Origin of the sequence: Paractinoplanes maris, from assembly GCF_023544465.1 — a bacterium.
Lineage (GTDB): Bacteria > Actinomycetota > Actinomycetes > Mycobacteriales > Micromonosporaceae > Actinoplanes > Actinoplanes maris.
Window position 1 is genome coordinate 397310 of the sequence record NZ_JALPVL010000008.1, and the last position, 113351, is coordinate 510660.

The following is a 113351-nucleotide window of genomic DNA, read 5'->3' on the forward strand; positions in this document are numbered from 1 at the left end:
AGGCTATCTTCATTGTTTCCGGCGGACAATTACAGATACATGCCGGTGCTGGGCTCGCTCTTGGGTACGGTCACCGGGACATTGCCGGTCTTGAGCGCATATAGTTCGGCCAGCGTCGCTCCCGCCGCGCCGACGCCCGTGGACCGGCCCAGCCAGGCGACCGCCTCGGCGTACGGGAGACGCCCGACCTCGATGCTGGCCAGGCACCGGCCAGGCCGCACGACCGCCGGGTGCAGCGACGCCAGGTCCTCGTTCGTCGTGATCGCGATCAGCGCGTTGCGGCCCTGGCCGAGCAGGCCGTCGGTCAGGTTGAGCAGCCGGGACAGCGCCTGACCGGCACTCGCCTTGGCCTCGCCGCTGATCAGCTCGTCACAGTCCTCGAGCATCAGCAGGCGCCAGCGCGGCTCGTCCTCGTCGTCGCTGCCCAGCGCCACACTCATCAGGTAGGCCGGGTCGTTGAACAGCCGCTCCGGGTCGAGCACGCAGTCGACCTGGCACCAGGAGCGCCACTGCTGGGCCAGCGCCCGCAGCGCGGTGGTCTTGCCGGTGCCGGGCTCGCCGTGCAGGAGCAGGAGGCGGCCGCTGATCGTCTCGCTGGTCAGCGCCATCAGGCGTTCGAGCGTGGCCGCGACCGAGCTGCTGTAGTTGGCCCGGATCGACCCCCACTGCGCGGCGTCGATCTCGCGGGCCGCCCGGCGCGGGCCGTGCTGGCCGAAGTGCCAGAACCCGATGGGCACGTTGTCCGGGGTCGGCTGCGGTTCCTCGACGGCGTTCTCGGTGGCCGCCTCGAGGACCGACTCGGCCAGCTCGGCGCTGATCGCGGTGACGGTGACCCGGGCGCGGCGGCTCTGCTTCCAGCGGGTGACGTGCAGGGTCCAGCCGTCACCGACGGCGAGCCGGCCCTGACCGTCCTCGTCGACGGCGTCGCGCACGAGGCGGGCGCCGTCGGTGGTCAGCGGGGCGTCGGAGCGCACGTTCTCGAGATACTTGCTGCGGCCGTACGGCTCGCGTCCGGTCACGAAGGCGTCGAGCGCGAGCAGATCCACCACGTCGACCAGGCGATCGCCGTCGTCCACCGCGCCGGACAGCGGCAGGGCAGCGGGCAGCGGCGCGGCGGCCGTCGCGTCACCGTGCCGGCTGCCGAGTCGCTCGACGGACTGGTGGGGAGTGCGCATACCAACGATGATCGTCCGTCGATGCCCGGATAGCACCCTGTTTTCCCGGACGGGCGCTTCGCACCACCCGCCGCGCGCTCGCGTCCGGCGGCTCGCTCAGCGGCGCGGACGTCCCCGCCGGAACGCTAAGGTAAGGCGAACCTAAGGCTGGAAGGTGGGCATGACTCGGTTGTCCGGGACGGACCTCACGCTGGCGTACGACCAGCGGGTCGTCGCCACCGCACTCGACGTGACGATTCCCGACGGGTCGTTCACGGTCATCGTCGGGCCGAACGCGTGCGGCAAGTCCACACTGCTGCGAGCACTGGCCAACCTGCTGACGCCCCGACAGGGTTCCGTCGTGCTGGACGGCCGGACGATCAGCTCGTACCGGTCGAAGGAGGTCGCCCGGCGCATGGGTCTGCTCGCCCAGAGCGCGGTCGCACCCGACGGCATCACAGTCGGCGACCTGGTCGCGCGTGGCCGTTACCCGCACCAGAAACTGCTGCGGCAGTGGTCGGCCGAGGACGAGGAGCAGGTCGAGGCGGCGATGGCCGCGACCGGGGTGTCGTCGCTGGCCGGGCGGCCGGTCGACGAGCTCTCCGGCGGTCAGCGGCAGCGTGCCTGGATGGCCATGGTGCTGGCCCAGCAGACCGGCATCCTGCTGCTCGACGAGCCGACGACCTACCTCGACATCGCCTATCAGATCGAGCTCCTGGACCTGTGCGCCGACCTCAACGACCAGGGCCGGACGCTGGTGGCGGTGCTGCACGACCTGAACCACGCGGCGCGCTACGCGACCCATCTGATCGCCATGAAGGCGGGCACGATCGTGGCCCAGGGTGTGCCGTCCGAGGTGATCACCGAGGAGCTGGTCGAGGACGTCTACGGCCTCAAATGCCAGGTGATCGACGATCCTCAGACAGGCACACCCCTGGTCGTGCCGGGTGCCCGTTCGCTGCGGTCGGCCTTTACTCCGGCCGGCGGCTGAGGACGAAGACCGGGATGAGGCGGTCGGTCTTCTTCTGATACTGGGCGTAGTTGGGGAACGCCGCCACCGCGCGCTCCCACCAGACGGCGCGCTCGTCGCCCGAGACCTCGCGGGCCTCGTAGTCATGCTCCTCGGTCCCGTCCCGCAGCTCGACGTGCGGGTCCTTGCGCACGTTGTAGACCCACACCGGGTTCTTGGGGGCGCCGCCGAGGGAACCGACCACGGCGTACTCGCCGTCGTGCTCGACCCGCATGAGCGGCGTCTTGCGGATCTTCCCGCTCTTGGCGCCGACGGAGGTCAGCAGCACCACGGGATAGCCCTGCAGGTCGTTGCCCTCCTTGCCGTCGGTGCCCTCGATCTTCTCGGCCTGCTTGCGCGCCCAGTCGGACGTGCTCGGCGCGTACTCACCGGTCAATGGCATGGCGTAACCGTAGGCCCTTCCTCGATGTCCAACACGCTGTTCCGCGCACGCCCACCACTTCCCCGCACGCCGCCACTTTCACCGCACGGCGACCACTTTCATGACCACTCTCACCGCGCGCCCGCCACCTTTACCGCGCGCCCGCCACCTTTACCGCGCGCCCGCCACCTTTACCGCGCGCCCGCCACCTTTACCGCGCGCCCGCCACCCTTTACCGCACGCCCGCCACGGCGGCGTCGGTGCCGCCTCGCCACAGGACGCCGGCCTCGGCGAAGCCGGCGACCCGCAGCGCGTCGACGTGCCACAGCGCCGGCGGAGTCCACTCGTGGCTGTGCCGGGTCCTGGGGTAGATCCGCTCGCGTTCGACCGCCCGGGGCGCGAGGAACTCGTCGGCCGCCGCTCGCTCCCACCACACGCTCCACGCCGTCGCGCCGCCCGCGGCGTAGCGAGCCTCCCGCTCGGCGCGGGCGTGCTGATCGAGCCGCTCGGACAGCGTGGGCAGCGACTCCTCCGGCATGTGGTCGGCGTTCACAAAGATGCCGCCGGGGCGGAGGACCTCGCGGATCTCGGCGTAGAGCGTCGCCACCCGCTCGGCCGGCAGCCAGTGCAGGGCCGTCGCGGTCAGCACCGCGTCGAAGTCCTCCTCGGGCAGTTTCGCCCGCCAGCCCGCGTCGCCCAGGTCGGCGTCGACCACCTGGCCGCGGTCGCGCAGCGAGGCCGCCGCGATCGCCATGAGCACCGGGTCCTGGTCGAGCACGGTGACCTGGGCCCGCGGGAAGCGCGCCAGCGTCCGCAGCGAGATCGTGCCCGTGCCGCCGGCCAGGTCGAGCACGCGCGGCGCGACCCCGTCGGTGGTCGCGGCGACCGCCGACAGCATCGCGGCGAACCGCTCCTCGCGGTCGGGCAGGAACGCCTCCTGCTGACGGTCCCAGCTCTCCTGCCAGATCTGCGGGTTGCTCAGGTAAGCACTCATGCCGCTCACGCTAGTTACCTCGTCTGCTGCTCACAACCGTCTGCTCTGTGCCTCGTTCTGGTGGGCGGCGACAAATGCCTGTAGATCGCGGCGCTCGATCGCGGCCGCCATCAGGTCGGGGAACGCGTCCGGCGTACACGCGAAAGCCGGCACCCCCAACGCGGCCAGCGCCGCGGCGTTGTCGTGGTCGTAGGCCGGCGCGCCCTCGTCGGAAAGCGCCAGCAGCACCACCACCTGCACGCCGGCCGCAGTCATCTCGGCCACCCGGCGCAGCATCGGCTCGCGGATACCGCCCTCGTAGAGGTCGCTGATCAGCACGAAAATGCTGTCCCGGGGCCGGCTGATCAACTGCTGGCTATACGCGATGGCGCGGTTGATGTCGGTGCCGCCACCCAGTTGCGTGCCGAACAGCACGTCCACCGGGTCGTCGAGCTGCTCGGTCAGGTCGACCACCGCGGTGTCGAAGACGACCAGCGACGTCCGCAGCGACTTCATCGACGCCAGCACGGCCGCGAACACCCCGGAGAACACCACCGAGGCGGCCATCGACCCGGACTGGTCCACGCACAGCACGACATCGCGCTGCACGGCGGTCGTGCGGCGGCCGTACCCGATCAACCGCTCGGGGATCACCGTGCGCTGCTCGGGCTGGTAGTGCTTGAGGTTGGCCCGGATCGTGCGATCCCAGTCGATGTCGGCGTGCCGCGGGCGATGGATGCGCGCCGCGCGGTTGAGCGCCCCGGTCACCGCGGCCCGGGTCTTCTGCTCGATCCGTTTCTCGAGCTGCTCGACAACCGTGCGCACGACCTGACGGGCCGCGTCCTTGGTCTTCTCGGGCATCACACGGTTGAGGGAGAGCAACGTGCCGACCAGGTGTACGTCGGGCTCGACCGCGCTCAGCATCTCGGGTTCGAGCAGCAGCCGGGTCAGGTCCAGCCGTTCGATCGCATCCTGCTGCATGACCTGCACGACCGTGCTGGGGAAGTACTCGCGGATGTCGCCGAGCCAGCGCGCCACCTTCGGTGCCGAGCCGCCCAGCCCGGCTGAGCGCCGGTTGCTCCGCTCGTCACCGCCCTCGCCGCCACCGTCGTAGAGCGCGGCCAGCGCCGAATCCATCGCGCCGTCCCGGCCCTCGGCCCGGCCCAGCGACTCGTCGGCCGGGCCGCCGAGCACCATCCGCCAGCGCCGCCGCCGCTCCCGCGTCGTCTCGTCGGTCGTCTCGTCACTCATCAGGCCTCCACCTGGCGTCCCAGCAGGGCGCTGAGGGTGGGCAGGACCAGATCGGCCCGCCCCGGGTCGAAGCCGAGGCCGCCGGCCGCCGCCTCGCCGCCGCCCGCGCGGGGCCCGGCCAGCCGCTCACCGATCGCCCGCCGTTCACCGGCCTCGAACGCCCCGAAAGTGCGGCGCAGCAACGGCAGCACGTCGTCGAAAGCGCCGGCCGGGATGTCGGCGAGCCAGTCGTCGAGCAGCCCCAGCAGTGCGTCGTCGTGCACCAGCAGCAGACCGCCGCCGGAGAGGAAACCCTCGACCCAGGCCGCCGCGTGCGCCGGCGGAGTGCCGACGGTCAACGGGAGACGCAGCCGGCGGCGCACCTCGGCGCCGTCGAGACGGCCCGCGTCGAGCAGGAGCCGGGTCAGCCGGCCGGCGAGCAGGCCGTGCAGATCGGCCCGGCCGGCCAGCGAGGCCAGCGTGGACAACCACCGCTCGCGCAGATCGGCGTCGTCGAGCAGGCCGACCGCACTGTGCACGCCGTCGAGGCGGTCGCGCAGCACCTTGGCCGCCTCGTCCGAGAGTGAGCCGACAGCCGACGGCAGCCCGGCGCAGACCCGGATCAGCAGACTCGCGGTCACCGCCGCCAGACCGGCCACATCGGTCCGGCGGACATCGCCGTATCGCAGGGTGCGGGCCAGCGCGGGGATCGCCGCCATCAGGTGGTTCACATCGGCGTCGAGTGCGGCCCGCGCGTCCAGAGAGGCCAGGACCTGGGGGTACGCCTCGGACAGGTCGGCCAGCAGGCACGTCTCGACCAGTGCGGTGACGTCGGCCAGTGTCTCGGCCCGGTCGGCGGCGCGGACCACCTTGGCGGTGGCGGCGGAGGCCACCGTCGTGCCGTACATGCTGCCCTCGACGAGGCGAATGGCGAACTCGGGCTGCCACCGCAACCGCCACTCCTCCCGGAAGGTGCCGGTGCTCCGCCGGGTCGTCTCGGGCTCACCCCACGGCACGCCGATCGTGCGCAGCCTGTGCAGCAGCCGGCTGCGGCGCAGGTCGGTCTCCTTGCGCAGGTCGAGGTCGAGGGCGCGCTCCAAGGCCTCCGACTTGAGCCGGGCGGTGCGCTGCTGAGCCGCGAGGTCCTTGGCCAGCGGCACAGCCGGCATGTCGTCGGGCACCCCACCGAGACGCTCACCGACGACGAGCTTGCGGGTGATCAGCTCGACCCGCAGTGGCTCGCCGTCACACATGACCGACTCGGCGGCCTCGGTGACCTCGGCCAGCCCGGCCAGGGGGCGGCCGCGCAGGGTGGCCAATGCCTCGGCCAGCCGGGTGGCCTCGATGACGTGGGCCGAGGAGGTGGGCACGCCCTCGGCGCGCAGCACGCCGGCCGCGTCGACCAGCCAGCGCGGCACCACCTCGTCGGCCGAGGTGAACAAGTGGTGATACCACCCCGGGGAGCTGACGCCGGCGCCGTAACCCGACCAGGACGCCAGCCGGCCGTAGGTCCACGGCACCCAGGTGAAGTCGACCTTGGCTTTCTTGCGCCCCTTGAGCAGCGCGGTGTCGTCCTTGACGGCGACCTTGCGGGTGAGCGCGGGCACGTGCCAGGCCCCGCAGACGACGGCGATGTCCTCGTACGTCTTGCGCACCTCCCGCAGCACGCCACGCATGTAGGCCTCGCGCACCAGGTCGTCCGGATCCTCGGGCGACTCGTCGCGGATCGCCGTCATCGCCTCGGCGATCGCCTCGAACGCCGGCATGCCCCGATGCTCGACGACGTCCTCCCACCACCGCTCGGGGTCGTCGTATCCGGCGGCGGCCGCCAGCTCACCGATCGGATCAACCGGCCGCCGGGGTGCCGCACCGCCTTCCGTGGTCTGATCCGGCTCGGCCGGCGTCGTCCCACTCGGCTCGCTGTCGTCCGGGCCCGGCCCGTTTCGATCGGTCTGCGGCCCGTCATTACCGGCCGGTGGCTCGGCCGCCGGCCCGGCTCCTGGCTCACCCGGCCCGGCTCCTGGCTCACCCGGCCCGGCTCCCGGCTCACCGGGCCCGGCTGCGGGGTCGCGCGGCACGTCCGGCCCGGCTGCGGGGTCGCGCGGCACGTCCGGCCCGGCTCCGGACTGGTCCGGCTTGATTCCGGCCGCGTCCGGCTCGTCGGCGGGGACAGTAGCTGGTGATGGTGCCGCGGGTGGCCGGGCTTCGCCGGTCAGGCGGTAGGCGAAGGGCAGGTCGAAGAAACGGACCGGCACGTTGCGCTCGACCGCCCAGCGAATCGCCTGCCACTCCGGGGAAAAGACCGCGAACGGCCAGAACGCGGCCCGCCGAGGGTCGTCGGACGCGTAACCCAGCAGGGCCACCGGCGGCTCCAGGCCGGAGTCGGCCACCCAGCGCACCAGCGCGTCGGCCTCGGGTGGCCCCTCGACCAGCAGCACATCGGGCGGCTGCCGTTCGAGCTCCTGCACCACAGCCCGCGCCGAGCCCGGACCGTGGTGACGGATGCCGTAGAGCCGCTCAGGCATCGCGGGCGGCCCGGTAGAAATCGCGCCAGTCGGGGCGCTCCCGCACGACGGTCTCCAGGTATTCGCGCCAGACGACGCCGTCGGAGACCGGGTCCTTGACGACCGCGCCCACGATGCCGGCGGCCACGTCGGCCGGGTGCAGCCGGCCATCGCCGAAATGGGCCGCCAGCGCCATGCCGTTGGTGATCACCGAGATCGCCTCGGCCGCGGAGAGGGTGCCGGTGGGAGATTTCAGCTTGGTGCGGCCGTCCTCGGTCAGGCCGCCGCGCAGCTCGCGGAAGATCGTCACGACTCGGCGGATCTCGTCGAGCGCGGCCGGCACCTCGGGCAGGTCGAGCGAACGACCGAGCTGGGCGACCCGGCGCGCGACGATCTCGACCTCGTCGTCGGCCGAGGCCGGCACCGGCAGCACCACCGTGTTGAACCGCCGGCGCAACGCGCTGGACAGCTCGTTGACCCCGCGGTCACGGTCGTTGGCGGTGGCGATCAGGTTGAAGCCGCGCTGCGCCTGCACCTCGGTGTTGAGCTCGGACACGGGCAGCGTCTTCTCGGAGAGGATGGTGATCAGCGCGTCCTGCACGTCGGACGGCACGCGGGTCAGCTCCTCGAGGCGCGCGATCGTGCCGGTCTGCATCGCCCGCATGATCGGGCTGGGCACCATCGCGGCCTCCGTCGGGCCCTCGGCGATCAGGCGGGCATAGTTCCACCCATAGCGGATCGCCTCCTCCGCGGTGCCGGCGGTGCCCTGCACGAGCAGGGTCGAATCGCCCGAGACGGCGGCCGCCAGATGCTCGGAGACCCAGGTCTTGGCCGTGCCGGGGACGCCGAGCAGGAGCAGGGCGCGGTCGGTCACGAGGGTGGAGACCGCGACCTCCATGAGGCGGCGCGGTCCGACGTATTTCGGAGTGATCTTGGCGCCGTCACCGAGCAGATAGGTCACCACGGCCTGCGGGGAGAGACGCCAGCCGGGCGGCCGGGGCCGGTCGTCGGTCGAGGCGAGCAGGGCCAGCTCGTCGGCATACTGATCCTCGGCGTGCGGGCGCAGTGCGGTCACGTGAAACTCCTTGGTCTTTGCCAGGGCCGAAGGCTATCGCCTGCCCCTGACAAAAATCGGCTGTCGTCGTCCGGTGTGGATGAAGCGGGTCAGGCGGCTGCGAGCTCGTCGAACATCTCTTGGCGGAAGGTCAGGGTGCGGGCCAGATCGGCGACCGGTCGGACCCGGGACGGATCGGCCGGTTCCTGGTCGAGCTGCCCGGCCAGGCGCCCGACGAGGTCGGCATAGCCCGGCGGCATGGACAGCCCAGCCGCCCGGCACAGCTCACCCAGCTGCCAGCTGTGCCGATCGGTGCGGGCGCGGTGGGCGATCGTCTCGAGCACCGCGACGGATAGCTCCTCGGGCCAATGACCGGGATGAAGGGAGAGCAACCGGGTCGCGAGCCCGTCGTCGCGGCGCAACGCGTCGGCCGCGAGCCGGCCGAGCTCGTCGGGCGGCAGGACGAGATGCAGATCCCACCGTACGGACTCACGCAGCGCGCCGGAGGCGTCGCGCAGCAACGCGGAAGCCCAGACCGCGTCCTCCTGCACGACCGCGGCCTTGGCCCAGCCGTGCAGCAGAGGTGTCTCCCAGTCGTTGCCACGGGCCAGCCGCACCATCGTCGCCGGATCGGACCAGGTGTCGAGCGGAGCGCCGGCGACGATCTCCTCGAGCAGCCAGGCGCTCACCCCGATGCCACGCGCGGGCGTCGAGGCCACGCCGTCGCGGCGCAGCGAGGCGTCGAGCTCCTCGGGCGGTGTGACGGTGAGGCGGTCGGCCCCCAGCAGCCGGCGCTCGCGGCGCACGAGGGCGAGAGCCCGCTCCGCCATCCGGCCGCGCAGCTGCGAGCCGGGCAGCCGTCGCAGCAGGTCGAGCGCGGCCTCGCGGACCTCCTTGCGACGGTCGTCGAGGGCCCGCTCGAGGAACGGGTCGTCGGCCTCGGAGAGACCGGTGGCCAGCGCACCCAGGAAGCGGGCGCGGTCGTCGGAGGACTCCTGGGCCCAGGTGCTCTCGAGCAGCTCGCGGGCCCGGGCCGGGTCGCTCGCCCGCAACTCGGTCAGGTGACCGAGTCGTTCGCCGGCGCTGCCGGTGTGCCAATCGGGCAGCACCACGGCCACCGGCGTCTCGTCGTGCAGCCAGCGCCAATCGGCGCGCCGGCCGGCCAGCCAGGCGCCGCGGCGACCGGCGACCAGGGCCAGTGCGGGCCGGACGATCGAGTTGCGCCGGCCGGCCTCGAGCAGCGCCGGCAGCGCGCCCGGTGGAACGTGGCCGCCCCGCTCGGCCGCGGCGGCGAGCCACTGGGCCAGCAGCTCCTGGGCGAGCTGAGCGCCGCCGGGGACGCTCGCGGCGAGGATGCGCTGGAGGCGGACCCCGGCCGCGGCGGGCAACGGCGCGTCGGTCTCGTCGGGTGCGGCCGGCACGGGCTCGTGACCGTCACCCGGCAACACGCCGGCCCGCCGGCGGGCGAGCGCCACGGCGGCCGCGTCGAGCAGCGAGGCGTCGGCCGTCCAGGGCCGCCGGTTGGTCCCGACCAGGGCCGCCGCCAGTAACTCGGGTGGCAGCTCGGGGTGGCGCGGGGCGCCGGGATCGGGCACCGGGGGAGCAGCCGCGATGAACTGACCCTCGACCCACGCGGCGAGCGGCCGCAAGCCGGTGGGTGACCACTCCGCCGCCACGGTCGCCGGGCGGCCCCCGGCCGAGGCGAGCAGCCACCAGGGCTCGCGGTGACCGGGTGCGAGCGGGAGGCCGGCACCGGTCTGGTCGACCAGCCAGCCGTCGTCGGCCGGGACGACCCCGGCAAGCAGAACGGGAGCGTCGTAACGCCACGGCTCGGCCGCGACGGTGGAGCTGTAGCCGGCGAGCGCCTCGGCGAGCGGGGCCGCACCGTCGGGCTCACCGAACGGCTCGGCGGCACTGACCCGCTCAGCCACCAGCGCCCGCAGCGGGGCCGAGCCGGGATAGAAGGTGAGCTCACCCCGGAACTCCGTGCCCGGCACCAGGTCGGAGACCAGGGGCTGGCCGGGCGCCGCGAACGCGAGCACCAGAGCGAACCGGCCCTGCGCCGAGCCTCGTAGCCACGTGCGCCGGGTGGTGAGCGCACCGTCGTCGACCTCGACCTGACCGAGCACCTGCCACCGGTCGGCGACGCGAGGGCCGGCCAGCACCTCGTCGGTGGCGACCGGGAAGCCGATGCGCCTGCGCACGGTGGCGGCCAGCTCGGACGGCAGGTCGGCGAGGTGCTCGTAGCCCGACACGAGCAAGCGCAGCAGGGCCAGCTCGCCGAGCAGCCGGTCGGCCCAGTGCGGCCCGATGCCGGCGATCGACCCGAGCCGCCGCACGGCGTTGGCCGCGGTGGGTGCCTGCGCGTCGACCAGGCGGGCGGCCATCGCCTCGAACGGCTGGTGACCGGCGCGCTGGGCCCCGGCCAGGCCCTGCCGGATCTGGTCGTCGAGCCAGCGTCGCAGCTCGGCCATGCCGCCGGCGACGCGCTCGGCGCGTTGCTCGACCCGCTTGGCCGCGGCGGCGGGATCGGGGGCCGAGGCGGCGGACCGGGGTTTGGCCGCGGCCCGGGCAGCGCGGGCTGCCTGCCACTCCTGGGCGAACGCGGCGGGCGGGGCCTCCGACACATCGGACTCGGCCCAGAGCAGCAGGAGGCCGAGCGCGTGCTTGCAGGGAATCTTGCGGCTCGGGCACGAGCACTTGAACGCGGGACCGGCGAGATCGACGCAGACCTGATAATTGCGGGTCTGCCCCCACACGATGTCGTCGAGGCGCCCGGTGACCGACCACGCGGACCGGGCGGACAGGCCTCGGGCGGCCTTCACCGACGGGGCATCGGGGGCGAGTGTCTCGACCTCAGCGGCCGGCCATCGTTCTGCGGTCACGGGAGAAACCCTAGGCCGCGGGTACGACAATTTGGCGGCCGCTGCTCACGCGCCGGGAAGCCGGTGAAATGATCGGAAGCCAGCTCAGCGAGGGGGAACGATGAAGGTCGTGGTCTTCGGGGCGACCGGCATGGTCGGCCAGGGCGCGCTGCGCGAGAGCCTGGTCGCGCCGGACGTCGAGCAGGTGCTGGCCGTGGTCCGCACGCCGACCGGCGTCACGCATCCCCGCCTGCGCGAGGTGAAGCTCGACGATTTCGCCGATCTGACACCGATCAAGGAGGAGCTGCGCGGCTTCGACGCGTGCTTCTACTGCCTGGGCGTTTCGTCGGTCGGTCTGGACGAGGCCGCCTACACCAGGATCTCCTACGACTACCCGATGGCTGCCGCGCGCACGTTTGCCGAGCTCAACCCCCAGACCACCTTCGTGTACGTCTCGGGGGCCGGCACCAACGCGAGGGGCAGGCAGATGTGGGCCCGGGTCAAGGGCCGGGCCGAGCGCGACATCATCGACCTGCTGCCCAACGGGTACGCCTTTCGCCCCGGCTTCATCCAGCCGACCCGTGGCATACGGTCGAAGACCGGCTGGTACAACACGATCTATACCGTCCTGAATCCGGTCGTCCCCCTGCTCCAGCGCGTCGCCCCGAAATACCTCACGACCACCGACCGGGTCGGTCAGGCCATGTTGCGAGCGGCCCGCGTCGGTTTCCCCGACCACATCGTCGAGAACGCCGACCTGCGCTGACCGGCCACGCCGCTGCGGCCTGACGTGGGGCGCGGGCCGGTCTGGCCCCAGATGACCGCGGCGAAGGCCAGCACCATGCCCGCCAGCTGCAGCGGTGTCAGACTCTGACCCAGAGCGGCCCAGCCGACCGCCGTGGCCACGACCGGGGAGAGCAGACCGAGCAGCGCCACCCGGGCCGCGGGCAGGCGCTCGAGACCCCAGAACCACAACGAATAGGCCAGCGCTGTGCCGATCAGCGCGAGATAGGCATAGCCGGCCAGATTGGCCGCCGACAGCCGGGGCGGCAGACCCTCGAAGCCGAGCGTCACCGGTGCCAGCAGCAGGCCACCCGCGGTGAGCTGCCAGCCGGTGGAGGTCAGCAGAGGGACATCGGGCCGGCCCCACCGCTTGGTGAGCACGAGCCCGAACGCCATCGACGCGGTGCCGGCCAGACCGGCGAGGATTCCCAACGCGTCGAGGCGGGCGGTGGCGGTCAGCACGGCCAGAGCAACACCGCCCGCGCCCACCACGGCGGCCACGACAGTGCGAAGTGCCACCCGCTCGGTGAGCAGCAGAACGGTCAGGCCGGCGACGATCAACGGCTGGGCCGCGCCGAGCACCGCGGCCATGCCGCCGGGCAAACGATAGGCCGTGACGAAGAGCAGGGCGAAGAACAGCCCGATGTTGAGCGTGCCCAGCACGGCGGAACGCCACCACCAGACGCCGCGCGGCAACCGCCGGGTCAGCACCAGGAGCAACAGACCCGCGGGCAGGGCGCGCAGGGTGCCGGCCAGCAGCGGGCGATCGGGTGGGAGGAACTCGGTGGTGACCGCATAGGTCGTGCCCCAGACAGCGGGCGTGAGGGCGGTGAGGAGAAGGACCGGCTTCATGGCAACTCCCTCGATGAAAAGTATCTCGACATCAAGATAAAATCGCGATAGCCTCTTGCTGTCAAGAAGCTCGACATCGAGACAATCGTTGAGAAGAATCGAGAGGTGGCACGAGATGAGGCATCTGACGGACGCGCTGAGCCGAGCGTCAACCCGGCCGACAGGGTCGATCGCATCGTCGAGCAATGGGCGCGGGAGCGGCCCGACCTCGAGACCACCGCTATGGCGGTGTTCGGCCGGATCTTCCGGCTCGCTCGCCTGGCCGGCGAGCGCATGGAGCAGGCCTACGCGCCGTTCGGGATAGGGCGGCCGGAGTTCGACGTGCTCGCCACGCTGCGGCGGTCCGGGGAGCCCTATCAGCTGTCCGCGGGCGAGCTGGCGGCCTCGATGATGCTGAGCACGGGCGGCACCACGGCCCGGCTCGACCGGCTCGAAAAGGCGGACCTGATCCAGCGCCTGCCCTCACCGACCGACCGGCGCGGTGTCCTGGTTCGTCTCACGCCGCAGGGCTTCGACGTCATCGACCAGGCGGTCGGGGCCGGCCTCGCCGTGCAGCAGCGGATGCTCGGCCACCTGCCCGAGGAGGCCCAGCACCGGCTGAACGACCTGCTGCGTGAGGTGTTCGCTGGTGCCGGGGGCGACGCCGATGTGCGCTGGCTGGGTCCGGATCTGCCCGTCCGAGTCGAATGGGAGGGACACGCGTCCGACACGACCAAGAGGCGTCCCCGCCGGGCCGGCGGCAAATAGGCCGGGCGGCGGCCGGCGGTCAGCCTTCGGCGCCGTGGCCGGGTGGGACGCGTTCGGTGGGCCTCACCGGGGGTGGCGGTGTGCCGTCGCCGAAGGGGCGCCCGCCGAGCTTTTCGCGGTCGTGCGGGGTCAGCCAGCCGCTCAGGTCGGGGCCTTTGGGCACGATGCCGGTGGGATTGATGTCTTTGTGGACGATGTAGTAGTGCTTCTTGATGTCGACGAAGTCGGTGGTGTCGCCGAAGCCGGGGGTCTGGAAGAGGTCCCGGGCGTAGGCCCACAGCACCGGCATCTCGGTCAGCTTGCTGCGGTTGCACTTGAAGTGACCGTGATAGGCCGCGTCGAAGCGGGCCAGCGTCGTGAACAGGCGCACGTCGGCCTCGGTGATCGTGTCGCCGACCAGGTAGCGCTGACCGGACAGCAGCTCCGAGAGCTTGTCGAGCTGGGCGAAGAGCCGGTCGTAGGCCTTCTCGTAGGCTTCCTGGGTGCCCGCGAAGCCCGCGCGGTAGACGCCGTTGTTGACCTCGGTGAAGACCGACCTATTGATCTTGTCGATCTGGTCGCGCAGTTCTTCCGGGTAAAGCTTCGGTGCGCCCTCGCGGTGGTAGCGCGTCCACTCCAGCGACAGATCGATGGTGATCTGCGCGAAGTCGTTCGTGACGACCTGCCCGGTGGGCACGTCGACGATCGCGGGCACGGTGATGCCCTTGTCGTAGTCCGGGAACCGCTTGAAGTAGGCCTCCTGGAGCCGTTCGATCCCGAGCACCGGGTCGCGGCCGTCCGGGTCGAGGTCGAAAGTCCAGCTGCGTTCGTCGTGCGTCGGGCCGGCGATGCCCATCGAGAGCACGTCCTCGAGGCCGAGCAGGCGCCGGACGATGATGGCGCGGTTCGCCCACGGACAGGCCCGGGCCACCACCAACCGGTATCGGCCGGGTTCGACCGGATACCCGTCCCGGCCGTCCTCGGTGATCCGGGTCGCGATGTACCGCTGGTCCCGGGTGAATTCGCCTTGCGGGTTCACGTACGCCATGTCTCCATCCTGCGACGTCGGTGGCGCCCGCGCCCACCGAAGCCCGATGGCCGCCGGACTCGGGCGCTGACAGCCGTCACATCTGACACAGTGGCCTGATGGCCGCCAAGATCCGGAGCTACCTCGTTCAGTGGACGGTGTTCGTTCCGATCATCGCCCTCGTCGCCCTGGCTCTCACGTGGAGCCGTCACCTGTCGATGCCGGTCGTGGTGGTGGCCGCCTGCCTGCTCGGCGGGGCTGTCCTGGCCGCCGTCCACCACGCTGAGGTCGTCGCGCACCGGGTCGGGGAGCCGTTCGGCTCGCTCGTCCTGGCCGTCGCGGTCACCATCATCGAGGTCGCCCTGATCGTCACGTTGATGATCAGCGGCGGGGAGAAGACCCAGGCCCTGGCCCGCGACACGGTCTTCGCGGCCGTGATGATCACCTGTAACGGGCTCCTCGGCATCTCGCTGCTGGTCGGTTCGCTGCGCCGGCACGTGTCGGTCTTCAACGCCGAGGGCACCGGCGGCGCCTTCGCCACGGTGGCGACCCTGGCCACGCTCAGCCTCGTGCTGCCCAGCTTCACGACGAGCCGTCCCGGCCCGCAGTTCTCGCCCGCCCAGCTCGCCTTCGCTGCCGTCGCTTCGCTCAGCCTCTACGCCCTCTTCGTCACGGTGCAGACCCGCCGGCACCGCGACTACTTCCTGCCGATCACGACGAGCGGAAAGGTCATCACGACCGAGGAGCACCTCGACCCGCCGAGCGGCCGTCTCGCGCTGGCCAGCCTCGGTGTCCTGATGGCCGCCCTGATCGCGGTGGTCGGCCTGGCCAAGGGAGTCTCGCCGTCGATCGAGTCGGGCGTCGAGTCGATCGGCCTGCCGCAGGCGGTCGTCGGCGTGGTGATCGCGCTGCTGGTGCTGCTGCCGGAGACGATCGCGGCGGTCCGTGCGGCTGCCCGCGACCGCGTGCAGACCAGTCTCAACCTGGCGGTCGGCTCGGCGATGGCCAGCATCGGCCTGACCATCCCGGCGATCGCCATCGCGATGATCTGGCTGGACGGCCCGCTGCTGCTCGGCCTCGGCGGCACCCAGATGGTGCTGCTGGCCCTGACCGTCGTGGTCGGCACCCTCACCATCGTCCCCGGCCGCGCCAACGTCCTCCAGGGCGGCGTCCATCTCGCCCTGCTGGCCGCGTTCCTCTTCCTCGCCGCCAGCCCCTGATCGCCTTCGGTCGCTGACCGGCGTCCGGTGCCGGTCGGCACCGAAGCCCGGGGGTCCGGGGCCGTCCACTTCCGCGAAGTGCTGACCCTGGTCAGGGACGGTGGCGACCCGAAGCCGGCACGCCTTGAAGGTCGACGTGGCGGCGCCGGCCGCCAAGCTTGGCCGCGTCTTCATCTTCCCGGTGGACCACGTCGTCAACGAACGTCATGGCTTGCGTTCGGTCGACCGGGCCGGGGAACTCGGGCAGCGCAGCCGGTTCGTGGAGGATGGGCAGCGCTGCCGGATCATGAGGCCGGGGGCGGGGCGGTGCCCCGCCCGGTCAGGCTGAGTCGCGCTCGACCAGCGCCGGCTCGTAGATCACGGAGGACACTCGCATGGCCGGCTCCTCGATGCGGGCCAGCAGCAGGCGGGCGGCCTCGGCCGCCATGTCCTCGAGTGGGTGGCGGATCGTGGTCAGCGCGGGCGACGCGGCGACCGCGGCGCTGCTGTCGTCGAAGCCCACGACGGCCACGTCCTGGGGAACGCGACGGCCCGCCTCGCGCAGGGCGGACAGCGCGCCCAGCGCCATCAGGTCGTTGGCCGCGAACACCCCGTCCAGCCCCGGATGGCCGGCCAGCAGCGTCCGCATGGCCGCCTCGCCGCTGTCGCGGGTGAAGTTGCCCGTCTCGATCGGCACCCAGCCGTGCCCGCGCCGGGCCAGCGCGCGCCGGAAACCCGCGATGCGGTCGCTGCTCGCGGGCACGTCGGCCGGACCCGAGATCATCGCCAGCCGCTGAGCGCCCCGGCTCAGCAGCCGCTCGGCGGCCAGTGCGGCGCCGGTGTCATTGGCCAGGTCGACGTAGTCGATCGGCACCGGCTCGGCGGGCCGCCCGATCAGCACCGCCGGGACGCCGCCCTCGGTGAGCATGCGGGGCAGCGGGTCGACGGCGGGCAGGGACAGCACGATCGCGCCGTCGGCCTGACCGTTGCGCAGGTCGCCGACGAGCCGCTTGCGCCCGTCGTCGGTGCCGACGATCTGCAGGGCCAGCTGGACGCCCTGCGCGCGCAGCACGCTCATCAGCCCGCCCACGACCCGGCCGAAGTAGGGGTCGGCGAAGAACCGGCTCATGAACGGGTCGTCGTCGTGCGACTCGGAGTCGGAGACGACCAGCGCCACGGTGCCCGTGCGGCGGGTGACCAGGGAGCGGGCCAGCCGGTTGGGCACATATCCGGTGCGGCCGACGGCGTCCCAGACCACCTCGTGCAGCTGCGGGTCGACGTTGCGGATGCCGTTGATCACCCGGGAGACGGTGGCTCGGGACACCCCGGCGATGCGGGCGACGTCCTCGAGGGTCGGGAGCCGCTCAGTTCGCATAGACGCCTTTATAGCACAAGGGGAGAGCGCTCTCCGGCACGCGCCGATCCAGGTTCCGGAACCAGGGGAAACGCGCGGAGGTATTGACGGGCTTGACATCTCGGCGGAACACTCGGAAAGCGCTCTCCAACCCCGAAGGAGACTTCGTGAATCCCCTCAGACCCAGGCGCCTGCTCACCCTCGGCGCGGTCGCGGCCCTCACCGCGACCGCCGTCCTCACCGGTGTCAACGCGGCGCAGGCCGCCGACACCCTGCTCTCGCAAGGCCGTCCCGTCCTGGCCTCGTCGACCGAGAACGGCGGCGCCCCGGCCGCCGCGGCCGTCGACGGCAACACCACCACCCGGTGGGGCAGCGCGTGGAGCGACCCGCAGTGGCTGCGCGTCGACCTCGGCGGCACCGCCACCATCGGCCAGGTCAAGTTGACCTGGGAGGCCGCGTACGCCAAGGCCTTCCAGATCCAGACCTCGCCCGACGGCACCACCTGGTCGACCGTCTACAGCACGACCACGGCCGGCGGCGGCTCGCAGACCCTGTCGGTCACCGGCTCCGGTCGCTACGTGCGGATGTACGGAACGCAGCGGGCCACCGGCTACGGCTACTCGCTGTACGAGTTCCAGGTGTACGGAACGCTGACCTCCCCGCCACCGACCACCGGCCCCGGTTACGTGCCGGCCAACCCCACGGTGACGGGGGTCGTGCCGTCGACCGCGGTGCCGCCGGACACCAACCCGCCGACGACCCACCACGAGTTCCAGATGAACTGCTCGGTGAGCCGGAGCAACCTCAACGACGACCCGATCGTCTTCCCCGGCCTGCCCGGCGCGTCGCACTCGCACACCTTCATGGGCAACACCACCACGAACGCGGGCACGACGCTGAACAGCCTGAAGGCCGGTGGCACCTCGTGCATCACGCCCGGTGACAAGACCGGTTACTGGATGCCGACGCTGCTCAACGGCGACACCGCCGTGCAGCCCGTCGGCCGGCAGACCATCTACTACAAGTCGGGCGTCATCGACTACCGCAGTGTGCGCCCGTTCCCCGAGGGCCTGCGCTACGTGGTCGGCAGCCCGACCTCCACGATCGACGACTTCCGCAACCACCCGGGCGCGGTCGAGGGCTTCGAGTGCGGCGATCTGTCGTTCAACTGGGACATCCCGGCCAACTGCGCGCCCGGGAGTCAGCTCAACGTCCGCTTCCAGGCCCCGAGCTGCTGGAACGGCCTGCACCTGGACGTGCCCGACCACAAGAGCCACATGGCGTACCCGGTGCTGGGGGTCTGCCCGGCATCGCACCCGGTGGCCGTCCCGATGATCGAGTTCAAGATGGCCTGGCCGGTGAGCGGCACCATGGCCAACGTCCGCTTCTCCAGCGGCCGCGGCTTCTCGTTCCACTATGACGTCTTCAACGCCTTCGACGGGCCCACGCTCGCCGCGCTGACCCGCCACTGCATCAACGGCGGTCTCCAGTGCGACCCGCGGGGCTTCGACCTCTACAAGCCCGACCGGGGCGCTGCTCTGAACGCGAACTACGAGTTGCCGTAACCGGCGACTGAACGAACGGGTGCCGTCCGCCGGGCGGCGCCCGTTTCGCTTTTACGGCTCGGTGCTCGGCATTGTGGACAGAGCCCCTTGGCGGGTGCGCAGAATCTGCAATGCCAAATCGCGGGTCTGCGGCTCGATCCCGGATTTGTCCTCACTGCGGGCCAGATCCTGACTTTGTTGCAGATGCGCCTTGATGAGCTTGGTCGCCGTTTCGTCGAAGGCCGGGCCGGCCAGCGAGGTGGCCTCGGTCACCTGCTCGGGCGTGACCATGCCGGGCATCGGCATGCCCTCGTGCGGGTTCTCGTCGGGCAGGCCGGCGCGGGCGTGCAGCTGGCGCAGAATGCTCAGCTCGGCGTCGGTGAAGGCCTTGACCTGCGTGGTCATGGCCAGCGTGGCGGGCGTCCGGGTGCGTTTCGGTACGAGCTCGAGCAGCGGCAGGAGTTGCTCGTCCATCGCGATGTTGATCTCGATCCAGGCCAGGTCGGTGCCGCCGAACCCGGCTGCCGCGCCCGCCCCGGCCGGAGCCCCGGCGGACGGCGTGGTGGCCGCGGGTGCCCCCGTGGTCGTGCACCCCGCCAGACCGAGCACACCGACGAGCAACAGGCGGGGAATGGCTTTCACATCCGCGATTCTGTCCGTGCGGCGCCGCTGGTGTCAATGAGTCGATATTGATGGATGTTTCTGTTATTCGGGTCGCTGTTCCGCGTCGCCGAGGGACAGAATTCAGGCGTTCTCCCACAGCCCGATCAGGTTGCCCTCGGTGTCGTGGAAGTAGGCGCTGAAGCCCATCGTGCCGACCGGGGAACGGCCGATCGCGACCTTGCCACCGAGTTTCTCGATCTTGGCTAAGGCGTCGTCGATGCTCTCGACGCCCACGGTCACCACCGGCGCGGTGATGGGACCCTGGCGGGCCAGCATGCCGCCGTTGATGCCGGGCTCGGCCGGACGGCCCTGCTCGTCCGTCGGCGTGGTCGTGACCATCGTGTATTGATAGCCGGGCATGGAGTTGAGCTGCCAGCCGAAGGCCTCGGCATAGAACCGCGTGGCGCGCTCGCCGTCGTCGAACGGCACCTCGAAGTGGATCACCTTGTCCATCTCGCCGCCTCCTTTCCCCAGACCCTAGAGCTGCGGCCCCGGGCCGGAGAAGGGCCGGAAGTAGGGGGTCACCACAAAGAAGGGCGCCGCGACCGAGGCCGCGACGCCCTTCGGGTCGAGTTCAGCGGCGATAGACGCCGAACTCCCAGAGCGAATACCCGTACGAGGTGGCGCGGGCGACCCCGTTCACCCGGACATACCGCCCGGTGCCGGAGACGCTCAGCTCGTCGAAGCCGCCGTCCCCACTGCTCGTCGTGTAGACGTTCGTCCAGCTGGAGCCGTCGTTCGACGTCTGGATCCGGTAGCCGGTGGCGTGCGCCGCCTCCCAGGCCAGCCGCACGTGGTTGAACGACTGGACCGAGCCCAGGTCGACCTGGAGCCACGCCGTGCCGGCCCACTCGCTGGCCCACCGGGTGCCGTAGTCACCGTCGGTCGCGTACGAGGGCAGTTGCGGCCCGTTCGTGCCGGTCGGCTGATAGGTGGAGGCCGTCGTCGTTCTGCCCCGCGACAGGTTGGTGCCGGTCTCCGGCGGAGCCACCACGCGGATGGACTTCTGCTCTATCCCGACGTTGCCCTGGCCGTCGAAGGCGTACACGTAGACCTTCCACACCCCGAGGCGTTCCGGGGCCTTGGCCGTGAACGTGCCGTTGCCGTTGTCGGTGAAGGTCACGTTGGTCAGCCCGGTGCCACCGCCCGCGTGCTTGTCGGAGTACATGAGGTTGTAGCGGATGAGGTCACCCTGCGGGTCCGAGGCGGTGACCCCGACGGTCAAGGAACCCCCCGCGGGTACGGCGTTCTGGTTGGCCACGGTCATGCCGGTGATCTCCGGCGGCGTGTTGGCCGGCGTCCGGCCGGTCCAGGCCCGGCTCAGCGAGTAGTAGCCGTGCCGCCGCCACCCACCGGTGAAGGTGTTGAGCCAGATCCCGCCGAAGTCGTTCTCCAGCCCGTAGTGGAACTCGGTCGCGCCCAGCGCCACGGTCGGATGCGCGTTGATCGCGGCCCAACTGCTCGCGTACTGATCCCGCTTCTGCAGGTCGGTGGGCTCGGTCGGCACCCCGTTGACGTCGTTGGGCACCTCCCACTCGCCGGCCGGCCCGGCCTCGGTGATGACATACGGCTTCGAGTAACCGCCGGCCACCCAGTCCGGATAGATGTTGGCGATCGCGCCGTACGAGTTGACCGCGAGCAGGTCGAGCGCCGGGGCGTACTGCTTGTAGTAGGGCCAGGCCCCGGTGTACGCGTCGGTCGAGGTGACCGGGTGGTTGGGGTCGGCCGCGTGGATGGCCACCGCCACCTCGTTCACAAACTTCGCGTAGCCGATGCGCCGCGCCTCGACCTCGGCCGCCGACAGGCCGTGGTCCTGCATCGTGAGGATGACCTCGTTGCCGACGTCCCACATCAACACGCCGGGGCTGTTCTTCAAGGTGTTGACCCGCGCCACGATCCCGGCCTTGACCGAGTTCTTGTACGCCGTGTCGTTGACGTAGTCGGCGCCCTGATTGAGCCAGTGCCCGACGATCACCTTGAGGCCCTGCCGGGCGGCCCGGTCGAGCAGCGTGGGCGTGTTGGCGTCGTCCACCCCCCACGTACGGATCGTGTTGGCGCCCATGTTCCGCAAGTCCCGCATGTAGCCGTCGGCGGCGGCCTGCGGAGGACCGTACGTGAGGCCTTTGACCTGATAGGGCGAGCCGTCGACCTGCAGCTGCCAGTTGCCCTGACTGCCGGTGACCCGGACGACGGTGGGCGCGGTGGGAGCGGGCGGGTCGGTCATCGCCGCGGGTACCGTGCCGGTCGCCGTACGGGAAACGCTGACCGAGTCGACGCTGAGCACGCCGCCCGAGGTCGTGTCGGGGGTCGGCGTGGTCCGCCCGGCCAGCGCGTTGGGCAGCGACCCGCCGATGGCCAGGTCGAGGCGCAGGAAGAAGCCGTGGTGCACGGCCGCGTTCCAGGCCGCGACACCGACCTGCGACTCCCGGACGATCCAGGTCTGCCGGCCGTCGAGGTAGAAGCGGATCTCCTCGTCGGTCCTGGTCCGGTCGATGATCTGGGTGTACTCGTGGTAACCGGTCTGACAGCCGGTGCAGGTGGCGAAGCCGGACGAGCGGCCGTTGTACTCGGCGCACACGCCGTCGGGGGCGGTGCCGCAGTGCAGGGTCTGGGCGAGCTGGCTGCGGCCGTTGACGTTCGTCATGATGTCGGTCTCGCCGACGCCCGGCCAGTTCGTGTAGTTGCCGCGATAGGCCGCTCCGGTGGCCCGGAAGCCCGGCCAGTAACCGAGCGCGTTGGCGACGTCCGGCTGCTTGAGCACGGCGGTGAACTTGGTCTGCTGCCCGGCCGGCGGCTCGAAGTCGGTGCGCTGAGTCTCCAGGCGGCCCGACGTCCAGGCGCCGGCGCCGTCCTTGATGGCCTTGATCGAGAGTTTGCCGGTGCCGTCGAGCGAGACGTTGGCGGTGCTGTTGCTGGCCGTCTCGACCTCGCCGGTGCCCCAGTTGGCGGCGCCGCCGGGGTAGCTCGTGCCAGTGCGCAGAAGCCAGTTGGCCGACGACGGCGACGTGCCGGCCGCGCCGTCGAATGTGTCCTGCCAGACCGTGGTGAAGGTGCCGGGCGGCTGGGTGGTCGGCACTGGGTCAGTTGGTGTGGTGCCGCCGATCGTGCCGTAGACCTTGAACTCCCACAGCGAGTAGCCGTATCCGCCGTTACGGGCGGTGCCGTAGAGCCGGACGTAGCGGCCACTGCCGGTGACGGTCAGCGTCTCGGTGCCGCCGGTGCCGTTCGCCTTGGTGGCGATCGTGGTCCAGGTGGCGCCGTCGGGTGAGGTCTGGATCTGGTACGCCGTGCCGTAGGCGGCCTCCCACTGCAGGGCCACCGAGGTGACGGTCGCGGTGGCGCCGAGGTCGACCCGCAGCCACTGGGGATCGGAGAACTGGCTCGACCAGCGGGTGCCCGCGTTGCCGTCGGTCGCGTTGGCGGCGACGGTGTCAGCGGTCTCGCTCGACGAGGCGGTGGTCGGTCTGCCCTGCGAGAGCAGGGTGTCGGCGGCGTAGGCGCCGTGCGGCGCGGCCAGGGTCAGATACGCGGCGGCGAGGCCGAGCACGAGGGGGATGACGAGGCGCCGCCAGACGTGGGGCGGGGATTGAGCCGGGTTCACGGGGACTCCTGGGGATGTCGGGACGCTGGGGAAAGCGCTCTCCATGAATGGCCGAAGTGTTACGCCGGGCTTTCACGCGTGTCAATAGGCGACGATGAGTCTCGCCCTTATGTACGGGACAAAGGGTGGCATTCTTGGCAGTCGGTCGCCTTACCGGGAGATGATGGGAGAGCGGTTTCCCATCGGGGGCGAGCGCCGAGTTATCCACAGGATGGCCGAGGCTGCTTGCGGCCGGCGGCGGCGCCGGAGATGCTCGGCCGGCAACGAGACGCCACTTCGCGATCACCCCACCACAGCCCTTGGGTGGGCGGGGGAGGCGGAGGCTCACCAGCACTGCGACGATCTTGGTGGAGAACGGGGCGGCGAATTTCGGCGGGCGATGTCGAGAACGGCGGGGCGGCTCCGACCACACCGCGAAAGCGACGAACGAACGCGACAGTGATCAACGAGAAGGAGCTACCCGATGAAGTACATCGTGATGATGTTCGGTGACGGCGGCGAGATGGCGGCCACGGCCGACCCGGCCTGGGTGCGCGACATGATGACGTTCATGGGCGACTTCAACGCCGAGCTGGCCAAGACCGGCGAACTGGTCGAGGCGCACGGGCTGGCGTTCCCGTCCACCGCCAAAACGATCAGCTATGAGGACGGGCAGGTCGCGGTCACCGACGGGCCCTATGCGGAGACCAAGGAGTCGCTGGCCGGCTTCTGGATCCTCGACGTGCCGGGCGAGCAGCGGGCGATCGAGCTGGCCGGCCGGGTGGCGTTCTGGTCACGCAAGGTCGAGCTGCGCGAGGTCCCCGACGGCCCGCCCGACCACGAGGACGCCTGAGTACACCGCGCCCGCAGCAGTGGCCGAGCCTTGGGCGGAAGCCGGGTGGCCGTAGAAGGTGGGACGGCGGCACGAGCTACATCGGCCGCAAGAGGTTGGGCACTGGCAAGAGCCTGACGCCCGCAAAGGCTGGTCGACAGCACGCGAGCTGCACCGGCCGCAGGAGGCTGGGCAGTAGCAAGAGCTTGACGGCCCGCAAACACTGGTTGGGCGGCAGGAGCTGGATGGCCGCAACGGCTGGGCGTTGGCGGTAGGAGCGGGCGGCAGCAGAGGCTGGGCGTTGGCGGTAGGAGCGGGCGGCAGCAGAGGCTGGGTGTCGGGGGAGGGGTGCGGCGGATGAGTGAGCCTCGGGTGCTGGACGGGCTGTTGCGGGAGCTTGCGCCGCAGGTGCTGGGGGCGCTGGTCCGGCGTTACGGGCAGTTCGACGCGGCCGAGGACGCCGTTCAGGAGGCGCTTTTGGCCGCCACCGTGCAGTGGCCGCACGAGGGCACGCCCGCCACCCCGCGGTCGTGGCTCATCTCGGTGGCCACGCGGCGGCTGGTGGACGAGTTCCGGAGCGACAGCGCGCGCCGGCGCCGGGAAGCCGCCGAGGCGCTGGCCGATGCCGGCGGCGACGCTGCCGACCGGGACGACACGCTGGCCCTGCTTTTCCTCTGCGCCCACCCGTCGCTTTCGCCGCCCTCGCAGCTCGCCCTCACCCTGCGCGCGGTCGGCGGCCTCACCACGGCCGAGATCGCGGCGGCGTTCCTGGTGCCCGAGCCGACCATGGCTCAACGGATCAGCCGGGCCAAGCAGGCGATCCGCCGGAGTGGGCAGGATTTCCCGCCACCGGCCCCGGGCGCCGAGCGGGCCGAGCGCCTGAGGGTCGTACGGCAGGTCCTGTATCTGATTTTCAACGAGGGTTACACGGCCACTGGGGGTCCGGAGCTGCAGCGGGCCGAGTTGACCGGCGAGGCGATCCGGCTCGCGCGGCTGCTCCGTGATCTGGTGCCGGGCGACCACGAGACGGCTGGGCTGCTCGCCTTGATGCTGCTCACCGACGCCCGGCGGGCGGCTCGCACGACGGCCGCGGGTGAGCTGGTGCCGCTCGACCGGCAGGACCGTTCGCTGTGGAGCAAGGAGCGGATCACCGAGGGGGTCGCGCTGGTGTCGTCGACGCTGGGGCGCGGGCCGATCGGGCCCTATCAGGTGCAGGCCGCGATCGCCGCGCTGCACGACGAGGCCGCTTCGGACGCCGAAACCGACTGGGCGCAGATCCTCGCGCTCTACGAGGTGCTCGAGACGATCTCGCCCGGTCCGGTGGTGACGCTGAACCGGGCCGTCGCGGTCGCCCGCACCCGGGGGCCGCTGGCCGCCCTGGCGGTGCTGGGTGACCTGGCCGGCGACGAGCGGATGGCGGGTCATCACCGGCTGGCCGCCGTCCGCGCTCACTTGCTGGAGCAGGCCGGTTTCGCCGAGCAGGCGCGGGAGGCCTATCTGGCCGCGGCCAAGCTGACCACCAGCGGCCCCGAGCAGCGCTATCTGATCGCCCGGGCCGGCCACGAGCTACTGCAGGAACGCCCCGAGGGGTGAGAGCAGCAGCTTGTTGAGGCCGGCAGCGGTCTTGTCGAGGCCCGCGCGCTCGCGGTCGGTCGCCGACATGTCGTGGCGGATGCCCCAGAGCTTCTGGGCGTTGCGCCAGGCCACGTTGCGGGTGTATTCGACGGCTTCGCCCTGCCACCAGTCGTCCAGGCAGCCGTTCATGGTGTCGATCAGCAGCTGCCATTTCTCGAGATAACCCCGCCGCAATCCGGGGATGGCGGTCGCGAAGATGTCGTTGATCTCGAGGTAGTCGTGGTGCTGGTCGCTGTCGTCGATCGGGTCGCTGCCCAGGTGGTCGAACGTCGTCACCAGCGCGAACGGCAGATCGAAGTTGATGTGCGCGTTGACCCCGGCGCAGGCCGACGGCAGCGGCCGGCAGTCCGGCCCGGGGATCCGCTGGAACAGGCACGCCCACACCTCGGGGCAGCGCGGGCTCGTGCCGGCGCCGGCCCACCCGCGCAACGCGTCGAAGTATCGCGCGGCGAACTCCACGTCGAGACGCGACAGGAACGCCGGGTCCTTGAACTTGCCGGCGTACAACCTCTCGAGCACACCTTCGGTGATCGTCAGGTAGAGCTTGTTGAAGTCGCACAGCGGGTTCTCGACCAGCAGCGGCGGCACGTGACCCAGGATCGCCTGCAGCTCCTTGAGCTGCTCGACCACGGCGGGGACGTCGTCGGGGTGGCCTTGCAGGAGATCGGTCATCTCCCGTTGCACAGGTCCCCAGACCGACTGGTTCATCGGTTTTCCCTCCACGAACATCGGCGGAGGGCCCCCAGCACCGCCCGGCGGCGGTGGCCGCCGGGCGGTGCTCCCCCGTGACCACAGACTTCCAAAGCCGACGTATGCGGGGGATCGGTAGATCTACGTATTACCGGTGCGCGATCGCCCGGGAAGATAACGGAATGGTCACGCCGCGGTGAGGAACACCCGGCTGGCCTGCACCCGGGTGCGGACCTGGAGCTTGTCGAAGATGTGCCCGACGTGGACGCCGACCGTGCGCTCGCTGATGAACAGGCGCTCGCCGATCTCGCGGTTGGTCAGGCCCTCGGCCAGCGCGGCCAGCACCTCGCGCTCGCGCTGGGTGAGCAGGCTCAGCTCGTCGGTGTCCTGCGGCTGGGGGAACGGCACTGTCGCGACGTCGTCGGCCAGCGCCACCTTGTAGCGCTGGGCCACCGAGACGATCTCGGCCGCGAACGGCCGCGCCCCCATCGCGATCGCCGTGGCGTACGCCTCGCGCAGCGCCCCGATCGCCACGGCTTTCCGTGACCGGCGCTGCAGGGCGGCCTCGGCCTGCCGCAGACGCGAATACGCCGCCGGGTACGGCTGCCGCCGGGTGTCCCAGGTGGTGGCGGCCTTGGCCCACGGCGCCGGATCCTGCCGGCCCTCGACGCGGCTCAGCTCGGCCGCGCACAGGTCGGCATAGCCGTCGATCACCGCGCGCACCGGCACCGCGGCGTTGCCCACACCGGCCACCATCCGCTCGACCGCGACCTTGAGCCGGCGCAGCGCCCCCGGGTCGACCGGCTGCCCGGCCGCGTGGGCCTCGGCTTCGGCGCGCAGCCCGTGCCAGGCCAGGACGCCGATCAGCACCAGGTCGTCGGAGCGCGTCTCGGTCAGCCCGCGCTGCACCGACGCCCGCGCCGTCGCGTGCTCGCCCTGCCACATGGCCAGCCCGGCGCGCAGCGTGAGCATCGGCAGCACGTGCCGCGCCCCGCCCCCGGCCAGCAGTGTGGCCACCGCGTCGAGGTCGCGGTGGGCCGCCTCGACATCGCCGAAGCCGACCCACAGCTGACACCGCGAGAGCAGCAGCTCGACCGCGTCGGCGCCGGACGGCCGGTGGCGCATCGCGGTCTCGAGCACCGCGTCGGCCTCCGACCACTGCCCGACCCGGAACAACCCCTTGGCCGCGACGGCCAGCAGCCGTGTCTGATAGGTGCGCCCGGCCCCGAGCGAGGCCAGCCGGTCGGCGCCGCGGCGGGCGACCAGCACACCCTCCTCGATGTTGTTGAGCGGGCCGGTCAGCAGCTCGGCCAGGTGCAGATAGGCCACGCCCAGCTCGTCGGGGTGCCCGCTGCGCTCGGCGATGTCGACGGCGTTGCGGATGACGGCGAGCCCGGCGTCCGGGTCCTCGCGGAACGCCGCGCTGAAGCCGAGCGCGGCACTGGCTCGTACGAGATCGGCCGTCGATCCGTTGACCTCGGCCATCTCGAGCGCGTCGACCGCCCGGGCGTTCGCGTCGGCGTAACGGCCGAGGTGGAGCAGCAGCTCGGCCAGGTAGGCCGCGGCCGAGGCGCGCTGGCGCGGGGAGCAGTCGGGCGCCTCGAGAGCGCGCTCGTACTCCGCCTCGGCGGTGGCCGTGCGGCCGGCCGCGGCCAGGTAGCGCGCGCGGCGCAGATGCAGGTCGCACTGGCTGGGCGCGTCGGGCCGGTGGGACAAATCCTCGAGGCGGGACAACGCGCGCAGGTGCTCGCCGCACTGGTGGGCCGACTCGGCCGCGTGGGCCAGCAGCTCGGTGCGCTCGGGGGCGCCGTCGGCGGTCAGCTCCAGCGCGGACGACCAGTGGCGATGCGCCTCGGTGAAGCCGTAGAGCTCCTCGGCCGACCGGGCCGCGGCGACCACCGACGGCAGCGCGCGGCTCGGCTCGCCCGCTTTCTGCCAGTGGTGCGCCAGGCGGGCGTGGTCGGGGGTGGCGCCCGGCTCCTCCAGCGCCTCGGCGAAGCGGCGGTGCAGTGCCGTGGCTTCAGCCGGCAGCACCTCGCCGGCCAGGATCTCGGCCACCAGGCGGTGACGCAGGCGGTAGCCGTCGCCGGCGCTGGCCACGAACCGGTGCGCGACCGCGGCCCGGACCGCCTCGATCAGCTCGGCCTCGGACAGTGGCACGACCCGGGCCAGCACGTCGTGGGCGACCGGCTCGACCCCGGCCGCGATCGCGTGCACCACCGCGTGGGCGGGCGGAGGCAGCTCGGCCAGGCGGGACAGGAAGATCTCGCGCAGGGTGTCGGACAGCTCGGCCCGGCCGTCGCGCAGGTCACGGGCCAGTTCCTCGGCCACGAACGGGTTGCCGCCGCTGCGCTTGTGCACCCGGTCGGCGTCCTCGGGCTCGACCCGGCCGTTGGTGATCGCGGTGACCAGCTCGACCGTCTGGTCGCGGTCGAGCGGGGCCAGGTCGACAACGCGGACGGAACGGAGACGGCGCAGCTCGGCGAGCACCTTGCGCAGCGGGTGGGCGCCCTGCAGTGCCTCGGCCCGCACCGCGGCCAGCACGGCGATCTCGACGCCGCCCAGCCCGGCCAGCAGATAGAGCAGCAGCTGACGGGTGCTGCGGTCGGCCCACTGCAGATCGTCGAGGACCAGCAGCAGGCGACGGTCACCGGCCACCGCGCGCAGATCCTGCGAGACGCGGTCGAGCAGGGCGCCGGCGTCACCGGCCGGCCGGACATTGTGGTCGAACTGCCGCAGGGCCTGCAGAACCGGGTGCAGGGGAGAGGCGTCGCCGATGTCCAGGCAGGTGCCGGACAGCACGGCGAAACCCGCGTCGCGCATCGCCCCGGCGGTCTCGCGCAGCAGACGGCTCTTGCCGACTCCGCTCTCCCCGGTGACGAACACCGCGGAGGTGCCTCCGGGCCCCGCGTTGCGCAGGTCGGACTGGACTTGGCTCAACGTGTCGGCTCGTCCGACAAGCGGCCCGTCCTCCTCCTCGCTGGCCATGGTGGTCACCCTAGTGCCCATCGACCCGGCCCGTTGTCGGCGGTTCGGTCTGATCTGGGTCACATGACTGACCGGTATCAGCGCGCACCTCGGCGCAGTCCTTAGAGAGACGCGTAGTGCTGCGCTGTCGGAGATACGTCGTTCTGCTGATCCGCTTCTCGACAGCGGCTGGCACCGTTCTCCCGGGGCACAGCAGGAAACTGGGGGAGCGTGAAGACATGACCGCAATCGCTATGGCGGAGCAGGAGCGGCGTCAGACCGTCACCGTCCTGTTCATCGACATCGTGGGCTTCACGTCCCTGGTCGACGATCTGGACTGCGCGGTCGTCCGCGCCCTGCAGCGGGACTACTTCGGCATCGTGTCCGACGTGGTCCGCGCGGGTGGCGGAGTGGTGGAGAAATACGTCGGGGACGCGGTGATGGCGGTGTTCGGCACCGGCACCGGCGGCTTCGGCGCGGAGGCGGCCGCTTCGGCGGTCAAGGTGGGCCTGTCGGTTCAGGAGGCGTTGAGGGGGCAGCTCCTGGCCGGCAGGTTCGCCGTCCGCACCCGGGTGGGTCTGGCCACCGGCGACGTGATCGTCGACGTGGCGGCGGCCCGCGACTTCGGGCAGGCGATGATCAGCGGCAGCGTGGTCAACACGGCGGCGCGCCTGCAGGCGTACGCCCCGCACGACACCGTGGTCGTCTGTGCCGAGACCCAGGCGGTCACCGACCGCCTGATCGCCTATCAAGAGCTTCCCCCCGTACGGGTGTCGGGCAAGCCGCGGCCGCTCGACCTCTGGCGCGCGCTGGCCCCGCAGGGAGCCCGGGCGGCCACCCGTCACCTGTGGGCGGTGCCGGCGGCCGCTTAGACGGGTGTTGTAGCTCACCAACCGTATCTTTTGTCCGAATTATCGGTTCACAGGTGGCCGCTCCCGGCTCGGTTGACCAGAAGTGTCGGAGGGTCCCGGTAGGCTCGCCGCGACTTGACCACCACCTGGGCCGATCGGGAGTGCCACCTCGTGACCGCGGAGATCCTGTACGGGGCTGATGACCTCACGCACCTGGAGGGGCTGGACGCCGTCCGGAAACGCCCGGGCATGTATATCGGCTCGACCGACAGCCGGGGCGTCAACCACCTCGCCAACGAGATCATCGACAACGCCACCGACGAGGGCGTGGGCGGCCACGCCGCCAAGGTCGCGGTGATCCTGCACGCCGACGGTTCGCTGCAGGTCGACGACGACGGCCGCGGCATCCCGACCGCCGTCAACACCAAGTCCGGGCTCAACGGTGTCGAGCTCGTGCTCACCCGGCTGCACGCCGGCGGCAAGTTCGGCGGCTCGGGCTACAAGACCTCCGGCGGTCTGCACGGCGTCGGCGCCTCCGCGGTCAACGCGCTGTCCACGCGCTTCGACATCACCGTCAAGCGCGACGGCAAGGTTCACGAGATGTCGTTCCAGCGCGGCGTCCCGGGCTCGTTCGACGGTCCCGGCCCGCAGGCCCGTTTTCATCCCGAGTCGGGCCTGCGCGTCGTCCGCAAGATGAAACGCGGCGAGCCCACCGGCACGTCCATCCGCTATTGGTATGACGCCCGCTACTTCGAGACCGGTGCCCGGCTCGACGTCGACGCGGTGCGGGCCAAGCTGCGCAACACGGCTTTCCTCGTCCCCGGCGTGATGTATACGTTGCGCGACGAGACCGCCGAGGAGACGACGAACGAGACCTTCCACTTCCCGCACGGTCTCACCGACATGGTCGAGTTCCTCACCCACGCCGGTGACAAGCCGGTCTCGGGCATCCTGCTGGTCGACGGCGAGGGCACCTACAAGGAGAACGCGGCCGACGCCAACGGCGTGATGCAGTCCAACGTCGAGCGCCGGGCCGAGGTCGAGATCGCCTTCCGCTGGGGCACGGGTTACGAGCGCACCATCGAGTGCTTCACCAACACGATCCGCAACACTCACGGCGGCACCCACCGCAAGGGCTTCGAGCGCGCCCTGGTCCGCGCACTCACCGACGCCATCCGCAACACGCGCGGCCTGCTCAAGCCCAAGGAGGACCCGCCCGTCCTGGACGACCTGCTCGAGGGCCTGACCGCGGTCATCCACGTGCGGGTCCCCGAGCCGCAGTTCACCTCGCAGACCAAGGACGAGCTGTCCACCGCCGGCATCACCCGGGTGCTCCAGGGCCTGGTCGAGGCGCACATCAAAGAGTGGATCGACGGCCGCAAGACCAAGGCCGAGGCCCGCACGGTCCTGCAAAAGGTGGTCGACGCCGCCCGCGTCCGGCTCACCCAGAAACAGCAGAAGGACGCCGCCCGCCGCAAGACCGCGCTCGAGGGCGCCTCGATGCCGCCCAAGCTGGTCGACTGCCGGGCCACCGGCATCGCCCGCTCCGAGCTCTACATCGTCGAGGGTGACAGCGCGCTCGGCACCGCCCGGATGGCCCGCAGTTCGGAATACCAGGCCCTGCTGCCCATCCGCGGCAAGATCCTGAACGTGCAGAAGGCGTCGCTGCAGCAGGTGCTCGACAACGCCGAGTGCTCGGCCATCGTGCAGGTGCTGGGGGCCGGCTCGGGCCGCACGTTCGAGCTGAGCGCCATGCGCTACGGCCGCGTCATGATCATGGCGGACGCCGACGTCGACGGCTCGCACATCCGCACGCTGCTGATCACCCTGTTCGCGAAATACATGCGCCCGGTGATCGAGCAGGGCCGGCTGTTCGCCGCGATGCCCCCGCTGCACAAGGTGGTCACCAAGGGCCGCAACTCGCAGACCATCTTCACCTACACCCAGCAGGAGATGGACACGACCGTCAGCCGCATCGAGCGCGGCGGCGGCGCGGTCAACAAGCCGGTCAGCCGGTTCAAGGGCCTGGGCGAGATGGACGCCGACGAGCTGTGGGACACCACGATGAACCCGGCCACCCGCACCGTCCGGCGGATCACGCTGGACGACGCCGAGCGCGCCGAGGCCACCCTCGAGCTGCTGATGGGCGAGCGGGTCGAACCGCGTAAGAACTGGCTGATCGAGGCGGCGGGCCGCATCGACCAAGAGACGATCGACGCCTGAGAGGCCGTAAGCAGAGATGGCACGTCGCAAGAACACCGACAATCGCGTCGACCTGTCCGCTTTCGACCAGGCCGGCGCGCGCGTCATCGACAACCCGCTGACCACCGAGGTCGAGGACTCCTACCTGGAGTACGCGTATTCGGTCATCCACTCGCGGGCCCTGCCCGACGCCCGGGACGGCCTCAAGCCCGTCCACCGCCGCATCCTGTGGTCGATGTCCGAGCAGGGCCACCGCCCCGACCGCGCCTACGTCAAGTCGGCCCGCGTCGTCGGCGACGTGATGGGTAAATATCACCCGCACGGCGATGTCGCCATCTACGACGCGATGGTGCGCCTGGCCCAGGACTTCTCGCTCAACGCGCCGCTCATCGACGGGCACGGCAACTTCGGATCCCCGGACGACGGACCGGCCGCCTCCCGATACACCGAGGCCCGCATGTCGCGCGAGGCGATGTTGCTGGTCGGCGAGCTGGGCGAGGGCACGGTCGACTTCAAGCCGACCTACGACGGCTCCGACCTCGAACCCAAGGTGCTGCCCGCCGCCTTCCCCAATCTGCTGGTCAACGGCACGTCGGGCATCGCGGTGGGCATGGCGACGAACATGATCCCGCACAACCTGGGTGAGGTGGTGGCGGCCGCCCGGCATCTGATCACCGACCCCGAGGCCGATCTCGACGCGCTCATGCGGTTCGTGCCCGGGCCCGACCTGCCCACCGGTGGTCAGCTGCTCGGGCTGGACGAGGTGCGGCGGGCGTACGAGACGGGCCGGGGCGTCGTGCGCATGCGGGCGCGGGCCCAGACCGGTCCGCTCGAGGGCGGGCGCGGGCGCCAGGCCATCACCGTCACCGAGCTTCCGTACGGAGTGGGCACCGAAAAGATCATCGAGGCGATCACCGACGAGGTGAAGGGCAAGCTGATCGTGTCGGGGCCCAAGCGGGGCCAGCGCCAGGCGGCCCGCCTGCAGGGCATCGCCGACGTCAAGGACCTCACCGACCGCGAGCACGGCACCCGGCTGGTCATCGAGTGCAAGGTCGGCGTCAACCCGCAGGCCCTGCTGGCCGACCTCTACCGCCTGACCCCGCTCGAGTCGTCGTTCGGCATCAACAACCTGGTGCTGGTCGACGGTCAGCCCCGCACGCTCGGGCTCAAGGCGCTGCTCGAGGTCTTCGTGCAGCACCGCTACGACGTGGTCACCCGGCGCACCGAGTTCCGCCGGACCAAGCGCCAGGACCGGCTGCACCTGGTCGACGGCCTGCTCATCGCGCTGATCGACATCGACCGGGTGGTCGCGATCATCCGGGGCAGCGACGACGCGGCCTCGGCCAAGGCGTCCCTGATGAGTGAGTTCAGCCTGTCCGACATCCAGGCCACCTACATCCTGGACACCCCGCTGCGGCGGCTCACCCGCTTCGACCGCATCGAGCTCGAGACCGAGCAGGAGCGCCTGCGCGGCGAGATCGCCGAGCTGTCGCGCATCCTCGACAACTCCGACGTGCTCAAGCAGGTCGTGTCGGACGAGCTGGCCGAGGTGGTCAGCGAGTTCGGGGCGCCCCGGCGCACGACGCTGATCGACGGTGACCTCAAGGAGGTGCTCGCCGCGTCCGCGCCCGCCGGGCCGCTCGAGGTGGCCGACGACCCGTGCCAGGTGATCCTGTCGGCCACCGGGCTGATCGCCCGCACGGCGGCCGAGAGCGAGGAGGCCACCGAGGCCCGGCGTCGTTCGGGGCGGGTCAAGCACGATGCCGTCCGCGCGGTGGTGCACTCGACCGCGCGGGGCCGCATCCTGCTGGTCACCAACCGGGGCCGGGCGTTCAAGACCGACGTGCTCCCGCTGCCGGTGCTGCCCGAGCAGTCGGGCACCGTGTCGATCCGGGGCGGCATGTCGGCGTCCGAGCTGATCCCGCTGGAGAAGGGCGAGAAGGTCGTCGGCCTGGCCCCCCTCACCGCGGGCGACTCGCCGGGCATGGCGCTGGGCACCCGCCAGGGTGTGGTCAAGGTGTGCGCCCCCGAGTGGCCGGTGCGCTCCGACGAGTTCGAAGTGATCACGCTGAAGGAGGGCGACGAGGTGCTGCAGGCCTCGTGGCTGACCGACGGCTCCGAGGCGCTGGTGTTCGTCACGTCGGACGCGGCGCTGTTGCGCTTCCCGGCCAAAAATGTGCGGCCGCAGGGTCTCAAGGGCGGCGGCATGGCCGGGGTCAACGTCGCGGCCGGCGCCGAGGTTGTCTCGTTCAACGCGGTGGCCACGGCCGACCACGACCACGGTGAGCCGATGGTTGTGACGTCGACCGGCACCCAGGTCAAGGTGAGCCCGTTCTCCTCCTACCCGGCCAAGGGCCGGGCCACCGGCGGCGTACGGGTCCAGCGGTTCCTCAAGGGCGAGACGCGGCTGACGGTGGCCTGGGTCGGCCCGCGCCCGGTCGGTTCGAGCGCGACGGGCGACCCGATCGACCTGCCCGGTCCGGACGCCCGTCGCGACGGCTCGGGCGAGGCTGTGCTCATGGGCCCGCAGATCATCGGCCACCTGATCGAACGCGGCTGAGCACGAAAAGCCGTCAGGATTCGACTCTCGGCCCGGCACTCGACGTGTCCGGGCCGAGGTCGAGCAGGCGGACGACCCGCAGCGCGCCGTCGACGACCTGGTCGGCCAGCTCGGGGGAGACCCAGGCGTCCCGCGCCTCGACCGTGTAGAGCTCGTCGCCGCGTACGGTCCAGGTCGGGATGTCGCCGGCCAGGTAGGCCTCGAGCAACGCCGGCTGTTCCAGGCGGGGTGAGTCACCGACCGGCTCGAAGGCGTGGTGCAGCGCCATCGGCGGTTCTGGCTGGGGCAGGCGAACCACGACCAGCGCCCCCGAGCCTTTCGGCTGCAGGATCATCCCGTCGAAGGCGTCGCCTCTCCACCGCACCTCGGCGAAAGTCACCAGCAACCCGCCGGTCTCGCGCTGCCAGGCCCGCCGGACCTTGACCGTGCCGCGCGGCTGCCCCGGCCAGGGCCACGCCCGGCCGTCCGGATCGATCGGGGTCCACTCGCGGTGGGCGGCCCACCGGCGCAGGTGCCGGCGGTACCTCAGCCGGGCGAGCAGATATCCGCCGCCCGCCACGGCCACCAGGCCGACCGCGGCGTAGGCGCTGGACCAGTCGTCGCGCCGGGTGAGGGCCTTGACCAGGAGCAGGCTCAGATAGATCAGCGCGAACCACAGCACCCACCAGCGCCGGCGCATCGTCATCCGGCGGCCGCCAGGGGGCGGTCGGGGCCGACGTCGAGCAGCCGGACGACGAGCAGGGCCCGTCGCACCGCCCGGTAGACCTCGCCGGGCTCGAAGGCGCTCTGCCGGGGCTCGACGGTGAACAACACGGTGTCGCGCACCGTGAACGGCGGGATCTCCATGATGCGAAATGCGTCACGCAGTGCGGCGTGCTCGAGCCGGGGCGAGTCACCGATGAACGAGTACGGCAACCGGGTCGCCATCGGCGGCTGGGTCTGTGGCAGTCCGACCACCACGAAGGTGCCCCGGTTGTCCCGGTCGACGACCGCCCCGGCGAAGGCCCCGCCCCACCATCGGATCTCGCCGAAGGTCACCGCCAGCCCCTCGATGTCGCCGCTCCAGGCCTGGGTGACCCGGCTGCCCCCCTGCAGGTGCAGGTTCTCCCACGGCCACTCGTGCGCCTTCGGGTCGACCGGCGAGCAGCCCATCGCGGTGGCCCAGCGGGACATCGCGCGCAGCGACAGCCCGCTGAAGACCGAGTACGCGCAGAACGCGACGAACATCAGGCCCAGCGCGATCAGGCACGGCGACCTGGTCAGGAAGAGCAGCGCCGCGGCGAGGGCGGACCAGCCCGCGTGCAGCCAGCACTTCAATTCGACGCGCATCGACGTCAGGGTAAGCCGCGATCGCCGGCGATCGAAAGGTCGCCGGCCCCCCGAAGATCGCCGGCCTCAGGAAGGCAGCCGGCGCCGCCCGGCGAAGCCCAGATCGGGCCGGTGATACCAGCCCAGCTCGGCCTCGCCCTCGAGCCAGCAGAGGTCGACGTCGACCCCGTCGAGCTCGCCCGGGAAGTCGATCAGCAGCGGCGCCAGGCTCTTGAGCACGGCCCCGGTCTGCTGCACCTCGGTCATCAGGTCGTCGAGGCGGGCGGTCGTCGCCTTCCACTCCGGCAACCCGCCCAGCGGTGTCGGCGGCCCACCGGTCACCCCGATCACCGCGCCGAGCTCGGCCGCGTCCGCGCGCAGAGCCACGATCTCTTCCAGTACGGGCCGCAACCGCTTCAGTTCGTCCCGCGCCTCACCCAGCGTGAACAACCCCATGCCACTGAGAGTGCCAGCTCCGCCCGGCTACGCCAAGGTCATCCCGGCTGAGAACCGGCAACGATGGGCGCGGCGCCCGCGACGAGGGACCATGGTTTCGTGGACTTACAGGTGGTGGAGCAGGTGGCCGAGCTCGGTGCGTGGATGGCCGAGGGCGGCGTGGTGGTGCTGAGCGGTGCGGGGCTCTCCACCGATTCCGGCATCCCGGACTATCGCGGCCCGTCCGGGTCGGCCCGTCGCAGCACTCCGATGACCTACCAGGCCTTCACCCGTGACCCGATCGCCCGCCGCCGCTACTGGGCGCGGTCGCATCTCGGCTGGCGCACGATCGGCGAGGCCTCGCCCAACGACGGTCACCGCGCGGTCGCCGCCCTGCAGCGCTGCGGCGCGGTCGGCGGCATCATCACGCAGAACGTCGACGGGCTGCACCAGGCGGCCGGGGCCGGCGACGTCGTCGAGCTGCACGGCAACCTGGCCCGCATCATCTGCCTGGAGTGCGGCGAGCTGACCGCCCGCGAGCTTCTGGCCACCCGCCTCGACGAGGCCAACCCGGGGTTCGACGCGGCCGCGGTCGCCATCAACGCCGACGGTGACGCCGAGCTCGACGACACCGATCTCGACCAGTTCACCGTGGTCGACTGCCTGAGCTGTGGCGGCCTGCTGAAGCCGGATGTCGTCTACTTCGGCGAGACGGTGCCCCCGGAGCGGGTGTCGCGCAGCTTCGCGCTCGTCGGCACCGCCCGTACGCTGCTGGTTCTCGGCTCCTCCCTGACGGTGATGTCGGGCCGCCGCTTCGTGTTGCGCGCGGTCAAGGACGGCATCCGGGTCGCCATCGTCAACCGCGGGGTCACTCGCGGCGAGCCGTACGCGGGGCTGCACATCGATGCCCCATTGGGCATTGTTCTGCCGCACCTGGCCGCCGAGTTGTCCGCACCGGTCCACATTTGACCGGCGCGAAACCGGGCCTGTGCCCCCGTGTTATCGCACTGAAACTTAAATAATTCAGGGGTCCCGTTGACGTGACCGGCCTCACTGGCGTTAACTGCCGAAACCGCTTCCGAAACCGGTTCCGAAATCCGGCCGCAATGAAGTGGTGACACGTCAGGAGGACCAGTGCCAATCACCATCGCCGATGTGGCGGCCCGGGCGAAGGTCAGCAAGACGACCGTGTCCCGGGTGCTCAACGGCAAGGGTGAGCTGGACGAGTCGACGGCCGCGCGGGTCCGCGCGGTGATCGACGAGCTGGGTTACGTGCCGAGCTCCCGGGCCGTCGGGCTGGCCCGCGGGCGCACCCGGGTGGTCGGCATGCTGGTCCCCTCGCTCACCTGGCCGTGGATCGGCGAGGTGATCCAGGGGGCGGTCGACGTGCTCGAGACCGAGCGCTACGGCCTGCTGCTGTTCACCTGCAACCGGGGTGAGGAGTCGATGCGCCAGTTCGGTGCGCAGGTGTCGGCCAAGTCGTTCGACGGCCTGCTGGTCATCGAACCCGAGGGCACTCTCGACTACATCGCCACGCTGCACCGCCGGGGCCTGCCGGTGGTGCTCATCGACGACCGTGATCAGACCTCCGGTGAGATCCCGAGCGTCGGCACCACCAACCACGACGGCGCCGGATCGGCCGCCCGGCACCTGCTCGAGATCGGGCGCACCCGGCCGCTGGTGATCTCCGGACCCGAGCGGTTCGGCTGCACCCAGCAGCGCCACGCCGGCTTCGCCTCGGTGTTCGCCGGTGCGGGCCACCCGATCGACGCCGACCGGCAGTTCCTGGGCGACTTCACCTTCGCCCTGGGCGCGGACGCGGTGCACTCCGCGATCAAGGCCGGTGTGGAGTTCGACTCCGTGTTCGCCCACAACGACCTCGCCGCCATCGGTGCGATGCAGGCGTTGCTCGACACCGGCCGCCGCGTCCCGCAGGACGTGGCTGTGGTCGGCTTCGATGACATACCGACCGCGGCGCACACCCAGCCGCCGCTGACGACCGTGCACCAACCGTTGCGCGAGATGGGTGAGGCGGCGGCTCGTACGCTGCTCGCCCACTTCGAGGGCACACCCCTGCCCAACCGCCCCACCGTCATCCCCACCACCTTCACCACCCGCCCCTCCACTGTGGCTTAACCACGAAAGCAGACCCGGGGCCGGCCCGCGATCAGGGCCGGTGCCGCGATGGCGCACGCCCTTACACCTCTCATTGAAACCCAGCACATCCGAGGAGATTTTCGCGATGCAGAGAAGGAAACTGTTCGCGGTCGCCGTGGCGAGCGTGCTCGCCACGGGCGGTCTGGCCGCGTGCGGCGACTCGCCCAACGCCGACAATGCCAACAACGCGAACAAGTCGTCGGTCGACTTCCTCAAGATCGGCATGCCGAACGGGACGCAGACCGAGAACCACAACCCCTTCGCCGGCACCTCCTCGGCGAACGCGCTGGGTTACAAGTGGATGATCTACGAGCCGCTGACCCAGTGGAACCCGGTCCGCCCGGCCGAGCCGGCCGTGCCGTGGCTGGCCAGCGGCGTCAAGTGGGCCGACGACTACAAGTCGGCCGAGGTCACCGTTCGTGACAACGCCACCTGGTCGGACGGTCAGAAGCTGACCGCCGAGGATGTGGCGTACACGTTCGGCCTGCTCAAGGGCAACGAGGCGCTCAACCAGAACGCCATCCCGTTCGACCAGATCACGGTGGCCGGCAACGTCGTCAAGGTGACGTTCAAGACGCCGCAGTTCGTCAACCAGAACAAGATCATGGCGAGCACCCCGATCGTGCCCAAGCACGTCTGGGAGAAGATCGCCGACCCGGCGACCGACGTCAACAAGAACCCGATCGGCTCGGGCCCCTACACCCTGAAGTCCTTCACCCAGGCCGGCGTCACGCTGTCCGTGCGGCCCGAGGGCTACTGGGGCACGGTTCCTCAGGTCAAGGAACTGCGGTACGTCTCCTACGCCGACAACAACGCCCAGGGCACCGCGCTGGCCAACGGCGACTCGGAGTGGTCGTTCGTCTTCCTGCCGAACCCCAAGGCGACGTTCATCGACAAGGACCCGGAGCACCACAAGGTCTGGGCGCCCGGCGTGCTCGGCATCCACGGCCTCTACATCAACACCACGGTCAAGCCGTTCGACGACGTGAAGCTGCGCCAGGCCATGAACATGGTCATCAACCGCGCGGACATCTTCACCCAGGCCGAGGCCTCGTACTTCCACCCGGAGATCAAGAGTGTGACCGGCCTGCCGCCGGGCGCCGGTGACGCGTTCATCGCTCCGGAGTACAAGGGCAAGGAGTTCTCGAACGACGTCGCGGGGGCCAAGGCCCTGCTGCAGAGCGCCGGTTACAAGCTGAACGGCAAGGTGCTCAGCGACCCGTCCGGCAAGCCGGTCAAGATCAAGCTCAGCGACCCGGCGCCGTGGTCGGACTACCAGACCTCGCTCGAGATCATCAAGAGCAACTTCGCCGAGATCGGCATCGCCGCGACCGTCGAGAAGCCCAACCAGGACGTCTGGGACAAGAACGTGCAGACGGGTGCCTTCGAGGCCTCGATGCGCTGGACGAACGGTGGCGCCACGCCGTACGACATCTACCAGACCGTCATGGACGGTGACCTGATCAAGCCGATCGGCACCGCCGCTCAGCAGGGCAACTTCGGCCGCTTCAAGAGCACCGAGGCGACCGCCGCGCTGACCGCCTACAAGAACGCCACCAGCGACGAGGCCCGCACCACGGCGATGAACCAGATCCAGAAGGTCTTCGTCGAGCAGGCCCCGATGTTCCCGGTGGGTGCCGACAACGTCGGTGCTGCCTACAGCGACAAGAACTGGACCGGATGGCCGACGGACGCGGACCCGTACTCGGGTGCGCAGCCGACCCAGCCGTACGTGTCGCTGCTCATCGGCAAGCTCAAGCCCGCCAACTCCTGATCGTGGTCGCCGCTCCCGCCCGTGCCGCCGGGCGGGAGCGGCACCCGCAGGTCCACCCCCCACTGAAGGAACCGGCATGACCACCCAGGACGCGAAGGCGCCGGCCGGCGAGGTGGTGCTTGAGGCGATCGGCCTGACCAAGCACTTCCCCGTACGCCGGGGACTGCGCCAGCTGTTCTCCCAGGAACGCACGGCGGTGCACGCCGTCGACGACGTGCAACTCACCCTGCGCCGCGGCCAAGTGGTCGCGCTGGTCGGCGAGTCCGGCTCGGGCAAGAGCACGGTGGCCCGCGTGCTCGCCCAGCTCTATCCGCGGACCGGTGGCGACATCCAGCTGCACGGCCGGTCGACGAAGGTCAAGGGCGGAAGCGCGTTCCGGGCCTACGCGGCCCGGGTCCAGATGATCTTTCAGGACCCGTTCGCGTCGCTGAACCCGGTGCACACCATCCGGTATCACCTGACCCGGTCGCTGAAGATCCACGGCAACGCCGGGAAGACCGACGACGACCTCGAGACCGCGCTGCGCGACCTGCTCACCCGGGTCAGCCTGACGCCGCCCGAGCGCTACCTCGACAAGTTCCCGCACGAGCTCTCCGGCGGCCAGCGCCAGCGGGTCGCGATCGCCCGCGCGCTCGGCGCCGACCCGGAGGCGCTGCTGGCCGACGAGCCGGTGTCCATGTTGGACGTGTCGATCCGGCTCGGCGTGCTGAATCTGCTGCGCGACCTCAAGGAGCGCCTCAACCTGGCGATCCTCTACATCACCCACGACATCGCGTCGGCCCGGTACTTCGCCGACGAGACGCTGGTGATGTACGCCGGCCGGATGGTCGAGGGCGGCGACAGCGAGACTGTCACCCAGACTCCGGCCCACCCGTACACCCGGCTGCTGATCGACTCCGCGCCGGACCCGGACCGGCTGGCCGGTGAGGTCAACCCACTGGACGAGGACCGGGGCAACGGCGAGCCGCCGAGCCTGATCCGCCCGCCGTCCGGCTGCCGGTTCCATCCGCGCTGCCCGATGGCGATGAAACGGTGCATCACCGATCTGCCGATCCGGCTCGAGATCGGTGACCGGCCCGGGCACTGGGCTGCCTGCTGGCTTTACGACGAGGCGACGGTCGCGGCCGCGACGCCCGGAGAGGCGGCGGCGAAGTGAAGTACTTCCTCCAGCGCATCGCGTTCTACCTGTTCACCGCGTGGGCCGCGATCACCCTGAACTTCTTCATCCCGCGGCTGGTGCCCGGTGACCCGGTGCAGTCGCTGATCGCCAAGTTCCGCGGCCAGCTCAGCACCGAGGCGATCAACTCGCTCTACGTCCTGTTCGGTCTCGACGACGACAAGGGCCTGTGGACGCAGTACATCGACTACTGGAAGCAGTTGTTCCACGGCGACCTGGGCCTGTCCTTCACGTTCTTCCCGTCGCCGGTCTCCCAGATCATCGGGGACGCGCTGCCGTGGACGGTCATGCTGGTCGGCATCACCACGGTGATCAGCTTCATCCTCGGCACCAGCCTGGGTGTGCTGGCCGGCTGGCGGCGCGGCTCGTGGACCGACGGCCTGCTGCCGGTCACCACGTTCTTCTCGTCGGTGCCGTACTTCTGGCTCGGCATCATCGCGATCTACCTGCTGACCGGCCCGGACAGCTTCTTCCCGTCGTCCGGCGGCTTCGACTCGGCGCTGGTGCCGGCCTTCGACCAGTACTTCATCCCCAGCGCCGTGCAGCACAGCCTGCTGCCCGCGCTGACCATCCTGATCTCCTCGGTCAGCGGCTGGATCCTCAGCATGCGCAACATGATGGTCACCGTCGCGTCCGAGGACTACATCACCGTCGCGCACGCCAAGGGCCTCTCCGAGCGGCGGGTCGCGGTGAGCTACGCCGCCCGCAACGCGTTGCTGCCCAACATCTCCGGCTTCGCGTTGTCGCTCGGTTTCATCGTCGGCGGCACGCTGCTGGTCGAGATCGTCTTCTCGTACCCCGGCCTCGGGTTCATCCTGCTGCAGGCGCTGGGGGCCAAGGACTACCCGCTGATGCAGGGCATCTTCCTGGTCATCACGATCTCGGTGCTGGTCGCCAACCTGCTGGCCGACCTGGCCTATCTGCTCCTCGACCCGCGCACCCGCAAGGAGGGCTGAGCGATGACGATTCCGACCTCGAGCACCGCCCAGGTCATACCCGGCCAGGGGGCGATGGCCCAGCCCGAGAGCGCCAAGCCGGGCAAGGCCAAGCGGCACCGGTTCCTCTTCCTGCGCAACATCAAGGCGGCCACCGGCCTGGTCATCCTCTTTCTCTATCTGCTGTTCGCGGTCATCGGGCCCTGGATCACCCCGTACGACCCGGACGCGCGCAGCAACGACCTGCTGCAGCCGCCGTCGGCCGACCACTGGTTCGGCACCACCCACCTCGGCCAGGACGTCTTCAGCCAGGTGCTCGACGGCACCCGCCCGGTTGTGTTCGTCGGCTTCCTGGCCGGCACCATCGCGACCGTGTTGTCGGTGATCATCGGCATCACCGCCGGATACCTCGGCGGCAAGGCCGACGACACCCTGTCGGCCCTGTCCAACGTGTTCCTGGTGATCCCGGCCGTCCCCCTGATGATCATCATCACCTCGATCCTGGACAACGCCAGCAACCTGCTGATCGCGCTGATCATCGGCTTGACGTCGTGGTCGTGGAACGCCCGGGTGCTGCGGGCGCAGACCCTTTCGCTGCGCCGGCGCGACTACATCGAGGCGTCCCGGGCCACCGGCGAGAAGACCTGGCGGATCGTCGGCTTCGAGTTGCTGCCCAACCTGACCGCGGTGATCGCCTCCGGGTTCATCGGCACGGTCATCTTCGCGGTGCTCTCGCTGATCACCCTGGCCTTCATCGGCATCGTCTCGGCGGCCGGCTGGAACTGGGGCACGATCCTGTTCTGGGCGCAGGGCCAGCAGGCGCTCGCCCAGGGCGCGTGGTGGTGGTTCGTGCCGGCCGGTCTGGCCATCGCGTTCCTCGGCACCGCCCTCTCGCTGATCAACTTCGCCATCGACGAGTTCGTCAGCCCCCGCCTGCGCAGCGCCGGCAAGACCAAGCTCAAGACCGCCTCCGGCGGGACCGTACGGATGCGGATCGGCTTCACCCCGGTGCTGTCGAACTCGGCCGCGCCGCACACCCACGCCCGGGCGATCCCGATCAACACCGACGGCGCGACGCCGGTGGCTCGAGAGGTGGCGAAATGACCATGGAACCGGTCCTCGAGATCCGTAATCTCAACGTCGAGTACGGCCTGGGTGACAAGGCCGTGCGGGCCGTCCGCGACGTCAACCTGACCCTGCACCGCGGCGAGGTCCTGGGCCTGGCCGGCGAGAGCGGCTCGGGCAAGTCGACCCTGGCCTACGGGCTGACCCGGCTGCTCGCGCCGCCCGGTGTGATCACCGGCGGCGAGGTCATCTATCACCCCGAGAAGAGCGACCCGTACGACGTGCTCGGTCTCTCGGACAAGGCGTTGCGCGCGTTCCGCTGGGCCGAGACGGCGATCGTGTTCCAGGGCGCGATGAACTCGCTCAACCCGGTGCACAAGATCTCGACCCAGCTGACCGACGTGCTCAAGGCCCACGAGCCCAAGATGAGCGACCACACCCGCAACGCCCGGGCCCGCGAGATGCTCAAGCTCGTCGGCATCTCGCCCGACCGGATGGACGCCTATCCGCACCAGCTCTCCGGTGGCATGCGGCAGCGCGTCATGATCGGCATGGCGCTGATCCTGCAGCCGCAGGTGGTCATCATGGACGAGCCGACCACCGCCCTCGACGTGGTCATGCAGCGGCAGATCCTGGGCCAGCTGATCGAGCTGCGCGAGCGGCTCGGCTTCTCGGTCATCTTCATCACGCACGACCTGTCGCTGCTGGTCGAGTTCTCCAACCGGATCGCGATCATGTATGGCGGCCGGATCGTCGAGGAGGCGCCGGCCGCGACGATCTATCGGGACGCTCTCCACCCGTACTCGAAGGGGCTTCTCAGCTCTTTCCCCGCCCTGCGGGGGCCCCGCCGGGAGCTGGCCGGCATCCCCGGGTCACCGCCCGACCTGGCCGGCATGCCCAGCGGTTGCTCGTTCCACCCCCGGTGCCCGCGGGCGTTCGAGCCGTGCTCCCAGCACATCCCGGTGCTCGGCCGTCCCGACGCCCAGAACGGAGCCGCACGTTCCGTCGCGTGCTGGCTGCATCCCACGGAGCAACCCGTCGGATGACAACGGGGGCCGGTCCGCCGACGCGGACCGGCCCTCAACTTCTTATACATCCCCACTGGAGTGCCATGAATCCCACCACCACCTCCGTCCCGCTCGCCACCGGACTGCCCGCGCAGTTCCTGTGGGGGGTCGCGACGGCGTCGTACCAGATCGAGGGCGCCGCCGCCGAGGACGGCCGCACGCCGTCGATCTGGGACACCTTCTCCCGGGTCCCCGGTGCCGTGGCCGGCGCCGACAACGGCGACGTGGCGTGCGACCACTACCACCGGATGCCGCAGGACGTCGCGCTGATGAAGAGCCTCGGCGTGGACAGCTACCGGTTCTCGGTGGCCTGGCCCCGGATCCAGCCCGGCGGCCGGGGCCCGGTCAACCCGGCCGGTCTCGGCTTCTACGAGCGCCTCGTGGACGAGCTGCTCGAGAACGGCATCGCGCCCTGGGTGACGCTCTATCACTGGGACCTGCCGCAGGAGCTCGAGGACGCGGGCGGCTGGCCCCACCGCGACACGGCCTACCGGTTCGCCGACTACGCGATGCTGGTCTTCGACAAGCTGCAGGACCGGGTCGACACGTTCACCACACTGAACGAGCCGTGGTGCTCGGCCTGGCTCGGTTACCACGTCGGCGTGCACGCGCCCGGCCGCAAGGACTTCGACGCCTCGCTGGCCGCCACCCACCACCTGCTGCTCGGCCACGGCCTGGCCGTCCAGCGGATGCGCGCCGCCGAGACCCGGCCCCACAACTACGGCATCACGCTGAACATGGGCACGGCCGACCCGCACGCTGACACCGAGGCCGACCGGGATGCCGCCCGCCGCGCCGACGGCATGGGCCTCCGGCTCTACCTGGACCCGCTGCGCAAGGGCTCCTACCCGGCCGACGTGGTCGAGGACCTGGCCGCCCGCGGCTCGGCGATGCCCGTCCAGGACGGCGACCTCGAGATCATCTCGACCCCGTTCGACACCCTCGGCGTGAACTTCTACTTCGGACAGGACTTCGCCGGCACCGACGAGGACGGCCGCACCGAGGACGCGAACGGCGAGCCGGTGGTCCGGTCCGTGCTGCCCGACACCGCCCGTACGGCGATGGGCTGGCCGATCACCCCGGAGCGCTTCACCCAGCTGCTGGTGCGCCTGCACCGGGACTACCCCGGCCTGCCCATGGTGATCACCGAGAACGGTGCCGCCTTCGACGATCAGGCCGACGAGTCGGGCTACGTGGCCGACGACGACCGCACGGAATACCTGGCGTCGCACATCGCCGCGGTCGCCGCCGCCCGCGAGCAGGGGGCCGACGTGCGCGGCTACTTCGCCTGGTCGCTGCTCGACAACTTCGAGTGGGCCGAGGGCTACGCCAAACGGTTCGGCATCGTGCACGTCGACTACGAGACCCAGCAGCGCACTCCCAAGCGGAGCGCCCTCTGGTTCCGCGACTCGATCGCCTCGCTGCGCGGCTGAAGCGTTGCGTCAGCGCCGGGCCCGGTCTCCCGGCCGGCGCTGACGCGGCGTGAAGGTCAGGACCGGCTCGACCGGCTCGGCCAGACCACCCTCGGCCAGCAACTGCGCGATCGGCAGGGTGGCCGCGCCCATCGCCACCGCGTCGACGCCGAGCTCGCAGACGGTGATCGTCGTCTGCGCGTACGGCCGGCGCAGCGCGTGCCGGGCCGCGGCGGCCCGGATCTCGTCGAGGAATCGCGCGCCGAACACCGACCCGGTGGTGCCGCCGAGCACTATCCGCTCCGGGCTGAACAGGTTGATCAGATCGGCCAGCCCCGCGCCCAGATAGCCGGCCGTCCGCTCGAAGACCTCGGCCGCCCCGGCCGGCAGCTCGGCCTCGCTCAGCACCCGGGGCAGAAGCTCTTTCCCGTACGGCACACCGAGTGCCGCCGCCAGCCGCCGCCCGATGCGGTCGGCCCCGATGTAGGCCTCCAGGCAACCCCGCGCCCCGCACCGGCACTCGTCGCCGTCGTAGATCAGCGTGGTGTGTCCCCACTCGCCGGCGTTGCTGTTCGCCCCGCGGTAGTAGCTGCGCCCGTCCATCACGACGGCCGCGCCCACCCCGAGACCGATCAGCACGACCACCGCGTGCCGGGCCCCGCGCCCCGCGCCGAACCACATCTCGGCCTGGCCGTGCGTCTTGGCCCCGTTCTCCACAAAGATCGGCACCTCGGTGCCGGCCCGCAGCATGTCGCCCAGCGCCACCGCGTCCCAGCCGGTCGACTGCGAGTCGACCACCCCGTCCTGCCCGACCACGCCGGGCACACCGACCCCGAAGCCGAGCACGTCGGCCGGCGCCACCCCGGCCTCGTCAAGCACTGTGCGCAGGCCGCTCAGCAGCCGGCCGGCGACCTGCTCGGGACCGTCGTCGTGGTCCAGGGTCACCGCGGCCAGCCGCGACATCTCCAGGTCGTAGAGCTCGACCAGCACCCGGGTCTCACCCACGTCGGCGCCGACCACGTAGCGGTAGCCCGGCCGCACCCGCAGCAGCACCCGCGGGCGGCCGCCGTCCGACCCGACCAGGCCGGCCTCCTCGACCAGCCCCTCCTCGATCATCTCGCCGATCAGGTTGCTCACACTGGCCTGGCTCAGCGCGGTGCTCGCGGCCAGCTGCTGCCGGCTCTGCAACCCGCCGTGGAACAGGTCGGTGAGCAGGCTGGACCGGTTCGCCCGGCGCACATCACGCACCGTCGTACGCCTGGTCTCCAAGCCCGCACCCCCGCCGTCAGCCCCGCTCCGAACTGCCATCCAACCCCAGCCGGGCGAAAAAACGTAAGCCGGAAAGATCCGCGGCGTCATATCGTGCCCGGATGACCGACTACCGTGACGTGAACCGTGCAGCCTGGGACGACCGCGCGGCGGCACACGCGGCCTCGCCCGACTACAAATTCCAGCGCTTCACCGACCCCGATCATCTGAGCCCGGTGGTCCGGTTCGACCAGCCGCTGCTCGGTGACATCTCCGGCCTGCGCGGTGTGCACCTGCAGTGCCACATCGGCACCGACACGGTGTCGCTGGCCCGCCTCGGCGCCACGATGACCGGGCTCGACTTCTCCCCGAAATCGCTCGACGAGGCCCGCCGCCTGGCCGAGCTGGCCGGCCAGGACGTGCGCTTCGTGCAGTCCGATGTCTACGACGCGGTGAGCGCCGTGGGTGACGGCTACGACGTGGTCTACACCGGTATCGGGGCCCTGTGCTGGCTACCCGACATCCGGCGCTGGGCACGGACCGTGGCGGCGTTGCTGCGGCCGGGTGGGCGGCTGTTCATCCGCGAGGGACACCCGGTGCTGTGGGCGCTGGACTACGACCGCACCGACGGTCTGCTGGTGCTCCAGGAGCCCTATTTCGAGACCGAGAAGCCGCAGATCTACGAGGATGAGGGCAGTTACGCCACCACCGACGTCGCCTTCACCCACAACACGACCCACGAGTGGAACCACGGCCTGGGCGAGATCGTGACCGCGGTGCTGGAGGCCGGGATGACGCTCACCGGTCTGGTCGAGCACACCACTGTGCCGTGGGAGGCACTGCGGGGCGGGCAGATGACCGAGGTGCAGGAGAACGAGTGGCAGCTCGCCGACCGGCCGGTGCGGCTCCCGCACACCTATACGTTGCAGGCGGCGAAGCCGTCCTAGGACCACCGGCCCGGCATCCCGTTTAGAGCTTGAACGGTTCGGGGTATCGGTGGGCATCCCCACGGCATAGGAGACCCCCAATGCGCGCAGGTTCTATCGGCGGGCTGCTTTTGATCATTTGGCTCGTGCTGGGCGGCGTGGCCGCCTACGAACGAGGTTATTTCTCCGACACCAGTGACACCAGTTGTGCCGAGTTCGGCACGATCGCCGTCACGACGATCGCCGGCCCGCTCAACTGGGCGGGCGTCAACCCCAAGATCACGTGCGACCTGGACGTTCCGCCACCCAGTAAGTAGCTTGCGACGAGCGCCGCCGGCCCACCCCGGCGGCGCTCACTCGTCCGAGGGATTCGTCACGAAATTGCCGTAACTCGGATGAGCCCTGCGCGTTTCGGGCCGAAACGGTAAGTTGGTGGGTGTGACGGCCGTGGCGCGTGTGCTTCCCCGAGACTGGGATGGGCACCGCTTGCTGCGCTTTCTCACCGGGCTGGCCATGCTCGCCCTGGCCTTCGCCGCCCAGTGGGCGCCCGGTCAGCTCGCGACCGCGGTTCCCGCGCCGCCCGCTGCCGTCGCCGAGGTGCAGGCAGTCCCCGAGGTGCAGACCCCCGGGCCGGTCGAGACCGCCGTGCGGGCCGCGGTTCCGCTGAGCACGCCGATCGCGCCCCTCCCGATGGCCCCGTTGCTCGTGGGCGCCGCAGTTGTTGTTCTCGCCGGCGTCTCGTTGCGCTCCCACGCCGTCCGCGGCCCGCCCCTCAGCTGACCGCCAAGCCCAGCATCGGCGGGGCCGACCCCGCCCGCGGCCGTCCGGCCGCTCTCGCCAAGCGTCGTCATCGGGTAGACCGTGTCCGCATGTGAGGTTGCCATGGAATCCGCCGTGCAAAGCTTCTTCGTCTCCCTGCCGCAGGCCGCCGCGTTGTGGCTTCTCCTCCTGCTCGCCATCGCCGTGGCCGCCACCGTGGCCGCCATCCCCACCCGGGCGCCGGCCCCGCCGCTGACCGGCCCGCAGGCCGACGCGCTGCGCTTCGCCGGCGAGGTCGCCGTCGCAGCCGAGCGGGCCGCCGCCACCGCCGCCCGCCGCCGCGCCGAGTGGGCCACCGCCCAGGACCGGGTGGACGCCGCCTGGCTGGCCTTCGACGACGCCGACCGGCTGGCCCGCGAGGGTGTCCGGGCCGCCGCGTACCCGTTGATGAGCCGCCGCCGCAAGCCCGGCGACAACGTCGATCGGCAGCGCTACCTGCACCACGCGGCCACCGCCGCCTGCCGCCGGCGCGAGATCTCGATCGCCCAGCTCAACGACGTGCTCGCCCATCGGGGCTGGAACCCGCGCCTGCACCCGGTGGTGCAGGAGGGGCATCTGCGCGCCGCCGTCCGGGCCCACCGCCTGTCGCAGTACGAGGACGCCCAGAAGCAGGAGCAGGCCGCCTGGCATGAATCCGAGCTGGCCGCCGACGCACTGCGCAGCCTGCGGGCCGAGGCGGCCGCGGCACTCGTGCGGGCCGGTGTCGCCGGGCGGCTCGTCGCCGACGACCAGTGGTTCGCCGATCAGTGGACCACCACCGAGATTCCGGCCATGGCCAAAGCCGTCGCCTGACCGTCGCCTGTGGAGGGCGGACCGTTCACCCGCGCCTGCCAGGTTGTCCGGGTACCGTAACCGGGCAGGAGACCGCCGAGACCAGGGGAGCAGGGGACCAGAGCGTGTCATCAACTCCGGCGAGCGGCCAGCCGCCCGCGATGCGGATGCACCGGGCGGCACGGGTGGAGGACGCCTTCCACGAGATCATCGAGCGCCGGCTGCGCAACCGGGGCTGGCGGCCGGTGATCACGGCGTATACCGGCTACGGCGCGCCCGGCTGGGCCCGGGTGATGGCCCGGGTGGTGCTCACCCGAGGCACCCCCACCAGTAAGAGGCTGGAAAAACTGCGCGGCTGGCGCAGCTTCACCAACTCACCGGTCAACAACGCCGTGGTGAAGATCCAGATCGGTGACAGCATCACCGAGACCCGCACCGACCGCAGCGGTTATGTGGACACCCGGGTCAAGGGTGACCTCGAGCCCGGCTGGGGCAGCGTGCGGCTGTTCACCGAGGGGGCGGCCCCGGCCGAGGCCCCGATCCGGGTGGTCGACCCCGAGTGCCGCTTCGGCCTGGTCTCCGACATCGACGACACGGTCATGGTCACCGCCCTGCCCCGCCCGCTGCTCGCGGCGTGGAACACGTTCGTGCTCGACGAGCACGCGCGCATGGCGGTGCCCGGCATGGCGGTGCTCTACGAGCGGCTGATCACGGCGAACGCCGGGGCGCCGGTCTTCTATCTGTCGACCGGCGCGTGGAATGTGGCTCCCACGCTGACCCGCTTCCTGTCCCGCCACCTCTATCCGGCGGGCCCGCTGCTGCTCACCGACTGGGGTCCCACCCCCGACCGCTGGTTCCGCAGCGGTCAGGAGCACAAGCGCAACACGTTGCAGCGGCTCTCCCGGGAGTTCCCGCACATCCGCTGGCTGTTGATCGGCGACGACGGGCAGCACGACCAGGAGATCTACTCCGAGTTCGCGCACGCCCACCCCGACAACGTGGCCGCGGTGGCGATCCGCCAGCTCTCGCCCACCCAGTCGGTGCTGGCCGGTGCGATCCCCGGCCCGTCCGGCGACCCCGAGGCGGTCGGCTCCGGCGGCAAGACCTGGTTCTCCGCGCCGGACGGGGCGGGGCTGTGGTCGCTACTCCGCGATACTGATGTCGTCTGACTCCTCGGCCGCCTCGGCGACCCGCTGGTGCAGCCGATCACGGATCTCGTCCGGGGTGTATTGCCGGCGCTTGCGCTCGGCTCGTGCCACGACGGCTCCGGTCGCCGCGACGCCCGCCAACCCGGCCAATCCCACTACTTTCCACCAACGCATCACTTGAGGATAGACACGTGGACGCCGCCTTAAGCCTCGATGAGGCTCTCGACCTGACCCGGACCGGTGACATCTGGATCTTCCGGGGGCGCACCGGTGCCGACCGGGCCATCCAGACCCTCACCAACAGCCCGGTCAACCACGTCGGCATGTCGATCGTGGTCGAGGACATGCCGCCGCTCATGTGGCATGCCGAGCTCGGCCGGTCGCTGCCCGACCTGTGGTCCGGCACGTTCCAGCGCGGCGTCCAGCTGCACGACCTGCGCGACGCGGTGACGATCTGGGCCCGCCGCTACGGGCAGCGCGGCTGGCTGCGTCAGCTGGAGCCCGGCGTCGACATGGCGATGGAGGACCTGGCCCTCAAGACGGTGGCCCGGCTCGACGGCACGCCGTTCCCGTCATCCGCGCAGCTCGCTTGGCGGTGGGTGCGCGGCCGGGTGCCGCAGGTCCGCCCGCGCTGGCGCGCCCGCGGCGGTCGCCCGGTCACCGACGCCGCCCTGGAGACGGCCTACTGCGCCGAGGTCGTCGCGGTGACCTACGAGGACATGGGTCTGCTGCCGCGCGGACGCCAGCCCAACTGGTATGACCCGGGCCGCTTCTGGAGCGGCGACGACCTCGAGCTGTGCGACGGTTTCACCCTCTCCGACGAGATCGAGGTGGACGTACCCGACGCATAGGGCCACCTTGTCGGTATGGGAGTGCGCTTGGTGGGCCGGGTGGCCGAGGTGGTCGCCCTCGATCGGCTGCGTGCCTCGGCCGAGCAGGGCCGGGGCGGGGTGGCGCTGCTGGTCGGCGAGGCCGGCATCGGCAAGACGGCGGTGGTCGAGGAGGCGGTGGCCCGGGCGTCCGCGGCCGGCGTCACGGTGCTGACCGGCCGGGCCGACCCCGACGAGGGCGCGCCCAGCTTCTGGCCGTGGCTGAGCCTGCTGGCCGGCGGCCCCGACGGTCTGTCGCCGACCCTGCTCGAGCTTTCCGGTTCGGCCGAGCCGGCGGCCGCTGCCCGGTTCCGGGCGGTGCGGGCGACGGTCACCGCGCTCTGCGCGACCGCCGGGAAGCGGCCTCTCCTGCTGGTGCTCGAGGATCTGCACTGGGCCGACGAGGCGTCGCTGGCGCTGCTGGCCGCCCTGGCCCGCGAGATCGGCAGCGCCCGCATCCTGGTGCTCGGCACGAGCCGCACCCCGCCCGGCGAGCCCCTCGATCCGGCCACCGTCGAGACGCTGACGATCGGTGCCTGGGAGCAGGCGGCGGTGGCCGGCTACGTCGCCGCCGAGAACCGGGGCGGGCCGGTCCATCCGAGCTGGGCCGGCGTCCTGCACCGGCTCGGCGGGGGCAATCCGCTCTACACCCGCGAGCTCACCCGGCTGCTGATCCGCGAGGGCCGGCTGACCGGGCCGGCGGGCGCGGTCGATCTGCCCGCGGGACTGCGGCCGATCGTGGCCCGGCGCACGGCGCACCTCTCGGCGGCCGGCCGGCACATGCTCGCGGTGGCCGCGGCGTACGGGTCCGAGATCGACGTGTCCGTCCTGGAGCGGGTCGTCGCGGTCGAGCCGCTCGCCGAGGCGGTCGCGGCCGGGGTGCTGGTCGACGACCCGTGGGCGCCGTCCCGGGTCCGGTTCGTCCACGAGCTCGTGCGGCAGGCGCTCCAGACGGAGCTGAGCCGGGACGAGCGGATCCGGGTGCACGCGGCGATCGCGACCGCCCTCGACCAGCACGGTGCGCCGGCCGCCGAGGTTGCCCGGCATCGCGTACGGGCCGCGGCCGGCGCCGAGTCCCGGGCCGCCGCCGTCCAGGCCTGCGTCGCGGCCGCGCGGGCGGCCACCCGTGCGCTCGACCACGCCGAGGCCGTCCGCTGGCTGGGGCACGCGCTGGCCAACGCTCCCGGCGATGCCTCGTTGCGTCTGGCCCGCGCCGAGGCGGCGTACCGGAACGGCCGGCTCGACCTGGCGGTGGCCGACTGCGAGGCGGTGGTCGACGAGGTCGGCGCCCCGGCGGCGCTGGTGATCCGGGGCTTCGGCGGTCCGCTGGGCCCGGCGTTGCTGCGGCTGTGCGACCGGGCCCTGGCGCACGACCTCGACGACGGCGACCGGGCCCAGGTGCTGGCCCAGTCCGCGTTCCTGCTCGCCGAGGACCTCGACCCCGAGCGGGCCGGGCGGATCAGCCGTGAGGCGATGGTGCTGGCGACCGCCTCCGGGCGACCGGACGCGCTGGTCGCGGCCGTGCACGCGCGGCACGAGACGATCGATCCGGCCGACGACCTGGACGAGGTGCTCGAGCTGGCCCGCCGCAGTTGCGAGCTGGCCGGCCCGAGTGGGCAGCCCGACGCCGAGCTGTGGGGGCGCACCTGGCGGCTGGAAGCCTGTCTGGCGCTGGGCGACCTGGGCCAGTTCGACGCCGAGACCGGCCGGCTGGCGGCGCTGGCCGACCGGCTGGGCTGGCCGGTCGCCCACTGGCATCTGCTGCGCGCCCGGGCCGCCCGGGCCCTGGTGGCCGGACGGCTCGGGCCGGCCCGCGAGTTCGCCGAACAGGCCCGGGATCTGGCCGCCCGGTCGCAGGACGCCTCGGCCGCATACATGTTCCTGGCCTTTCTCAGCGGTCTGGCCGAGTTCGACGGTGACTACTCGTGGGCCGGCGCCACCGCCTTCGGCAATGAGGACGTCCCGATCGCCGTCGCCCAGCTGGGGCATATCGCGATGGGCCGCGGTGACCGGGACGGGGCGCTGGCCGCGACCCGGCGGCTGCGGGGCGCGCTGCCCCGGCTGCCGGCCGACGGGCGGCGGACCTACGTCACGGTGATCACCGGGGAGATGGCGGCCTGGGTGGGTGACCTCGACCTGGCGGCCGAGTGCTACACCCGCATGCTGCCGCGGGCCGGCCTGTATCTGAACTCGATGTCGAGCTGCCACGGTGCCGTCGCGCGTCCACTGGGGATGATGGCGGCGGCGCTGGGCCGGCCCGAGGCCGGGCGGCATCTGGCCGCGGCGGTGGCGATGGAGGAACGGATCGGTGCACCCGGGCACCTGGCCAAGGCCCAGATCGCGTACGCGGGACAACTGCGCACCACCGACCCGCGCCGCAGCCGCGAACTGGCGTCGGCGGCCCTGGCCACCGCCCGCCGGCTGGGCCTGCCGGTGCTGGCCGGGCCGGCCGCCGAGCTGGCCCGCGACGACCTCACGGCCCGGGAGCGGGAGATCGCCGGGCTGGTCGCCGGGGGACTGTCCAACCGGGCCATCGCCGGGCGGCTGGTGCTCTCCGAGCGGACCGTCGAGACGCACGTCCGCAACATCCTGGGCAAGCTCGGGCTGACCGGTCGAGCCGAGCTACGTGGTGCGACTCAGTACCGGCACTGAGGTTTCCGCGGCCGCCCGCGCCGACTCTGATCGGCATGACGACAAACGTGCAGACCACCCTTCGCCCGGGCACTTACACCATCGACACCGCACGCTCGACCTGCCGCCTCACCGCGACCCACGTCTTCGGCCTCAAGCCGGTGGCGGCCACGGTCGCCCTGCGCGGCGGCACCGTGACCGTGGCCGCCGACCCGGCCGCGTCCAGTGCCTCGGCCGAGCTCGACGCGGCCACCTTCCACAGCGACGACCAGCGCCGCAACCGGGACATCACCGGCCCGAAGTTCTTCGACGCGGCCCACCACCCGGTCATCGCCTTCCGCAGCACGCGTTGCCACCAGGGCCCGGACGGCTGGCGGCTGACCGGCGTCCTGCGGGTCCGCGGCCACGACAGCGAGGTGACCCTGACGCTCGAGTCGGCCGGGCCGGCCGGCCCGGGTTGCCACTTCGTGGCCTCGGGCGTCATCGACCGGGTGGCGGCCGGCGTCGCCACGGGCCGGGCGATCATCGCCCGGCCCGTGAAGATCACGCTGGACCTGTACGCCGGCTAGTCAGGCGGCGCCCAGCTTGGCCCGGTAGTGGTCGAGCAGGAAACTGCCCTTGAACTGGGCGGTCGCCTCGGCTCCGAAGAGGCCGAACTCGGGGGCGTAGCCGACGCCTCCGGCCGGGCCGAGCGTCAGGATCATCCCGTCCGGGAAGGGCTCGTACGCGGTGAGCGGGCCGCCCTCGATCAGGGCGCGGACGTTCGCCGCGACCACCTCGGCCTGGCGGTCGGCGGCCCGGCCGGTCTTCAGCTCCGGGGTGTCGTTGAGGTCGCCGACCGCGAAGACCCGCGCGTGCCCGGTGACCCGCAGGTGCTCGGTGACCGCCAGCCGGCCGCCGGGCTGCCGGGCGGCGGCCAGCTCGGGGCCGAGATAGGCGGTCGGCACCGTGCCGCCGTAGCAGGGGAACCACAGGTCGGCCGCGAGCACCTCGCCATCCCCGGTGGTCACCTGGAACGGGCTCACCGCACCGGCCTCGGTGCCCGGCGGGGTGTCAAGCTTGGTGCCCAGCAGGACCCGTACGCCGAGCTCGTCCAACTGCCGGGCCAGATCGGTGCGGAGCTCGTCCGGGAAGCGCCCGCCGAGCAGCTCGGGCGCCGGGTCGACGACGGTCACCGGCTTGCCCGGCCAGGCCGCCGCGATCTCCCCGGCGAACTCGAGGCCGATCGCCCCGGCCCCGAGCAGCAGCACCGAGGACGCCCGGTCGAGCGAGGCGTGCAGGTCCCGCAGGCTCGCCGCCGCCGCGTCGCGGCCGGTGCCCGCCACCCGGGTCGGGAACGGGCCGGTCGAGCCGGTGGCCAGGACCACGTAGCCGGCGTCCAGCTGGGACCCGGACGCGAGCTCCACCATTTGCGGCTCCACCCGCACCGCGGTGTCCCGCATCACCCGGCCGGTGGTCAGCAGACCGTCGTACGGAATGAAGATCTTCTCGACCCAGGCCGGGTCGGCCGCCGCGCGCAGGTGGGCGACGTGGTGCACAAAGGCCTCCTTCGGCTCCACCAGCGTCACGTCGGCCACATCATCCAGGGCGCGGGCGACCACGATGCCGCCGTAGCCACCGCCCACCACCACTACTTTCGTCGTCATGCCCCGACCCTGCTGCGGCCGGCGCCGGTCAGGGAGGCCGCGCTCAGGGTGGTAGCGGCGGGGACACCTTGACCGGCCGGAGCGTCGTTACAGTCGAGCGGTGGGCGACAACGAGCTGGGCACTTTCCTGCGGGCGCGCCGGGCCGAGGTGACCCCGGCCGAGGTCGGGCTGCCCCCGGGCACCCGGCGGCGCACCCCGGGTCTGCGCCGGGCCGAGGTGGCCATGCTGGCCGGGGTCAGCGTCGAATACCTGATCCGCCTCGAGCAGGGCCGCGACCGGCATCCGTCCGCGCAGGTGCTGGCCGCGCTGGCCGGCCCGCTGCGACTGACCGCGGCCGAGCGGGCCCACCTCTACCGGCTCACCAAGACCTCGGGCACGAGCTGTATCGGGCTCGCTCAGGACCCGGTCCGGACCGTGCGGCCGGGCCTGCGCGCGGTGCTCGACCGGCTCGAGCCGGCCCCGGCGATGGTGGTCAACCAGGTGGGTGACGTGCTGGCCCACACGACCGGCTTCGGTCACCTGGCCGGCCCGATCGGGCTGCTCGACGGTGATCGGCCCAACCTCACCCGGTACGTCTTCGCCGACCCGCGGGCCCGCGACGCCTACCCGGACTGGGCGCACGTGGCCGACGAGCAGGTCGCGGCGCTGAAGGACGGCCCGCCCCGGCCCGACTTCGCCGACGAGCTGACCGCGCTGGCCGGGCCCGAGTTCACCGAGCGGGCCGAGCGGGTGCCCGGTCTGCCCCGGGCCCACGGGGTGCTGCGCCTGCGGCATCCCGACGCGGGGTCCCTGCGGCTGAGCTACGAGATCCTGTCGGTGCCCGGCGACACCGGGCTCCGGCTGATCATCCAGCTCCCGGCCGACGAGGCCACCGCCGAGGCCCTGCGCGCCATCACGCCGCTACGGCTGGTGGCCGGCTAATCGCAGCCGGCCGCGCGGTCGAGCAGCAGGGTGCGCTCGCGCTCGTTGCGGGTCAGCGACGCCGCCCGCTCGAACTCCGTCCTGGCCTCGGCGTGCCGGCCCAGCCTGCTCAGGAAGTCGCCGCGCACGCTGGGCAGCAGGTGGTAACCGCGCAGGGCGGGGAGGGCGGTCAGCTGGTCGAGCAGGGCCAGGCCGGTCTCCGGCCCGTACGCCATGGACAGCGCCACCGCGCGGTTCAGCTCGACCACCGGTGACGGCATGGTCCGGGCCAGGCGCTCGTAGAGCCGGGCGATGCGGGACCAGTCGGTGTCGGCGAACCGGGTGGCCCGGGCATGACAGGCGGCGATGGCCGCCTGGAGCACGTACGGGCCGGGTTCGTCGTCGATCAGGGCCTCGGCCCGGTCGAGCGCGGCCAGGCCCCGGCGGATCAACAGGTGGTCCCATCGGGCCCGGTTCTGGTCGGCCAGCAGGACGGGTTCCCCACCCGGGCCGGTGCGGGCGACGGCTCGGGAGGCCTGGATCTCCATCAGCGCCACCAGGCCGTGCACCTCGGGCTCGCGCGGAGCCAGCCGGGCCAGGATCCGGCCCAGCCGCAGGGCGTCCTCGCACAGGGCCGGCCGCATCCAGTCGTCGCCGGCGGTGGCCGAGTAGCCCTCGTTGAAGATCAGGTAGACGACCTCGAGCACCGACGCGAGCCGGGCCGCCAGCTCGTCGCCCTGCGGCACCTCGAAGGGCACCCGGGCCTGAGCCAGCGTCTTCTTGGCCCGCACGATCCGCTGCGCCACGGTCGGCTCCGGCACCAGGAAGGCCCGGGCGATCTCGTCGGTGGTCAGGCCGCCCAGCAGCCGCAGGGTCAGCGCGGTGCGGGCCTCGGTGGACAGCACCGGGTGGCAGGCCACGAACACCAGCCGCAGCCGATCGTCGCCGATCCCGTCGTCCTCGGCGACCAGCGCGCCGATGTCCGGGCTGGACTCCTGGAGGTCGCGGCCGACCTCCTCGACCTTGCGCCGGAAGGTCTCGTTGCGCCGGATCTGGTCGATCGCCCGGCGCTTGGCCGTGGTCATCAGCCACGCGCCCGGATTGCCCGGCACCCCCGCGGCCGGCCACTGCTCCAGCGCTGCCACGAGTGCGTCCTGGGCCAGCTCCTCGGCCGTGCCGACGTCGTGGACGAGCCGGGTCAGCCCGGCGATCAGCCGGGGTGCCTCGATCCGCCAGACCGCCTCGATCGCGCGGTGGGTGTCAGTGGTCACGAACCCCGTCTACTCCACCGCGCGATCTCCGGCAACCACAGCCGATCAGTTGTAGCGGGATTCCTGGTCGCGCTGCTCGGCCGCCGCGCGCAGCTCGGGAGTCATCGCCGCCTCGAAGTCCTCGGCCTGGATGACCCGCCGGATCTCGAGGTTGGGCTGCTCGCCGTCGGCCGTGCGGGGCATCGGGCAGCGCTTGAACCACTCGACGCACTCCTCGAGCGATTTTGTCTCGACCAGGAAGAAGCCGGCGATCAGCTCCTTGGTCTCGGTGAACGGCCCGTCGACCACGGTCTTCTTCTCGCCGTCGAAATAGATCCGGGCGCCCTGGGTGCTGGGGTGCAGGCCGTCGGCCGCCAGCAGCACGCCCGCGTCCATCAGCTCCTGGATGAAGCTGCCCATCGTCGCGAAGTCCTCGGTGGCCGGCGGCCGTCCGGCTTCGCTGTCCGCGGTGGCCTTGGTGATCACCATGAACCGCATCACTGTCTCCTCATGTCCGGGTGTCTGTGCACCTACGCGTCGAACGGCGGCCGCCCCGTTCGACACCCTGAGGAAAGTATTTTGCGCCGGCCCACAGGTGCGGGCCGGCGCAAAATGGTCGATCAGCGACCGGCGCGGCGTCCGCCGACCCGGGTGCCCGACGAGAACGCGGCCGCGCCGCTCGTGCGGGACTGGGTCGAGTGCACCGGCGTCGAGCCGGAGCGGGGCTGGCTCGACCGGGGCTGGTTGGACCGGGGCTGGCCCGATCCGCCGCGACGGCGCGCGCCACCGGTCTGCTCCGGCACGGCACCACCCTCGGCGGGGCGAGCCGGGCCACGGCCGCGACCGCCCCGGCGCGGGGCTCCGGCGCGCGGGGCACCGCCAGCGGTCGCGGCGACCGGGGCCGGCGCGGCCGACGGGGTGACGAACGTCCGCTCGCCCGGCGCGAGCTCGGCCAGCAGCGGGTCACCCGGACGGGTGCGGCTGGTGGTCGGGCGGACGCCGGCCCGGCGGGTGAGGTCGCGCACCTCGGCCTGCTGGTCGTCGGTCATCAGCGTGATCACGGTGCCTGCGGCGCCGGCCCGGGCCGTCCGGCCGGAGCGGTGCAGATAGGCCTTGTGCTCGACCGGCGGGTCGGCGTGGATGACCAGGGCCACGTCGTCGACGTGGATGCCGCGGGCGGCGATGTCGGTCGCCACCAGCGTGCCCGCGCTGCCGTCGGAGAACGCCGCCATGTTGCGGTTGCGGGCGTTCTGGGCGAGGTTGCCGTGCAGCTCGACGGCGGGCACCCCGGCCTGCACGAGCTGGCGGGTCAGCACCTTGGCCCGGCGCTTGGTGCGGGTGAAGACGACCGACCGGCCGGGGGCCGACAGCAGGTCGACCAGCACCGGGAAGCGGTCGTCGCCGCGTACGTGCAGCACGTGGTGCGACATCTCGACCGGTGCCTCGGTGGCCGAGTCGACGGAGTGCGTGACCGGCTTGTGCAGGAAGCGCTTGACCAGCACGTCGACCCCGTTGTCGAGGGTCGCCGAGAACAGCATGCGCTGGCCCTCGCGCGGGGTCTGCTCCATCAGGCGGCGGACCACCGGCAGGAAGCCGAGGTCGGCCATGTGGTCGGCCTCGTCGAGCACGGTGATCTCCACCGCGTCGAGCGAGGCGTGACCGTTGCGCAGGTGGTCGTCGAGCCGCCCGGGGCAGGCCACGAGCACGTCGACGCCGGCCTTGAGACCCTTGATCTGCGGGTTGGCGCCGACCCCGCCGAAGACGGTGAGGGTGCGCAGGCCGAGCTTGGCCGCCAGCGGCGCCAGGGTGGCGTCGATCTGGGTGGCCAGCTCGCGGGTGGGGGCCAGGATCAGCGCCCGCGGGCGGCCGGGCCGGCGCGGGGTCTTGGAGGCGGCCAGCCGGGCCAGCACGGGCAGGGCGAAGGCGTACGTCTTGCCGGAGCCGGTGCGGCCCCGGCCGAGAACATCCTTGCCGGCCAGCGAGTCGGGCAGCGTGGCGGCCTGGATGGGGAACGGGGTGGTGATGCCGAGCTCGGCAAGGGCCGTGGACAGCACGGCGGGCACGCCGAAATCGGTGAACGTGGTCATGTAGCGGGAACTCCCAAAAGGTCGAGGGTCGTCCTGCCCGGCGCAGACTTTGTTCTCAGTCGCGGCGCGTGGTGGTCGATCCGAAGGACCGTGCCCGAGGACTGTGCCTCCGGGTGCCGGTCCGGCAGGCGGCCCGAGGCAAGACTGGGCGGGCCGCGTGATCAAGCATACCCGTACTTCACGGAGACGGTTGCCGGGTGTGAAGCAACCGTTCTGCACCCCCAAAGGACCCATTTCGCACTTTATCGAGATCACCTTTCTTCTCAGCGCCGGGATCCCCCCTCCGGCCGGCACATGAGGAGACCCCCCACATGAGCGTTGCTGAGGAAAGGCGTCGCGAGGACGTCGTCCAAGCCCACATGCCGCTGGTCGGCCATCTGGTCCGCGAGATGCTGGCGCGGGTCCCGGCCCACGTCAACCGGGACGACCTGCTCTCCGCCGGTTACGCCGCGCTGGTGCACGCGGCCCGCGGCTACGACGACGACCGCGGCGTGCCGTTCGCCCGCTTCGCCGCGGCCCGGGTGCGTGGTGCGCTGCTCGACGAGCTGCGCGGCCTCGACTGGGCCAGCCGCTCGGTGCGGCAGCGGGCCCGCCGCACCGACACCGCCCGCCAGGACCTGATCGCCGAGCTGGGCCGCATGCCCACCGTCCGCGAGGTGGCCGACCGGCTCGGCTGCTCGGTCGAGGACATCGAGCACGCCGACGACGACGTCCAGCGGGCCGTGGTGTTCAGCCTGCAGGGCTTCGCCACGGCCGGCGCCGACGACATGGTGACCGAGCCCAGCGCCGGCCCGGAGGAGATGCTGATCCGGCGGGAACGGGTCGGCTATCTGCGGGACGCGATCGACGCGCTGCCCGAGCGGCTGCGCGCTGTGGTGCGGGGCTACTTCTTCGAGGAACGGCCGATGGCCCGCATCGCCGAGGAGTTGGGAGTCACCGAGTCGCGAGTGTCACAGTTGCGGGCCGAGGCCCTGACGTTGCTGCGCGACGGCCTGAACACGCACCTCGACCCGGCGCTGGCCGCCCAGAACGCGGTCAAGCAGGGCTGCGTCGCCCGCCGCCGGGCCGCGTACTACGACCAGATCGCCGACCGTGGCACGTTGCAGTCGCGGCTGGCCTGGACCAGCCCGGACGGACTGACCGTGGCCGCCTGAACGTCTGCCTCGAAGAACGGTGCCCGCCGCGGTTCGCGGCGGGCACCGGCTTGTTCAAGGGGAGATACGGATCACTGGTTGGCGCAGGTGCCGGCCTTCTTCTGAGCCGCGATGGCCTTGGCCGCGCCCTGCTTGTAGAGGGCCAGGCCCTCCTTGGCCGGCTCGAGCTTCCAGGCGTCGGTCTCGTACACCATCGTGTACGACTGGGCGGCCACCAGCTGCTTGGCGATGACGACAGCCCGGTCGGTGCCCTCCATGCGGGCGCTGGTGAGCTGGATCGCCAGGCCCTTGCGGGAGCAGGCCTGGTTGAGCTTGACGTAGTCGTCCTTGGTGATCGCCTGCTTGCCGGCGGCCGTGTACATGTCCCAGGCGCCGGCGAAGTCGCCCCCGGCGAAGCGATCGAAGACGGTCTGCGCGGCCGACTTGGCGGCTTCGATGTTCTTGGGCTGGGGGCCGCCCGCGGCCGCCTGGGCGGCGCCGTCGGCCGGGGCCTCGTCGTCCCCGGTGCAGGCCGCGGAGAAAGCGAGGGTGGCGGCAGCGATGAGGGTCAGCGCGCCGAGGCGTCGGATCGGGTGGTTGTGGGTCATGACCGGGTTAATGGGGATCGGCCGTCGTGCGTAACGGCTCGCCGGAAAAGTTGACCGATTGACGACACTTCACCGGCGAGCCGTAACCTGGGTCTCACGGGTGGGAGCACGGGAGTCGATGCGCTAATCTAAGCGTTTCCATGCAACAAAAAAAGACGACAGGAATTGTCGTCTTAAGCCTTAATCTGTAGGGCCCGAATTTTAACACAAAGGGGAGTGGCTTTGTCAAGCTCCGCCGCGGTGACGCGAGACGACGACCTCCGTGCCGAACAGGCGTACCTCACCACCCTCTACAAGCGGCTGGACAGCCTGCGGACGCAGGCCGACGACCGTCTCCGGGCGATTCTGCTGGAGGGCGGCGGCACCCCGCAGGGACGCGCACAACGTGAGGCGACCCGCAGTCATTACGCCGAACAACTGGCACAGATGAATGCGGTCGAGAACGGTCTCTGTTTCGGGCGGCTCGATTTCGCCGCCGACCAGCCGCGCTACATCGGGCGTCTCGGACTGTCGGCCGAGGAACACGACCGTGATCCGCTTCTCGTCGACTGGCGGGCCCCCGCCGCGCGACCGTTCTATCTGGCCACCGCGGTGTCGCCCGACGGGGTGACCCGGCGCCGCCACCTGCGCACCAAGGGCCGCACGGTGACCGCCATCGACGACGAGGTGCTCGACCTCGAGGCCGGGGCCGGTGGCCGCGAGGACGTGACCGGTGAGGCGGCACTGCTCTCGGCGCTGACCGCCAGCCGCACCGGCCGGATGCGCGACATCGTCGAGACCATCCAGGCCGAGCAGGACGAGGTGATCCGGGCCGGGCTCAACGGCGTCATGGTGGTGCAGGGCGGCCCGGGCACCGGCAAGACCGCTGTCGCGCTGCACCGGGCGGCCTACCTGCTCTACACCTACCGCGGTCAGCTCACCAAGCAGGGCGTCCTGATCCTCGGGCCGAACCCGACGTTCCTCCGCTACATCTCGCAGGTGCTGCCGTCGCTCGCCGAGACCGGAGTCCTGCTGGCCACCCTCGGCGACATGTTCCCCGGCGTCCGGGCCCGGGCTGTCGAACCGGCCGCGGCGGCCGCGCTCAAGGGCCGTACGGTCATGTTGGACGTGCTGGAGCGCGCCGTCGCCGACTGGCAGACCGTGCCCGCCGACTACGTGGAGGTCGACCACGACGGCTACCCGCTGCGCATCGAGCGGGCCGTCCTCGAGGACGCCCGGGCCGCCGCCCGCCGGCCCGGCCGCCCGCACAACGTGGCCCGATCGATCTTTGTCACCGAGGCGATCCACGCGCTGTCCCTGCAGATCGCCGAGCGGATCGGCGCCGACCCGCTGGGCGGCGACAACCTGCTCTCCGCGGCCGACCTCGCCGAGACCCGTCGCGAGCTGCGCGAGGACATCGACGTGCAGCGCGTGCTGTTCGACTTCTGGCCGGTGCTGACCCCGCGCCGGGTGCTCCGCGAGCTGCTCAGCGACCCCGACCGGCTCGAATCGGCCGGGCGCGAGCTCACCGAGGCCGAGCGCGCGCTGCTGCTGCGCGAGCACGACGCCCGCTGGACCCCGGCTGACGTGCCCCTGCTCGACGAGCTGGCCGAACTGCTGGGTGTCGACGACACCCTCAAGGCCCGGCAGGTGGCGCAGGAGAGGCGGGAGGCCATCGAGTACGCCGAGGGTGTGCTCGAGATCGTCGAAGGCTCCCGCTCGCTCGACTTCGAGGACCAGGAGGAGGAGATCCTCTCGGCCATCGACGTCGTGGACGCCAGTGCGTTCGTCGAGCGGCACGAGGTGCTCGACACCCGCACCGCCGCCGAGCGCGCGGCCGCCGACCGTACCTGGGCCTTCGGTCATGTGATCGTCGACGAGGCCCAGGAGCTCTCGCCGATGGCCTGGCGCCTGCTCATGCGGCGCTGCCCGAGCCGGTCGATGACCGTGGTCGGCGACGTCGCCCAGACCTCGGAACTGGCCGGCACCACGACCTGGGAGCAGGTCTTCGAACCGTTCGTGGCCCAGCGCTGGAACCTGGTCGAGCTGACCGTCAACTACCGCACGCCGGCCGAGGTGATGGCGGTGGCGGCCGACGTGCTGGCCGCGGTCGACCCGGCGCTGGAGCCGCCACGGTCGGTGCGCACGGCCGGCGTCGAGCCGTGGGCGCTCCGTGTCCCGTCGGTCGCGCTGCCGTCGGAGGTGATTGCCGCCGTACGGCTGGAAGCGGCCGAAGCCGGGAACGGGCGCGTCGCCGTGATCGTCCCCGAGGCGCGCGAGGCCGCACTGGGCAGCGCGCTGGTCGATGCGGTTCCCGGCGCGGCCGTGGGGGAGCAGCCCGACCTGCTCAACCAGGTGGTGCTGATGACCGTGCGGCAGGCCAAGGGCCTCGAGTTCGACGCCGTGATCGTGGTCGAACCCGACGAGATCATCGCCGAGAGCCCGCGCGGGCTGTCCGATCTCTACGTGGCGGTCACCCGGGCCACGCGCCGGTTGGGTGTGCTGCACACGGCCGAGCTGCCGAAGGTGCTCAGCGCGCTCGCATGAGAAAAGGGGGCTCGGCTTGCGCCGAGCCCCCTGCGGGTGGTTTCTGCTTACGCGGCCGGGACGGGCACGCCGCGGCTGTACGCGGTGTGGCCGTGCGCGTTGGTCATGGCCAGCCGGCTGTGCATCGTCGTGGTCTCGGCGATGCTGTTGTAGTAGCTGGCCCGGCGGCGCGCGACGATGCTCTCCGGGTTGTCCGGCACCGGGGCCATGTCCGGGTTCAGGTGCGTGTTCAGGCCGTCCTTGAGCAGCGACAACGCCTCGGCGCGCAGCTGCGACACCCGTGACTCGGTGACTCCCAGGTCGGCGGCGATGTCGGCCATCGGACGCTCGTGCAGGAAGTACTCGGTGATGACGACCTGCAGCCGCTCGGGCAGCGAGCCGATCGCGTGGTGCAGGTAACCGATCTGCTCCCGGCGGATCAGCATGTCCTCCGGGCCCGGGGTCTTCTCGGTCACCAGGTCGTCGGCGCTGCTCGTGGTGAAGCCCTGCAGCGAGAGCACGGTGGCGCGCTGCACGTCGGTGTCGGTCTGCTTGAGCTCGCCGGTCGTGGTGCCGAGGGCCTGGGCCAGCTCGTCGGGGGTGGGCGTGCGGCCCAGCGTGGTGGTCAGCGCCTGACGGGTGGTGTCGGTGGCGCGGGCCTTGGTGCGCACCGAACGGGTCGCCCAGTCGAGAGCGCGCAGCTCGTCGAGGATGGCGCCGCGGATACGGGTGCTGGCGAACCGGTGGAACGGGATGCCGCGGTCCGGGTCCCAGCCGCGGGCCGCGGTGACCAGGGCGTGCAGGCCGGCGCTGGTCAGGTCGTCCCGGTGGATGTGGTTGGGGATGCGGCTGAGCATGTCGCGCACCAGGTGACCGACGAGCGGCATGTGGGTGCGGATGATCTGCTCCTGCTCGGCGGCGGACAGCACCGTCGTGGCGGCGGTGTCGGCAGTGAAGTCGGCAGCGGTCGTCGCGGTGCTGGTCATGTGTGGTTCCCCCCGTTGTCGGCGGCCCGAGTGGCTGGGCTCTCCGGCGTACACAGGGAGGTTCGTCAGCGGGTGGGTCCCGTTGAAGTGACAACAGGGTGCGCGACGGTTGCTGATTTCATGGCGTCGCTTCGCTCCGCGGGCGATCGCCTGGGACCCGATGAGTTGGCAGGCGATTTGCCGCCGTCCGCAAACCCCGCGGCCGTCGACAAACCGACTGCCAACTCACCGGCGGCGATCGCCGGTTCTGGCTCGACAGACCACGTAGCCGTTGGCAAACCGACTGCCAGATCACCGTCGGCGATCGCTGTGGCATGGCTTCGCTTCGCTCGCGGCGATCGCCGGTTGTGGCTCGACAGACCACGTAGCCGTTGGCAAACCGACTGCCAGATCACTGGCGGCGATCGCTGTGACATGGCTTCGCGGCGATCGCCGGTTTGTGGCTCGACAGACCACTGGCTGTGGCAAATCGACTGCCGGGTTGGTGGGGGTGGTTGCTGGTTGGGGGGTGGCTTCAGGATCGGGTTGGCTGTGGGTTGGTTGAGACTTCGGGGGTGGCTCTTTTCGCCGTTGCGTCGGCCTGGCACCTTGAGCGCATGGGTCTGACCGACAGCGCGTGGGTGATCAACTTGATTGCCGGCTTGGCGATCGCCGTCGGTGTGGTCGGTGTCGTGGTGCCGGTTGTGCCTGGCCTGCTGCTGAGCTGGGCCGGGGTGCTGCTGTGGGCGGCGCTGGGGGAGGGTAGCGGCGCGGTGCGCTGGCTGACCTTCGGCGTGGCCACCGCCGTGGCGTTGCTGGGTGCGCTGATCAAATATCTGGTTCCGGGCCGCCGGCTAAAGAGCGCCGGAGTCCCGAATTCCGCCCTGCTGGCCGGCGGGCTGCTCGGTGTGATCGGCTTCTTCGTGATTCCGGTGCTGGGCCTGCCGCTGGGCTTCGTCCTCGGTATCTACCTGGTCGAACGCATGCGGCTGGGCCCCGGTCAGGCCTGGCCCTCGACCAAGCAGGCCCTGCACGCGGCCGGCATGGCCATGCTGATCGAGTTCACCGCGGCCCTGGCCGTGGCCGTCCTCTGGGTCTTCGGCCTGCTCTGGTCAGGCTGGCTGCTCCCCTGACCGGCACTCACGGCGGCTTGACCGTCTCAGCGGCGGCCTGGGCGACGGCGGCGGCGTTGGAGGATGAGCAGGAGCAGGGGGGTGGCGGCCAGGACGAGTGCCACTGAGCCGGCGGCGGCGAGCGAGAGGGCCTGTGGGGGATCGTCGCGCTTTGTCGTGGTGGCTGCCTGGGGGGCGGGGTCGGTGGGTTTCGGGGTGGGGGAAGGGCTGGCGGCCACGTCTTCGGGGGAGACGAGCTTGCCGACTGACTCGTCGCGGGGCAGGGAGAAACCCCAGTCGAGGAGGGCGGCGCCCTGTTGCCAGCCGCGCAGGGGGCGGGCCTCGGCGCCGAGCAGCGTCACCACCAGGCGGCGGCCGTTGCGTTGCGCGGCGCCGACGTAGCTGTGCCGGGCCACGGTGGTGAAGCCGGTCTTGCCGCCGAGTGCGCCCGGGTAGTTGAAGATCAGCTTGTTCTCGTTCTGGAACTGGAAGCCGCCCTTCTTCAACCGGGGCTGGGCGGGCATCTGTGCCCTCTCGGTGAGCACATAGCGACGGAAGTCGGCGTTGGCGAAGGCGACCCGGGCGATCAGCGCCAGGTCGTACGCGCTGGTGAACTGGCCCTTGCCGTCCAGGCCCGACGGGGTGACGGCGTGCGTCTGGTACGCCCCGATGCGCCGGGCCGTGGCATTCATCGCGGCGACCGTCTTGGCCACGCCGTCCGGCCCGCCGCCGCCGGCCAGCCGGGCCAGGGCGTTGGCGGCGTCGTTGCCCGAGTTGAGCATCAGGCCCAGCCACAGCGTGGAGATCGGGTACTTGCCGCCGACGAGCAGGCCGACGGCCGAGCTGCCGGGCTCGATGTTCAGGTCACCGGGGACCACGGTCATCTGCTGTTTCGGATCGAGCTTGTCGATCACGGTGGCGGCCAGCAGGGTCTTCTGCACGCTGGCCGGGGTGCGGAAGACGTGTGGCCCGCACCCGCCCAGCACCTCGCCGGTGTCGAGGTCGGCGACCATCCAGGTGGTCGCGGTGACCGCCGGCGGCTGCTTGACCCCGGCCGGGATGACCAGCCCGTGGGTGGCGAGCGCGTCGCCGCCGATCGCGCTGCCGACCGGGTCGTCCGGTGGCGGCACGGGCGTGGGCGGCCGGTTGGGTGGCGGCGCGACCTTCGGCTTGGGGCAGGGAATGTCGGCCTTCTTACCGGTGCCGGCACGGGCGGCGATGCCGGGCTGGGCGGCGACAGCGGCCGCGATGCCACGGGTCGCGGTGCCGGGCCGGGCGGCGACAGCACCCGCGATGCCCCGGGTCGCGGTGCCGGACGCGGCGGCGACAGCGGGGGCGGCGTGAGCGGCGGCGGCCGGCCTGTTCGCGGGGGCGGCGTGGGCCGGGGCGGGGAGCTGGGAGGGCAGGGTGAGGGTGGCGGCGCTCAGGGCGGCCAGGACGGGACGGATCAAGGCCAGGAGATCCCGGCGTCGAGTCGCTTGTCGAGCAACTGCTTCAAGGGGACGGTCTCGCCGTCGCCGCCGCCCGCGCCGACGATCAGGCGGGGGGTGCTCGGGCTCAGGTCGGCGCCGGCGAAGCGCGCCCGCAGCGATGCCGGCACGGTCAGCACGTAGTACTTCCCGTCCTCGCCCACGGCGACCGAACGGTTGGATTTCAGATACCAGCCACGCACATGAGTTCGATACGTGCCGCGGCCGTCGAAGGTTCGAGCCTGCAGCGTGTGGGGTGTCAGACCGCGCTCGGCGGCGCGGGCCACGAAGTCGTCGAGCAGGGCACCGGCCTCACGGGCCTCGGCGGCCCGGCCGGCCTCCAGCGCGGCGGCGTGGCCGGCGATGGCCTGCCGGCGCTGTTCCTCCCAGTCGGCTGCGCGGTCCATGCCAGCGACCCTAGGTGATGGCTCGCCGCGCGGCCAAGCCGACGCCGGCCCGGGGCGCCGACCTGGGGCGCCGGGCCGGCCCAGGCTTTCCGTGGTGATTCCGGTGAATGTCGTCCGCCATTTGTATACCGGCCGGGCCCCCGCGCGAAAAGAATGGCGAATATGCCTGAGACAGTTGCGCCCGAACCCGGTCACGAGCAACACTGGGCGCGTTGGTCGGATGGACTCGGGAGTCGTCATGGCGCGCCAGGTAATCACCACTCTGATCGACGATCTGGACGGAAAGAAGGCCGATCGCTCGGTCGAGTTCAGTCTGGACGGCATTAACTACACGATCGACCTTTCCGAGGCCAATGCGGGGAAGCTGCGTAAGGCCCTGGACCCTTACATCAACGCGGGCACCCGGCTCGGCCGGGCGGCGGGCCGGGTCTCGCCCCGCCGTGCGGGTGCTCCGGCCCGGACGGCCGGATCCCGCGACGAAAATCGCCAGATCCGTGAGTGGGCCATGGCCAACGGGCATCAGATTTCCGAGCGCGGCCGCATTCCACAGAGCGTGACGCAGGCTTACCGGGCAGCGAACGGCCACTGACCCGCCGCCGCGTGCAATTTCGCGGGCCCGCCAGGAAAAGCGGAGCGCGGACCATCGATTCCGCGCGCAAGGTGGCTACGCGCAAGACGCCTACGCGCAAGACGGCTACGCGCAAGGTGGCTACGCGCAAAGTGAGCACCGATCAAAACCGTGCCCCGCGCAAAGCCGTCGATCCACGATGAGTGCCGCGTGAGCAGGCCCGGTCGAATGGGCGTGCCCGCGAAAGCGATCCGGCGATACCGTGCGACCCGCCTCGGCGGTGGGCTCAGGCCGTACGCAAAGCTTCGCTCTCGCCGGTGCGGCCGGCCGCGTCGGCGAACGAGCGCAACGCGTGCACCAGCTCCTGCCGATCGGCCGGGGTCATGCGCTCGAGCACGTCGCCGAGGGCCTGGCGCCGCCGGTCGCGCAGCTGGTCGAGCAGCTTGCGGGCCGAGGGAGTGAGCAGCAGCCGCACCTCGCGCCGGTCGCGCGGGTCGGGCACCCGGCGCAGCAGCCCGGTGGCCTCGAGCCGGTCGCACAGCCGGCTGGCCGACGACGGCACCACTTCGAGCGCCTCGGCGAGGCGGCTCATGTTGGTGTGCCGGTTGTCGGCGACGATGGTCAGCACGCGCAGCTGGGCCGGCGGGACGCTCGGACTCTGCGCCTGATCGGCTGCTCCGAGCACAGCCACCAGCGCGTCGACTGTCGACTCGACGGCGACGGCGACGTCGGTGACCCGATCCATGGCGGCTTTACCTCGTTCGTCGGACGTGCCCGGCTGCGCACTGCCCCTACCCGTCCGTGGCGGGAATCATGCCGTCCGGCGGAGCCAATCGAGGCAGACGATGACTGCGTCATCTTGCTGTTCGGCGCTGCCGTGGTATTCGCGCAGCCCCCGGATCACCGTACCCACCGCCTCGGTGGGTGGCTGGAGGCGCGTCCGGCGCAGCGCGCTCAGCAGGCCCGCGTCACCGTAGGGGGAACGCCCGGCGGGTGTCGCCGCGTGCACGCCGTCGCTCACCACGAGCAGGCGGTCGCCCGGCTCGAGCTGGAACTTCTGGGTCTCGTACCGGCTGTCGCCGAACATGCCGAGCGGTAACTGTTGTTCCAGGTGGACCGGGCGGATGTCACCCTCGCGGGCGATCAGCGCCCGCGGCGAACCGGCGTCCACCGCTTCGACCGTGCCGCCGGTGAGGTCGATCTCGAGCAGCAGGGTGGCCACGTGGGTGTCGCCGCCGTGCCGTGCGTAGATCGCGTCGGACGCCAGCTCGGCCTGCTCGACGATGCCGGCGCCGGAGCGGCGGGCGTTGCGCATGGCGTTGACCGCGATGGTGGTCAGCAGGGCGGCCTCGATGCCGTCGCCGTGCCCGTTCAGCACGGTCAGCGTGAGCCGGTCGTCGGTGAGCGCCCAGTCGTAGTGGTCGCCGTACATCGCGTACGCGGGCTCGAGCTGACCGGCCAGCTGGAACCGCTCGCCGCCCAGCGAGCGGCCCGGCAGCAGCTCCCACTGCAGCTCGGCGCTCATGGTCAGGCGCTGCCGGCGAACGACCTGGCGGTAGCGGTCGGTGTCCTTGTCGGCGGCGCGCAGGGCGAGGGCCAGCTCGTCGGCCACGGTGACGAGCTCGGCGATCACGTCCCGGGCCGGCGGGCCGGTGAACTGGACCCGCAGCACGCCCAGCCGGTCGCCCCAGGTGGTGAGCGGCAGCAGGACCCGGTTCGAGCCGTCGGTCACCGGTTGCTGGCTGCCGAAGCACCGCTGCTCCAGCGGGCCGCCGGCCGGCGCCTCGGGGACGATGACCGGCCACAGGGCGCTCATGGTCAGATCGCTGAGCAGCAGTTCCACCACGTCGATCGGGAAGCCGGTGCGCAGGTGCTCGGCCACTGCCTCGGGAAGGCGGTCGGGCGGTGCGGCGCGCAGGAACGAGCCGACGGATGCCGGACGAACGGACACTCGATCTCCCTTCCTCGGCGGCGCTCAGGCAATAGTTGCCGGGGAGCAAGCATGATATGTGCTTGCCCTCCGGCCCCTGCCACGAGGTCTACGCGAAAGACTTCTCGAAGTGGATCAAGCTGCCGTGCTTCGGCACGGAGTGCATGCGGACGTTCTCGCCCAGGGCTTTGATCAGCGCCAGGCCGCGACCGCTCTCGCTCTCGGGCCCGGCCGAGCCGACCTGGTCGACGTCGAATCCCGTGCCGTTGTCGCGCACGTCGATCGAGCAGTGGTTCTCGGCCACGTCCAGGCAGACTTCGAACATCTCGGTGCCACCGGCGTGCCGCACGACGTTCGAGCAGGCCTCGGTGATCGCGATCTCGAGATCGTCCTGGGCCTCGTTGTCGATCCGCAGGACGGCCAGGGTCGAGCGCAGCAGCCGGCGGACGGTGGGCACGCTGTCCGCTTCACGGGGCAGATCCAGCCGGACTGTCATACGCATGGTCTTGTGGTGCCCCCTCCGGCTGAGCCTTAATCGTGGCGCCCAGCGCACCACCTCATCCGATCCTGCTCGAAAAACGTGTTATCCAGGGGCGGCTCGGGCGTCTCCCTTCCCGTGGCTGATCAAGGCCAGGCCCGGGAACGCCCAGGAAAGGTTGGACAATGGCGGAGCAACCCGACATGGCGGTCGTGATCGCCGCGCGCGCCGGCGACCCGGTGGCGATCGACCAGCTGGTAGCCGGTTATCTGCCACTGGTGTACACGATCGTGGGGCGGGCGCTGGAGGGTCACGCCGACGTCGACGACGTGGTGCAGGACGTGATGCTGCGGGTTCTGCGCAACCTGGGCGATCTGCGCGAGCCCGAGGCGTTCCGGTCGTGGCTGGTGGCGATCACCGTCCGGCAGGTGCGGGAGCGCTTCCGGGCCCGGCGCGGCGCCCCCGAGGCGCTGCTGCACGAGGACGTCCGGGACCCCGGCGCCGACTTCACCGACCTGGCGATCACCCGTCTCGAGCTGAGCGGCCAGCGCCGCGAGACCGCCGAGGCGACCCGCTGGCTCGACGAGGACAATCGCGAGCTGCTCTCGCTGTGGTGGCTGGAGGCCTCGGGCGAGCTCACCCGCGACGAGATCGTCGAGGCGACCGAGGTCACCCGTCAGCACGCGGCCGTCCGCATCCAGCGCATGAAGGGCCAGCTCGAGACGGCCCGGGTCGTGGTGCGGGCGATCACCGCCAGCCCGCCCTGCCCCGAGCTGCAGACGATCACCGTCGAGTGGGACGGACGGCCCAGCCCGCTCTGGCGCAAGCGCATCGCGCGCCACACCCGCGAGTGCCGGCATTGCGCACCCTCGTGGAACGGCCTGGTCGCGGCCGAGCGCCTCCTGGCCGGCATGGCCTTGATCCCGCTTCCGGCCGGCCTGCTCGGCAAGGGCGCCCTGGCCCATCTGGGAGCGGTGAATCTGGGAGCCGCCAAGGCCGGCACCACGATCACCGCGAAGCACGTCGCGGCCAAGGTCGGCTTCAGTCTCTCGCGCAAGGTGCTGACCGCCGCGCTCTCCACCACCGCGGTCGCCGGCGGGGCGGCCGCCGTGGTCGTCACCCAGCAGGCCGACCCGCCGCCGGTCACCACCGCGGCCGTGGTCGCGCCGCCCCGAGTAACTCCCACCAGCGCCCGCCCGAGCCCGTCGAAGAAGCCCACTCCCATCCCCACGACGCAGAAGCCCAAGCCCAAGCCGACCACCAAGGCCCCCGTGGTGATCACCGCCAAGGCGAGCAAGAAGAAGGGCGTCGGCGTCTGGGAGTTCGCCGCGGCGCAGGAGGCGCTCGACGACGTCAGTGCCGGCTGGTATTACAACTGGTCCTCGAACAACCGGAGCATGCCCGGCCCGGCCGACGTCGAGTACGTGCCGATGATCTGGGGTCAGAAGAACGTCACCGACGCCACCCTGGCCGAGGCCAAGAAGGAGGGCGACGTCATCCTCGGCTTCAACGAGCCCGACATGGCGGGCCAGGCCGACATGACCGTCGAGGCCGCCCTCGACGCCTGGCCCAAGCTCGAGGCGACCGGCCGGCGGCTGGGCAGTCCGGCCGTCGCCTTCGGTGGTGACACCAAGGGTGGCTGGCTCGACCGGTTCATGACCGGCGCCGGGCAGAAGGGCTACCGCGTCGACTTCATCACCCTGCACTGGTACGGCTCCGACTTCTCCGGCGCCGCGGCCGACCAGTTCCTCGGTTATGTCGACGCCGTGCACAAGCGCTACGGCAAGCCCATCTGGGTCACCGAGTACGGCCTGATGAACTTCGGCGGCTCACCCAAGTACCCGACGCAGGCTCAGCTGGTGACCTTCATCAACGGCACCACCAAGGGCATGCAGAAGCGGTCGTACGTCGAGCGGTACGCCTGGTTCGGTCTGCCCGCCGTGGGGGACAGCGTCGACTTCGGCCTCTACAAGGACGGCGACAGCCCCACCGAGGCCGGGAAGGCATACCGGGCCGCGGGCTAAAGTCGGTTCATGATTCGGTTCGGGTACAAGGCTTCGGCGGAGCAGTTCCCGCCGGTGGAACTGCTGAATTACGGCGTGCTGGCCGAGGAGCTGGGTTTCGACTCGGTCTTCGTGAGCGACCACCTCCAGCCGTGGCGGCACGACGGCGGGCACGCCCCGGCCGCGCTGCCGTGGCTGGGTGCGCTGGCCGCCCGGACCGAGCGGGTGCTGATCGGCACCAGCGTGCTCACCCCGACCTTCCGCTACCACCCGGCCGTGGTCGCGCAGGCGTTCGCCACTCTCGGCTGCCTCGCGCCCGGCCGGGCGATCCTCGGTGTCGGCTCGGGCGAGTCGCTCAACGAGGTGCCGCTCGGCCTGCAGTGGCCGGACGGCAAGGAGCGGTTCGCGCGCCTCAAGGAGGCGGTCTCGCTGATCCAGAAGCTCTGGACCGAGGATCGCGTGACCTATGAGGGGCAGTTCTACAAGACCGAGAACGCCACCATCTACGACAAGCCCGGGACCCCGGTGCCGATCTACATCGGCGCCTCCGGTCCCGCGGCCACCCGGCTCGCCGGCCGCATCGCCGACGGCTTCATCACCACCAGCGGCAAGGGCCACGCGCTCTACACCGACACACTGCTGCCGGCCGTGCGCGAGGGCGCCGAGAAGGCCGGCCGCAAGATCGACGACCTCGACCTCCTGATCGAGGTCAAGGTCAGCTTTGACGAGGACGACGAGCGGGCCCGCAACGACACGCAGCACTGGGGTGCGCTGGCGCTCTCGCCCGACGAGAAGACCGGGGTCGAGGACCCGATCGAGATGCAGCGTCTGTCCGACGCCCTGCCGGTCGAGCGCACCGCTTCGCGCTGGATCTGCTCGTCCGACCCCGACGAGCACGTCGGCCGGGTCGCCGAGTATCTCGACATGGGCTTCAAGCACCTGGTCTTCCACGCGCCCGGCCCCGACCAGGAGCGCTTCCTGCGCCTCTACAGCGAGCGCATCCTGCCCGAGCTGCGCAACCGGGCCTAAGGCTTCTTGACCGAGCGGAGGCGGGCCCGGCGGCCGGACGGGTCCGTGCCCTCGCCGTTGATGACGCGCAGGTCGGGCTGGGACTGGCGGGTGCCCGAGATGCGTCGCCGGCGCCCACCCACCTCCGGGCGGAACGAGGGCTGGGTGGTGCCGCCGGCCGGCCAGGGTGCCGGAGCGGGCCGCGGCTGCAGGTCAGGCCCGCCCAGCCGTTCCGGATGGCCGTCGCGCCACGCCGGTGGCGAGGCGTTGGGCACGTCGTGCGCGGCGGCGGAGGCCCGGCGGCCCGACGGCGCCCACAGCGGCCGGACCGTCCCGCGGTCGGCCCGGTCCCAGCCCTCCGAGCCGGCACTGCGCTGAGCGGAAGAGCCGGCACTGCGCTGAGCGGACGAGCCGCCACTGCGCTGAGCGGACGAGCCGGCACTGCGCTGAGCGGAGCCGGCCAGCCGCTCGCTCGCCTGCCGCTCGGCGGCCAGGGCCTCGACCGCGCGCCGGTCCAGGGCGCGCCGGCCGGCACCGGTCTCGTCGAGCCCGCGCGGCCGGCGGTTCCCCGGGACGGGCGGGTTGACGATCGCCGGCGAACGGTCCCGCAGTCCGAGCCCGTCGAGGACCGATCGCATCCACTGGCGCAGCCGCGTGCGGACCGCACCTCCATCGCTCACGGAGGGTGACGGTGATCGGTGTCTGCTCGTCGCGGGGGGAAGCGGCGAAGGAGGCATGGCGGTGCTCCTCAGGCTGGTTGCTGATCAAGGAAACTACCGGTCGGCAACCGGATAGCAACTCAGCGGAACGGTGGAGGGCGGCCCCCGCCCGTCGGGTTGGGGCGGTCCGAAAGAACTGGTCCGGCGCTACGCTCCGTACGGGAATGGGGGTTTCGGGGTAGGGTTTGGCCCGATGCGGAGTATGTCCTGGTCGACACCGGAGGCGTGGAGAACATGAGTATCGAGGCGGTCGTCTTCGACCTGGACGGCGTGATCATCGACTCCGAGGAGGTCTGGGAAGAGGTGCGCCGCGGCTACGTCGCCGAGTTCGGTCGCGAGTTCCTCCCGGACACCCAGGATCGGATGATGGGGATGAGCACCCCGGAGTGGTCCGGGCACCTGGCCGAGGAGGTGGGCGTCCCGCGTACGCCCGAGCAGGTCGCCGCCGACGTGCTGGGCCGCATGGCCGAGCGCTACCGCACGTCCCTGCCCCTGATCCCCGGCTCGGTCGAGGCCGTCCGCCGTCTCGGCGCCCGCTTCCCCCTCGGGCTGGCCAGCTCGTCGGCCCGCATCCTGATCGATCAGGTGCTCGAGACGGCCGGCCTGACCGACGCCTTCCGGGTCACGCTCTCGACCGAGGAGGTGCCGCGGGGCAAGCCGGCCCCCGACGTCTATCTCGCCGCCGCCGAGAAGCTCGGCCTGAACCCGGCCGTCTGCGCCGCCGTCGAGGACTCGAGCAACGGCCTGCGTTCGGCCGCCGCCGCCGGCTTCGCCGTGATCGCGGTGCCGCACGGCGTCTATCCCCCGGCGGCCGATGCCCTGGCCCAGGCGTCGCTGGTCGTCCGCAACGTCGCCGAGCTCACCGCTGAGGCCATCGATACACTTCGGTGATTCGTGACTGTTAACTCGTAGGACACATGCAGGTGTGAAAGATTCTCGCCACGGGTAGGTGGCGGGCGACTTTCCCCTTGGAGGTGGCCTGTGGTGCTTGCCGCGGAGAGCGGGCTGAGGCTCGATCTCGACATTTTCGACTACCTGATCCTGGTCCTCTACTTCGGCACCGTCCTCGGGGTCGGTTTCGCCGCCCGTAGAGCGATCAAGACCAGCGCCGACTTCTTCCTCTCCGGGCGATCACTGCCGGCCTGGGTGACCGGCCTCGCGTTCGTCTCGGCCAACCTGGGCGCGCTCGAGATCCTCGGCATGGCCGCCAACGGCGCCCAGTACGGCCTGCTGACGCTGCACTACTACTGGATCGGCGCCGTGCCGGCCATGGTGTTCCTCGGCATCGTGATGATGCCCTTCTACTACGGCTCCAAGGTTCGCAGCGTCCCCGAGTTCCTGAAACGGCGCTTCAACAAGCCGACCCACATCTTCAACGCGATCAGCTTCGCCGTCGCCCAGGTCCTCATCGCCGGCGTCAACCTCTTCGCCCTGGCGCTGATCCTGGACGCGCTGCTCGGCTGGCAGCTGTGGGTGTCGATCCTGGTCGGCGCGGCGATCGTGCTGACGTACATCACGATCGGTGGTCTCTCCTCGGCCATCTACAACGAGGTCCTGCAGTTCTTCGTCATCCTGGCCGGCCTGATCCCGCTCACGATCATCGGCCTGGTCAAGGTCGGCGGCATCGACGGCCTGTTCGAGAAGGTGCGGCAGGGCCCGCTCGGTGAGGCCGCCCTGCACACCTGGTCCAACACGGGCAGCAGCGCCGACAACCCACTCGGGGCCAACTGGATCGGCATCCTCTTCGGTCTCGGCTTCGTGCTGTCGTTCGGCTACTGGACGACCAACTTCGCCGAGGTGCAGCGCGCGCTCTCGGCCAAGAACATGAATGCCGCCCGCCGGACCCCGATCATCGCCGCCTTCCCCAAGCTGCTGATCCCGGGCGTGACGGTGATCCCGGGTCTGATCGCCGCGGTCACGATCACCGGTCTGGGTGCCAAGGAGGGCGACCTCCAGTTCAACAACGCGATCCCCCTGCTGATGGAGGATCTGCTGCCCAACGGTGTGCTGGGCATCGCGGTCACCGGTCTGCTGGCCTCGTTCATGGCGGGCATGGCGGCCAACGTCAGCGGCTTCAACACCGTCTTCACGTACGACATCTGGCAGGCCTACATCAAGAAGGGCCGCAGCGACGACTACTACCTGCGGATCGGCCGGTGGGCGACCGTCGGCGGCGTGATCGTCGGCATCGGCACCGCGTTCATCGCGTCCGGTTACGGCAACATCATGGAGTACATCCAGCAGCTGTTCTCGCTGTTCAACGCGCCGCTGTTCGCCACCTTCATCGTCGGCATGTTCTGGAAGCGGATGACCCCGTGGGCCGGCTTCTGGTCGCTGCTGCTGGGCTTCCTCGCCTCGCTGACGCTCTACGTGGCCTACCTGACCGACGCGATCACGTTCAACTCGGCGCTCGAGCAGAGTTTCTGGGGCGCCGGTGTCGCCTTCGTGACGGCGGTCGTGGTCGCCATCGCGGTCACCTTCTTCACGCCCTCCAAGCCCGACGACGAGCTGCGCGGTCTCGTCTACGGCCTCGGCGGCACCAGCAACGGCACGGTGGTCGTCTCCGGTGAGAAGGTCTGGTGGCGCAACCCCGTTGTGCTCGGCACGATCGCGGTCGTGCTCGCCCTGCTTCTGTACATCCCGGTCTGGTAAGGAGGTCACGACATGGCTGAGAACGACCAGGTCGACGAGAAGAAGTTGTCGGCCGCGGCACGGCTGTTCGACGTACGACGGGTGATCGGTGGCCTGTTCGTCGTCTACGGCGTGATCGTCACGCTGATCGGGCTCTTCGACAGCCAGGCCGAGATCGACAAGGCCGAGGGCGTCCGGATCAACCTCTGGATGGGCATCGGCATGCTGGTGCTGGGGCTGCTCTTCCTGCTCTGGCTGCGGCTGAACCCGCCCGAGCCGCCGGACCCGTCGGACATCGACGAGGATCGGCCCCCGTCGCACTGATGTCCGGGGCGGTGTGACCCGGTAGCCATCGGGTTGCACCGCCCCCCGGAATCCTCGACTCGGGACCCGGAGCGACCGATACCCCGGGCATGGAAGCCATCGCCCCCATCAGCAACGCCAGGTCGGGCGGTTACCGTACCGCCGGCTGGCAACAGCAGATCCGTGTCGACTACGTCGTGAACAAGGTCATGCAGACCCATCGCGGTCACAACGAGGACCAGGTTGCCCAGGCCATTCACGACCAGCTCCGCGCCGTCGGCGTGGTGCCCAACGGCCGTCAGATCGCCCAGTACGCGGCGGCGATCTCGTCCCTGCCCGAACTCCCGCCCAACAACAACTGATCAGTGGCCCGGTCGCCCTCGACCGGGCCACTTGTCATCAGCGCCGGCTCACCGGGCCGCGAAGCGCAGGATCCGGTCGTCGCCGTCGCGCGGGTCGCCCCGGCCGTCCCGGTTCGAAGTGGTCACCCAGAGCGCGCCGTCGGGTGCCACTGCCACCGTACGAAGCCGGCCGTAATCGCCGTTGAGCGCGGCCCGCGGTTCGCCGCCGCCCAGCGGAACCGTCCACAGCCGCTCGCCGCGCAGGCCGGCGACATAAAGCGTGCGGCCGGCGACCGCGGCCCCCGACGGTGAGGCCTCGTCGGTGCTCCACTGCACGATCGGGTCGGCATACCGGTCGTCGCCCTGCTTGCCCTCGGCCTCGGGCCAGCCGTAGTTCTTACCCGGCTCGATGACGTTGACCTCGTCCCACGTGTTCTGGCCGAACTCGATGCCGTACATCTTCCTGTCCGGCCCCCAGGCCAGGCCCTGCACGTTGCGGTGGCCCATCGACCAGACCGGCGAGCCCGCGCGGGGGTTGCCCGGCGCCGCCGTCCCGTCCCGGGTGATCCGCAGGATCTTGCCGTTGAGGTCCGCGCGGTCCTGCGACTCACTGCCGTTGCCGGCGTCACCCGTGCCCACGTAGAGGAAACCGTCGGGGCCGAAGGCGATGCGCCCGCCGTTGTGGATGCGCGCCTTGTCGATCCCGTCGAGGATCACCCTCGGGCGGCCCTGACCGAGCTGGAACCGGATGATCCGGTTGTCGCCGGACGCGGTGTAGTAGGCGTAGACGAATTTGTTCTGCTCGTAGCCGGGGTCGACCGCGATGCCCAGCAGGCCGCCCTCGCCGCCCGCGTCGACGCCCTCGACCCGATGGACGCGCTGCGGATCGCCGCCGCCGGCCGGAACGCGCAGGATGTCGCCGCTGTCGCGCTCGCTGACCAGCGCCGACCCGTCGGGCAGGAACGCCAGGCCCCACGGGGTCTCGAGTCCGCTCACGATCGCCTGCGGCTTGCTCAGATCGATGCCTCCGGGGGCGGCGGCGGTGCTCGATGCCGGAGCCGGCGGCGGGGGACTGAAGGTGGCCTCGCCGCGCGGGGTGGTGGCCTCGCCGTCGGAACAGGCCACCAGCAGGAACACGCCGGCCGTGGCGAGGACGAGACGGGACCGTGCGGCGGGTGTCATCGCCCCACGGTGCCACGGGACGCTGAATCTCACCTGATTTACCGCACTCATGTTCTTCAAGGCCCCCAGGATGGGCGGGGTGCGAGCTTTCCTGGCCGCCTTGGCGGTGGTCGTCCTGCCGGCGTACGGGATAACGCCCGCCCACGGGCGCCCGGCGGCCACCGCGGCGATCACCTGGGCCGTGTGCCCGGAGGACGCCCAGGTGCAGTGCGGCACCTTGACGGTCCCGGCCGACTGGTCCGACGCGACCGGCCCGTCGACCACCCTGACCATGGCCCGCCGCCGGGCCACCGACCCCGCCCGACGCATAGGCACCCTGCTGGTGAACCCGGGCGGCCCCGGCGGCTCGGCGGTCGACTTCACTTTCGGCGCGACCACGTTCTTCGGCGAGGAGCTGCGCAAGCGGTTCGACATCGTCGGTATCGACCCGCGCGGGGTCGGCCGCAGCTCACCCGTACTCTGCTCGCGCGACCTGGTCGACGCCCAGCCGTCCGCCCTGATCGAGACCGAGCAGCAGTACGCCGCCACGGTGGCCCACAACCGCAAGCTCGCCGCCGACTGCGCCGCCCACAGCGGCCCGGTCTTCGGGCACCTCGACACGGCCGGCGTCGCCCGTGACTTCGACACCGTGCGCGCCGCCCTGGGCGAGCAGCAGATCACCTTCTACGGCGCCTCGTACGGCACGCTGATCGGCCTGGAGTACGCCGAGCGCTACCCCGGCCGTTTGCGCGGCCTGGTGCTCGACAGCGTGGTGGACCACAGCGCCGGCCTCGACCGCTTCCTCGTGCAGGGGACCGCGGCCGCCCAGGACTCGTTCGGCGAGTTCGTGAAGTGGTGCGCCCGCGACGCCCGCTGTGTGCTCCGCGGGCAGGACATCCCCAAGCTCTTCATCGCCGCCATGGCCCGGGCCCGCGCCGGTCAGCTCATCAACCCGTACGACCCGCCCAACAAGCTTGACGTCGCCCAGCTGACCATGGCCGCGTTCTCGGCCTTCTACGACCCGCAGTGGTATTCGTTCGCCTACTACCTGCGCGACGCGATGCTGACCGGCCGCCGGGCCGTCACCACGCCCGCGCCGCCGGTCGACCCGGTCGACCTGGTCGACCACAGCTTCGCCCCGGTCTTCTGCGACGACTGGCACCTGCCGATCGCCGGTTTCGCCGACCTCCGGCGGCGGCTACGGACGCTGGCCGCCGGCGCGCCGCAGATGCTGGTGTCGCCGCTCGCGCTGGTCGCCGTCACCGGCTGCCTGGGCTGGCCGTCACCACCGGACAACCCGCAGCGCCCGCTGAAGCCGCTGACCCTCCCGGCGCCGGTGCTGCTGGTCAACGCGCGGCACGATCCGGCCACCGCCTATGCCTGGGCGCAGCAGGTGACCGCCCGCCTCGGCCCGGCGGCGCGGCTGCTCACCTATGACGGCTGGGGGCACGTCGCCTATGGCAAGAGCCCGTGCGTGGCCGCCGCGGTGGACAAGTATCTGCTCACTCTCACCCCGGTGGCGGCCGGGGCGCGGTGCCCGGCGGTCGAGCCGCCGGCCTTCGGCGTCGGGTAGCTTTTGAGCACGTGTCGCCGTCTCTCGTTCTCGGCCGCTATCTCGGTGTGGCGGTCTGCGCCCGCCTCGCCGACGAGGGCGCCCGGGTGGCGATCCTGCTGCTCGTGCTCGAGCGCACCGGCAGTGCCTCGCTGGCCGGGGCCCTGATCGCCGCGCTCATGGTGCCGCACGTGCTGGCGGCCCCGATCGCCGGCTCGATCGCCGATGCCGCCCGGCGCCGCCGGCTGGTCTACGTGTCGGCCTACCTGATCTACGCCGCCGGTCTCGGTGCCGCGGCCTTCTTGATCGGCTGGTCGACGGTGGGCGCGGTGGCCGTGCTGGTCGTCGCCGGCTGTGTCGCCCCGCTGCTGATCGGCGGTCTCAGCAGCCTGCTCGTCGATCTCGTCCCGGACCGGCTCGAACGCGCCTTCGGGCTCGACGTGATGTCGTACAGCACGGCCGGGATCGCCGGCCCGGCCCTCGCCGCCGTGCTCGCCGCGCTGGCCGGTCCGGCCTGGGCGACGGCCGGGCTGGCCGCGCTCGTGCTGGTCTCGGCGGTACTGGTGACCACGCTGCCGCTTCCGGCCGGGGCGGGTGGCCGCCGCCTGGCGTCGCCGTTCGCCGCGCTGGCGTTGATGTGGCGCCGGCCGCGGCTGGGCGCGGTGACCGCCGGCACGGTGTTCAGCCTGGCCGGTCTGGGCGCCCTGCCGCTGGTCGGCGCGCTGCTGGCCGCGCAGGAGCAGCGACCCGAGCTGACCGGCATCATCCTGTCGGCGGGCGCGGCCGGCGGGCTGATCGGCTCGCTCCTGTGCACCCGCTGGCCGATCCGCCGGTGGCGCCCCGAACGGGTGGTCGCAATCTGCCTGGGCGCCACCGCCGTGCCGTTCCTGATCCTGATCCTGCTGCCCGGGGGCTGGCTCGGCCTCCCGCTCTTCGCGCTGGCCGGCGGTCTGGGCGCGCCCGTCTCGGTCGCGGTCTTCGCCGTACGCGACCAGGAGTCCCCGCCGGCGGTCCGCACCCAGGTCTTCACGCTGGGCGCCGGGCTCAAGGTCACCGCGGCGGCGGCCGGGGCGGCGGCGGCCGGACTGGCCGCGGGCATCGGCGCGCCCGCGCTGCTCGCCGCGATCGCGGTCTGTCAGGCGCTCGGCGCGGTGGCCGTCATTCTGGTGGCCCGCGTCACTCCGGCCGCCGAACCGGCCCGGAGTATCGTTAGCCAGGCTAACTAGATCCCCGTCCCAGGAGGCGCCGTTGAGCCGCCGCGCACCCCGGGCGTCCATCCATCCGGACGTCCGCAAAAGCTGGTTGCGCCGCGCGCTGCCGCTGGTCAAGGCCCATCGAGCTCTGCTGATCACCTCGCTGGTGCTGTCCTTCGCCGGCCTGATCGTGCAGGTGCAGATTCCCAACCTGGTGCGCATCGGCATCGACCGGGCCATCGTCGACAAGACGGCCCAGCTCAGCACGTACGTGTGGTGGATCGTCGGCTTCGCCCTGCTCCAGGGTCTGATCAACTTCGCGGCCCGGCTCTATCTGCTGCGCACGGCCTACGAGCTTGAGTACGACCTGCGCAACATCGTCTACACCCACCTGGTGCGGATGCCGTTCGGCTTCTACGACCGGGTGCAGACCGGCGAGCTGATGTCGCGCTCCGGCTCGGACATCCGGGCCGTGCAGATGTATCTGTCGTTCGGCCCGTCGATCCTGGTGCAGTGCCTGATCGCGGTGGTCGCGTTCGGGCTGATGCTCTCGATCAACGTGCCGCTGGCGATCGTCGCCATGGCCACCATGCCGGTCATCGGCATCCTCGGGGTCACGATGCGCAAGGCGATCTTCCCGGTGTCGTGGATGATCCAGGCCCGCCTGGCCCAGCTGGCCACCGTCGTCGACGAGAACATCCAGGGGGTCCGCATCGTCAAGGCGTTCGCGGCCGAGGGCCGGCAGCTGCGCGTCCTGGCCGAGAGCGCCGACCGCATCCGGTGGGCCTACCGGCAGGACGCGCGCATCCGCAGCCGGTGGAACCCGATGCTCGACAACCTGCCCCGGCTCGGGCTCGCGCTGGTGCTGCTGGTCGGCGGCTACATGGTGATCGAGGGCAGCACCACCGTCGGCACGATCGTCGCCTTCAACTCGTACGTCCTGATGCTGCAACCGCCGTTCCGCATGCTCGGCATGATGATCATGATGGGGCAGCGGGCCTCGGCGTCGGCCCGGCGCATCTACGAGATCCTCGATACGCCGAGCGAGGTGGTGGACGGCCCCGACCCGATCGTCGTGCCGCTGCGCGGCGACCTCGCGTTCGAGCACGTCTCCTTCAGCTATCCCAACGGCACCCCGGCCCTCGACGGCCTCGACCTGCGGGTCCGGCCGGGGGAGACGGTGGCGGTGGTCGGCGGCACCGGCTCGGGCAAGTCGACGCTGGGCCGGCTCGCGGCCCGGTTCTACGACGTCACCGAGGGCCGGGTGACGATCGACGGCCACGACGTGCGCGACCTGTCGCTGTCCTCGCTGCGCGAGCAGGTGGGCATCGTGCCCGACGAGCCGTTCCTGTTCTCGTTGTCCATTCACGACAACATCGCGTACGGGAAACCGGCGGCCGCCCGCGAGGCGGTGATCGAGGCGGCGGTGGCCGCGGGGGCCGACGAGTTCATCCGGGACCTGCCGGAGGGCTACGACACGGTGGTCGGGGAGCGCGGTTACACGCTCAGCGGCGGGCAGCGGCAGCGCGTCGCGATCGCCCGGGCGCTGCTGGTCAACCCGCCGGTGCTGGTGCTCGACGACGCGACCAGCGCCATCGACGTCACCGTCGAGCAGCGCATCCACACCTCGCTGCGCGACCAGATGCGCGGGCGCACCACGCTGATCGTCGCCCACCGCCTCTCCACGATCGGCCTGGCCGACCGGGTGGTGCTGCTGGAGGCGGGCCGGGTGATCGCCGACGGCACGCACGCCTCGCTGCTGGAGTCGGAGCCGCGCTACGCAGCGGTGCTGGCGTCCTCGGTCGACTCGGAGGTCCCGTCCGCATGAGCATGTTCGGTGGTGGCTTCGGCGGTTTCAACGTCGGCGGGCGGCCGACGATGGGAGCCGCCGGCCGCAAAGGCAACGGCCTGCCCTTCGCCGGCATCCCGGACGACCTGCGGGCCGGTGTGGCCGCGCTGGAGTCGCGGGAGCCCGACCACGGCGACCCGGGCGTCCGGTTCGACCCGGCGGGCGACTCCGGCCGGACGATCTCGCTGAGCCGCCTCCTCGCCGGGCGGCCCGGCCTGCTGGTGGCGGCGTCGCTCGCCATCCTGGTGGAGACCCTGCTGCTGCAGGCCGGGCCCTACCTCGTCCAGGTGGGAATCGACCACGGCATCGCGGCCGGCAACCTCCGGGTGCTGATCGTCGCGACCGTCTGCTTCGTGGCCGCCGTGCTGCTCACCGGGCTGGCCACCGCCGTCCGCATGCGCAAGAGCGGCCTGCTCGCCGCGGCCGCCACCCGCGACCTGCGCATCCGCATCTTCGCCCACCTGCAGCGGATGTCGCTCGACTACTACACCCGGGAGAAGGCCGGGGTCACCATGACCCGGATGACCTCCGACGTGGAGTCGTTGCAGAGCCTGCTGCAGGACGGCTTCGCCCAGTTCCTGATCCAGGGCCTGACCATGGTGGTCGTCACCGGGCTGCTGTTCCACTACAACGCGACGCTGGCGCTGATCACCCTCGCGCTGGTCGTGCCGCCGCTGACGATCGCGTCGCTGTGGTTCCGGCACGCGGCCGACCGCGGCTACAACCGCCAGCGCGACGCGATCGCCGCGATGTTCGCCGACCTGTCCGAGAGCCTCAACGGCGTACGGGTCGTGACCGCCCACAACCGGCAGGACCGCAACGTCGTCGCCCACCGCGAGGTGGTCGGGGGCTACCGCGACGCCAACGACTTCACCGGCCGGATCAACGCGATCTACGGGCCCGGCACGTCGGTCATCGGCCTGATCGCGATGGCCGTGCTGCTGCTCCTCGGCGGCCGGATGGTGGTGCGCGGCACGCTCACGATCGGCGAGCTGACCGCGTTCGTGCTCTACATCAACTCGTTCTTCCAGCCGGTGCAGCAGCTGGTCCAGCTGTATACGCAATACCAGCAGGGCAAGGCGGCCATCGGCAAGATCAACGGCCTGCTCGCCCTCGCCCCCACGGTGGTCCAGAGCCCGGAGGCCGTCGCGCTCCCGCCCGTCCGCGGCGAGATCGTTTTCGACGACGTGACGTTCGGCTACCGGCCCGACCGGCCGGTCCTCGAAGGCGTGACGCTGCGCATCGAGCCGGGGGAGACGGTCGCCTGCGTCGGCCCGACCGGCGCCGGCAAGAGCACGCTGGCCAAGCTGGTGACCCGCTTCTACGACCCGTCCGCGGGCCGGATCCTGATCGACGGGCACGACCTGCGCTCGGTCACGCTGGAATCGCTGCGCACCCAGATCGGAGTCGTGCCGCAGGAGCCGTTCCTCTTCGCCGGCACGCTGCGCGACAACATCGCCTTCGCCCGGCCCGCCGCCGGCGACGACGAGGTCTGGGGCGCGGTCGACGCCGTCGGGCTGCGCGAGCTGGTCGAACGCTCACCCGAGGGCCTGGACACGCCGCTGCACGAGCGCGGCCAGTCGGTCTCCTCGGGCGAACGGCAGCTGCTGGCGCTGGCCCGGGCGTTCCTGGCCGAGCCCCGGGTGGTCGTGCTCGACGAGGCCACGTCCAGCCTGGACCTGCGCTCCGAGCTGCGGGTCGAGGCCGCGCTGGACGCCCTGTTGGAGGGGCGCACGGCGATCCTGGTGGCGCATCGGCTCTCCACCGCGATGCGGGCCGACCGCATCATCGTGGTCGACGACCACCGCATCATCGAGACCGGCTCGCATGCCGAGTTGGTCGCGTCCGGGGGCACGTACGCGGACATGTTCGCCACTTGGGCGGCGCATTCCTGACGGATCTGGTAGGCAGAGATAGACGAATTGCTCTGCCACTCGGAGGATCAATGCGGATTCGGCCGGCCCTAGGCGTTTTGACTCTGTCCGCGGCGGTTCTCGTCGCGCCCTCGCCGGCTGTCGCCGGCGGTTCCACTCCCGCCCTCGGTCCCACGGCGACCGGGTACGGCGGTGCCGTGTCGACAGTCGACCCGACCGCCACGGCCGTCGGCCTCGACGTGCTGCGCCGCGGCGGCAACGCGGTGGACGCGGCGGTCGCCGCGGCGGCCACCCTCGGCGTCACCGAGCCGTTCTCGGCCGGCATCGGCGGCGGCGGCTTCTTCGTCTACTACGACGCCCGCAAACGCAGCGTCCAGACCATCGACGGCCGCGAGTCGGGCCCGGCCACGATGAAGGAGACCCACTTCATCGACCCGGCCGACGGTCTGCCGTACGAGTTCGCCGAGGCCCGCGTCTCCGGCCTCTCGGTCGGCACCCCCGGCACGCTGGCCACCTGGGAGTCGGCCACCAGGAAGTGGGGCACCCGGTCGCTGGCCGCCCTGCTCCAGCCGGCCGCCAAGGTGGCCGACCGCGGCTTCCCGGTCGACGCCACGTTCCGCCAGCAGATCGCCGACAACGCGGCCGCCTTCGGTCAGTTCGACTCGACCAAGGCGCTGTACCTGCCCGGCGGTCAGCCGCCCGCGGTCGGCTCGACCCAGCGCAACCCCGACCTGGCCGACACCTACCGCCTGATCGCCCGGCGCGGCACCGACGTCCTCTACCGGGGCGCGGTCGCCCGGGACATCGTGCGCACGGTGCAGAACCCGCCGGTCTCGTCCACGCCGGTCGGCACCTGGGCCTACCCCATCCGCCCGGGCACGCTGACCCTGTCCGACCTGGCCCGCTACGACCTGCGCCACCCCGCACCGACCCGGTCGCAGTTCCGGGACCTCACCGTCTACGGCATGAACACCCCGTCCAGCGGCGGCATCGCGGTGAGCGAGGCCCTCAACATCCTCGAGACCGCCGGCCTGTCCAAGTCGGACGTGACCAAGGCCCTGCACTACTACCTCGAGGCGTCGGCGCTGTCGTTCGCCGACCGCAACCGCTACGTCGGGGCGTACACCCCGCAGCCGGTCGTCAAGAAGCTCCTCTCGGACGGCTGGGCCAAGCAGCGCGCCTGCCAGATCAACCCGGCCCGGGCCCTGACCAAGCCGGTGCCGCCCGGCAACCTCAACGACTCCGGCTGCACCCCGGCCACCGTCGGCGGCCCCACCGAGCAGGGTCAGAGCACCACGAACCTGACGGTGGCCGACCGCTGGGGCAACATCGTCGAATACACGTTCACGATCGAGCAGACCGGCGGCAACGCCATGGTCGTCCCCGGCCGCGGCTTCCTGCTCAACAACGAGCTGACCGACTTCAACTTCACCAACACCCAGGCCCCCGCGGCCGACCCCAACCTGCCCGGCCCCGGCAAGCGCCCGCGCAGCTCGATGTCCCCCACGATCGTCCTCAAGGACGGCAAGCCGTTCCTGGCCCTGGGCTCACCGGGCGGCGCCACCATCATCACCACGGTCCTGCAGATCCTGCTCAACCGCGTGGTCCTGGGCCAGTCCCTGCCCGAGGCCATGGCCGCCCCGCGCGCGTCCCAGCGCAACACCGCGGGCATCCAGGCCGAGCCGGCTTTCCGGACGACCTACGGCCCGTCGCTGACCGCACGGGGCCACACGTTCGCGGCCGACGTCCCCGAACTGGGCGCCGCCACCGCGATCGAGTTCACCCGCAACGGCGGCTTCATCGCCTCCGCCGAACCGGCCCGCCGAGGCTCCGGCGCCGCCGGGGTGGTCCACCCGTCCCGCTGACACCCGTCTGAACCGCAGGGCCCGGCGCACCCGCCGGGCCCTGCGTCGTTGCGTCCGGGGTAGGGCTGTCCCCCAGGTCATGCTGGTGGGTCGCCGATGAGCCCGACTATCACAACGCGTTGGTGCACGTGCGACTCGAGGGGCCGTCGCTGCTGGTCGGTGGCCCCGACAACAGCGACACCGATCTGCGGCAGCCGTGGATCGCGCGATGGCCGGCCGGCTGCTCGGCGTCACCGTGGAGCCTCCGGGCCCGCGCGGGCCGGGCCGTGGTCTGGTCGGGTGGACCCGGCTGCGGGACGCCGCCGGGTGGCGCGCTGTGCTCTACCGCGTCGTGAAGGTGCCGGCCGCCCTGCTCGCCGTGGCGGTCACGGTGATCTTCTGGGGGTACGGCCTGCTCGCTCCCACCTATTCGGTGTGGTGGTCGTTCGTACCGGCGCAGACCGACAGTCACGGTCGCGCCCACCCGGGCCTCGGACTGCTCGGAGACGTCTATCTGGACAGCTGGCCGCGCGCCGTGGCCACCGCCGGTGCCGGGCTCGTCCTGCTCATCCTGGCGCCGTGGGCGGTGCGCGCCGCGGTGGCGCCGGACACCTGGCTCATGCGGAGCCTGCTCGGCGGACGCCGCAGCGACGAGCGGATCCGTGACCTGGAACAGACCCGCGCGCACGCTGTGCGAGACGCGGCGACGAAGCTTCGAGCCATCGAACGCAATCTGCACCACGGCGCCCAGCCCCAGCTCGTCGCCCTGGCGATGCGCTTGGACATGGCCCGCACCATGCTGGCCGGCGACACCTCACCACCGGACCTGGACCGCGTCCTCGCCTTGATCGACTCGGCCCACCGGGGCGCCACCGACGCGATCGCCGACCTGCGCGACCTCGCTCAGGGCATCCATCCGCCGATTCTCGACAGCGGTCTGGAAGCCGCACTGCGGACGGTCGCGGCTCGTAGCGCCGTTCCCGTCGATCTGTCCGTCACCATGCCGCGCCGCCCCGACGCGGCAGTCGAGACATGCCTGTACTTCTGCGCCACCGAGCTGGTCAACAACGCCGCCAAGCACAGCGGCGCGCGACGGGTCACTGTCGACGTGAGTGACCCGGCACGGGGTGATTCGCCTGGTGGTCGCCGACGACGCGCTGCTCGCCGCCGTCGCCGAGCACGACCCGGACGTCACCGTGGTGGACATCCGCATGCCACCCACCCACACCGACGAAGGCCTGCGCGCCGCCGTCGACCTACGCCGCCGGTATCCGCGACGTGGTGTGCTGGTCTTCTCCCAGTACATCGAGGCGCGGTACGCGACCGATCTGCTCGCCGTCCGCGCGGGCGGGGTCGGATACCTGCTCGAGGAACGGGTCCCCAACGTCCGAGCCTTCATGTCGGCGCTGGTCCGGGTGGCCGACGGCGAAACCGTGCTGGATCCCGACGTCGTCCGCCAGCTGGTCGGCGCGAATCGGCAGCGGGAAACCCTCGACCGGCTGACCGCCCGGGAACAGCAGGTGCTCACCCTGATGGCCGAGGGTCGCTCCAACACCGCGATCGCCCGCCTGCTCGCGGTCAGCGACGGGACTGTGGGGAAGCACGTCAGCGCAATCTCCGGGAAGTTCGGCTTGGCCGCCGCGGACACCGATCACCGCCGGGTGCTCGCGGTCCTGCGCTACCTGAAGGGCTGAGCCGGGTCGGCCAGGAAGACCTGCCCCAAGGTGGAGGCCAGATGGCGGTAGTCCTCCATGAGTGGCCCCACTAATAGCCGGTCGGGCTCGAAGGCATCACGCAAGCCCTTCGCCAGGTCTTCCGAGCGCTGATCCCAGGTCCCGGCGGCCTTCCGGTGCCTGCGCTGGAACGACTGCCAGCGGCGCCAGCCGACGTCGATGACATCGTCGGCCGTGTCCGGCATGGCAACAGGGGATCCACCTTGGTGGAGCTGGTCGATGGCGGCGCGGGCCGAGGACCGTGTTGCCGGCGGCATCTCCATGAGTGCGAGTATCGCCGAGGAGTCCGCAGGGCACGTCTGAATATCGGCCGGGCGGCGAACGTCAGGTCGGCCGGTGACACGTCACGGACAGGACGTCCTGCCGGCGTTGTCCGAGGTACCAGTTCCCCACCTGGGCCAGGTCGAGAGTCTGCCTGAGCAGGCCTGGGGAGCCGCTGGGAAGCTCACCCAGCACTTCGCCGCGGGGAGACACCACCATGCTCGGGCAGTGCTGGTCGGCGTGGGCGACGTTGGCGGATACGACGAAGCGCTGGTTCTCCGCGGCGCGGCTGATCAAGTGGCTGCGCCAGACGCCGTCGACCTCGCGGATATTCGCGGCGTTGGTCAGGTAGACGAACACCTGCGCCCCGGCGCCTGCCAAGTGCTGCCACTGCTCCGGGAAGCGGATCTCCCGGCACAACTGCACACCCACGGTGAACTTTCCCCGGGGCTGCTCGATGCTGATGGTCGGCAGATCATCACCGGGCCGCAGCCGCCCGCGTTCGTTCATGGCGAGATTGATCTTCCGGTATACGTGGTGGTCGCCATCGGCACTGAAGATCAGTCCGGCGTTGCACCACCCGCCCTGCCACGGCAGGAGTGATCCGCAGAAGATCTGCACCTGCCGGTCGACGGCGAGCGCGGCCACCTGCGCCACGGCGTGATCCACCAAGGCGGGGTCGACAGCCTCCAGCGGTGTCAGATCCTCGCCGTACCCGGAGAGCATGCCTTCGGGAAGGACGACCATGTCACCGGGCTGCGCCTCGTCGACGACGTCCCGCACCGTGCCGAGATTGGCGTCGACGTCCCAGGTGACAGGAACTTGCCCGATCAGAACGGAGATCTGCACCAGACGATCTTCGAGGATCCGTGACCTGTCGTCGATCGTAGGTTGGAGCCAAGTCCGCTCGCGAGGCCTCTCAGCAGCAGCACCGGATAGGCAGCCTTCACCATTCGTCGCAGGGGAAGTGCGTGGAGCGGACGCACTCGTCGTGAAAGATCAGCATGAGCCGCCACCGGCCTTGCTCCGCGAGCCGGTCGCACAGGGCGTGCAGGATCGGCTCCACGTCCCCGCCGGTCGAGACCGCCAAGTCGTACGGATGGCTGCGGAACGGCTCGTTGTCCGCCTGACCGAAGGTCAGCCAGGCATGCGTGCCGTCGGAGTAGCCGTGCAGCGACTCGCCGCCGGTGACGGGACCCAGGGGAAACCCGAGCACGGCGCTCATCTGCTCGCCGACTTCGGCCAGGGTCGGCGCCCAGCCGAGGTCGGCCGGGCCAAACATGATCGACTTATCCATCCCGCGTTCCCGTCAGCACTCCAGCCAGTCCCATCCGTTGCAGTTGATCTTCTCAGAGATCGGCTGGACGTCCGCGAACGCGGTGAGCAGCCAGGGCTTGGTCACGTCGAACGGACCGGTGCAGGGACGCGTGTCCTCCCGTCTACAGCCTTGACGTGACGAAAGTGATGTCCGATCCAGGATTTCCTTGAGTGGAAGGGTGGCGAACCGAATAAAGCAGCTGGTACGCCCCGGCGAAGCCTGGCGGCCAGCAAACCCTGGAGATCACCCATGACCAGCCGTCAGTTCGTGACCTTCGACGTGGCCGACCAGTTCTTCGGGGTCCCCGTGGAAATCGTGCAGGAAGTCCTCCTCAACGAGAAGTACACGCCGATGCCGCTCGCCCCGGACGGGTGGGGCGGCCTGTTCAACCTGCGCGGTGAGGTCATCGGGACGGTGGACCTGCAGGTCCGGTTCGGGCGGCCGCGCAGGTCGATGTCGGGTCCCATCATCAACGTGGTCGTGCTGGTCGGCGGTGAACCGGTAAGCCTGCTGGTGGACCGGATCGGGCTGGTCGCCGATCTGGACGATGCGGCGTTCGAGTTGCCACCGGACACACTGACCGGGCCGACCCGAGCGATGATTGTCGGTTCGTACAAGACTGAGGATCGGCTGCTGCTGGTGCTCGATGTCGCCGAATGCGTCAACACCGCTCGCGCCCCCATTTAGACGGGCTGGCGCGCCTGCCGACCTGCTGTCCGGCTTCGACCGGCAGTCAGCACCTTTACCAGCATCCGGATTTGCCGCTGTCAGCGCCGCGTCTCAAGGAAGTCACGCCCTTCATCCTCCAACAACGCGTGGGCGTCACGCGGTGTATCGCAGGTCGGTTCGCCCCGACGCACGCTCCTGCGGTTGAGCGGGCGCCCGGTGTATTCGCTCGCTGCGCCAAACGTGGCCTTGTAGTGTCCCCTCGTGTCCTTGGTCGATCTGCGCCACGGCTTCCGCGACGAAGCACAGCTCCGCCTGGCTCAGGGTGTTGTCATGCTGCGCCTCGCTGACGACCGCGAGCAGGAGGAGTGCCGAGTGCTGATGAAGTTCTTCTGGCAGCTGGCGATGACATATCAAGAGGTGACCGAAGCCGAACTCGATCGACATACCAATCCCGGCAAACGTGAAGTCATCCAGAACCTTATCGACGCGATCAGGCAATCGCCAGAAGCCGTCGACGCATGGATAGACAACGCGTCGAGGCGCTTCCCATTCGTTCAGGACCGCGGCTACGCGGCTCTCAACAACGATGATGGTCAAGAAACTGACAATCAAGCATGAGGGACCGAGCCCTTCAACGCACTGATTTGCCGCGGTCCGAGCGTCCTCCGTCGTGGCGGCGTGCGGCGGCCGGAGCCTTCGGATGAGTTGGGCATACTGACGGACGTGAGCTTGGACCTGGCGGTGTGGGAAGGGCCACCCGCAGGTCAGATGGTTGAGGCCTTTCGTGGAGTGAGCGACTTCGTCAGCGTTTGGCGCCGAGGCAGTCCCGGCGAGGCCAGCCGCCTACTGATCTGCCGCGTAGTGCTCAGGCTGGTGCGAAATCTGCCTCTGTTCACCGGCCATATCGTGTCGTCCTCGCCGAGATCATGATCCAGCCACAGTTCGTCCAGCCGTTGGCCTCGGCAGCTCTCGACAAGTTCCACTCCGGCCGCGCTTGTCCGAGCGACCTCTGCGTTACGGCTGTCCACGAACGAACGTAGATCGTCAACGAGGATGACCCGGGGTGCGTTCGTTGCCATTCCAAGATTCTGCCCAGCGTGTCCAACTGCCATGATCCGATGCACTGATTTGCCGCCATGCGCGCCCCGGCGGGCTGTCGCTGACGTACTCGGTAGGCTCAGAGTCACAGCCGTGACCAGCAGAATCCAACGACCGACGGCGTCGTCACCATGGAAGTCGTGGGCGAGGTCTACGAGACTGACCGCTTTGTGCTGCGGTGGTCGCGAGGTCGGCGGCGCGATCCTGCGGGCGCCGACTCGCCGTCCAGCGGGGGTCAGCCGGCTTCGTAGTGGCGCAGGCGGACTGGGCGCCCGTCCGGCCCAGTCCAGTCGGCCTGCGAGACGTGCGTGAACCGCCAGCCGGTGGCCTCGTAGAACGCGATCGCGGCCGAGCGTTGCTCGTCGACGACGTTCAGTGTGAGTCCGCATCCGCGCTCGGCTGCCCAGCCCCGGGCCTGATCGATCAGGAGCCGGCCGACGTCCCCGCGACGGGCCGCGGGCACCACGAACAAGCGGCAGAGCTCGGCCGGATCCCCGTCCCGCACAGCGACATGGCCGACGATGCTGGCACTCTCGGCGACCCAGGCCGCGTCCACTGTGGCCAGCCACGCTCGCGGGTCGGGCGGCCACGTCATCGGGTACGCGTCGGCCTCGTGCACCACCCGCAGGGCCTCGACACAGCGGTCCAGATCGTCATCACGGCGGGGGCGGACGATCACGACAGGCGGTTGATGAACGAGGCCTTGCCCGCCCGGTAGCGCGGGCGGTCCCGGTCGTCGTCCGCGGCCAGGGCCTGTTTGAGGCGGGCGTAGTCGGCGGCGTCCCCGGGATGGGTCCGCAGGTGGTCGCGGAACGCCAGGAGCCGGGGCCACTGGTCCGAGGCGTTCTCATAGATGTGCAGGTGGTGGGTGCGCCAGGCCGGCCCGGGGAAGCAGAACGACCACTTGCGGGCCTCGGCGTCGCCCGGCTCGGGGGCGTGCGCCCAGCCGATCGCGGTCATCGTCTGCTCGATGCCACCCGCGTCGTAGGAGTCGATGCGGGCCAGCATGTCGATGATCGGCTTGGCCGCCAGACCGGGGACGGCGGTGCTGCCGATGTGCTCGACCGGGCCGGTCAGCCACGGGAGCAGGGCCGGCTCGATCCGGACGCGCTGCTGCTTGAAGGCGTCGGGCCAGCTCACGTCGTACGGAAGGATTTTGATCGGATCCTGTCTCATGGGCGCCTCCAGAACTGGCGGGCGGCGAAGCCCTCGCGGCGCAGCCAGTGTTCGGTGTAGACGATGCGGTCGGGTTCGAGGACGACCAGGGTGTCGCGGGGTGGCTCGGTGACGGATCGGCCCTGCTCGGCGTGCTCGTTCTCCCAGCGGAAGGCCGCCCAGTAGCGCGCCCGATCGGGATCGTCGCGGGACAGCACGCGGGCCCGGCCGAACAGTTGCGCGCCGCGGCTGCTGGCCAGCCCGACCAGCGGCGCGAAGACGCCCACCGAGACGCGCGGGTCGGCTCCGATGTTGCGAACCTTGGGCGAGCGCGGCGACGCGGTGAACATGACCGCGAAGCCCAGCGAGTAATAGCGCACCGGCGTGGCCAGCGGTCCGTCGTCGCCGGCGGTGGCCAGCACACACATGTTCTGCGCGGAGAGCAGGTTGAGGATGCGCTCCTCGAGCCGTTCCCGGGGCAGACGGGCGGCCGGCATGGGCTCGGCGAGCCAGGGATTCGTCATCAGCCGTGGCGGGTGGTGTCGACGATCAGGTCGGCGCGCTCGCGGGTGCCGTCGGCGGCGAAGAAAGCCTCCTCCTCGACCATCCACTTGCGCCAGAGCTGCTCCTTGTCGTCGAAGGTGGTGTCCTGGCGCATGCCCCGGGCCAGGCGCATCGGGGCCGGCGCTTCGACCCAGATCGCGTACGCGATCCGTCCCACCGTCTCGAGCCGGGTGCAGGTCACCCCCTCGAAGATCACGGTGGGCACCCACGGCTGCGTCTTCCACGCACCGAGCCGGTCGCCGTGCCAGTCCGTCCAGTCCCGTGCCTGAAAGACGGCGTCCTCACCGCGGAGAAGCGGGGTCAGCACCTGGGCGTCGAAGCGCGGCCACCACCCGGCGAAGTCGCCCCACGAGACGAAGTCGTCGATCTCGATGATCGGCGCACCCACAGCCTCGGCCAGCTCGCCCGCGAGGTGGCTCTTGCCCGAGCCGCTGGGGCCGTCGACACCGACGATGCGCATGCCGCCGACCGGCTGGCAGGAGGCGATTCGCTCGACCATCGCGGCATCCACGGACGCAGCCTAGCGAGTGCGCGGCCGAGGATGCCGGTCCGGTCCCAGGGTCAGCGGTACAGGTGGATGTCGCGGTGACGTATCCGCCGACCGACCGCTTCCACCGCTCGCAGTGACCCGGTTGACAGCGATCCTCTGATCGAGAGCGGCCGCCAGGGCCTCGATCTGGCCGGCCAGGCTGACAGCCTCGGGCCCGGTGAGGTCGAGCGTCGATCCGCGCAGGGCGGGATCCGTGAGCGTGTGGAAGCGGGCCCAGCCAGCGCCCGCGGGGCGACTCATCGGGGCAGGCCGGCCCGGATGGCCAGGATGGCCGCTCGTACGCGATCCCGGCTGCCCGTCTTGGCCAGCACGTTGGCGACGTGGGTCTTGACCGTGCTCATGGAAAGGTGGAGATGCTGGGCGATCTCGTCGTTGTTGAGCCCGGAGCCGATCAGGGTGAGGACGTCCGTCTCCCGGGCGGTCAGCCGGAAGGACGTCAGCTCGACAGGCGTCGCCGGACCGGTCGAGCGAACCCGGTCGAGCACCAAGCCGGTCACCTCGGCCGACAGGATCGCCTCGCCGGCCGCGACGGCCCGCACCGCGGCGATCAGCTCGCGGGCGCTGCTGCGCTTGAGCAGGAATCCGCGCGCCCCGGAGGCGATGGCGTCCAGGACGTACGTGTCGTCGTCGAAGGTGGTGACGATGAGGACGGCCGGGGCGTGCGGGATCCCGGCCAGTTCACGAGTGGCCTGGAGGCCGTCGAGGACCGGCATGCGGATGTCGACCAGGGCGAGGTCGATGCGGGGGTCCCGGTGGACGGCGTCGAGGAGCTGCCGCCCGTCGGCCACCTCGGCCGCGACCTCGATGTCCGGCTGGGAGCGCAGGATCAGGCTGAAGCCGTCGCGGACCAGCTCCTGATCGTCGGCGATGGCCACCCGGATCACGGTGGTGCCACCGGCAGATCGACTTCGAGCCGGGTGCCGCCGCCGGGCCGCTCGTTCAGGCGCCAGCTGCCGCCGAGCGAGCTCACGCGTTCCGCGATGCCGAGCAGACCGGAGCCGCGGGCCGGCGCCCGGGGCGGGCCGATGCCGTCGTCGCTCACCCGCAGTCGGGCGAGGGTGCCCGCACGCACCAGTTCCACCCAGGCCGACGTGGCTCCGGCGTGCCGGGCGACATTGGTCAGGGCCTCCTGGGTGATCCGGTAGGCGGCCAGCGCGCCGGCCTCGCTGAGACCCGGCTCGGCGTCGACGTGGACGTGCACCGTGACGCCCGACTGGCGGAGTGGCTGGGCGAGCAGCTCGTCGATGTCGGACAACCGGGGCGGTTGGCTCACCGTGATCTCGGCGCCCGGGTCCCGCAGGTGCACAACGAGCGTGTCCAGGTCGCGTAGGGCGGTGCGGCCACTGTCGGCGATCCGCTGCAGCGCGGCGGCCGGGTCGGGGCCGAGCTGGCCGGCCTCGGCCTGGACGACCATCGCCGTGACGTGATGGCCGACCACGTCGTGCAGTTCGCGAGCCAGGTTGGTGCGCTGCTCGAGCCACGCCGTGTGACCGCGCAGCGCGGCCGCTTCCCGGGTGACGGCGGAGGCCCGCGACCAGGTTCGCAACAGCGCCGCCAGGAGGTAGCCCACGCCGACGAAGACGAACAGCTGCTCGTACGGGCCCCGCTGCTGCGACAACGCCAGGGTGAAGCCACCGGCGGCGCCGGCCAGCCCGGCCACCCACCCCAGCCAGGGCCGCCGGGCCCGGTCGTGACCGGTCGACAGAAAGACGAGGGCGGCCGCCGCCAGGCCCAGCTGAGCCGACTCGTTGGTGCTCACGCAGGCCACGAACGCGGCGCCGGCGGCGAACACGAGAGCCCGGTAGCGAGGCAGCATCACGGCCACGACCCCGGCCGGCACCACGAGCCACAGCCAGCCGGCCGGCACGGACACGCCCCCGTCGACGGTGGCGACGACCACGACGACGATCAGGCCGGCCGCCGCGTCGGCGATCTGGCGCACGCGCTCCGGGGCGCGTGACCCTCCCAGGACTGTGGTGACCACCCGGTCAGTCTCGGTGATCGGCGTGCTCCCCGGCCAGGTCCCCGGGTACCGGATGGCCCGGCACCGCCGTACCGTGGTCCCGGGCCGGACGGCACCGCGGCACGTTCCGCCCCGGCGGCCGGCCACGCGACCGTGCAGGCATGACTCTTGCCGACTCCCGCGCCGCAGTCCGGGCCGGTCCGTTCCGCACCGCCGCCAACGGCATCACCGTCATCCGTACGCTGGCCGCCGTCTCCCTCGGCGTCGCCGCCGTGGTCTCCGGCTCGATGACCCTGCTCGTCGTGGCCTACGGCATCTATTGGCTCGGCGACATGCTCGACGGACTGGCCGCCCGGCTGCTCCACCAGGAGACCCGGGCGGGCGCTGTCCTCGACATCGTGAGCGACCGCGCGTGCACCGCCGTGCTCTGCGTGGGCCTGGTCGTGCTGGTGCCCGACGTCGCGGTCGTGGCGCTGGTCTTCCTGCCCTCGTTCATGGTGCTGGACACCATGCTCTCGCTGGCGTTCCTGTGCTGGCCGCTGCTCAGCCCCAACCACTTCCACGTCGTCGACCGGCGGGTGTGGACCCTGAACTGGTCGGTGCCGGCGAAGGCGGCCAACACTGCCGGGGTCATCGGCGCCGTCGCCCTCGGGCAGTTCCGGCTGGCGCTGGTGGTCGCGCTCGCCGTCCTCGGGGTCAAGCTCTGGTCGGCCGTGGCGGTGGCCGGACTGCTCGACCGGGACGGCCGGACGTGACCGGCCTGGTCGAGGCGTTGACAACCTTGGGGTACGGGTTCGCTTCCGCGCTCGTGCCGGTCGTCAACGCCGAGGCGTACGCGGTGGTGGCCGGCCACCGCACCGGCCACCTCGTGATCCTCGTCGTCGTTCTGGCGTTCGGCCAGACCGCCGGCAAACTGGTCCTGTTCGAAGCCGCGCGGCACGGGACGGGACGCTTGACCCGGAGGCTGACGCGCCGGAGCCGTACGGGCCGCGCGCAGGCCCGGGCCGCCCGGTGGACCGAGCCGATGCAGCGCTGGCTCTCCCGCCGCCGCACCGGCCTGCCGACCGTGTTCCTCTCGGCCGCGGTCGGACTCCCACCGCTGGCCCTGGTCAGCCTGGCCGCCGGCGCGGCGAACCTGCGCGCCCCGGAGTTCGCCCTCGTCTGCTTCGCCGGCCGCCTGCTCCGATTCGCCGCCCTGGTCCTGCCGGCCGCACTCCTCTGACGCCTCGCGGCCGGGCTCCGCGACCGCGCGTGAGGACCTCGCAGCTGCGCGCCTCCGGCGGCTTGGGAATGTCGTACCCGTCGATTAGAATGTATGTACGAAAAGGGCCTGTGAGCTGCTGATCTTTGGCGTTATCGGTGTGCCGAATGTCAGTTTTGGGCCAGTTAGGAGATCGACGTGACCGCGCCCGTTCGGACTGTCCCCTCGACCAACCCCGTGCCCGTCATCCCGCCCTACGCGACCATGCTCGGCTTCACCCGTTACGTGACCCGCACCGGCCCGGCCAAGGCCACGTTCGTCGGCGGTCTGCGCAAGGCTCGCGAGCGGCGGTCCGGGTTCAACCCGCACGGCCAGCTCGTCAAGGCGCTCAAGGCCGACATCGCCTTCCGCACCGGCGGCAGCTATCTGTCCGGCGTGGTCGGCCTGGTCAAGGAGAGGTGGAAGCCGCTCTACGAGTCGGTCAGCGCCGGCGCCAAGACCTACCTGGATTCCCTCGGTGACCCCGATCAGGTGGGGCTGGCGCAGACGCGTGACGCGCTCGCCTCGGTGGGGCCGCTGGTCGTCAAGGTCAACCCCCACTTCGGACTGCGCTACGAGGACGGTCGCCGCGAGGCCGTCCGGCTGCACTTCGACGAGCTGCCGCCCACCCCCGAGGCCACCACCGCGATGCTGCACCTGATGGCCCGCCACATGGATCAGATCCTGCCCAACGCCGAGCCGGTGCTGGTCGACCTGCGCCGCGGCCAGGTCCACCGCCTCGACCCGTCGGCCAAGCCCACCGACATCGAGACCTGGCTGGCCGGTGAGGCGGCCGCCTTCACCGCCATGTGGAGCACCACCGCTGCCTGACCCCACCCCGATCCGCGACCGCCCCGGCCTCGACCGCCCATGTCAGCCGGGGCGGTCGCCCCTGCCCGTGCCGCTAAGGCAGCGCCCACGCCCGCCTGCGCCTGCCCGCCCGCCTGTCCGCGCCAATCCGCGCCGCGCCAATCCGCGCCGCGCCAATCCGCGCCGCGCCTGCCGGCCTGCCCGCGCGGCGCCTGTCCGCGTCGCGCCTGTCCGCGCCGGCCCGCGCGCCCCCGCCCGCGCCGCGCTTGCCCACGCCGGCCTGCCCGCGCTGGCGACTTGTGGAAGCCTCCAGCCAGGGGCAGTGTCCAACTGTCGGAAATGGGAGAACTTCGGGTGCGCGGGCGCCGGGAGGATGGCGGCGTGACTTCAACTCGTGCTGTGCGACCAGTGGAACGGGAACTTGACGCCGATGTGCGGCCGCCCGGGTCCAAGAGCATCACCAACCGGGCGCTGATCTGTGCGGCCCTCGCGCCGGGCACGTCGACGCTGACCGGGGCTCTGTTCGCCGACGACACCCGGGCGATGATGGCCGCCGTGGCCACGCTCGGCGCCACGGTCGCGGCCGACGAGGGCGGGTCGATCGTCGTCGTGCGCGGTGGCGGCGCGCCCGCGCCCGGGGCTGTCGTCGACGCGCGGCAGTCCGGCACCACCTCGCGGTTCGTGCTGCCGGCGGCGGCTCTCTTCGGCACCCGTACGGTCGTGGACGGCACGCCCCAGCTGCGCGCGCGGCCGTTCGGGCCGGTGTTCGACGCTCTGCGGCAGGCGGGGGCCGAGGTCGAGGAGCTGGGCGAGCCGGGTTTCCTGCCGGCCGTGGTCAGCGGACCCATGCTCGGCGGGGCGGTGCACGTCAGCGGGCACGTCTCCAGCCAGTTCCTCTCCGGTCTGTTGATGGCCGGGCCGCTGCTGCGCGACGGGCTCGAGGTGTCGCTGACCTCCGCATTGGTGTCGGTGCCCTATGTGGAGATGACCAAGGCGGTGATGGCGGCCTTCGGCGTGCCGGTGGCCGGTCTCACCGTGCGGCCCGGCGCTTACCAGGCCCGCGCCTACGACATCGAGCCGGACGCCAGCGCCGCGTCCTACCTGCTGGGTGCCGCGGCCGTCGTGGGTGGGCGGGTCACCGTACGAGGGCTCGGGACCGCGAGTCTGCAGGGTGACGTCGGCTTCGCCGAGGTGCTGGAGCGGATGGGGGCCTCGGTGACCCGGACGGCCGAGTCGGTGACGGTGACCTCGTCGGGCCGGTTGCGCGGGGTCGACATCGACATGGCCGACATCTCCGACACGGCGCAGACGCTGGCGGCGGTCGCGGTGTTCGCGGATTCACCGACCCGGGTGCGCGGCATCGGCTTCATCCGGGGCAAGGAGACCGATCGGATCGCGGCCGTGGTCACCGAGTTGCGCCGGGCCGGGATCGACGCCGTCGAGGACGAGGACGGCTTCACGATCCACCCGGGCGTCCCGCGGCCGACCGCTTTCCACACCTACGAGGATCACCGGATGGCGATGAGCCTGGCCCTGCTCGGCCTGCGGGTGCCCGGCATCGAGGTCCTCGACCCGGGTTGCGTGGCCAAGACGTACCCCGCCTTCTTCACCGATCTGGAACGGCTCGCCGACTGAAAGTGCAACCCAGGGGTTGCGCATCCGGCAGATATGCAACCCTGGGGTTGCGCATTCTCACAGAGGGAGTCGGTATGACCAACGATCGGATCGAGCGCGACACGTTCGTCAAGGCCCCGGTGGAGCGGGTGTGGGCGGTGATCACCGAGCCACACCACGTCGGCGTGTGGTTCGGGCCGGGCGAGCCGGCCGAGATCGATCTGCGGCCGGGCGGGACCATGCGGCTCGACCACGGGCAGTACGGAGTCTTCCCGACCTTGATCGTCGCGGTCGAGCCGCCGCGCTACCTGTCCTACCGGTGGGCCAGTGCCTACCCGGGTGAGGTGGCCGACGAGAGCAACTCGACGCTGGTCGAGTTCTTCCTGGAGCCCGAGGCCGAGGGCACCCGCCTGCGGGTGGTCGAGACCGGCTTCGCGGCGCTGACCATCCCGGCCGAACGGGTGGCGACGGCCGGCTACGACAGCCACGCCGAGGGCTGGAGCGGCATCGTCGAGATCGTCAAGGAGTACGCCGAGAAGTGACCGCCGAGCTGCAGGTGCTGGCCGCCCTGGCCGACCCGACCCGCTGGAGCCTGCTCGACGAGCTGGCGGGCCGGCCGGAGGCGACCGCGACGGTGCTCGCCGCCGGCCGGACGGTGACCCGGCAGGCGGTGGTGAAGCACCTGGCCGTCCTCGAGCGGGCCGGCCTGGTGGCGGCGCGGCGCCAGGGCCGCGAGACGCGCTACACCGTCCGGTCCGAGCGTCTGGACGAGACGGCCCGCTGGATGGCCGCCGCCGCCCGCCGCTGGGACACCCGGCTGGCCACGATCAAACAGCTCGCCGAGGGCGACGACCAGTAGGCCGGGCTCACCGGAACGGTGGGATTTCCGGGTTTCGGGCGAGGAATGCCTTAGGAGCAGAACGGTTGCGACGATCCTCTCGGTGTACATAGCAGGTCCGGCGCGTCGGGGGGCGTTCGTCATGAAGGTGCTGGTCAAGAACTTGGCGTTGGCGGGGGTCGCGGCGGGAGCGCTGCTGCACCCGGTCGCGGCCCAGGCCGGCGGCGCGGTCGTGGGAGTCGCCGCCCCCAGCTTGGCCACCCTGGTCGCGTACGTGCGCAGCGGGGACATCTATGTGAGCAAGGGCCCCGCGGAGAAGCGGCTCACCACCGGCGGCGGCCACGCGCGGCCTCGCTGGTCGCCCGACGGGAAGTCGATCGCCTATCTGCGGACCGGGCTGCTCTGGGTCATGCGGGCGGACGGCGGCGGGCAGCGCAAGCTGTCGAGCCGGCCGGCGAGCGGGCCGTCGTGGGCACCGGACGGCAAGTCCATCGCCTTCGCCTCGCTGTCCTGCTCGGGTGGGCCGGGCGTCTACCGGATCGCCGCGACCGGGGGCGCGGCCGAGGTCCTCTTCCCGCGGGACTGCCGCGGGGAGGACCTGCCGGCTGAGACCGCCCCGGTCACCGCGCGGACCGGGTCGTTGAGCGAGCGCCTGAGCACCGACGACGCGGTCGCCTGGTCGCCCGACGGCACCCGGGTCGCCTTCCGGGGCGGCGACTGCGAGTCGGTCTACGACGCCTGCCTGAGCCTGGGCACGGTGGCCACCGGCGGTGAGCAGACAGTGGCCGCCTATGGCGGCGGCAGCCTGCAGAACAAGGGCTTCGCCGTGGTGCCCAGCTGGCGGGCGGACGGGGCCAAGCTGGCCTGGACCGCCTACGAGAAGGGCGAGACGAAGGCCGCCGACCGGCCCGTGCACCTGGTCGAGTACGACACCAGGACCAGGGCCAAGCGGACCGTCGGGGGAGCGCTCGACCGGGAGATGGCCTATCTCGACACGAAGCGGGCGGTGGTCACCGGCCAGTACGGCAAGGGCTCCTGGGTCCTGGTGGTCGGCCTGGCCACCGGCGCCCGCGCCCCCTTCCACGAGGGCTCGCAGCCCAGTGTGCAACCGGTGCGCTAAGCCGGTCCGGCGAGGTTGCCGATAGGGGTGGTGACCGGGAGTAGGCACGTTGCTGAGGAGCAGGCATGACCGTCTCCGGACTGGGCGCCGCCCGGACCCCTCACTCGCCGTTCACGCCGCTGCACCGGACCCCGCGCCCGGAGAAGCCGGCCGGCCGCTCGGACGAGAACCTGACCGGCCGCGACCGCGAGCTGATCTTCCAGGTCACCGGGGTGCGCGACCCGGCCCAGCAGGGTGCCACCGCCTTCGCCGCCATCCTGGCCGCCGAGCGGGCCGCGGGCCGTCTCGCCCCGGGCCAGGAGGCGGGTGCGCTCTACCTCAAGGACCTCAACCGGCGCTACGAGCGCACCGGCGGCCCCAACCCGGTCGCCGCCTACCTGTCCAAGGCCCTCGCGTACCTCTCCGAAAGCCAGGGCGGCGCGAGCCGGATCGACGTCTCGGCGTAGAAAGACAGGCGTGACCCACCCGCCGATCCGCACGTTCCACCCGCGCCGGGGCCGGATGAGCTCCCGCCACACCGACGCGCACTCCGCGCTGTGGCCGAGCCATGGCGTGACCGTCCTCGACGGCGACCGCACCCCGCTCGACCTCGACGAGCTCTTCGGTGGCGGCGCGCCCAAGGTCCTCGAGATCGGCTTCGGCATGGGGGACACGCTGGCCGCGATGGCCGCGGCCGACCCGGACCGCGACTACCTGGGCATCGAGGTGCACACGCCCGGCATCGGCAACCTGCTGGCCGAGATCCAGGATCAAGACCTTCCCAACGTACGGGTGGCCCGCGGCGACGCCATGCAGCTGGTGCACCGCCTCGCCCCCGGCCGCCTCGACGCCGTCCACATCTTCTTCCCGGACCCGTGGCCGAAGGCCCGTCATCACAAGCGCCGGCTCGTCCAGCCGCAGAACGTCGCCCTGCTGCGCGACCGGCTGCGTCCGGGCGGCGTCCTGCACTGCGCGACCGACTGGCCGCACTACGCCGAGGCGATGGCCGAGACCCTCGACGCCGATCCGGGCCTGGAACCGCTCGACCACGACCGCGCGGGCCGCCCCGAGACGAAGTTCGAGCGGCGCGGCGTCGGGGCCGGGCGCCCCATCACCGACCTGCGCTACCGTCGTAGTACCCCAAACAGGTCTTAAGTGCAATTAGCGCCTTATAGGCTGGTGGCGTGGAAGACGCCGAGGTGTCGTCAGGGACCGGGCGCCTCGACGAGGACCTGCTGCACGAGGTCGCCGAGCTGCACCCGGCCTCGCTGGACGGCGGTGGTGGCGACGAGCTGGCCGGCCTGCTGGCCCGGGCCGCCGACGCCCCGATCGGCGTCATCCACCTGGTCCACGAGGACACCCTGCGGCTGTACGGCGGATACGGCCTGACCGCCGAGACGCGCCCGGAGATCCCGCTCGAGGGCACGCTGGCCTCGGTCGTGGTCAAGACCGGCGAGCCGCTGGTGGTCGACGACCTCTCGGCCGACGGACGGGTGCCGCCCGGCTGCACCGGTGCCTACCTCGGCCATCCCATGCGCGACCGCAACGGCGCGGTCCTGGCCGTCTGCTGCGCCCGCGACGTGCGGCCCCGCACCTGGTCGGCCGGCGAGCGGGCCTCGATCGCCGAGGCCGCGGTGGTCGGCGCGCTCTTGATCACCGAGCAGCTCTCCCGGTACGAGATCGACCGCCAGCGCCGCTTCCTCGACGCGGTGCTGGACAGCCTGCACGACGGGGTGACCGCCTGCGACGAGCAGGGCCGGGTGGTCTTCGTCAACGAGCGGATGCGCCGCATCTGGGCCGACATCGGGCCCGCCGGTGCCGATCTCGGTCTGCTCAGCGCCCTGCGCGGCGAGCACCAGCGGGACAGCGACGTGGTGCTGCCCGGGCTCAACGGCCGGGTCCGGCACTACCTGGTCGACGCGCACCCGATCACCGGGCCGGGTGGGCAGACGGTCGGCGCGGTCCAGGCCGTGCAGGACGTCACCCGCCGCAAACGGGTCGAGCGCTTCCGCACCTGCGAGCTGGCGGTCACCACGGCGCTGGCCGACGCGCCGAGCATCGAGGCGGCCGGCCCGCGCGTGCTCGAAGCCGTGGTCAGCACGCTCGAATGGGTGCACGCCGAGCTGTGGCTGGTCGACAAGGCGGCCGCGGTCGTGCGGCCGGCCGCCCGGTGGAGTGCGCCCGGCTGGCAGTCCGACATCGAGGTGCCGGCCGACCTGGCCTTCGGGGTGGGCCTGGCCGGGCGGGCGTGGCAGGCCGGCAAGCCGTTGTGGATCCGGGACGTGGGCCGGCCGCAGAGCCTGATCTCGCCCGAGACCGCCGCGTCGGGCGCCCTGCATTCGGCGCTGGCGGTGCCCGTACGGGAAGGGTTCGAGATCCTCGGGGTGCTGACGGTCTTCGCCGACACCGTCGAGGACCCGGAGGACGAGCTGCTCGCCCTGATGTCCGGGATAGCCGCGCACATCGGTCAGTTCGTCGAGAAGAACCTGGTCGACGACCTGCAACGGCAGCTGATCCGGAGCAAGAACGAATACCTGGCCCTGGTCGGGCACGAGCTGCGCACCCCGCTCACGTCGATCAGCGCCTACACCGAGCTGCTGCGCGAGGCCGACGAGGTGAGCCTGATCAAGGACGGGCCGCGGCTCATCGAGGTGATCGAGCGCAACACCAACCAGCTGCGCGACATCATCAACGAGCTGATGGAGCTGTCCGCCCTCGACACCGGTCACGCCGACGTCCAGCTCATGCCGATGGACCTGGCCGACGTGGTGCGGGACTCGGTCGCCCAGGCGCGGGCCGCGGTGGCCGGCGCGCCGCTGGTCATCGACGACGACCTGCCCGAGCAGCTCGTGCTGCCCGGCGACCGCAAGCGGCTGCGCCAGGTGGTGGACAACCTGCTCGGCAACGCGGTCAAGTACAGCCCCGACGGCGGCCACATCAGGGTCACGCTCAAGGCGACCGGCCGGGCCGCGGAGCTGGCGGTGTCGGACACCGGGCTGGGCGTGTCGACCGACGAGCGCGAGAAGCTGTTCACCGGCCTCTACCGCACCAGCCGGGCCCGCGACTCGGCCATCCCGGGCACCGGTCTGGGCATGACGCTGAGCCGGGCGGTGGTCAGCCGGCATCACGGCAGCATCGAGCTGGCCGACCACGAGGGCGGCACCACCGTGCTCGTCCGGCTGCCGCTGGACCCCCGTTGACAACCTCTTGACACTTGTGACCCTGTTCACGTGCGGGCCGCCGGGACGAGGATGGCGGAATGACCCGGTGGACACCTGATCCGACGTTCTATCCGACCCCTCGTGACGCGGCCGGCGCCCCGGCCGAGACGCTGGCCTATGTGGCCGCCTTCGACCGCGCGGGCGAGCAGCCCGACGCGATCGCCGTCGTGGACACCGACCCCGGCTCGGAGACGTACGGCCGGGTCGTCGGCTGGACCGACCTGCCGCACACCGGCGACGAGCTGCACCACTTCGGATGGAACGCGTGCAGCAGCGCGCTCTGCCCGACTGCCCCGCACCCGCACGTCGAGCGGCGCTACCTGATCGTGCCGGGCCTGCGGTCGTCGCGGATCTACGTGATCGACACCAAGGACGACCCGCGGTCGCCGCGCGTCGTCAAGGAGATCGCGGCCGAGGAGCTCGCGTCCAAGGCGAACTACTCCCGGCCGCACACCATCCACTGCGGACCCGACGGCATCTATGTCTCGGCACTGGGCAACGGCACCGACGGCGGCGGTCCGGGCGGCATCGCCGTCCTCGACCACACCACCTTCGAGGTCCGCGGCCAGTGGGAGGCCGACCGGGGAGACCAGCATCTCGCGTACGACTTCTGGTGGCACCTGACCCGCGACGTGCTCGTCACGTCCGAGTGGGGCACGCCCGACATGATCGAGGACGGGATCAACTCGGAGCTGCTGCTGGCCCGCAAGTACGGCCACCGGCTGCACTTCTGGGACCTGGCCAAGCGCACCCTGGTGCAGTCGGTCGACCTCGGTGACCAATACCAGATGACGCTCGAGCTGCGCCCGGCCCACGAGCCCACCCGGGAGTACGGCTTCGTCGGCGTGGTCGTCAGCGTCGAGGACCTGTCGGCGTCGGTCTGGGTGTGGCACCGCGACGGCGGCGAGTTCCAGGTCACCAAGGTGATCGACATCCCGGCCGAGCCCGCCGCCACCGAGGATCTGCCCCCGGCGCTCCAACCTTTCGGAGCCGTGCCACCCCTGGTCACCGACATCGATCTCTCGGTCGACGACAAGTTCCTGTACGTGTCCTGCTGGGGCACCGGGGAGCTCAAGCAGTACGACGTGAGCGACCCGTTCCGCCCGGTCGAGACCGGCTCGGTGCGGCTGGGCGGCATCGTCGGCCGGGTGCCCCACCCGTCGTTCCCGGACGAGCGACTGGCCGGCGGCCCGCAGATGGTCGAGGTGTCCCGCGACGGCCGGCGGGTCTACGTGACCAACTCGCTCTACGGCTCCTGGGACGACCAGTTCTACCCGGACGGGGTCGGCGCCTGGCTGGCCAAGCTCGATGTGGCCGACGGCGGCGGGCTGACGGTGGACCCGGCGTTCTTCCCGCACGGCGACGACTTCCGCGGCCGTCGCGTGCACCAGACCCGTCTGCAGGGTGGCGACGCCAGCTCCGACTCGTACTGCTTCCCCTCCGCGTGAGCGGGGGGCAGATCGCGGTCCTGGCCGGGCTCGGCGCCTTTCACGGGCTCAACCCGGCCATGGGCTGGCTGTTCGCGGTCGCCCGGGGCATGCAGGAGCGGTCCCGGGGCGTCCTGCTGAGGTCGCTGCCGCCGATCGCCCTGGGCCACCTGGCCTCGGTGGCGATCGTGGCCTCGGTGGTGTCGGCGACCGAGTCCGTCGTGGCCGGCAACGTCGTCGGCATCGTGGGCGGGGCCGTGCTGGTGGTGTTCGGGCTGTGGCGCCTGCTCTCCGAGCGGCACTTCCGGTGGGCCGGCATGCGCCTGTCGACCGCGCAGCTGGCCGGCTGGTCGTTCCTGATGTCCTCGGCCCACGGCGCCGGTCTGATGCTGCTGCCGGTGCTGGCCGTCGGCGCGGCCGGCGCGCACGCCGATCACGCCATGCCGGGGATGCGCGTCGACGGCACCCCGCTGGCGGCACTCGAAGGGCTGGCCGCGGCCGGGGTGCACACGCTGGCGATGTTCGCCGTCATGGCCGCGCTGGCCGTCGGCGTCTACGAGTTCGTCGGCGTCGCCATCCTGCGCAAGGCCTGGTTCAACATGGATCGCCTGTGGGCCGGTGTCATGGTCGGTGCGGGCGCGCTGACCATCGCCATCACTGCCAGTTAGCTGGTGATTCGATAAACGTCGCGTAACGGCAGTGGCTTCGGCGCGTGCCGATCCGTTTCCCGGGTATAGGCACCATTCTCCCTCCCGGCAGAGAAGGACCGACGCCCATGCAGCCACAGCCGCCGCGCCGCTCCACGCACGCCACGAACAGCCCGCTCAACCGCATCGTCTACGACCGGTGGGGCGAGTTCGGGCGGCCGGTGCTCCTGCTGCACGGCCTGCTCTTCGACCGCACGATGTGGTGGCCGGTCGCGGCCGAGCTGGCCGGCGAGTGCACGGTGATCGCGCCCGACCTGCCGGGTCACGGGCAGTGCCCGCCGCGCCTCGACTACAGCCTCGAGCGGATCGCCGACGACCTGGCCGGGCTCGTGCTGGGCCTGCAGCTGCACCGGGCGCCGATCGTCGTCGGTCACGGCACGGCGGCCTGGCTGGCGGTGGCGTTCGCCGACCGGTATGCCACCCAGTGCGTGCTGACCCTGGACGAGCCGCACGGCAGCCTGCCGGGCACGGTCGACGACCTGGTGGCGGCGGCCGGGCTGGCCGCGGTGCCCGAGCACTACCGGCCGTTCGCCGAGCCCCGGCGGGATCCGGCGCTGCTGAAGGCGTACGCGGGGTGGCGGGAGCAACCACCCACCCGCCGCCTGGCCGTCGCCGGAGCCGGTCCGGGCCCCGCTGGGCCGGTGCCGGAAGGCGCGTTCGGCCATCTGACCGATCCCGAGGGGTTCGCCGGGCGGCTGCGCGCGCTGCTGTAACGCTCGGGCAGACTGGGGCGATGGCCCTGATCCACGTTGACTTCTATGCCGAGTCGCTCGACCTCGCCACGTCCATGACCGTCGTGCTGCCGCAGGAGGGTCCGACCCCGCCGCCGGTGCTCTACCTGCTGCACGGTCTCACCGACGACCACACCGCCTGGACGAGATACACCTCGATCGAGCGGTACGCCTACGACCACCAGCTCGCCGTCGTCATGCCGCAGGTGCACCGCAGCTTCTACGCCGACGAGGCGTACGGGTTGAAGTTCTGGACGTTCCTGTCCGACGAGCTGCCGCGCGTGGTCCAGCGGTTCTTCAACGTCTCGGACAAGCGCGAGGACACCTTCGTGGCCGGGCTGTCGATGGGCGGCTACGGCGCCTTCAAGTGGGCACTGCGCCGGCCCGAGCAGTTCGCCGCCGCGGTCAGCCTCTCCGGCGCGCTCGACGTGCCGTGGCTCCAGCAGCACGACGACCGCCCGCACATCCGCGAGGTGATGGAGCGGGTCTTCGCCGGTCGCGACACCACCGGCACCGACGACGACCTGTTCCACCTGCTCGAGCGGGCCGACAAGGCGACCCTTCCGCGCCTGATGCTGCGGTGCGGCACCGGCGATCACCTGTTCGAGCAGAACGAGCGCTTCGTGCACGCGTGCGCCCGCGCCGGCCTCCCGCTGGACAGCGAGTTCGAGCCGGGCGGGCACGAGTGGTCCTTCTGGGACAGGCACATCCCGCGCGCCCTGGACTTCATGGCCAAGGGCTGAGCGTTACTCGTTGTCGCGGTTCTGCTGCTCGGCCAGGAAGCGCTCCAGCTCGGCGCCGAGTTCCTCGGCCGTGGGCAGCGGGCGGTCCCCGTCGGCCAGCAGGTTGCCCTCGCGGCCGCGCAGGAAGGCGTCGTACTGGGCCTCGAGCGAGGTGACCAGGCGGCCGGCCTGCTCGTCGTCGGCGACCTGCTTGTCGACGTCCTCCCGGACGGCCTTGGCCGCCTCGCGCAGCTCACCGGTCGGCAGGGCCAGGCCGGTGGTCGACGACACCGAGTCGAGCAGCAGCTCGGACGCGGCCGGATAGGTCGTCTGGGCCAGGTAGTGGGGCACGTGGGCGGCGAAGCCCATCGCGTCGTGGCCGCTCTCGCCCAGACGGAACTCGAGCAGGTTGCCGACGCTGGCCGGCACCTGGACCTTCTGCAGCCAGGGCTCGCGGTCGCCGAGCAGCGACTTGTCGGTGGCGTGGGCGGTGACGCTGACCGGCCGGGTGTGCGGCACGGCCATCGGGATCGCGTTGAGCCCCACGGTCAGGCGCACGCCGAACCGCTCGACCAGGCCGGTGACGGCCGCGATGAAACGCTCCCACTGCAGGTCGGGCTCGGGCCCGGCGAGCAGCAGGAACTCGGTGCCGAGCTGGTCACGCACCAGGTGCAGGGCGAGGCTGGGCTCCTCGTAGCTGACCCAGTGATCCTCGTCGAAGATCATCGGGGGGCGGCGGGAACGGTAGTCGAGCAGCTGGTCGAGGTCGAAGGTGGCGACGACCTGGCTGTCGAGGCGCTCCAACAGGTTCTCGCGCGCGAGCTGGATCGCGCTGCCCGCGTCGACGAATCCGGTGAGGGCCTGGACCAGCACCGGCTCGGCGAGCTCGGGCAGGTCTTCGGCCAGCTCGTAGAGCTCGTTCGGATCGAGCACGTCGAGGCCTCCTGTGTTTCATCGAGGGGTAAACCGTGCGAACAACCGCACCCGGCGATTAATTCCGGGCCATGGACGATCTTGCCAACTGCTTCTGGGCCAGGTGCGAGCGCACCTCGGCCGGCGGCAGCGGGCGGGAGAAGTGGTACCCCTGAGCAAAACGGTAGCCCAGCTCGTGAAGCAGGCCGGCCTGGGCGGCGGTCTCCACCCCCTCGGCGACGGCCTGCAGGTGCAGGCCCTCGGTGATCTGGATCATCGCACTGGCGATCACCGCCTCCTCGGAGCGGCCACCGATACCGGCCACGAAGGACTTGTCGACCTTCAACGTGTCGGCCGGGACCGTCCGCAGCAGACCGAGCGACGAATGGCCGGTGCCGAAGTCGTCCAGGGCCACCCGCACCCCGAGCTCCTTGAGGGCGAGCAGGGTGTCCAGCGCCACACCCCCGTCGAAGACCGCGGTCTCGGTGACCTCGACGACCAACCGGCCGGGGCGCACGCCGAACTCGGCCAGCGCGTCGCGGACCTCGATGGCGAAGCCGGGCTCGCGCAGCTGGCGGGCCGAGACGTTGACCCCCAGATGGCGGGGAGCCGCCTCGCCGAACTCGGCGTCCCACTCGGCCAGACGGCTCAGCGCGGTCCGCAGGATCCAGGACCCGAGCGGCACGATCAGGCCGGTGCGCTCGGCGATCGGGATGAAGGCGTCCGGGCCGAGCTCGCCGTGCGGCCAGCGCACCAGCGTCTCCAGCCCGGTCCAGGTGCCGGCGGGCAGCGTGACGATCGGCTGGAAGACGAGCGTGAACTCGTCCGCGGCGAGGGCCCGGCGCAGGTCGGCGCCGAGCTGCTGGTCGGCCTCGTGGGTGCGCTCGAGCGCGGCGTCGTAGACGGCGAACCGGCCCTTGCCGGCGTCCTTGGCCGCATACATGGCGACGTCGGCCCGGCGCAGCAGCTCGGCCGCGGTGGCGCCGGGCCAGGCCTCGGCCACCCCGATGCTGCCGCGGGCCAGCAGCTCGTGGCCGCCCGCCCGCAGCGGCCGGCCCATCGCCTCGTTCAGGCGGCTGAGCACGGCGACCGCCTCGGTGCTGGTCAGTCCGGGCATCAGCAGCCCGAACTCGTCGCCGCCGAGCCGCGCGGCCAGGTCCCCGGCGCGCAGTTGCTCGCGGAAACGGTCGGCGATGGCGGTCAGGAAGGCGTCGCCGACCGCGTGCCCGAGCCGGTCGTTGATGGTTTTGAAGTCGTCGAGGTCGACCAGGGCCAGGCAGAGCGGCTCGCCCCGGGTGAGCAGGTCCTGCGCGGACTGCTCGAACAGGGCCCGGTTGGCCAGCCCGGTCAGGCCGTCGTGGGTGGCCCGGTGGGTCAGCTCGTCCTGGTAGCGGTTGAGCTGGGTGAGCTGCTGGTCCACCCGGTGCAGGAGCCGGCCGTTCTCCCGCAGCGCGCCGATCTGGCGGACCGCGACCATCGCGGTGAGCAGCGAGGCGCCGGCGGCGACGACGAACACGATGCGACCCGAGTCGCCGCTGACCCACAGCAGCAGGCCGTCGGTGGCGGCCACCGCGGCGTACGGGACCACGCTGAACAGCCGGCGCCGGGCCGGCCGGGGCGGCAGGCCGGCCGACCGGCGCTGCCGGTCGGCCGCGAACGCGACGCAGAGCATGGTCATCGGGACGAAGATCTGCGAACCGCTGAGCCCGGTCGGCGCGTCGAACACCAGCGGGAAGAGGCCGCCGCCGACCGTGCCGACGATGGCCGCCGCGGCGAACCAGCCCAACGTGCCGTACTCCAGGCCGCCCATGCCGGTCATCGCGACCTTGACCATGGCCAGGGCCACGATCAGCCCGAGGACGGCGAGCATCAGCATCGGCACGGTGGTCCGCTGACCGCCGCCGCTGTCGATCGCCCGTACGGTGAAATACCAGGCGAAGACACTCACGGTGACACCGATCGTGATCGCGTCGAGCATGAAGCGGGTCGTGGTCCGGCGGCTGCCACCCAGCGGCAGGCGCAACAGCGCCCAGATGACGGCCACGATGGCCCCGGCGTAGCAGATCGACGAGAGCAGATCGTGCTGTTGCTGGGTGACCCGGGCCGGGTCGACCACGCTCTGCCGGGTGTCGCCGACGACGCCCAGCGCGACCAGCGCCGCGCAGACCGCGATGGATCGCCACAGCCGGACGGCGGGCCGGTCGAGGCCCGGGGTGCGGGCGGCCTGCAGGCATGTGACGGCCGCCACGCCGGCCAGGGTGATGGCCGGGAGCCAGCCCCAGGCCGGGCTGAACATCGGCCGGCTGGCGTTGACCGCATAGAGAAGAATGGCCATGACCTGCACGATTGCGCCGGTGGCGAGCAGGGGCGTCACGCGCAGCGGGGCCACGGGGCGGTCGGTCGTCACGCTCTGAGATATCGGCCGGACAGGTCTCTGGTTGAACACAACGATCACCAAAGGTCGCGTGCACGTGCATGTGCACGGCACAATGGCAAAGGAACGTTCCCTACCCCCTAGGAGCGATCTGGTGACCGACCCCTCCCATCTCCCCGTGATCACCGAAACCGACGCGCCCCCCGGCACCCTCTGGTCGCGGATGAAGGCCGACCCGCAGTTCGCACCGGAGCACCTGGCCCTGGAGGCTGTTCGCCGCCTCGGCCCCGAGGCCGCCGCCTGGGCCGAGCGGATGCGGATCGAGCACCCCGACCGCTCACCGGACCAACTGGCCGACCTGGCCGTCAAGCGCTTCACCACCCTCGCCCGCATCTCCGGCGCGGTCTCCGGCGTCGCCGGCCTGCCCGGCG

General features: G+C 71.4%; 105 protein-coding genes and 2 pseudogenes (1 of these 107 cut by a window edge). 62 read left to right on the forward strand and 45 right to left on the reverse strand.

The features are described 5' to 3' along the window. Window positions 1–29 precede the first annotated feature (29 nt). Entirely contained in the window at window positions 30–1175 is a 1146-nt protein-coding gene (locus NAG42_RS24750; protein ID WP_250033369.1) for a DUF5925 domain-containing protein, read from the reverse strand. Window positions 1176–1335: 160 nt separating this feature from the next. Here NAG42_RS24750 and NAG42_RS24755 point away from each other — a divergent pair, with 160 nt between their 5' ends. Further along, complete coding sequence (locus NAG42_RS24755) at window positions 1336–2145, forward strand: ABC transporter ATP-binding protein (protein WP_250033370.1); 810 nt, start codon at window positions 1336–1338, stop codon at window positions 2143–2145. Here the strand turns inward: NAG42_RS24755 and NAG42_RS24760 are convergent. The 6 genes from NAG42_RS24760 to NAG42_RS24785 all read right to left on the reverse strand — a co-directional run bounded on the left by NAG42_RS24760 (window position 2126) and on the right by NAG42_RS24785 (window position 11191). Next, the gene (locus NAG42_RS24760; protein WP_250033371.1) at window positions 2126–2566 is read right to left on the reverse strand and encodes a nitroreductase family deazaflavin-dependent oxidoreductase; all 441 of its coding nucleotides are present in this window, start codon (window positions 2564–2566) and stop codon (window positions 2126–2128) included. The genes NAG42_RS24755 and NAG42_RS24760 overlap by 20 nt on opposite strands. Before the next feature lie 211 nt (window positions 2567–2777). Further along, on the reverse strand, window positions 2778–3539 hold the full coding sequence (locus tag NAG42_RS24765) for a class I SAM-dependent methyltransferase (RefSeq protein WP_250033372.1): 762 nt from the start codon (window positions 3537–3539) through the stop codon (window positions 2778–2780). 30 nt (window positions 3540–3569) lie between these two features. Beyond that, window positions 3570–4769 (reverse strand): VWA domain-containing protein, encoded by a 1200-nt coding sequence (locus NAG42_RS24770; protein ID WP_250033373.1) that lies wholly within the window; start codon window positions 4767–4769, stop codon window positions 3570–3572. Further along, window positions 4769–7273 carry a DUF5682 family protein gene (locus tag NAG42_RS24775; RefSeq protein ID WP_250033374.1) on the reverse strand — a complete coding sequence of 835 codons (2505 nt, stop codon included), beginning with the start codon at window positions 7271–7273 and terminating at the stop codon, window positions 4769–4771. Before NAG42_RS24775 ends, NAG42_RS24770 begins: the two co-directional genes overlap by 1 nt. Continuing rightward, entirely contained in the window at window positions 7266–8327 is a 1062-nt protein-coding gene (locus NAG42_RS24780; RefSeq protein WP_250033375.1) for an ATP-binding protein, read from the reverse strand. Before NAG42_RS24780 ends, NAG42_RS24775 begins: the two co-directional genes overlap by 8 nt. Before the next feature lie 89 nt (window positions 8328–8416). Beyond that, window positions 8417–11191 (reverse strand): SWIM zinc finger family protein, encoded by a 2775-nt coding sequence (locus tag NAG42_RS24785; protein ID WP_250033376.1) that lies wholly within the window; start codon window positions 11189–11191, stop codon window positions 8417–8419. Between the two features lie 100 nt (window positions 11192–11291). On the opposite strand from NAG42_RS24785, the gene NAG42_RS24790 reads away from it, so the two are divergent. Beyond that, window positions 11292–11936, forward strand: a complete 645-nt coding sequence (locus tag NAG42_RS24790; protein ID WP_250033377.1) for a Rossmann-fold NAD(P)-binding domain-containing protein — start codon at window positions 11292–11294, stop codon at window positions 11934–11936. Here the strand turns inward: NAG42_RS24790 and NAG42_RS24795 are convergent. Continuing rightward, the gene (locus NAG42_RS24795) at window positions 11867–12805 is read right to left on the reverse strand and encodes an EamA family transporter (protein WP_250033378.1); all 939 of its coding nucleotides are present in this window, start codon (window positions 12803–12805) and stop codon (window positions 11867–11869) included. The two genes, NAG42_RS24790 and NAG42_RS24795, sit on opposite strands and share 70 nt — an antisense overlap. A gap of 105 nt (window positions 12806–12910) precedes the next feature. Between NAG42_RS24795 and NAG42_RS24800 the strand changes: the two genes are divergently transcribed. Continuing rightward, window positions 12911–13552, forward strand: coding sequence for a MarR family winged helix-turn-helix transcriptional regulator (locus tag NAG42_RS24800; RefSeq protein WP_250033379.1), 642 nt, complete (start codon window positions 12911–12913; stop codon window positions 13550–13552). 19 nt (window positions 13553–13571) lie between these two features. Here the strand turns inward: NAG42_RS24800 and NAG42_RS24805 are convergent, their stop codons facing one another. Then, window positions 13572–14579, reverse strand: coding sequence for a glutathione S-transferase family protein (locus NAG42_RS24805; RefSeq protein ID WP_250033380.1), 1008 nt, complete (start codon window positions 14577–14579; stop codon window positions 13572–13574). A 98-nt stretch (window positions 14580–14677) separates the two neighbouring features. Between NAG42_RS24805 and NAG42_RS24810 the strand changes: the two genes are divergently transcribed. Continuing rightward, window positions 14678–15778, forward strand: a complete 1101-nt coding sequence (locus NAG42_RS24810) for a calcium:cation antiporter (protein WP_250033381.1) — start codon at window positions 14678–14680, stop codon at window positions 15776–15778. A gap of 319 nt (window positions 15779–16097) precedes the next feature. Here NAG42_RS24810 and NAG42_RS24815 read toward each other — a convergent pair whose 3' ends face one another. Then, window positions 16098–17132, reverse strand: a complete 1035-nt coding sequence (locus NAG42_RS24815; RefSeq protein WP_250033382.1) for a LacI family DNA-binding transcriptional regulator — start codon at window positions 17130–17132, stop codon at window positions 16098–16100. Window positions 17133–17278: 146 nt separating this feature from the next. Here NAG42_RS24815 and NAG42_RS24820 point away from each other — a divergent pair, with 146 nt between their 5' ends. Then, the gene (locus NAG42_RS24820) at window positions 17279–18676 is read left to right on the forward strand and encodes a DUF1996 domain-containing protein (protein ID WP_250033383.1); all 1398 of its coding nucleotides are present in this window, start codon (window positions 17279–17281) and stop codon (window positions 18674–18676) included. 51 nt (window positions 18677–18727) lie between these two features. Here NAG42_RS24820 and NAG42_RS24825 read toward each other — a convergent pair whose 3' ends face one another. The 3 genes from NAG42_RS24825 to NAG42_RS24835 form a co-directional block, all read right to left on the reverse strand. Continuing rightward, complete coding sequence (locus tag NAG42_RS24825; protein ID WP_250033384.1) at window positions 18728–19297, reverse strand: DUF305 domain-containing protein; 570 nt, start codon at window positions 19295–19297, stop codon at window positions 18728–18730. Window positions 19298–19399: 102 nt separating this feature from the next. Then, a complete protein-coding gene (locus NAG42_RS24830) occupies window positions 19400–19771 on the reverse strand; it encodes a VOC family protein (RefSeq protein WP_250033385.1) in 372 nt (123 codons plus the stop codon). A gap of 121 nt (window positions 19772–19892) precedes the next feature. Next, window positions 19893–22919 carry a discoidin domain-containing protein gene (locus NAG42_RS24835; protein WP_250033386.1) on the reverse strand — a complete coding sequence of 1009 codons (3027 nt, stop codon included), beginning with the start codon at window positions 22917–22919 and terminating at the stop codon, window positions 19893–19895. A gap of 463 nt (window positions 22920–23382) precedes the next feature. Here NAG42_RS24835 and NAG42_RS24840 point away from each other — a divergent pair, with 463 nt between their 5' ends. Then, window positions 23383–23751: a YciI family protein gene (locus NAG42_RS24840; protein ID WP_250033387.1), complete on the forward strand. Its 369-nt coding sequence runs from the start codon at window positions 23383–23385 to the stop codon at window positions 23749–23751. Window positions 23752–24087: 336 nt separating this feature from the next. After that, a complete protein-coding gene (locus NAG42_RS24845) occupies window positions 24088–25323 on the forward strand; it encodes an RNA polymerase sigma factor (protein ID WP_250033388.1) in 1236 nt (411 codons plus the stop codon). Here the strand turns inward: NAG42_RS24845 and NAG42_RS24850 are convergent. After that, window positions 25297–26073 (reverse strand): DUF5995 family protein, encoded by a 777-nt coding sequence (locus NAG42_RS24850; RefSeq protein WP_250033389.1) that lies wholly within the window; start codon window positions 26071–26073, stop codon window positions 25297–25299. The two genes, NAG42_RS24845 and NAG42_RS24850, sit on opposite strands and share 27 nt — an antisense overlap. Window positions 26074–26241: 168 nt before the next feature. Then, window positions 26242–29043, reverse strand: coding sequence for a helix-turn-helix transcriptional regulator (locus NAG42_RS24855; RefSeq protein WP_250033390.1), 2802 nt, complete (start codon window positions 29041–29043; stop codon window positions 26242–26244). Window positions 29044–29261: 218 nt separating this feature from the next. Here NAG42_RS24855 and NAG42_RS24860 point away from each other — a divergent pair, with 218 nt between their 5' ends. The 3 genes from NAG42_RS24860 to NAG42_RS24870 all read left to right on the forward strand — a co-directional run bounded on the left by NAG42_RS24860 (window position 29262) and on the right by NAG42_RS24870 (window position 34635). Then, entirely contained in the window at window positions 29262–29894 is a 633-nt protein-coding gene (locus tag NAG42_RS24860) for an adenylate/guanylate cyclase domain-containing protein (RefSeq protein WP_250033391.1), read from the forward strand. Window positions 29895–30044: 150 nt separating this feature from the next. Continuing rightward, window positions 30045–32096, forward strand: a complete 2052-nt coding sequence (locus tag NAG42_RS24865; RefSeq protein ID WP_250033493.1) for a DNA gyrase/topoisomerase IV subunit B — start codon at window positions 30045–30047, stop codon at window positions 32094–32096. Between the two features lie 16 nt (window positions 32097–32112). Continuing rightward, window positions 32113–34635, forward strand: a complete 2523-nt coding sequence (locus NAG42_RS24870; protein WP_250033392.1) for a DNA gyrase/topoisomerase IV subunit A — start codon at window positions 32113–32115, stop codon at window positions 34633–34635. 13 nt (window positions 34636–34648) lie between these two features. On the opposite strand, the gene NAG42_RS24875 is transcribed toward NAG42_RS24870, so the two are convergent. The 3 genes from NAG42_RS24875 to NAG42_RS24885 all read right to left on the reverse strand — a co-directional run bounded on the left by NAG42_RS24875 (window position 34649) and on the right by NAG42_RS24885 (window position 36399). Next, the gene (locus NAG42_RS24875; protein WP_250033393.1) at window positions 34649–35320 is read right to left on the reverse strand and encodes a hypothetical protein; all 672 of its coding nucleotides are present in this window, start codon (window positions 35318–35320) and stop codon (window positions 34649–34651) included. Then, the gene (locus tag NAG42_RS24880) at window positions 35317–35964 is read right to left on the reverse strand and encodes a hypothetical protein (RefSeq protein ID WP_250033394.1); all 648 of its coding nucleotides are present in this window, start codon (window positions 35962–35964) and stop codon (window positions 35317–35319) included. The genes NAG42_RS24875 and NAG42_RS24880 overlap by 4 nt, the downstream gene beginning before the upstream one ends. 66 nt (window positions 35965–36030) lie before the next feature. Further along, a complete protein-coding gene (locus NAG42_RS24885) occupies window positions 36031–36399 on the reverse strand; it encodes a DUF2203 domain-containing protein (RefSeq protein ID WP_250033395.1) in 369 nt (122 codons plus the stop codon). 63 nt (window positions 36400–36462) lie between these two features. Between NAG42_RS24885 and NAG42_RS24890 the strand changes: the two genes are divergently transcribed. The 8 genes from NAG42_RS24890 (at window position 36463) to NAG42_RS24925 (ending at window position 45986) form a co-directional block, all read left to right on the forward strand. After that, window positions 36463–37347, forward strand: coding sequence for an NAD-dependent protein deacetylase (locus tag NAG42_RS24890; RefSeq protein ID WP_438872440.1), 885 nt, complete (start codon window positions 36463–36465; stop codon window positions 37345–37347). A gap of 165 nt (window positions 37348–37512) precedes the next feature. Beyond that, window positions 37513–38514, forward strand: a complete 1002-nt coding sequence (locus NAG42_RS24895; RefSeq protein WP_250033396.1) for a LacI family DNA-binding transcriptional regulator — start codon at window positions 37513–37515, stop codon at window positions 38512–38514. Window positions 38515–38620: 106 nt separating this feature from the next. Then, window positions 38621–40309, forward strand: a complete 1689-nt coding sequence (locus tag NAG42_RS24900) for an ABC transporter substrate-binding protein (protein WP_250033397.1) — start codon at window positions 38621–38623, stop codon at window positions 40307–40309. A 76-nt stretch (window positions 40310–40385) separates the two neighbouring features. Beyond that, window positions 40386–41465, forward strand: coding sequence for an ABC transporter ATP-binding protein (locus NAG42_RS24905; protein ID WP_250033398.1), 1080 nt, complete (start codon window positions 40386–40388; stop codon window positions 41463–41465). Continuing rightward, window positions 41462–42442 carry an ABC transporter permease gene (locus tag NAG42_RS24910; protein ID WP_250033399.1) on the forward strand — a complete coding sequence of 327 codons (981 nt, stop codon included), beginning with the start codon at window positions 41462–41464 and terminating at the stop codon, window positions 42440–42442. Before NAG42_RS24905 ends, NAG42_RS24910 begins: the two co-directional genes overlap by 4 nt. Window positions 42443–42445: 3 nt before the next feature. Next, the gene (locus tag NAG42_RS24915) at window positions 42446–43525 is read left to right on the forward strand and encodes an ABC transporter permease (RefSeq protein ID WP_250033400.1); all 1080 of its coding nucleotides are present in this window, start codon (window positions 42446–42448) and stop codon (window positions 43523–43525) included. Next, the gene (locus NAG42_RS24920; RefSeq protein ID WP_250033401.1) at window positions 43522–44532 is read left to right on the forward strand and encodes an ABC transporter ATP-binding protein; all 1011 of its coding nucleotides are present in this window, start codon (window positions 43522–43524) and stop codon (window positions 44530–44532) included. Before NAG42_RS24915 ends, NAG42_RS24920 begins: the two co-directional genes overlap by 4 nt. Window positions 44533–44597: 65 nt before the next feature. Beyond that, the gene (locus NAG42_RS24925; protein WP_250033402.1) at window positions 44598–45986 is read left to right on the forward strand and encodes a GH1 family beta-glucosidase; all 1389 of its coding nucleotides are present in this window, start codon (window positions 44598–44600) and stop codon (window positions 45984–45986) included. Between the two features lie 9 nt (window positions 45987–45995). Here the strand turns inward: NAG42_RS24925 and NAG42_RS24930 are convergent, their stop codons facing one another. Beyond that, the gene (locus tag NAG42_RS24930; protein WP_250033403.1) at window positions 45996–47234 is read right to left on the reverse strand and encodes an ROK family protein; all 1239 of its coding nucleotides are present in this window, start codon (window positions 47232–47234) and stop codon (window positions 45996–45998) included. Between the two features lie 101 nt (window positions 47235–47335). On the opposite strand from NAG42_RS24930, the gene NAG42_RS24935 reads away from it, so the two are divergent. The 5 genes from NAG42_RS24935 (at window position 47336) to NAG42_RS24955 (ending at window position 50898) form a co-directional block, all read left to right on the forward strand. Continuing rightward, window positions 47336–48160 (forward strand): class I SAM-dependent methyltransferase, encoded by an 825-nt coding sequence (locus tag NAG42_RS24935; protein WP_250033404.1) that lies wholly within the window; start codon window positions 47336–47338, stop codon window positions 48158–48160. Between the two features lie 80 nt (window positions 48161–48240). After that, the gene (locus NAG42_RS24940; RefSeq protein WP_250033405.1) at window positions 48241–48456 is read left to right on the forward strand and encodes a hypothetical protein; all 216 of its coding nucleotides are present in this window, start codon (window positions 48241–48243) and stop codon (window positions 48454–48456) included. A gap of 169 nt (window positions 48457–48625) precedes the next feature. Further along, a complete protein-coding gene (locus tag NAG42_RS24945) occupies window positions 48626–48919 on the forward strand; it encodes a hypothetical protein (RefSeq protein ID WP_250033406.1) in 294 nt (97 codons plus the stop codon). A 114-nt stretch (window positions 48920–49033) separates the two neighbouring features. Further along, the gene (locus tag NAG42_RS24950) at window positions 49034–49750 is read left to right on the forward strand and encodes a hypothetical protein (protein WP_250033407.1); all 717 of its coding nucleotides are present in this window, start codon (window positions 49034–49036) and stop codon (window positions 49748–49750) included. 140 nt (window positions 49751–49890) lie between these two features. Continuing rightward, window positions 49891–50898 carry an App1 family protein phosphatidate phosphatase gene (locus tag NAG42_RS24955; RefSeq protein WP_250033495.1) on the forward strand — a complete coding sequence of 336 codons (1008 nt, stop codon included), beginning with the start codon at window positions 49891–49893 and terminating at the stop codon, window positions 50896–50898. Here the strand turns inward: NAG42_RS24955 and NAG42_RS24960 are convergent. Further along, entirely contained in the window at window positions 50872–51051 is a 180-nt protein-coding gene (locus tag NAG42_RS24960; protein ID WP_250033408.1) for a hypothetical protein, read from the reverse strand. The genes NAG42_RS24955 and NAG42_RS24960 overlap by 27 nt on opposite strands. Window positions 51052–51068: 17 nt before the next feature. Between NAG42_RS24960 and NAG42_RS24965 the strand changes: the two genes are divergently transcribed. Genes NAG42_RS24965 through NAG42_RS24975 form a run of 3 tightly spaced genes read left to right on the forward strand, consistent with a single transcriptional unit; the run spans window position 51069 to window position 54946 of the window. Next, window positions 51069–51728 carry a hypothetical protein gene (locus NAG42_RS24965; protein ID WP_250033409.1) on the forward strand — a complete coding sequence of 220 codons (660 nt, stop codon included), beginning with the start codon at window positions 51069–51071 and terminating at the stop codon, window positions 51726–51728. A 15-nt stretch (window positions 51729–51743) separates the two neighbouring features. After that, window positions 51744–54398 (forward strand): AAA family ATPase, encoded by a 2655-nt coding sequence (locus NAG42_RS24970; RefSeq protein ID WP_250033410.1) that lies wholly within the window; start codon window positions 51744–51746, stop codon window positions 54396–54398. A 35-nt stretch (window positions 54399–54433) separates the two neighbouring features. Continuing rightward, window positions 54434–54946, forward strand: coding sequence for a YceI family protein (locus tag NAG42_RS24975; protein WP_250033411.1), 513 nt, complete (start codon window positions 54434–54436; stop codon window positions 54944–54946). On the opposite strand, the gene NAG42_RS24980 is transcribed toward NAG42_RS24975, so the two are convergent. Further along, the gene (locus NAG42_RS24980) at window positions 54947–56023 is read right to left on the reverse strand and encodes an NAD(P)/FAD-dependent oxidoreductase (protein ID WP_250033412.1); all 1077 of its coding nucleotides are present in this window, start codon (window positions 56021–56023) and stop codon (window positions 54947–54949) included. A gap of 100 nt (window positions 56024–56123) precedes the next feature. On the opposite strand from NAG42_RS24980, the gene NAG42_RS24985 reads away from it, so the two are divergent. Continuing rightward, window positions 56124–56945, forward strand: a complete 822-nt coding sequence (locus NAG42_RS24985; RefSeq protein ID WP_250033413.1) for a helix-turn-helix domain-containing protein — start codon at window positions 56124–56126, stop codon at window positions 56943–56945. Here the strand turns inward: NAG42_RS24985 and NAG42_RS24990 are convergent. The 3 genes from NAG42_RS24990 to NAG42_RS25000 form a co-directional block, all read right to left on the reverse strand. Next, window positions 56942–58195 (reverse strand): RNA polymerase sigma factor, encoded by a 1254-nt coding sequence (locus NAG42_RS24990; protein WP_250033414.1) that lies wholly within the window; start codon window positions 58193–58195, stop codon window positions 56942–56944. The genes NAG42_RS24985 and NAG42_RS24990 overlap by 4 nt on opposite strands. A 45-nt stretch (window positions 58196–58240) precedes the next feature. Next, complete coding sequence (locus NAG42_RS24995; RefSeq protein WP_250033415.1) at window positions 58241–58672, reverse strand: YciI family protein; 432 nt, start codon at window positions 58670–58672, stop codon at window positions 58241–58243. A 122-nt stretch (window positions 58673–58794) separates the two neighbouring features. Further along, window positions 58795–60261 (reverse strand): DEAD/DEAH box helicase, encoded by a 1467-nt coding sequence (locus NAG42_RS25000; protein ID WP_250033416.1) that lies wholly within the window; start codon window positions 60259–60261, stop codon window positions 58795–58797. Between the two features lie 311 nt (window positions 60262–60572). Between NAG42_RS25000 and NAG42_RS25005 the strand changes: the two genes are divergently transcribed. After that, window positions 60573–61415 (forward strand): sigma-70 family RNA polymerase sigma factor, encoded by an 843-nt coding sequence (locus tag NAG42_RS25005; RefSeq protein ID WP_250033417.1) that lies wholly within the window; start codon window positions 60573–60575, stop codon window positions 61413–61415. A gap of 71 nt (window positions 61416–61486) precedes the next feature. On the opposite strand, the gene NAG42_RS25010 is transcribed toward NAG42_RS25005, so the two are convergent. Continuing rightward, window positions 61487–62002 (reverse strand): hypothetical protein, encoded by a 516-nt coding sequence (locus tag NAG42_RS25010; RefSeq protein ID WP_250033418.1) that lies wholly within the window; start codon window positions 62000–62002, stop codon window positions 61487–61489. A 240-nt stretch (window positions 62003–62242) separates the two neighbouring features. Here NAG42_RS25010 and NAG42_RS25015 point away from each other — a divergent pair, with 240 nt between their 5' ends. Further along, window positions 62243–64528: a HelD family protein gene (locus NAG42_RS25015; RefSeq protein ID WP_250033419.1), complete on the forward strand. Its 2286-nt coding sequence runs from the start codon at window positions 62243–62245 to the stop codon at window positions 64526–64528. Window positions 64529–64575: 47 nt separating this feature from the next. Here the strand turns inward: NAG42_RS25015 and NAG42_RS25020 are convergent, their stop codons facing one another. After that, window positions 64576–65493, reverse strand: a complete 918-nt coding sequence (locus NAG42_RS25020) for a sigma-70 family RNA polymerase sigma factor (RefSeq protein WP_250033420.1) — start codon at window positions 65491–65493, stop codon at window positions 64576–64578. Window positions 65494–66089: 596 nt separating this feature from the next. Between NAG42_RS25020 and NAG42_RS25025 the strand changes: the two genes are divergently transcribed. Next, on the forward strand, window positions 66090–66605 hold the full coding sequence (locus NAG42_RS25025) for a DUF456 domain-containing protein (protein ID WP_250033421.1): 516 nt from the start codon (window positions 66090–66092) through the stop codon (window positions 66603–66605). 26 nt (window positions 66606–66631) lie between these two features. Here the strand turns inward: NAG42_RS25025 and NAG42_RS25030 are convergent, their stop codons facing one another. Both NAG42_RS25030 and NAG42_RS25035 read right to left on the reverse strand, forming a co-directional pair. Further along, complete coding sequence (locus tag NAG42_RS25030) at window positions 66632–67834, reverse strand: D-alanyl-D-alanine carboxypeptidase family protein (protein WP_250033496.1); 1203 nt, start codon at window positions 67832–67834, stop codon at window positions 66632–66634. A gap of 197 nt (window positions 67835–68031) precedes the next feature. Next, window positions 68032–68460, reverse strand: coding sequence for a hypothetical protein (locus NAG42_RS25035; protein ID WP_250033422.1), 429 nt, complete (start codon window positions 68458–68460; stop codon window positions 68032–68034). Between the two features lie 238 nt (window positions 68461–68698). Here NAG42_RS25035 and NAG42_RS25040 point away from each other — a divergent pair, with 238 nt between their 5' ends. Then, window positions 68699–69049 (forward strand): histone-like nucleoid-structuring protein Lsr2, encoded by a 351-nt coding sequence (locus tag NAG42_RS25040; RefSeq protein ID WP_250033423.1) that lies wholly within the window; start codon window positions 68699–68701, stop codon window positions 69047–69049. Window positions 69050–69314: 265 nt separating this feature from the next. Here NAG42_RS25040 and NAG42_RS25045 read toward each other — a convergent pair whose 3' ends face one another. The 3 genes from NAG42_RS25045 to NAG42_RS25055 all read right to left on the reverse strand — a co-directional run bounded on the left by NAG42_RS25045 (window position 69315) and on the right by NAG42_RS25055 (window position 71460). Continuing rightward, window positions 69315–69773, reverse strand: a complete 459-nt coding sequence (locus NAG42_RS25045) for a MarR family winged helix-turn-helix transcriptional regulator (protein WP_250033424.1) — start codon at window positions 69771–69773, stop codon at window positions 69315–69317. A 66-nt stretch (window positions 69774–69839) separates the two neighbouring features. Continuing rightward, window positions 69840–70979 carry a PP2C family protein-serine/threonine phosphatase gene (locus NAG42_RS25050; protein WP_250033425.1) on the reverse strand — a complete coding sequence of 380 codons (1140 nt, stop codon included), beginning with the start codon at window positions 70977–70979 and terminating at the stop codon, window positions 69840–69842. 88 nt (window positions 70980–71067) lie between these two features. Then, on the reverse strand, window positions 71068–71460 hold the full coding sequence (locus NAG42_RS25055; protein ID WP_250033426.1) for an ATP-binding protein: 393 nt from the start codon (window positions 71458–71460) through the stop codon (window positions 71068–71070). A gap of 161 nt (window positions 71461–71621) precedes the next feature. On the opposite strand from NAG42_RS25055, the gene NAG42_RS25060 reads away from it, so the two are divergent. Both NAG42_RS25060 and fgd read left to right on the forward strand, forming a co-directional pair. Further along, window positions 71622–73460, forward strand: a complete 1839-nt coding sequence (locus NAG42_RS25060) for a sigma-70 family RNA polymerase sigma factor (protein WP_250033427.1) — start codon at window positions 71622–71624, stop codon at window positions 73458–73460. Window positions 73461–73469: 9 nt separating this feature from the next. After that, window positions 73470–74468, forward strand: coding sequence for a glucose-6-phosphate dehydrogenase (coenzyme-F420) (gene fgd, locus NAG42_RS25065; RefSeq protein ID WP_250033428.1), 999 nt, complete (start codon window positions 73470–73472; stop codon window positions 74466–74468). On the opposite strand, the gene NAG42_RS25070 is transcribed toward fgd, so the two are convergent. Next, window positions 74465–75127 (reverse strand): hypothetical protein, encoded by a 663-nt coding sequence (locus NAG42_RS25070; protein WP_250033429.1) that lies wholly within the window; start codon window positions 75125–75127, stop codon window positions 74465–74467. The two genes, fgd and NAG42_RS25070, sit on opposite strands and share 4 nt — an antisense overlap. A 273-nt stretch (window positions 75128–75400) precedes the next feature. Here NAG42_RS25070 and NAG42_RS25075 point away from each other — a divergent pair, with 273 nt between their 5' ends. The 4 genes from NAG42_RS25075 to NAG42_RS25090 all read left to right on the forward strand — a co-directional run bounded on the left by NAG42_RS25075 (window position 75401) and on the right by NAG42_RS25090 (window position 78462). Further along, window positions 75401–76057 carry an HAD family hydrolase gene (locus tag NAG42_RS25075; RefSeq protein ID WP_250033430.1) on the forward strand — a complete coding sequence of 219 codons (657 nt, stop codon included), beginning with the start codon at window positions 75401–75403 and terminating at the stop codon, window positions 76055–76057. A gap of 93 nt (window positions 76058–76150) precedes the next feature. Further along, the gene (locus NAG42_RS25080; protein ID WP_438872441.1) at window positions 76151–77818 is read left to right on the forward strand and encodes a sodium:solute symporter family protein; all 1668 of its coding nucleotides are present in this window, start codon (window positions 76151–76153) and stop codon (window positions 77816–77818) included. Between the two features lie 12 nt (window positions 77819–77830). Next, window positions 77831–78121 (forward strand): hypothetical protein, encoded by a 291-nt coding sequence (locus NAG42_RS25085; RefSeq protein ID WP_250033432.1) that lies wholly within the window; start codon window positions 77831–77833, stop codon window positions 78119–78121. Window positions 78122–78210: 89 nt separating this feature from the next. Further along, window positions 78211–78462, forward strand: a complete 252-nt coding sequence (locus tag NAG42_RS25090) for a hypothetical protein (protein ID WP_250033433.1) — start codon at window positions 78211–78213, stop codon at window positions 78460–78462. Window positions 78463–78510: 48 nt separating this feature from the next. Here NAG42_RS25090 and NAG42_RS25095 read toward each other — a convergent pair whose 3' ends face one another. Next, on the reverse strand, window positions 78511–79623 hold the full coding sequence (locus tag NAG42_RS25095) for a PQQ-dependent sugar dehydrogenase (protein ID WP_250033434.1): 1113 nt from the start codon (window positions 79621–79623) through the stop codon (window positions 78511–78513). Window positions 79624–79702: 79 nt separating this feature from the next. Here NAG42_RS25095 and NAG42_RS25100 point away from each other — a divergent pair, with 79 nt between their 5' ends. The 8 genes and pseudogenes from NAG42_RS25100 (at window position 79703) to NAG42_RS25130 (ending at window position 89608) form a co-directional block, all read left to right on the forward strand. Then, complete coding sequence (locus NAG42_RS25100; protein WP_250033435.1) at window positions 79703–81175, forward strand: alpha/beta hydrolase; 1473 nt, start codon at window positions 79703–79705, stop codon at window positions 81173–81175. Between the two features lie 11 nt (window positions 81176–81186). Continuing rightward, window positions 81187–82380, forward strand: coding sequence for an MFS transporter (locus NAG42_RS25105; RefSeq protein ID WP_250033436.1), 1194 nt, complete (start codon window positions 81187–81189; stop codon window positions 82378–82380). A 22-nt stretch (window positions 82381–82402) separates the two neighbouring features. Further along, entirely contained in the window at window positions 82403–84175 is a 1773-nt protein-coding gene (locus NAG42_RS25110; protein ID WP_250033437.1) for an ABC transporter ATP-binding protein, read from the forward strand. Further along, on the forward strand, window positions 84172–86091 hold the full coding sequence (locus tag NAG42_RS25115) for an ABC transporter ATP-binding protein (protein WP_250033438.1): 1920 nt from the start codon (window positions 84172–84174) through the stop codon (window positions 86089–86091). The genes NAG42_RS25110 and NAG42_RS25115 overlap by 4 nt, the downstream gene beginning before the upstream one ends. A gap of 50 nt (window positions 86092–86141) precedes the next feature. Then, window positions 86142–87935, forward strand: a complete 1794-nt coding sequence (gene ggt, locus NAG42_RS25120) for a gamma-glutamyltransferase (protein WP_250033439.1) — start codon at window positions 86142–86144, stop codon at window positions 87933–87935. Between the two features lie 119 nt (window positions 87936–88054). Continuing rightward, the gene (locus tag NAG42_RS25125) at window positions 88055–88270 is read left to right on the forward strand and encodes a hypothetical protein (protein WP_250033440.1); all 216 of its coding nucleotides are present in this window, start codon (window positions 88055–88057) and stop codon (window positions 88268–88270) included. Beyond that, window positions 88171–88776: pseudogene (locus tag NAG42_RS45380) on the forward strand (sensor domain-containing protein); the annotation flags it as partial. The gene NAG42_RS25125 and the pseudogene NAG42_RS45380, both read left to right, overlap by 100 nt. 250 nt (window positions 88777–89026) lie before the next feature. Beyond that, window positions 89027–89608 carry a LuxR C-terminal-related transcriptional regulator gene (locus tag NAG42_RS25130; protein WP_250033441.1) on the forward strand — a complete coding sequence of 194 codons (582 nt, stop codon included), beginning with the start codon at window positions 89027–89029 and terminating at the stop codon, window positions 89606–89608. Here NAG42_RS25130 and NAG42_RS25135 read toward each other — a convergent pair. From NAG42_RS25135 to NAG42_RS25145, 3 genes are all read right to left on the reverse strand, one after another. Then, on the reverse strand, window positions 89593–89910 hold the full coding sequence (locus tag NAG42_RS25135; protein WP_250033442.1) for a hypothetical protein: 318 nt from the start codon (window positions 89908–89910) through the stop codon (window positions 89593–89595). The two genes, NAG42_RS25130 and NAG42_RS25135, sit on opposite strands and share 16 nt — an antisense overlap. Window positions 89911–89971: 61 nt before the next feature. Next, window positions 89972–90757 (reverse strand): carbon-nitrogen hydrolase family protein, encoded by a 786-nt coding sequence (locus NAG42_RS25140; RefSeq protein ID WP_308201185.1) that lies wholly within the window; start codon window positions 90755–90757, stop codon window positions 89972–89974. Window positions 90758–90854: 97 nt separating this feature from the next. Then, window positions 90855–91205, reverse strand: a complete 351-nt coding sequence (locus tag NAG42_RS25145) for a hypothetical protein (protein ID WP_250033444.1) — start codon at window positions 91203–91205, stop codon at window positions 90855–90857. A gap of 270 nt (window positions 91206–91475) precedes the next feature. Between NAG42_RS25145 and NAG42_RS25150 the strand changes: the two genes are divergently transcribed. Next, window positions 91476–91913: a chemotaxis protein CheW gene (locus tag NAG42_RS25150; RefSeq protein WP_250033445.1), complete on the forward strand. Its 438-nt coding sequence runs from the start codon at window positions 91476–91478 to the stop codon at window positions 91911–91913. Between the two features lie 243 nt (window positions 91914–92156). Continuing rightward, window positions 92157–92513: a hypothetical protein gene (locus NAG42_RS25155; protein ID WP_250033446.1), complete on the forward strand. Its 357-nt coding sequence runs from the start codon at window positions 92157–92159 to the stop codon at window positions 92511–92513. Window positions 92514–92788: 275 nt separating this feature from the next. Here the strand turns inward: NAG42_RS25155 and NAG42_RS25160 are convergent. From NAG42_RS25160 to NAG42_RS25190, 7 genes and pseudogenes are all read right to left on the reverse strand, one after another. Further along, window positions 92789–92974 (reverse strand): annotated as a pseudogene (locus NAG42_RS25160) (cyclic-phosphate processing receiver domain-containing protein); the annotation flags it as partial. A gap of 254 nt (window positions 92975–93228) precedes the next feature. Then, window positions 93229–93672 (reverse strand): GNAT family N-acetyltransferase, encoded by a 444-nt coding sequence (locus NAG42_RS25165; protein ID WP_438872442.1) that lies wholly within the window; start codon window positions 93670–93672, stop codon window positions 93229–93231. Then, window positions 93669–94169, reverse strand: coding sequence for a GrpB family protein (locus tag NAG42_RS25170; RefSeq protein WP_250033447.1), 501 nt, complete (start codon window positions 94167–94169; stop codon window positions 93669–93671). Before NAG42_RS25170 ends, NAG42_RS25165 begins: the two co-directional genes overlap by 4 nt. Further along, entirely contained in the window at window positions 94166–94672 is a 507-nt protein-coding gene (locus NAG42_RS25175) for a pyridoxamine 5'-phosphate oxidase family protein (RefSeq protein ID WP_250033448.1), read from the reverse strand. The genes NAG42_RS25170 and NAG42_RS25175 overlap by 4 nt, the downstream gene beginning before the upstream one ends. After that, a complete protein-coding gene (locus tag NAG42_RS25180) occupies window positions 94672–95211 on the reverse strand; it encodes a uridine kinase family protein (protein WP_250033498.1) in 540 nt (179 codons plus the stop codon). Before NAG42_RS25180 ends, NAG42_RS25175 begins: the two co-directional genes overlap by 1 nt. A 287-nt stretch (window positions 95212–95498) precedes the next feature. Beyond that, a complete protein-coding gene (locus NAG42_RS25185; protein ID WP_308201186.1) occupies window positions 95499–96137 on the reverse strand; it encodes a response regulator in 639 nt (212 codons plus the stop codon). 5 nt (window positions 96138–96142) lie between these two features. Then, window positions 96143–97246, reverse strand: a complete 1104-nt coding sequence (locus NAG42_RS25190) for a sensor histidine kinase (protein WP_250033450.1) — start codon at window positions 97244–97246, stop codon at window positions 96143–96145. A gap of 140 nt (window positions 97247–97386) precedes the next feature. On the opposite strand from NAG42_RS25190, the gene NAG42_RS25195 reads away from it, so the two are divergent. The 14 genes from NAG42_RS25195 (at window position 97387) to NAG42_RS25260 (ending at window position 109655) form a co-directional block, all read left to right on the forward strand. Next, window positions 97387–97980: a CDP-alcohol phosphatidyltransferase family protein gene (locus NAG42_RS25195; protein WP_250033451.1), complete on the forward strand. Its 594-nt coding sequence runs from the start codon at window positions 97387–97389 to the stop codon at window positions 97978–97980. Next, the gene (locus NAG42_RS25200; RefSeq protein WP_250033452.1) at window positions 97977–98447 is read left to right on the forward strand and encodes a VTT domain-containing protein; all 471 of its coding nucleotides are present in this window, start codon (window positions 97977–97979) and stop codon (window positions 98445–98447) included. The genes NAG42_RS25195 and NAG42_RS25200 overlap by 4 nt, the downstream gene beginning before the upstream one ends. 243 nt (window positions 98448–98690) lie before the next feature. Beyond that, window positions 98691–99296: a hypothetical protein gene (locus tag NAG42_RS25205; protein WP_250033499.1), complete on the forward strand. Its 606-nt coding sequence runs from the start codon at window positions 98691–98693 to the stop codon at window positions 99294–99296. Window positions 99297–99683: 387 nt separating this feature from the next. Further along, the gene (gene aroA / locus NAG42_RS25210) at window positions 99684–100910 is read left to right on the forward strand and encodes a 3-phosphoshikimate 1-carboxyvinyltransferase (RefSeq protein WP_250033453.1); all 1227 of its coding nucleotides are present in this window, start codon (window positions 99684–99686) and stop codon (window positions 100908–100910) included. Window positions 100911–100984: 74 nt separating this feature from the next. Continuing rightward, entirely contained in the window at window positions 100985–101431 is a 447-nt protein-coding gene (locus NAG42_RS25215; RefSeq protein WP_250033454.1) for an SRPBCC family protein, read from the forward strand. Then, window positions 101428–101748, forward strand: coding sequence for an ArsR/SmtB family transcription factor (locus tag NAG42_RS25220; protein WP_250033455.1), 321 nt, complete (start codon window positions 101428–101430; stop codon window positions 101746–101748). Before NAG42_RS25215 ends, NAG42_RS25220 begins: the two co-directional genes overlap by 4 nt. 121 nt (window positions 101749–101869) lie before the next feature. Then, entirely contained in the window at window positions 101870–102847 is a 978-nt protein-coding gene (locus NAG42_RS25225) for a TolB family protein (protein ID WP_250033456.1), read from the forward strand. A gap of 65 nt (window positions 102848–102912) precedes the next feature. Then, complete coding sequence (locus NAG42_RS25230) at window positions 102913–103293, forward strand: hypothetical protein (RefSeq protein ID WP_250033457.1); 381 nt, start codon at window positions 102913–102915, stop codon at window positions 103291–103293. Between the two features lie 55 nt (window positions 103294–103348). Then, entirely contained in the window at window positions 103349–103981 is a 633-nt protein-coding gene (trmB, locus tag NAG42_RS25235) for a tRNA (guanosine(46)-N7)-methyltransferase TrmB (protein WP_250033500.1), read from the forward strand. A gap of 29 nt (window positions 103982–104010) precedes the next feature. Beyond that, window positions 104011–106026 (forward strand): ATP-binding protein, encoded by a 2016-nt coding sequence (locus tag NAG42_RS25240; RefSeq protein WP_250033458.1) that lies wholly within the window; start codon window positions 104011–104013, stop codon window positions 106024–106026. Window positions 106027–106085: 59 nt separating this feature from the next. Then, a complete protein-coding gene (locus NAG42_RS25245) occupies window positions 106086–107495 on the forward strand; it encodes a selenium-binding protein SBP56-related protein (RefSeq protein ID WP_250033459.1) in 1410 nt (469 codons plus the stop codon). Further along, window positions 107492–108142, forward strand: a complete 651-nt coding sequence (locus NAG42_RS25250) for a hypothetical protein (protein ID WP_250033460.1) — start codon at window positions 107492–107494, stop codon at window positions 108140–108142. The genes NAG42_RS25245 and NAG42_RS25250 overlap by 4 nt, the downstream gene beginning before the upstream one ends. A 107-nt stretch (window positions 108143–108249) precedes the next feature. Beyond that, on the forward strand, window positions 108250–108894 hold the full coding sequence (locus tag NAG42_RS25255) for an alpha/beta fold hydrolase (protein WP_250033461.1): 645 nt from the start codon (window positions 108250–108252) through the stop codon (window positions 108892–108894). A gap of 20 nt (window positions 108895–108914) precedes the next feature. Beyond that, window positions 108915–109655 carry an alpha/beta hydrolase gene (locus NAG42_RS25260; RefSeq protein ID WP_250033462.1) on the forward strand — a complete coding sequence of 247 codons (741 nt, stop codon included), beginning with the start codon at window positions 108915–108917 and terminating at the stop codon, window positions 109653–109655. 3 nt (window positions 109656–109658) lie between these two features. Here NAG42_RS25260 and NAG42_RS25265 read toward each other — a convergent pair whose 3' ends face one another. After that, complete coding sequence (locus tag NAG42_RS25265; protein ID WP_250033463.1) at window positions 109659–110567, reverse strand: proteasome assembly chaperone family protein; 909 nt, start codon at window positions 110565–110567, stop codon at window positions 109659–109661. Window positions 110568–110625: 58 nt separating this feature from the next. Continuing rightward, window positions 110626–112953 carry a putative bifunctional diguanylate cyclase/phosphodiesterase gene (locus tag NAG42_RS45050; protein ID WP_250033464.1) on the reverse strand — a complete coding sequence of 776 codons (2328 nt, stop codon included), beginning with the start codon at window positions 112951–112953 and terminating at the stop codon, window positions 110626–110628. Window positions 112954–113143: 190 nt separating this feature from the next. Between NAG42_RS45050 and NAG42_RS25275 the strand changes: the two genes are divergently transcribed. Then, window positions 113144–113351, forward strand: partial view of an EcsC family protein gene (locus tag NAG42_RS25275; RefSeq protein ID WP_250033501.1) — the 5' portion only. It continues 422 nt past the right edge of the window; the window shows 208 of its 630 coding nt (coding positions 1–208); it begins with the start codon at window positions 113144–113146; its stop codon lies off the right edge, out of view.

Bases quoted from the DNA above. Each gene is read 5' to 3' on its own strand.
- NAG42_RS25010 (WP_250033418.1), bottom strand. From the start codon at position 62,002: ATGACCCACAACCACCCGATCCGACGCCTCGGCGCGCTGACCCTCATC.
- NAG42_RS24970 (WP_250033410.1), top strand. From the start codon at position 51,744: ATGGGAGTGCGCTTGGTGGGCCGGGTGGCCGAGGTGGTCGCCCTCGAT.
- NAG42_RS24775 (WP_250033374.1), bottom strand. From the start codon at position 7,273: ATGCCTGAGCGGCTCTACGGCATCCGTCACCACGGTCCGGGCTCGGCG.
- NAG42_RS24810 (WP_250033381.1), top strand. From the start codon at position 14,678: ATGGCCGCCAAGATCCGGAGCTACCTCGTTCAGTGGACGGTGTTCGTT.
- NAG42_RS24815 (WP_250033382.1), bottom strand. From the start codon at position 17,132: ATGCGAACTGAGCGGCTCCCGACCCTCGAGGACGTCGCCCGCATCGCC.
- NAG42_RS24755 (WP_250033370.1), top strand. From the start codon at position 1,336: ATGACTCGGTTGTCCGGGACGGACCTCACGCTGGCGTACGACCAGCGG.
- NAG42_RS24935 (WP_250033404.1), top strand. From the start codon at position 47,336: ATGACCGACTACCGTGACGTGAACCGTGCAGCCTGGGACGACCGCGCG.
- NAG42_RS24975 (WP_250033411.1), top strand. From the start codon at position 54,434: ATGACGACAAACGTGCAGACCACCCTTCGCCCGGGCACTTACACCATC.
- NAG42_RS25020 (WP_250033420.1), bottom strand. From the start codon at position 65,493: ATGACCAGCACCGCGACGACCGCTGCCGACTTCACTGCCGACACCGCC.
- NAG42_RS24830 (WP_250033385.1), bottom strand. From the start codon at position 19,771: ATGGACAAGGTGATCCACTTCGAGGTGCCGTTCGACGACGGCGAGCGC.
- NAG42_RS24855 (WP_250033390.1), bottom strand. From the start codon at position 29,043: ATGGCCAGCGAGGAGGAGGACGGGCCGCTTGTCGGACGAGCCGACACG.
- NAG42_RS24915 (WP_250033400.1), top strand. From the start codon at position 42,446: ATGACGATTCCGACCTCGAGCACCGCCCAGGTCATACCCGGCCAGGGG.
- ggt (WP_250033439.1), top strand. From the start codon at position 86,142: ATGCGGATTCGGCCGGCCCTAGGCGTTTTGACTCTGTCCGCGGCGGTT.
- NAG42_RS25115 (WP_250033438.1), top strand. From the start codon at position 84,172: ATGAGCATGTTCGGTGGTGGCTTCGGCGGTTTCAACGTCGGCGGGCGG.
- NAG42_RS24890 (WP_438872440.1), top strand. From the start codon at position 36,463: ATGGGCGCGGCGCCCGCGACGAGGGACCATGGTTTCGTGGACTTACAG.
- NAG42_RS24920 (WP_250033401.1), top strand. From the start codon at position 43,522: ATGACCATGGAACCGGTCCTCGAGATCCGTAATCTCAACGTCGAGTAC.
- NAG42_RS25045 (WP_250033424.1), bottom strand. From the start codon at position 69,773: ATGGATCGGGTCACCGACGTCGCCGTCGCCGTCGAGTCGACAGTCGAC.
- NAG42_RS25085 (WP_250033432.1), top strand. From the start codon at position 77,831: ATGGCTGAGAACGACCAGGTCGACGAGAAGAAGTTGTCGGCCGCGGCA.
- NAG42_RS25075 (WP_250033430.1), top strand. From the start codon at position 75,401: ATGAGTATCGAGGCGGTCGTCTTCGACCTGGACGGCGTGATCATCGAC.
- NAG42_RS24885 (WP_250033395.1), bottom strand. From the start codon at position 36,399: ATGGGGTTGTTCACGCTGGGTGAGGCGCGGGACGAACTGAAGCGGTTG.
- NAG42_RS25035 (WP_250033422.1), bottom strand. From the start codon at position 68,460: ATGGACCGCGCAGCCGACTGGGAGGAACAGCGCCGGCAGGCCATCGCC.
- NAG42_RS25245 (WP_250033459.1), top strand. From the start codon at position 106,086: ATGACCCGGTGGACACCTGATCCGACGTTCTATCCGACCCCTCGTGAC.
- NAG42_RS25230 (WP_250033457.1), top strand. From the start codon at position 102,913: ATGACCGTCTCCGGACTGGGCGCCGCCCGGACCCCTCACTCGCCGTTC.
- NAG42_RS24960 (WP_250033408.1), bottom strand. From the start codon at position 51,051: ATGCGTTGGTGGAAAGTAGTGGGATTGGCCGGGTTGGCGGGCGTCGCG.
- NAG42_RS25170 (WP_250033447.1), bottom strand. From the start codon at position 94,169: ATGAGACAGGATCCGATCAAAATCCTTCCGTACGACGTGAGCTGGCCC.
- NAG42_RS25225 (WP_250033456.1), top strand. From the start codon at position 101,870: ATGAAGGTGCTGGTCAAGAACTTGGCGTTGGCGGGGGTCGCGGCGGGA.
- NAG42_RS25025 (WP_250033421.1), top strand. From the start codon at position 66,090: ATGGGTCTGACCGACAGCGCGTGGGTGATCAACTTGATTGCCGGCTTG.
- NAG42_RS25000 (WP_250033416.1), bottom strand. From the start codon at position 60,261: ATGACCACGTTCACCGATTTCGGCGTGCCCGCCGTGCTGTCCACGGCC.
- fgd (WP_250033428.1), top strand. From the start codon at position 73,470: ATGATTCGGTTCGGGTACAAGGCTTCGGCGGAGCAGTTCCCGCCGGTG.
- NAG42_RS24770 (WP_250033373.1), bottom strand. From the start codon at position 4,769: ATGAGTGACGAGACGACCGACGAGACGACGCGGGAGCGGCGGCGGCGC.
- NAG42_RS24860 (WP_250033391.1), top strand. From the start codon at position 29,262: ATGACCGCAATCGCTATGGCGGAGCAGGAGCGGCGTCAGACCGTCACC.
- NAG42_RS24760 (WP_250033371.1), bottom strand. From the start codon at position 2,566: ATGCCATTGACCGGTGAGTACGCGCCGAGCACGTCCGACTGGGCGCGC.
- NAG42_RS25215 (WP_250033454.1), top strand. From the start codon at position 100,985: ATGACCAACGATCGGATCGAGCGCGACACGTTCGTCAAGGCCCCGGTG.
- NAG42_RS24995 (WP_250033415.1), bottom strand. From the start codon at position 58,672: ATGCGGTTCATGGTGATCACCAAGGCCACCGCGGACAGCGAAGCCGGA.
- NAG42_RS25205 (WP_250033499.1), top strand. From the start codon at position 98,691: ATGCTCGGCTTCACCCGTTACGTGACCCGCACCGGCCCGGCCAAGGCC.
- NAG42_RS25005 (WP_250033417.1), top strand. From the start codon at position 60,573: ATGAGCGTTGCTGAGGAAAGGCGTCGCGAGGACGTCGTCCAAGCCCAC.
- NAG42_RS24750 (WP_250033369.1), bottom strand. From the start codon at position 1,175: ATGCGCACTCCCCACCAGTCCGTCGAGCGACTCGGCAGCCGGCACGGT.
- NAG42_RS24955 (WP_250033495.1), top strand. From the start codon at position 49,891: ATGCGGATGCACCGGGCGGCACGGGTGGAGGACGCCTTCCACGAGATC.
- NAG42_RS24790 (WP_250033377.1), top strand. From the start codon at position 11,292: ATGAAGGTCGTGGTCTTCGGGGCGACCGGCATGGTCGGCCAGGGCGCG.
- NAG42_RS25060 (WP_250033427.1), top strand. From the start codon at position 71,622: ATGGCGGAGCAACCCGACATGGCGGTCGTGATCGCCGCGCGCGCCGGC.
- NAG42_RS25145 (WP_250033444.1), bottom strand. From the start codon at position 91,205: ATGGATAAGTCGATCATGTTTGGCCCGGCCGACCTCGGCTGGGCGCCG.
- NAG42_RS25175 (WP_250033448.1), bottom strand. From the start codon at position 94,672: ATGACGAATCCCTGGCTCGCCGAGCCCATGCCGGCCGCCCGTCTGCCC.
- NAG42_RS24845 (WP_250033388.1), top strand. From the start codon at position 24,088: ATGAGTGAGCCTCGGGTGCTGGACGGGCTGTTGCGGGAGCTTGCGCCG.
- NAG42_RS24980 (WP_250033412.1), bottom strand. From the start codon at position 56,023: ATGACGACGAAAGTAGTGGTGGTGGGCGGTGGCTACGGCGGCATCGTG.
- NAG42_RS24925 (WP_250033402.1), top strand. From the start codon at position 44,598: ATGAATCCCACCACCACCTCCGTCCCGCTCGCCACCGGACTGCCCGCG.
- NAG42_RS25195 (WP_250033451.1), top strand. From the start codon at position 97,387: ATGACTCTTGCCGACTCCCGCGCCGCAGTCCGGGCCGGTCCGTTCCGC.
- NAG42_RS25260 (WP_250033462.1), top strand. From the start codon at position 108,915: ATGGCCCTGATCCACGTTGACTTCTATGCCGAGTCGCTCGACCTCGCC.
- NAG42_RS25095 (WP_250033434.1), bottom strand. From the start codon at position 79,623: ATGACACCCGCCGCACGGTCCCGTCTCGTCCTCGCCACGGCCGGCGTG.
- NAG42_RS24940 (WP_250033405.1), top strand. From the start codon at position 48,241: ATGCGCGCAGGTTCTATCGGCGGGCTGCTTTTGATCATTTGGCTCGTG.
- NAG42_RS25090 (WP_250033433.1), top strand. From the start codon at position 78,211: ATGGAAGCCATCGCCCCCATCAGCAACGCCAGGTCGGGCGGTTACCGT.
- trmB (WP_250033500.1), top strand. From the start codon at position 103,349: ATGAGCTCCCGCCACACCGACGCGCACTCCGCGCTGTGGCCGAGCCAT.
- NAG42_RS24765 (WP_250033372.1), bottom strand. From the start codon at position 3,539: ATGAGTGCTTACCTGAGCAACCCGCAGATCTGGCAGGAGAGCTGGGAC.
- NAG42_RS25040 (WP_250033423.1), top strand. From the start codon at position 68,699: ATGGCGCGCCAGGTAATCACCACTCTGATCGACGATCTGGACGGAAAG.
- NAG42_RS24900 (WP_250033397.1), top strand. From the start codon at position 38,621: ATGCAGAGAAGGAAACTGTTCGCGGTCGCCGTGGCGAGCGTGCTCGCC.
- NAG42_RS24850 (WP_250033389.1), bottom strand. From the start codon at position 26,073: ATGAACCAGTCGGTCTGGGGACCTGTGCAACGGGAGATGACCGATCTC.
- NAG42_RS24795 (WP_250033378.1), bottom strand. From the start codon at position 12,805: ATGAAGCCGGTCCTTCTCCTCACCGCCCTCACGCCCGCTGTCTGGGGC.
- NAG42_RS24805 (WP_250033380.1), bottom strand. From the start codon at position 14,579: ATGGCGTACGTGAACCCGCAAGGCGAATTCACCCGGGACCAGCGGTAC.
- NAG42_RS25135 (WP_250033442.1), bottom strand. From the start codon at position 89,910: ATGGAGATGCCGCCGGCAACACGGTCCTCGGCCCGCGCCGCCATCGAC.
- NAG42_RS24875 (WP_250033393.1), bottom strand. From the start codon at position 35,320: ATGACGATGCGCCGGCGCTGGTGGGTGCTGTGGTTCGCGCTGATCTAT.
- NAG42_RS25150 (WP_250033445.1), top strand. From the start codon at position 91,476: ATGACCAGCCGTCAGTTCGTGACCTTCGACGTGGCCGACCAGTTCTTC.
- NAG42_RS24905 (WP_250033398.1), top strand. From the start codon at position 40,386: ATGACCACCCAGGACGCGAAGGCGCCGGCCGGCGAGGTGGTGCTTGAG.
- NAG42_RS25055 (WP_250033426.1), bottom strand. From the start codon at position 71,460: ATGCGTATGACAGTCCGGCTGGATCTGCCCCGTGAAGCGGACAGCGTG.
- NAG42_RS25255 (WP_250033461.1), top strand. From the start codon at position 108,250: ATGCAGCCACAGCCGCCGCGCCGCTCCACGCACGCCACGAACAGCCCG.
- NAG42_RS24880 (WP_250033394.1), bottom strand. From the start codon at position 35,964: ATGCGCGTCGAATTGAAGTGCTGGCTGCACGCGGGCTGGTCCGCCCTC.
- NAG42_RS24840 (WP_250033387.1), top strand. From the start codon at position 23,383: ATGAAGTACATCGTGATGATGTTCGGTGACGGCGGCGAGATGGCGGCC.
- NAG42_RS25180 (WP_250033498.1), bottom strand. From the start codon at position 95,211: ATGGTCGAGCGAATCGCCTCCTGCCAGCCGGTCGGCGGCATGCGCATC.
- NAG42_RS24870 (WP_250033392.1), top strand. From the start codon at position 32,113: ATGGCACGTCGCAAGAACACCGACAATCGCGTCGACCTGTCCGCTTTC.